The sequence below is a fragment of the Pedobacter aquatilis genome (assembly GCF_032678425.1).
Taxonomy (GTDB): domain Bacteria; phylum Bacteroidota; class Bacteroidia; order Sphingobacteriales; family Sphingobacteriaceae; genus Pedobacter; species Pedobacter aquatilis_B.
In genome coordinates, this window is record NZ_JAVTSG010000008.1 from 1 (window position 1) to 114,061 (window position 114,061).

At 36.1% G+C, this 114,061-nt stretch carries 129 protein-coding genes (1 of these 129 cut by a window edge); 39 read left to right on the forward strand and 90 right to left on the reverse strand.

Annotated elements, in window-relative coordinates:
• Nucleotides 1-512: 512 nt before the first annotated feature.
• From R2Q16_RS19305 to R2Q16_RS19315, 3 genes are read right to left on the reverse strand one after another with little or no spacing between them, the layout of a single operon-like run.
• Nucleotides 513-872: a CoA-binding protein gene (locus R2Q16_RS19305; protein WP_316739579.1), complete on the reverse strand. Its 360-nt coding sequence runs from the start codon at nt 870-872 to the stop codon at nt 513-515.
• Nucleotides 873-877: 5 nt separating this feature from the next.
• A complete protein-coding gene (locus tag R2Q16_RS19310; protein ID WP_316739581.1) occupies nt 878-1,336 on the reverse strand; it encodes a DinB family protein in 459 nt (152 codons plus the stop codon).
• Between the two features lie 33 nt (nt 1,337-1,369).
• Nucleotides 1,370-2,911, reverse strand: a complete 1,542-nt coding sequence (locus tag R2Q16_RS19315; protein WP_316739583.1) for an NAD(P)/FAD-dependent oxidoreductase — start codon at nt 2,909-2,911, stop codon at nt 1,370-1,372.
• Between the two features lie 107 nt (nt 2,912-3,018).
• On the opposite strand from R2Q16_RS19315, the gene R2Q16_RS19320 reads away from it, so the two are divergent.
• From R2Q16_RS19320 to R2Q16_RS19340, 5 genes are all read left to right on the forward strand, one after another.
• On the forward strand, nt 3,019-3,600 hold the full coding sequence (locus tag R2Q16_RS19320; RefSeq protein WP_316739585.1) for a LemA family protein: 582 nt from the start codon (nt 3,019-3,021) through the stop codon (nt 3,598-3,600).
• Between the two features lie 83 nt (nt 3,601-3,683).
• Nucleotides 3,684-4,127, forward strand: a complete 444-nt coding sequence (locus R2Q16_RS19325; RefSeq protein ID WP_316739587.1) for a TPM domain-containing protein — start codon at nt 3,684-3,686, stop codon at nt 4,125-4,127.
• 3 nt (nt 4,128-4,130) lie between these two features.
• On the forward strand, nt 4,131-4,901 hold the full coding sequence (locus tag R2Q16_RS19330; RefSeq protein ID WP_316739589.1) for a TPM domain-containing protein: 771 nt from the start codon (nt 4,131-4,133) through the stop codon (nt 4,899-4,901).
• 198 nt (nt 4,902-5,099) lie between these two features.
• Nucleotides 5,100-5,486, forward strand: a complete 387-nt coding sequence (locus tag R2Q16_RS19335) for a hypothetical protein (RefSeq protein ID WP_316739590.1) — start codon at nt 5,100-5,102, stop codon at nt 5,484-5,486.
• 25 nt (nt 5,487-5,511) lie between these two features.
• Nucleotides 5,512-6,075, forward strand: coding sequence for an NUDIX hydrolase (locus tag R2Q16_RS19340; RefSeq protein WP_316739592.1), 564 nt, complete (start codon nt 5,512-5,514; stop codon nt 6,073-6,075).
• Nucleotides 6,076-6,177: 102 nt separating this feature from the next.
• Here the strand turns inward: R2Q16_RS19340 and dnaA are convergent, their stop codons facing one another.
• From dnaA to R2Q16_RS19355, 3 genes are all read right to left on the reverse strand, one after another.
• On the reverse strand, nt 6,178-7,608 hold the full coding sequence (dnaA, locus tag R2Q16_RS19345) for a chromosomal replication initiator protein DnaA (RefSeq protein WP_056088409.1): 1,431 nt from the start codon (nt 7,606-7,608) through the stop codon (nt 6,178-6,180).
• A 455-nt stretch (nt 7,609-8,063) separates the two neighbouring features.
• Entirely contained in the window at nt 8,064-9,611 is a 1,548-nt protein-coding gene (locus tag R2Q16_RS19350; protein WP_316739597.1) for a methylmalonyl-CoA mutase, read from the reverse strand.
• A gap of 161 nt (nt 9,612-9,772) precedes the next feature.
• Nucleotides 9,773-10,303 carry a hypothetical protein gene (locus tag R2Q16_RS19355; protein ID WP_316739598.1) on the reverse strand — a complete coding sequence of 177 codons (531 nt, stop codon included), beginning with the start codon at nt 10,301-10,303 and terminating at the stop codon, nt 9,773-9,775.
• A gap of 92 nt (nt 10,304-10,395) precedes the next feature.
• Between R2Q16_RS19355 and R2Q16_RS19360 the strand changes: the two genes are divergently transcribed.
• Nucleotides 10,396-10,749: an iron-sulfur cluster assembly accessory protein gene (locus R2Q16_RS19360; RefSeq protein ID WP_316739599.1), complete on the forward strand. Its 354-nt coding sequence runs from the start codon at nt 10,396-10,398 to the stop codon at nt 10,747-10,749.
• 111 nt (nt 10,750-10,860) lie between these two features.
• Nucleotides 10,861-12,093 carry an ABC transporter permease gene (locus tag R2Q16_RS19365; protein WP_316739600.1) on the forward strand — a complete coding sequence of 411 codons (1,233 nt, stop codon included), beginning with the start codon at nt 10,861-10,863 and terminating at the stop codon, nt 12,091-12,093.
• Nucleotides 12,094-12,100: 7 nt separating this feature from the next.
• Here the strand turns inward: R2Q16_RS19365 and R2Q16_RS19370 are convergent, their stop codons facing one another.
• From R2Q16_RS19370 to R2Q16_RS19390, 5 genes are read right to left on the reverse strand one after another with little or no spacing between them, the layout of a single operon-like run.
• Nucleotides 12,101-12,838, reverse strand: coding sequence for a tyrosine-protein phosphatase (locus R2Q16_RS19370; RefSeq protein WP_316739601.1), 738 nt, complete (start codon nt 12,836-12,838; stop codon nt 12,101-12,103).
• 18 nt (nt 12,839-12,856) lie between these two features.
• Entirely contained in the window at nt 12,857-13,411 is a 555-nt protein-coding gene (locus R2Q16_RS19375; protein ID WP_316739602.1) for a hypothetical protein, read from the reverse strand.
• Nucleotides 13,412-14,431 (reverse strand): UDP-glucose 4-epimerase GalE, encoded by a 1,020-nt coding sequence (gene galE, locus R2Q16_RS19380; RefSeq protein ID WP_316739603.1) that lies wholly within the window; start codon nt 14,429-14,431, stop codon nt 13,412-13,414.
• Nucleotides 14,432-14,433: 2 nt separating this feature from the next.
• The gene (locus R2Q16_RS19385) at nt 14,434-15,423 is read right to left on the reverse strand and encodes a UDP-glucuronic acid decarboxylase family protein (protein WP_316739604.1); all 990 of its coding nucleotides are present in this window, start codon (nt 15,421-15,423) and stop codon (nt 14,434-14,436) included.
• A 1-nt stretch (nt 15,424) separates the two neighbouring features.
• Nucleotides 15,425-16,735, reverse strand: coding sequence for a UDP-glucose/GDP-mannose dehydrogenase family protein (locus R2Q16_RS19390; protein WP_316739605.1), 1,311 nt, complete (start codon nt 16,733-16,735; stop codon nt 15,425-15,427).
• Nucleotides 16,736-16,801: 66 nt separating this feature from the next.
• On the opposite strand from R2Q16_RS19390, the gene R2Q16_RS19395 reads away from it, so the two are divergent.
• Entirely contained in the window at nt 16,802-18,016 is a 1,215-nt protein-coding gene (locus tag R2Q16_RS19395; RefSeq protein ID WP_316739606.1) for a 3-deoxy-D-manno-octulosonic acid transferase, read from the forward strand.
• Here the strand turns inward: R2Q16_RS19395 and hemH are convergent.
• The 7 genes from hemH to R2Q16_RS19430 form a co-directional block, all read right to left on the reverse strand.
• On the reverse strand, nt 18,013-19,023 hold the full coding sequence (gene hemH, locus R2Q16_RS19400; protein ID WP_316739607.1) for a ferrochelatase: 1,011 nt from the start codon (nt 19,021-19,023) through the stop codon (nt 18,013-18,015). The genes R2Q16_RS19395 and hemH overlap by 4 nt on opposite strands.
• A gap of 110 nt (nt 19,024-19,133) precedes the next feature.
• Nucleotides 19,134-19,808 carry a fatty acid desaturase gene (locus tag R2Q16_RS19405; protein ID WP_316739608.1) on the reverse strand — a complete coding sequence of 225 codons (675 nt, stop codon included), beginning with the start codon at nt 19,806-19,808 and terminating at the stop codon, nt 19,134-19,136.
• Nucleotides 19,809-19,871: 63 nt separating this feature from the next.
• Entirely contained in the window at nt 19,872-20,720 is an 849-nt protein-coding gene (locus tag R2Q16_RS19410) for a 4-hydroxy-3-methylbut-2-enyl diphosphate reductase (RefSeq protein ID WP_316739609.1), read from the reverse strand.
• Between the two features lie 29 nt (nt 20,721-20,749).
• Complete coding sequence (locus R2Q16_RS19415) at nt 20,750-21,406, reverse strand: carotenoid biosynthesis protein (RefSeq protein ID WP_316739610.1); 657 nt, start codon at nt 21,404-21,406, stop codon at nt 20,750-20,752.
• Complete coding sequence (locus R2Q16_RS19420; protein ID WP_316739611.1) at nt 21,376-22,473, reverse strand: glycosyltransferase family 2 protein; 1,098 nt, start codon at nt 22,471-22,473, stop codon at nt 21,376-21,378. The genes R2Q16_RS19415 and R2Q16_RS19420 overlap by 31 nt, the downstream gene beginning before the upstream one ends.
• Nucleotides 22,470-23,093 (reverse strand): lysophospholipid acyltransferase family protein, encoded by a 624-nt coding sequence (locus R2Q16_RS19425; protein ID WP_316739612.1) that lies wholly within the window; start codon nt 23,091-23,093, stop codon nt 22,470-22,472. The genes R2Q16_RS19420 and R2Q16_RS19425 overlap by 4 nt, the downstream gene beginning before the upstream one ends.
• Before the next feature lie 57 nt (nt 23,094-23,150).
• Nucleotides 23,151-23,660 carry a phosphoribosyltransferase family protein gene (locus R2Q16_RS19430; RefSeq protein ID WP_316739613.1) on the reverse strand — a complete coding sequence of 170 codons (510 nt, stop codon included), beginning with the start codon at nt 23,658-23,660 and terminating at the stop codon, nt 23,151-23,153.
• A 164-nt stretch (nt 23,661-23,824) separates the two neighbouring features.
• Between R2Q16_RS19430 and R2Q16_RS19435 the strand changes: the two genes are divergently transcribed.
• Complete coding sequence (locus R2Q16_RS19435) at nt 23,825-24,532, forward strand: head GIN domain-containing protein (RefSeq protein ID WP_316739614.1); 708 nt, start codon at nt 23,825-23,827, stop codon at nt 24,530-24,532.
• A gap of 59 nt (nt 24,533-24,591) precedes the next feature.
• Here the strand turns inward: R2Q16_RS19435 and R2Q16_RS19440 are convergent, their stop codons facing one another.
• From R2Q16_RS19440 to R2Q16_RS19450, 3 genes are all read right to left on the reverse strand, one after another.
• The gene (locus tag R2Q16_RS19440) at nt 24,592-24,990 is read right to left on the reverse strand and encodes a hypothetical protein (RefSeq protein WP_316739615.1); all 399 of its coding nucleotides are present in this window, start codon (nt 24,988-24,990) and stop codon (nt 24,592-24,594) included.
• 84 nt (nt 24,991-25,074) lie between these two features.
• Complete coding sequence (gene rlmD / locus R2Q16_RS19445) at nt 25,075-26,496, reverse strand: 23S rRNA (uracil(1939)-C(5))-methyltransferase RlmD (protein ID WP_316739616.1); 1,422 nt, start codon at nt 26,494-26,496, stop codon at nt 25,075-25,077.
• Nucleotides 26,497-26,637: 141 nt separating this feature from the next.
• The gene (locus R2Q16_RS19450) at nt 26,638-26,748 is read right to left on the reverse strand and encodes a phenylalanyl-tRNA synthetase subunit alpha (protein WP_316739617.1); all 111 of its coding nucleotides are present in this window, start codon (nt 26,746-26,748) and stop codon (nt 26,638-26,640) included.
• Between the two features lie 159 nt (nt 26,749-26,907).
• On the opposite strand from R2Q16_RS19450, the gene R2Q16_RS19455 reads away from it, so the two are divergent.
• Nucleotides 26,908-27,366: a DoxX family protein gene (locus R2Q16_RS19455; protein WP_316739618.1), complete on the forward strand. Its 459-nt coding sequence runs from the start codon at nt 26,908-26,910 to the stop codon at nt 27,364-27,366.
• An 11-nt stretch (nt 27,367-27,377) separates the two neighbouring features.
• Here the strand turns inward: R2Q16_RS19455 and R2Q16_RS19460 are convergent, their stop codons facing one another.
• On the reverse strand, nt 27,378-28,586 hold the full coding sequence (locus R2Q16_RS19460) for an SAM-dependent methyltransferase (RefSeq protein ID WP_316739620.1): 1,209 nt from the start codon (nt 28,584-28,586) through the stop codon (nt 27,378-27,380).
• Between the two features lie 276 nt (nt 28,587-28,862).
• Here R2Q16_RS19460 and R2Q16_RS19465 point away from each other — a divergent pair, with 276 nt between their 5' ends.
• Both R2Q16_RS19465 and R2Q16_RS19470 read left to right on the forward strand, forming a co-directional pair.
• Nucleotides 28,863-30,599, forward strand: coding sequence for a GMC family oxidoreductase (locus R2Q16_RS19465; RefSeq protein WP_316739622.1), 1,737 nt, complete (start codon nt 28,863-28,865; stop codon nt 30,597-30,599).
• Nucleotides 30,600-30,609: 10 nt separating this feature from the next.
• Entirely contained in the window at nt 30,610-31,245 is a 636-nt protein-coding gene (locus tag R2Q16_RS19470; protein WP_316739625.1) for a gluconate 2-dehydrogenase subunit 3 family protein, read from the forward strand.
• 33 nt (nt 31,246-31,278) lie between these two features.
• Here the strand turns inward: R2Q16_RS19470 and R2Q16_RS19475 are convergent, their stop codons facing one another.
• The 33 genes from R2Q16_RS19475 to R2Q16_RS19635 form a co-directional block, all read right to left on the reverse strand.
• A complete protein-coding gene (locus R2Q16_RS19475; RefSeq protein ID WP_316739626.1) occupies nt 31,279-32,115 on the reverse strand; it encodes a glycoside hydrolase domain-containing protein in 837 nt (278 codons plus the stop codon).
• Nucleotides 32,116-32,201: 86 nt separating this feature from the next.
• Nucleotides 32,202-32,732, reverse strand: coding sequence for a 50S ribosomal protein L17 (rplQ, locus tag R2Q16_RS19480; RefSeq protein ID WP_316739629.1), 531 nt, complete (start codon nt 32,730-32,732; stop codon nt 32,202-32,204).
• 128 nt (nt 32,733-32,860) lie between these two features.
• Nucleotides 32,861-33,853 carry a DNA-directed RNA polymerase subunit alpha gene (locus R2Q16_RS19485; RefSeq protein WP_316739631.1) on the reverse strand — a complete coding sequence of 331 codons (993 nt, stop codon included), beginning with the start codon at nt 33,851-33,853 and terminating at the stop codon, nt 32,861-32,863.
• Between the two features lie 85 nt (nt 33,854-33,938).
• Nucleotides 33,939-34,547 carry a 30S ribosomal protein S4 gene (rpsD, locus tag R2Q16_RS19490; RefSeq protein WP_290241583.1) on the reverse strand — a complete coding sequence of 203 codons (609 nt, stop codon included), beginning with the start codon at nt 34,545-34,547 and terminating at the stop codon, nt 33,939-33,941.
• 62 nt (nt 34,548-34,609) lie between these two features.
• The gene (gene rpsK / locus R2Q16_RS19495) at nt 34,610-34,999 is read right to left on the reverse strand and encodes a 30S ribosomal protein S11 (RefSeq protein ID WP_010599885.1); all 390 of its coding nucleotides are present in this window, start codon (nt 34,997-34,999) and stop codon (nt 34,610-34,612) included.
• Nucleotides 35,000-35,141: 142 nt separating this feature from the next.
• Complete coding sequence (rpsM, locus tag R2Q16_RS19500) at nt 35,142-35,519, reverse strand: 30S ribosomal protein S13 (protein ID WP_010599886.1); 378 nt, start codon at nt 35,517-35,519, stop codon at nt 35,142-35,144.
• Between the two features lie 71 nt (nt 35,520-35,590).
• Nucleotides 35,591-35,707, reverse strand: a complete 117-nt coding sequence (gene rpmJ, locus R2Q16_RS19505) for a 50S ribosomal protein L36 (protein WP_010599887.1) — start codon at nt 35,705-35,707, stop codon at nt 35,591-35,593.
• Nucleotide 35,708: 1 nt separating this feature from the next.
• A complete protein-coding gene (infA, locus tag R2Q16_RS19510; RefSeq protein ID WP_010599888.1) occupies nt 35,709-35,927 on the reverse strand; it encodes a translation initiation factor IF-1 in 219 nt (72 codons plus the stop codon).
• Nucleotides 35,928-35,998: 71 nt separating this feature from the next.
• The gene (gene map, locus R2Q16_RS19515) at nt 35,999-36,784 is read right to left on the reverse strand and encodes a type I methionyl aminopeptidase (protein ID WP_316739654.1); all 786 of its coding nucleotides are present in this window, start codon (nt 36,782-36,784) and stop codon (nt 35,999-36,001) included.
• A gap of 92 nt (nt 36,785-36,876) precedes the next feature.
• A complete protein-coding gene (secY, locus tag R2Q16_RS19520; RefSeq protein ID WP_290241631.1) occupies nt 36,877-38,223 on the reverse strand; it encodes a preprotein translocase subunit SecY in 1,347 nt (448 codons plus the stop codon).
• A gap of 7 nt (nt 38,224-38,230) precedes the next feature.
• Nucleotides 38,231-38,677, reverse strand: coding sequence for a 50S ribosomal protein L15 (rplO, locus tag R2Q16_RS19525; protein ID WP_316739655.1), 447 nt, complete (start codon nt 38,675-38,677; stop codon nt 38,231-38,233).
• Between the two features lie 136 nt (nt 38,678-38,813).
• Nucleotides 38,814-38,993, reverse strand: a complete 180-nt coding sequence (gene rpmD / locus R2Q16_RS19530) for a 50S ribosomal protein L30 (protein WP_109926337.1) — start codon at nt 38,991-38,993, stop codon at nt 38,814-38,816.
• A gap of 4 nt (nt 38,994-38,997) precedes the next feature.
• Nucleotides 38,998-39,516: a 30S ribosomal protein S5 gene (rpsE, locus tag R2Q16_RS19535; protein ID WP_010599893.1), complete on the reverse strand. Its 519-nt coding sequence runs from the start codon at nt 39,514-39,516 to the stop codon at nt 38,998-39,000.
• Between the two features lie 18 nt (nt 39,517-39,534).
• Nucleotides 39,535-39,888, reverse strand: coding sequence for a 50S ribosomal protein L18 (gene rplR, locus R2Q16_RS19540; protein ID WP_290241639.1), 354 nt, complete (start codon nt 39,886-39,888; stop codon nt 39,535-39,537).
• A gap of 5 nt (nt 39,889-39,893) precedes the next feature.
• Complete coding sequence (gene rplF / locus R2Q16_RS19545; RefSeq protein WP_290241642.1) at nt 39,894-40,451, reverse strand: 50S ribosomal protein L6; 558 nt, start codon at nt 40,449-40,451, stop codon at nt 39,894-39,896.
• 19 nt (nt 40,452-40,470) lie between these two features.
• Nucleotides 40,471-40,872, reverse strand: coding sequence for a 30S ribosomal protein S8 (gene rpsH, locus R2Q16_RS19550; protein WP_235527300.1), 402 nt, complete (start codon nt 40,870-40,872; stop codon nt 40,471-40,473).
• A 149-nt stretch (nt 40,873-41,021) separates the two neighbouring features.
• The gene (gene rpsN / locus R2Q16_RS19555) at nt 41,022-41,291 is read right to left on the reverse strand and encodes a 30S ribosomal protein S14 (RefSeq protein ID WP_025145214.1); all 270 of its coding nucleotides are present in this window, start codon (nt 41,289-41,291) and stop codon (nt 41,022-41,024) included.
• On the reverse strand, nt 41,291-41,857 hold the full coding sequence (gene rplE / locus R2Q16_RS19560; protein ID WP_056097523.1) for a 50S ribosomal protein L5: 567 nt from the start codon (nt 41,855-41,857) through the stop codon (nt 41,291-41,293). The genes rpsN and rplE overlap by 1 nt, the downstream gene beginning before the upstream one ends.
• Nucleotides 41,857-42,198 carry a 50S ribosomal protein L24 gene (gene rplX / locus R2Q16_RS19565; RefSeq protein WP_290241648.1) on the reverse strand — a complete coding sequence of 114 codons (342 nt, stop codon included), beginning with the start codon at nt 42,196-42,198 and terminating at the stop codon, nt 41,857-41,859. Before rplX ends, rplE begins: the two co-directional genes overlap by 1 nt.
• Nucleotide 42,199: 1 nt before the next feature.
• Nucleotides 42,200-42,568 carry a 50S ribosomal protein L14 gene (rplN, locus tag R2Q16_RS19570; protein ID WP_090886529.1) on the reverse strand — a complete coding sequence of 123 codons (369 nt, stop codon included), beginning with the start codon at nt 42,566-42,568 and terminating at the stop codon, nt 42,200-42,202.
• Nucleotide 42,569: 1 nt separating this feature from the next.
• The gene (gene rpsQ / locus R2Q16_RS19575; protein ID WP_010599901.1) at nt 42,570-42,824 is read right to left on the reverse strand and encodes a 30S ribosomal protein S17; all 255 of its coding nucleotides are present in this window, start codon (nt 42,822-42,824) and stop codon (nt 42,570-42,572) included.
• Nucleotides 42,825-42,837: 13 nt separating this feature from the next.
• Nucleotides 42,838-43,050: a 50S ribosomal protein L29 gene (gene rpmC, locus R2Q16_RS19580; RefSeq protein WP_056097521.1), complete on the reverse strand. Its 213-nt coding sequence runs from the start codon at nt 43,048-43,050 to the stop codon at nt 42,838-42,840.
• 73 nt (nt 43,051-43,123) lie between these two features.
• On the reverse strand, nt 43,124-43,546 hold the full coding sequence (gene rplP / locus R2Q16_RS19585; protein WP_316739662.1) for a 50S ribosomal protein L16: 423 nt from the start codon (nt 43,544-43,546) through the stop codon (nt 43,124-43,126).
• Between the two features lie 40 nt (nt 43,547-43,586).
• Complete coding sequence (rpsC, locus tag R2Q16_RS19590) at nt 43,587-44,429, reverse strand: 30S ribosomal protein S3 (protein ID WP_316739663.1); 843 nt, start codon at nt 44,427-44,429, stop codon at nt 43,587-43,589.
• A 10-nt stretch (nt 44,430-44,439) separates the two neighbouring features.
• Entirely contained in the window at nt 44,440-44,799 is a 360-nt protein-coding gene (gene rplV, locus R2Q16_RS19595; protein ID WP_010599905.1) for a 50S ribosomal protein L22, read from the reverse strand.
• A gap of 7 nt (nt 44,800-44,806) precedes the next feature.
• The gene (rpsS, locus tag R2Q16_RS19600) at nt 44,807-45,073 is read right to left on the reverse strand and encodes a 30S ribosomal protein S19 (RefSeq protein ID WP_290241656.1); all 267 of its coding nucleotides are present in this window, start codon (nt 45,071-45,073) and stop codon (nt 44,807-44,809) included.
• Nucleotides 45,073-45,897 carry a 50S ribosomal protein L2 gene (rplB, locus tag R2Q16_RS19605; protein WP_316739667.1) on the reverse strand — a complete coding sequence of 275 codons (825 nt, stop codon included), beginning with the start codon at nt 45,895-45,897 and terminating at the stop codon, nt 45,073-45,075. The genes rpsS and rplB overlap by 1 nt, the downstream gene beginning before the upstream one ends.
• Nucleotides 45,898-45,917: 20 nt before the next feature.
• Nucleotides 45,918-46,208, reverse strand: coding sequence for a 50S ribosomal protein L23 (gene rplW / locus R2Q16_RS19610; protein WP_231459159.1), 291 nt, complete (start codon nt 46,206-46,208; stop codon nt 45,918-45,920).
• Nucleotide 46,209: 1 nt separating this feature from the next.
• Complete coding sequence (gene rplD, locus R2Q16_RS19615) at nt 46,210-46,839, reverse strand: 50S ribosomal protein L4 (protein WP_316739669.1); 630 nt, start codon at nt 46,837-46,839, stop codon at nt 46,210-46,212.
• Nucleotides 46,840-46,843: 4 nt separating this feature from the next.
• Nucleotides 46,844-47,461, reverse strand: coding sequence for a 50S ribosomal protein L3 (gene rplC / locus R2Q16_RS19620; RefSeq protein ID WP_290241746.1), 618 nt, complete (start codon nt 47,459-47,461; stop codon nt 46,844-46,846).
• A 170-nt stretch (nt 47,462-47,631) separates the two neighbouring features.
• Nucleotides 47,632-48,003: a DUF1634 domain-containing protein gene (locus R2Q16_RS19625; protein ID WP_316739671.1), complete on the reverse strand. Its 372-nt coding sequence runs from the start codon at nt 48,001-48,003 to the stop codon at nt 47,632-47,634.
• Nucleotides 48,004-48,011: 8 nt separating this feature from the next.
• On the reverse strand, nt 48,012-48,848 hold the full coding sequence (locus tag R2Q16_RS19630; protein WP_316739673.1) for a sulfite exporter TauE/SafE family protein: 837 nt from the start codon (nt 48,846-48,848) through the stop codon (nt 48,012-48,014).
• A gap of 156 nt (nt 48,849-49,004) precedes the next feature.
• Nucleotides 49,005-50,261, reverse strand: coding sequence for a prephenate dehydrogenase (locus R2Q16_RS19635; protein ID WP_316739675.1), 1,257 nt, complete (start codon nt 50,259-50,261; stop codon nt 49,005-49,007).
• Nucleotides 50,262-50,345: 84 nt separating this feature from the next.
• Between R2Q16_RS19635 and R2Q16_RS19640 the strand changes: the two genes are divergently transcribed.
• Nucleotides 50,346-50,957: a hypothetical protein gene (locus tag R2Q16_RS19640; RefSeq protein ID WP_316739677.1), complete on the forward strand. Its 612-nt coding sequence runs from the start codon at nt 50,346-50,348 to the stop codon at nt 50,955-50,957.
• Between the two features lie 58 nt (nt 50,958-51,015).
• Here the strand turns inward: R2Q16_RS19640 and R2Q16_RS19645 are convergent, their stop codons facing one another.
• The 4 genes from R2Q16_RS19645 to R2Q16_RS19660 form a co-directional block, all read right to left on the reverse strand.
• Complete coding sequence (locus R2Q16_RS19645) at nt 51,016-51,912, reverse strand: PorP/SprF family type IX secretion system membrane protein (protein ID WP_316739678.1); 897 nt, start codon at nt 51,910-51,912, stop codon at nt 51,016-51,018.
• A 5-nt stretch (nt 51,913-51,917) separates the two neighbouring features.
• Complete coding sequence (locus R2Q16_RS19650; protein WP_316739680.1) at nt 51,918-52,436, reverse strand: gliding motility-associated C-terminal domain-containing protein; 519 nt, start codon at nt 52,434-52,436, stop codon at nt 51,918-51,920.
• 5 nt (nt 52,437-52,441) lie between these two features.
• Nucleotides 52,442-54,700: a hypothetical protein gene (locus tag R2Q16_RS19655; RefSeq protein WP_316739682.1), complete on the reverse strand. Its 2,259-nt coding sequence runs from the start codon at nt 54,698-54,700 to the stop codon at nt 52,442-52,444.
• Between the two features lie 247 nt (nt 54,701-54,947).
• Nucleotides 54,948-56,291 carry a deoxyguanosinetriphosphate triphosphohydrolase gene (locus R2Q16_RS19660; protein ID WP_316739684.1) on the reverse strand — a complete coding sequence of 448 codons (1,344 nt, stop codon included), beginning with the start codon at nt 56,289-56,291 and terminating at the stop codon, nt 54,948-54,950.
• A gap of 151 nt (nt 56,292-56,442) precedes the next feature.
• Here R2Q16_RS19660 and R2Q16_RS19665 point away from each other — a divergent pair, with 151 nt between their 5' ends.
• Entirely contained in the window at nt 56,443-56,823 is a 381-nt protein-coding gene (locus tag R2Q16_RS19665) for a hypothetical protein (RefSeq protein WP_316739685.1), read from the forward strand.
• A gap of 11 nt (nt 56,824-56,834) precedes the next feature.
• Entirely contained in the window at nt 56,835-57,032 is a 198-nt protein-coding gene (locus tag R2Q16_RS19670; RefSeq protein ID WP_316739687.1) for a YtxH domain-containing protein, read from the forward strand.
• Between the two features lie 53 nt (nt 57,033-57,085).
• On the opposite strand, the gene R2Q16_RS19675 is transcribed toward R2Q16_RS19670, so the two are convergent.
• Entirely contained in the window at nt 57,086-57,340 is a 255-nt protein-coding gene (locus R2Q16_RS19675; RefSeq protein ID WP_316739689.1) for a hypothetical protein, read from the reverse strand.
• A gap of 249 nt (nt 57,341-57,589) precedes the next feature.
• Between R2Q16_RS19675 and R2Q16_RS19680 the strand changes: the two genes are divergently transcribed.
• Nucleotides 57,590-58,249 (forward strand): response regulator transcription factor, encoded by a 660-nt coding sequence (locus R2Q16_RS19680; RefSeq protein WP_316739690.1) that lies wholly within the window; start codon nt 57,590-57,592, stop codon nt 58,247-58,249.
• 12 nt (nt 58,250-58,261) lie between these two features.
• On the opposite strand, the gene R2Q16_RS19685 is transcribed toward R2Q16_RS19680, so the two are convergent.
• The 6 genes from R2Q16_RS19685 to R2Q16_RS19710 form a co-directional block, all read right to left on the reverse strand.
• On the reverse strand, nt 58,262-58,507 hold the full coding sequence (locus R2Q16_RS19685) for a hypothetical protein (RefSeq protein WP_316739691.1): 246 nt from the start codon (nt 58,505-58,507) through the stop codon (nt 58,262-58,264).
• A gap of 99 nt (nt 58,508-58,606) precedes the next feature.
• Nucleotides 58,607-58,912, reverse strand: coding sequence for a 30S ribosomal protein S10 (rpsJ, locus tag R2Q16_RS19690; RefSeq protein ID WP_008244591.1), 306 nt, complete (start codon nt 58,910-58,912; stop codon nt 58,607-58,609).
• 139 nt (nt 58,913-59,051) lie between these two features.
• Complete coding sequence (gene fusA, locus R2Q16_RS19695; RefSeq protein ID WP_316739703.1) at nt 59,052-61,166, reverse strand: elongation factor G; 2,115 nt, start codon at nt 61,164-61,166, stop codon at nt 59,052-59,054.
• A 128-nt stretch (nt 61,167-61,294) separates the two neighbouring features.
• The gene (gene rpsG / locus R2Q16_RS19700) at nt 61,295-61,762 is read right to left on the reverse strand and encodes a 30S ribosomal protein S7 (RefSeq protein WP_316739705.1); all 468 of its coding nucleotides are present in this window, start codon (nt 61,760-61,762) and stop codon (nt 61,295-61,297) included.
• Nucleotides 61,763-61,779: 17 nt separating this feature from the next.
• Nucleotides 61,780-62,193, reverse strand: a complete 414-nt coding sequence (rpsL, locus tag R2Q16_RS19705; protein WP_010599925.1) for a 30S ribosomal protein S12 — start codon at nt 62,191-62,193, stop codon at nt 61,780-61,782.
• A 680-nt stretch (nt 62,194-62,873) separates the two neighbouring features.
• Nucleotides 62,874-65,687 carry a TonB-dependent receptor gene (locus tag R2Q16_RS19710; RefSeq protein WP_316739709.1) on the reverse strand — a complete coding sequence of 938 codons (2,814 nt, stop codon included), beginning with the start codon at nt 65,685-65,687 and terminating at the stop codon, nt 62,874-62,876.
• Nucleotides 65,688-66,039: 352 nt separating this feature from the next.
• Here R2Q16_RS19710 and R2Q16_RS19715 point away from each other — a divergent pair, with 352 nt between their 5' ends.
• Both R2Q16_RS19715 and R2Q16_RS19720 read left to right on the forward strand, forming a co-directional pair.
• A complete protein-coding gene (locus R2Q16_RS19715) occupies nt 66,040-68,985 on the forward strand; it encodes a SusC/RagA family TonB-linked outer membrane protein (protein ID WP_316739710.1) in 2,946 nt (981 codons plus the stop codon).
• A 17-nt stretch (nt 68,986-69,002) separates the two neighbouring features.
• Nucleotides 69,003-70,493 carry a RagB/SusD family nutrient uptake outer membrane protein gene (locus R2Q16_RS19720; protein WP_316739711.1) on the forward strand — a complete coding sequence of 497 codons (1,491 nt, stop codon included), beginning with the start codon at nt 69,003-69,005 and terminating at the stop codon, nt 70,491-70,493.
• 75 nt (nt 70,494-70,568) lie between these two features.
• Here the strand turns inward: R2Q16_RS19720 and R2Q16_RS19725 are convergent, their stop codons facing one another.
• The 7 genes from R2Q16_RS19725 to R2Q16_RS19755 form a co-directional block, all read right to left on the reverse strand.
• Complete coding sequence (locus R2Q16_RS19725; RefSeq protein ID WP_316739712.1) at nt 70,569-70,745, reverse strand: hypothetical protein; 177 nt, start codon at nt 70,743-70,745, stop codon at nt 70,569-70,571.
• Between the two features lie 87 nt (nt 70,746-70,832).
• Nucleotides 70,833-71,051 carry a VF530 family protein gene (locus R2Q16_RS19730; protein ID WP_316739713.1) on the reverse strand — a complete coding sequence of 73 codons (219 nt, stop codon included), beginning with the start codon at nt 71,049-71,051 and terminating at the stop codon, nt 70,833-70,835.
• Between the two features lie 27 nt (nt 71,052-71,078).
• Complete coding sequence (locus R2Q16_RS19735) at nt 71,079-71,687, reverse strand: class I SAM-dependent methyltransferase (RefSeq protein WP_316739714.1); 609 nt, start codon at nt 71,685-71,687, stop codon at nt 71,079-71,081.
• Between the two features lie 9 nt (nt 71,688-71,696).
• Nucleotides 71,697-72,107, reverse strand: coding sequence for a RidA family protein (locus R2Q16_RS19740; protein ID WP_316739716.1), 411 nt, complete (start codon nt 72,105-72,107; stop codon nt 71,697-71,699).
• A 311-nt stretch (nt 72,108-72,418) separates the two neighbouring features.
• A complete protein-coding gene (locus tag R2Q16_RS19745; protein ID WP_316739717.1) occupies nt 72,419-74,404 on the reverse strand; it encodes a M1 family metallopeptidase in 1,986 nt (661 codons plus the stop codon).
• A 95-nt stretch (nt 74,405-74,499) separates the two neighbouring features.
• Entirely contained in the window at nt 74,500-75,249 is a 750-nt protein-coding gene (locus R2Q16_RS19750; protein ID WP_316739718.1) for a hypothetical protein, read from the reverse strand.
• Between the two features lie 68 nt (nt 75,250-75,317).
• Entirely contained in the window at nt 75,318-75,665 is a 348-nt protein-coding gene (locus R2Q16_RS19755; RefSeq protein ID WP_316739720.1) for a Spx/MgsR family RNA polymerase-binding regulatory protein, read from the reverse strand.
• A gap of 160 nt (nt 75,666-75,825) precedes the next feature.
• Here R2Q16_RS19755 and R2Q16_RS19760 point away from each other — a divergent pair, with 160 nt between their 5' ends.
• The 5 genes from R2Q16_RS19760 to ytxJ all read left to right on the forward strand — a co-directional run bounded on the left by R2Q16_RS19760 (nt 75,826) and on the right by ytxJ (nt 79,576).
• Entirely contained in the window at nt 75,826-77,331 is a 1,506-nt protein-coding gene (locus R2Q16_RS19760; protein ID WP_316739722.1) for a sensor histidine kinase, read from the forward strand.
• Between the two features lie 428 nt (nt 77,332-77,759).
• Nucleotides 77,760-78,434, forward strand: coding sequence for a LytTR family DNA-binding domain-containing protein (locus R2Q16_RS19765; protein WP_316739724.1), 675 nt, complete (start codon nt 77,760-77,762; stop codon nt 78,432-78,434).
• 65 nt (nt 78,435-78,499) lie between these two features.
• On the forward strand, nt 78,500-78,991 hold the full coding sequence (gene ribH / locus R2Q16_RS19770) for a 6,7-dimethyl-8-ribityllumazine synthase (RefSeq protein ID WP_316739727.1): 492 nt from the start codon (nt 78,500-78,502) through the stop codon (nt 78,989-78,991).
• A 42-nt stretch (nt 78,992-79,033) separates the two neighbouring features.
• Nucleotides 79,034-79,156: a hypothetical protein gene (locus R2Q16_RS19775; protein WP_255713363.1), complete on the forward strand. Its 123-nt coding sequence runs from the start codon at nt 79,034-79,036 to the stop codon at nt 79,154-79,156.
• An 87-nt stretch (nt 79,157-79,243) separates the two neighbouring features.
• Nucleotides 79,244-79,576: a bacillithiol system redox-active protein YtxJ gene (gene ytxJ, locus R2Q16_RS19780; protein ID WP_316739731.1), complete on the forward strand. Its 333-nt coding sequence runs from the start codon at nt 79,244-79,246 to the stop codon at nt 79,574-79,576.
• 75 nt (nt 79,577-79,651) lie between these two features.
• On the opposite strand, the gene R2Q16_RS19785 is transcribed toward ytxJ, so the two are convergent.
• Complete coding sequence (locus R2Q16_RS19785; RefSeq protein ID WP_316739732.1) at nt 79,652-81,154, reverse strand: malate:quinone oxidoreductase; 1,503 nt, start codon at nt 81,152-81,154, stop codon at nt 79,652-79,654.
• Nucleotides 81,155-81,518: 364 nt separating this feature from the next.
• On the opposite strand from R2Q16_RS19785, the gene lipA reads away from it, so the two are divergent.
• The 3 genes from lipA (at nt 81,519) to R2Q16_RS19800 (ending at nt 83,950) form a co-directional block, all read left to right on the forward strand.
• Complete coding sequence (gene lipA / locus R2Q16_RS19790; protein ID WP_316739733.1) at nt 81,519-82,412, forward strand: lipoyl synthase; 894 nt, start codon at nt 81,519-81,521, stop codon at nt 82,410-82,412.
• Between the two features lie 126 nt (nt 82,413-82,538).
• Nucleotides 82,539-83,090 (forward strand): RNA polymerase sigma factor, encoded by a 552-nt coding sequence (locus tag R2Q16_RS19795; RefSeq protein WP_316739734.1) that lies wholly within the window; start codon nt 82,539-82,541, stop codon nt 83,088-83,090.
• Between the two features lie 2 nt (nt 83,091-83,092).
• Entirely contained in the window at nt 83,093-83,950 is an 858-nt protein-coding gene (locus R2Q16_RS19800; protein ID WP_316739736.1) for an anti-sigma factor, read from the forward strand.
• A gap of 68 nt (nt 83,951-84,018) precedes the next feature.
• Here R2Q16_RS19800 and R2Q16_RS19805 read toward each other — a convergent pair whose 3' ends face one another.
• The 6 genes from R2Q16_RS19805 to tilS form a co-directional block, all read right to left on the reverse strand.
• On the reverse strand, nt 84,019-84,723 hold the full coding sequence (locus R2Q16_RS19805) for an AIM24 family protein (RefSeq protein WP_316739738.1): 705 nt from the start codon (nt 84,721-84,723) through the stop codon (nt 84,019-84,021).
• 75 nt (nt 84,724-84,798) lie between these two features.
• Nucleotides 84,799-86,289 (reverse strand): NAD(P)H-hydrate dehydratase, encoded by a 1,491-nt coding sequence (locus R2Q16_RS19810; protein ID WP_316739739.1) that lies wholly within the window; start codon nt 86,287-86,289, stop codon nt 84,799-84,801.
• Between the two features lie 121 nt (nt 86,290-86,410).
• On the reverse strand, nt 86,411-86,809 hold the full coding sequence (locus R2Q16_RS19815; protein ID WP_316739741.1) for a GxxExxY protein: 399 nt from the start codon (nt 86,807-86,809) through the stop codon (nt 86,411-86,413).
• Between the two features lie 34 nt (nt 86,810-86,843).
• On the reverse strand, nt 86,844-87,308 hold the full coding sequence (locus R2Q16_RS19820) for a hypothetical protein (protein ID WP_316739743.1): 465 nt from the start codon (nt 87,306-87,308) through the stop codon (nt 86,844-86,846).
• 139 nt (nt 87,309-87,447) lie between these two features.
• A complete protein-coding gene (locus R2Q16_RS19825; protein ID WP_316739746.1) occupies nt 87,448-87,936 on the reverse strand; it encodes a hypothetical protein in 489 nt (162 codons plus the stop codon).
• A 5-nt stretch (nt 87,937-87,941) separates the two neighbouring features.
• Nucleotides 87,942-89,270 (reverse strand): tRNA lysidine(34) synthetase TilS, encoded by a 1,329-nt coding sequence (tilS, locus tag R2Q16_RS19830; RefSeq protein ID WP_316739749.1) that lies wholly within the window; start codon nt 89,268-89,270, stop codon nt 87,942-87,944.
• A gap of 64 nt (nt 89,271-89,334) precedes the next feature.
• Here tilS and R2Q16_RS19835 point away from each other — a divergent pair, with 64 nt between their 5' ends.
• Entirely contained in the window at nt 89,335-91,593 is a 2,259-nt protein-coding gene (locus tag R2Q16_RS19835) for an OstA-like protein (protein ID WP_316739751.1), read from the forward strand.
• Here R2Q16_RS19835 and R2Q16_RS19840 read toward each other — a convergent pair whose 3' ends face one another.
• Both R2Q16_RS19840 and R2Q16_RS19845 read right to left on the reverse strand, forming a co-directional pair.
• Complete coding sequence (locus tag R2Q16_RS19840) at nt 91,594-92,166, reverse strand: non-canonical purine NTP diphosphatase (protein WP_316739754.1); 573 nt, start codon at nt 92,164-92,166, stop codon at nt 91,594-91,596.
• Between the two features lie 10 nt (nt 92,167-92,176).
• Complete coding sequence (locus R2Q16_RS19845) at nt 92,177-92,833, reverse strand: hypothetical protein (protein ID WP_316739756.1); 657 nt, start codon at nt 92,831-92,833, stop codon at nt 92,177-92,179.
• Between the two features lie 104 nt (nt 92,834-92,937).
• Between R2Q16_RS19845 and R2Q16_RS19850 the strand changes: the two genes are divergently transcribed.
• The 4 genes from R2Q16_RS19850 to R2Q16_RS19865 all read left to right on the forward strand — a co-directional run bounded on the left by R2Q16_RS19850 (nt 92,938) and on the right by R2Q16_RS19865 (nt 96,234).
• A complete protein-coding gene (locus tag R2Q16_RS19850) occupies nt 92,938-93,525 on the forward strand; it encodes a hypothetical protein (protein ID WP_316739758.1) in 588 nt (195 codons plus the stop codon).
• 61 nt (nt 93,526-93,586) lie between these two features.
• Entirely contained in the window at nt 93,587-94,948 is a 1,362-nt protein-coding gene (locus R2Q16_RS19855) for a peptidylprolyl isomerase (protein ID WP_316739760.1), read from the forward strand.
• A gap of 5 nt (nt 94,949-94,953) precedes the next feature.
• Nucleotides 94,954-95,916 (forward strand): AAA family ATPase, encoded by a 963-nt coding sequence (locus R2Q16_RS19860; RefSeq protein ID WP_316739761.1) that lies wholly within the window; start codon nt 94,954-94,956, stop codon nt 95,914-95,916.
• Between the two features lie 117 nt (nt 95,917-96,033).
• Nucleotides 96,034-96,234, forward strand: coding sequence for a hypothetical protein (locus R2Q16_RS19865; protein ID WP_316739763.1), 201 nt, complete (start codon nt 96,034-96,036; stop codon nt 96,232-96,234).
• Nucleotides 96,235-96,387: 153 nt separating this feature from the next.
• Here the strand turns inward: R2Q16_RS19865 and R2Q16_RS19870 are convergent, their stop codons facing one another.
• From R2Q16_RS19870 to msrA, 5 genes are all read right to left on the reverse strand, one after another.
• Nucleotides 96,388-97,272, reverse strand: a complete 885-nt coding sequence (locus tag R2Q16_RS19870; protein WP_316739765.1) for a glycerophosphodiester phosphodiesterase family protein — start codon at nt 97,270-97,272, stop codon at nt 96,388-96,390.
• A gap of 93 nt (nt 97,273-97,365) precedes the next feature.
• Complete coding sequence (locus R2Q16_RS19875) at nt 97,366-98,226, reverse strand: nuclear transport factor 2 family protein (RefSeq protein WP_316739766.1); 861 nt, start codon at nt 98,224-98,226, stop codon at nt 97,366-97,368.
• 90 nt (nt 98,227-98,316) lie between these two features.
• Nucleotides 98,317-99,300, reverse strand: coding sequence for a M28 family peptidase (locus R2Q16_RS19880; protein WP_316739767.1), 984 nt, complete (start codon nt 99,298-99,300; stop codon nt 98,317-98,319).
• 46 nt (nt 99,301-99,346) lie between these two features.
• Nucleotides 99,347-100,807 (reverse strand): cysteine--tRNA ligase, encoded by a 1,461-nt coding sequence (gene cysS / locus R2Q16_RS19885; RefSeq protein WP_316739854.1) that lies wholly within the window; start codon nt 100,805-100,807, stop codon nt 99,347-99,349.
• Nucleotides 100,808-101,207: 400 nt separating this feature from the next.
• Nucleotides 101,208-101,807 (reverse strand): peptide-methionine (S)-S-oxide reductase MsrA, encoded by a 600-nt coding sequence (gene msrA, locus R2Q16_RS19890; protein WP_316739768.1) that lies wholly within the window; start codon nt 101,805-101,807, stop codon nt 101,208-101,210.
• Between the two features lie 249 nt (nt 101,808-102,056).
• On the opposite strand from msrA, the gene R2Q16_RS19895 reads away from it, so the two are divergent.
• From R2Q16_RS19895 to R2Q16_RS19905, 3 genes are all read left to right on the forward strand, one after another.
• On the forward strand, nt 102,057-103,019 hold the full coding sequence (locus tag R2Q16_RS19895) for an isopenicillin N synthase family dioxygenase (RefSeq protein WP_316739769.1): 963 nt from the start codon (nt 102,057-102,059) through the stop codon (nt 103,017-103,019).
• 277 nt (nt 103,020-103,296) lie between these two features.
• Nucleotides 103,297-103,953: a hypothetical protein gene (locus R2Q16_RS19900; protein WP_316739770.1), complete on the forward strand. Its 657-nt coding sequence runs from the start codon at nt 103,297-103,299 to the stop codon at nt 103,951-103,953.
• A 92-nt stretch (nt 103,954-104,045) separates the two neighbouring features.
• Nucleotides 104,046-104,648, forward strand: coding sequence for a hypothetical protein (locus R2Q16_RS19905; protein WP_316739771.1), 603 nt, complete (start codon nt 104,046-104,048; stop codon nt 104,646-104,648).
• Between the two features lie 111 nt (nt 104,649-104,759).
• Here the strand turns inward: R2Q16_RS19905 and R2Q16_RS19910 are convergent, their stop codons facing one another.
• The 3 genes from R2Q16_RS19910 to R2Q16_RS19920 form a co-directional block, all read right to left on the reverse strand.
• Nucleotides 104,760-106,577 carry a serine hydrolase domain-containing protein gene (locus R2Q16_RS19910; protein ID WP_316739772.1) on the reverse strand — a complete coding sequence of 606 codons (1,818 nt, stop codon included), beginning with the start codon at nt 106,575-106,577 and terminating at the stop codon, nt 104,760-104,762.
• Nucleotides 106,564-108,198, reverse strand: coding sequence for an amidohydrolase (locus R2Q16_RS19915; protein ID WP_316739773.1), 1,635 nt, complete (start codon nt 108,196-108,198; stop codon nt 106,564-106,566). The genes R2Q16_RS19910 and R2Q16_RS19915 overlap by 14 nt, the downstream gene beginning before the upstream one ends.
• A 98-nt stretch (nt 108,199-108,296) precedes the next feature.
• Nucleotides 108,297-108,857: a helix-turn-helix domain-containing protein gene (locus R2Q16_RS19920; RefSeq protein WP_316739774.1), complete on the reverse strand. Its 561-nt coding sequence runs from the start codon at nt 108,855-108,857 to the stop codon at nt 108,297-108,299.
• A gap of 184 nt (nt 108,858-109,041) precedes the next feature.
• Here R2Q16_RS19920 and mutL point away from each other — a divergent pair, with 184 nt between their 5' ends.
• The 5 genes from mutL to R2Q16_RS19945 all read left to right on the forward strand — a co-directional run.
• Nucleotides 109,042-110,877 (forward strand): DNA mismatch repair endonuclease MutL, encoded by a 1,836-nt coding sequence (gene mutL / locus R2Q16_RS19925; RefSeq protein WP_316739775.1) that lies wholly within the window; start codon nt 109,042-109,044, stop codon nt 110,875-110,877.
• Nucleotides 110,878-110,946: 69 nt separating this feature from the next.
• Nucleotides 110,947-111,648, forward strand: a complete 702-nt coding sequence (locus tag R2Q16_RS19930) for a rhomboid family intramembrane serine protease (protein ID WP_316739776.1) — start codon at nt 110,947-110,949, stop codon at nt 111,646-111,648.
• Complete coding sequence (locus R2Q16_RS19935) at nt 111,641-112,495, forward strand: rhomboid family intramembrane serine protease (protein WP_316739777.1); 855 nt, start codon at nt 111,641-111,643, stop codon at nt 112,493-112,495. Before R2Q16_RS19930 ends, R2Q16_RS19935 begins: the two co-directional genes overlap by 8 nt.
• Nucleotides 112,495-113,622, forward strand: a complete 1,128-nt coding sequence (locus R2Q16_RS19940) for an endonuclease/exonuclease/phosphatase family protein (protein ID WP_316739778.1) — start codon at nt 112,495-112,497, stop codon at nt 113,620-113,622. The genes R2Q16_RS19935 and R2Q16_RS19940 overlap by 1 nt, the downstream gene beginning before the upstream one ends.
• A 121-nt stretch (nt 113,623-113,743) precedes the next feature.
• Nucleotides 113,744-114,061: the 5' portion of a nitroreductase family protein gene (locus R2Q16_RS19945; protein ID WP_316739780.1), read on the forward strand. It continues 315 nt past the right edge of the window; the window shows 318 of its 633 coding nt (coding positions 1-318); it begins with the start codon at nt 113,744-113,746; its stop codon lies off the right edge, out of view.

Genomic DNA, 114,061 nt, shown 5'->3' on the forward strand with positions numbered 1-114,061 from the left:
TCAGTGGCCAGTTTTTAGTCGTCAGTTGACAGTGATTAGTGGCCAGGTTTGACCGATTTAAAGGCTTTCCCGCTGATTTCCGCAGATAAATACCGCAGATTTTAAGGGATTTAACTGCACATTGCCGATAATATTTACCACATGATATGTCTAAAAACATTGAAAAAGTACTCCGTTTTGAATTTCCAGTCTAAAAACCATTAATAATTAACCATCAGGTTGGTGCGGCGACAACAGGATTTGGAGTACCGGCCCAGGTTAAATAAACCCGACCCTAATGGAAAACCCGCAAGTGCAGCGCAGCGAAACGAGGATTTGGAATGGAGGGCGGGACGGACTTTAATAAAGGAGCAGAAATTGCTTTACTAATATTTCAAATTACGCTTTTTACTATCTTTAAGGTATACAAGGACATTTAAGGTACACGCCCTGCTTTTGATAATTGAATATTGCTTATTGAATTTTGAAAATTGGTAATTGAATATTGTGTATTGGTAATTAAAAATTTTAAATTAGTATTGCCCTGTACTTAAAAGCACAAGTGTACAAGCACGGATTGGTTCGATATTATGTTGATCTAATAATTTTTCGAGCTCATAATTTTCGGTACCAGGATTAAAGATTACACGTTTTGGATTGGTATCTATTATGTAATCGTAGTATTGCGGTTGCAAAGCTGGTCCGATGTAAAGGGTTACCGTATCGATATCTGTATGCACTTCGCCTTGTTTTTCAATTGCCACACCGGCGACTTCGCCCCTTTTAATGCCTACATTAACAATTTCGTGGTTAAATCTGGTTAGCATATGCGCAGCTTTATAGGCATAACGTGAAGCATCTGGCGAAGCGCCTATGATTAATGTCTTTTTCATTTTGTTTAAAATTTTGAAAGTAATGCAATTTGACCTGAATGATAGGCGTGGTGCTGAATAAGTCCGTTTAGCAGTTCCATATTGGTAAGATTAGTACCTAATGCTGATTTTTCCACTTCATCATTCCAGTTTGCTTGTTTAATCGTTTCGCAATGGCGAATGAGTTCTTCATTTGCGATTTTAAAGTTGAAAATAATCCGCTCCCAAGCCTGAGCTGATTGCTCTAAAGGCTCAGGCCAATCGCCAATCTGGGGTTCGCCTGCAACATTGCCTAGAAGACGTGATGTTACTTCTTCTGTCCACGCGGTTAAATGCAACGCAATTTCTGCAATTGAATGTGCATTTGGAATAAAATGGGTAAATGCGTTTTCGGGCTTCACGTTGTTGAGCGTTTGCATGACATGATTACCGTGCCAGGCATCTCCATTAAAGGCTTTCTGTATTTCGCTGGTTATATTAAACATCCTTTAAGAACAAGCCAAAATATATAATGTTTGCTATTTTACATTCAGGATAGCATTTGCACAGTTTATGCCATCAATTGCAGCCGATACAATTCCGCCTGCATAGCCTGCCCCCTCTGCACAAGGATATAAACCTTTTATTTGCGGGTGCTGATAGGTTTCTTTATCGCGAGGGATACGAACCGGAGATGAGGTACGACTCTCTACTCCTACCAAAATTGCTTCGTTTGTGTAATAGCCTTTTATCTTTTTTCCGAATAATGGAAGTGATGATTTTAAACTATCCGATACAAAGGCGGGCAGTATATTATCGAGCATTACACTTTTTGTTCCGGGTAAATATGAATTTTTAGGCAAATCAATGGATAGCTTATTGTTTACGAAATCCATCATCCGCTGTGCTGGCGCCACTAAATTACCGCCACCAGCTTCAAAAGCGAGTTTTTCTATCTCTGATTGAAAATTTAACATCCGCAGCGGGTCGTAACCTTGAACATCATTTAGCGTAACTTGTACTACGGTACCTGAATTGGCATATGGGTTATTTCTTTTAGATGGCGACCAACCGTTTACTACGATTTCGTTTTCGCCAGTTGCGCATGGTGCAATAATGCCTCCAGGACACATACAGAAAGAGAATACGCCACGGGCGCCTACTTGCTCTACCAAACTGTAATATGCTGGTGGTAAAAACTCAGAACGGGTATCGCAATGGTACTGTGCTGAATCGATAATTTGTTGTGGATGCTCTATCCGAACACCCAATGCGAATGGCTTTGCTTCGATTAGGATGTTTTTGCTGTGCAATAATTCATACACATCTCTGGCCGAGTGTCCGGTTGCGAGTATTATATTATCTGCAAATAATTTATCTTCAAAATTGATTTCAATACCTTTAATTTGTCCAAATTCGATAATAATATCGGTCATTTGGCTATCAAACATCACCTCACCACCAGCATTTAATATGGTTTCTTTTATGGATGTAATAATATGAGGCAACTTATTGGTTCCGATGTGCGGCCGGGCATCAATGATAATGTCCTTTTCGGCACCATGGTCTACAAAAACCTGAAGTACTTTATTGATATCGCCCCTTTTATTGGAACGTGTATATAATTTACCATCAGAATAAGTTCCTGCACCACCTTCGCCATAGCAATAATTCGATTCGGTATTTACTAGACCTTGTTTATTGATTGCAGCTAAATCTCTCCTTCGTTGCTTAACATCTTTACCCCTCTCGATAATGATTGGCTTTAAACCGTTCTCGATGCATTGTAAAGCGGCAAATAACCCGGCGGGACCAGCGCCAATAATTAAAACAGGCTTCGCATTACTGACATTTTGATAGTTTACGGTATAAATTTCTACCTGTGGATTTTCATCAATATAAACTTTTACCTGCAGACGAAAAATAACTTTTCGGGAACGGGCATCGATTGACCTTTTCAGAATCTCGAAGCCTTTTATACGCTTTTGTGGTATTTTTAAAGCCTCCTCGAGTTTTTGATTAATGGTTTCGATTTGCTCTACCTGGTGCGGGAGCAATGTAATCTCGATATCTTTTTGCATACAAGTTGTCAGGTTTTTATCCCGAATTGTAACAAAGGTACAGATTTTGTAATCTTATTTGTAAATTGAAGAAAATTCGATTGAATCAAAACACAAAAACCATAAAAATGAAAAGATTAGTATTTGGAATTTTAGCTGCTGTTATTGCAGTTAGCACGTTAAGTTCATGCGGTTACAACAGCATGGTTAAGCTTGATGAAAATGTAAAATCTAAATGGGGAACTGTTCAAACCCAATACCAAAGAAGAGCAGATTTAATTCCGAATTTAGTAAGTACAGTTAAAGGTGCAGCAAAATTTGAGCAAGGTACTTTAACTGCGGTTGTAGAAGCTCGTGCAAAAGCAACACAAATGACTGTTAATGCGGATGATTTGACACCTGAAAACATTCAGAAATATCAGGCTGCACAAGGTCAGTTAAGCCAGGCTTTAGGAAAATTACTTTCTATTACGGAGGCATATCCTGAATTAAGGGCTACACAACAGTTCAGTGATTTATCTGCGCAGTTAGAAAGCACCGAAAATAGGATTACTGTTGCCCGTAAAGATTTTAACGATGCCGTACAAGAGTACAACGGTAAAGTACGATCTTTCCCTAATAATTTAACTGCAGGTATGTTTGGGTTTAAGGCTAAAGGCTACTTCGAAGCAGATGCAACCGCTAAAGACGCACCTAAAGTAGAGTTCTAAAATTCTGTAAATACATTTAAGGGTAATGGGTGTTTATTTCATAAATATCTGTTACCCTTTTTAATTAAACCTAAAATAAAATCATGTCGTTATTTTCTGATATTGAACAAGATAGAATTGCACATGCAATTGCTGAGGCCGAAAAAGCTACATCAGGAGAAATTAGAATTGCCATAGATAAACATTGTGAAGGTGATGTTTATGAAAAAGCTGTAGACTATTTTACCAAGCTAGATATGGACAAAACCGCACAGCATAATGGTGTTTTAATTTATCTGGCTCATGCCGATCATAAATTTGCCATTGTTGGCGATAGCGGAATTAATCGAGTTGTACCTGCTAATTTCTGGGAAACGACTAAAATTGCCATGCGTGCACATTTTGCCAATGGAAACCTTGCTGATGGAATAATTGCCGGTATAGCCTTAGCAGGAGAAAAATTAGCATTATTTTTCCCTTACCAAACGGGCGATATTAATGAATTGCCTAATGATATTATTTACATCGATAAACAAGAAAACATATAAGTGATGAAAAAAATATTCCTATTATCTGTTTTCAGTTTATTGTGCTTGTTTGCATTTGCACAGGATTTTCCGGCAAAGCCGAATACGCTCGTAAATGATTACGCTGGTGTTTTATCTGCCGAACAAAAAGATAATTTAGAAAGAAAGCTGGTCGCCTTCGATGATTCTTCTTCTACACAAATTGCCGTTGCGGTTTTAAAATCAGTTGGTGATTATGATATTAATGAGTATGCAGTAGAATTAGGCAGAAAATGGGGCGTTGGGCAAAGCGGTAAAAACAACGGAATAATGATTGTTGTTGCTGTTGGCGACAGAAAAATTTCTATCCAAACCGGCTATGGCGTTGAAGGTGCCTTACCAGATATTTATGCAAAGCGAATTATCGACAACGATATTAAACCAAATTTCAGAAATGGCAATTATTATGCAGGCCTTGATGAAGCAACAACTTCAATTATAAAATATACCCGGGGAGAATATAAAAATGATAAACCTAAAGCATCAAAAGGTGGAGGTACTGGTAGCATTGCCATTATAATTATTATTGTAGTCGTAATCATAATCATTATGCGAAAAGGTGGTGGCGGCAATGGTGGCGAAATCATCGGAAGTCGTGGTGCTTCAAATGCCTTATTTTGGGCGATGCTTTTTGGTGGTAGCGGTCGTGGCGGAGGCGGTAGCGGCTGGGGCGGCGGAAGTTCATCCGGTGGTGGTGGATTTGGCGGTTTCGGCGGAGGAAGCTTCGGAGGCGGTGGCTCTAGTGGAAGCTGGTAGGGCTGAATTACGATTTTAGATTGACGAATTACGATTTGGCTAACTGAGGATTGTTATTTGGTAATTGGTCTTCGACTCCGCTCAGACTAACAACTGAATTACGATTTTAAATTGACGAATTACGATTTGCTTAACTGTAACTGGTCTTCGACTCCGCTCAGACTGACAACTATCTCTAAATGACTAATGAACTAAAAAATGTATAGGAAAGATTTAATTACGGCAGAAATTCAGAAGCTGGCTGAGGTTTTGGCTAAAATAATGGGGCTTAAACTAGAGGGTAAGTTTGCAGAGGCACAAAGTATTTTTGATGAAACTATTGCAAATGCTTTTCATTTACCGAAAGCTATTTTAGAAAGTCAAGATTTGGATGGGTTTAACAATTGGTTAGCAGAAAGTGAATTGCCAGCAGAGAAATTAGATTCGCTCAGCGAATTTTTATATTATGAATTAGGAATAAGTCCTGAGCGCAATAAACTCATCGCTCCAAAACTTAACCTCATCTATAAATTATTATCAGATAAACACAAAATTGTTCATTTGGTTAATTTTCATCGTCAGAATAATATTCAACAATATATTTAATTTACGATTTTAGATTTACGATTTTATGATAGAAATTGAGAAGTGGAGTAAAATTGCCTCGAAATATTTAGTTCGGGAGAAATGGGCAACATTAAGGGTTGATACCTGCGAGTTACAAACCGGCGTTGTTAAGGATGATTATTACGTTTTAGAATATCCGAATTGGGTAAATGCAATTGCACTAAATGAGGAAGGGAAGGTAATTATGGTTCGCCAATATCGCCATGCGGCAGATATTATTTCACTGGAAATTCCAGGTGGTGTTATTGATGGAGATGAAGAACCTGAAACGGCGATTAAAAGAGAATTGCTTGAAGAAACCGGCTACAGTTTTAAGACTTGTAAATACATTGCAGAGCTTTATCCAAATCCGGCAACATCTACCAATAAAACCTTTACTTATTTTTTAACAGGAGGTACTAAAACTCATGAACAGCATTTAGATGAGCATGAAATTTTAAATGTTGAAGAATATACCGTGGAGGAAGTAAAGCAATTACTAAGTGAAAATAAAATTGCGCAGGCTTTGCATGTTGCGGCCTTGCATTATGGTTTGGCAGAAATTGAAAAGTTACAAACTACATTATAATTTGCAAAGATTGCTTCGTGCCTCGCAATGACGGTAGATTGAAAATAAGCGCATAAAAAAAGCTGAGCAAGTTGCTCAGCTTTTTTTATGCGCTTATCATGATTAGCTCATTTTTAATTTCTTTTGAATATCGTGAACGTAGGCTTTAAATTTCTTATCTGTATCGATTAAATCTTCTACCGTTTGGCAGGCATAGATTACGGTACTGTGATCGCGACCACCAAAGAAAGCACCAATTGTTTTTAGTGATGATTTTGTATGGCTTTTTGATAAATACATTGAAATCTGACGAGCCTGTACAATTTCGCGTTTACGGGTTTGCGATTTAACCATATCAACCGGAACCTCAAAGTATTCGCAAACCAATTTCTGGATGTATTCCATCGAAATCTCTTTTGAAGTATTCTTGATGAAATTCTTCAACATTTGCTTTGCCAGATTTAAATCAATTTCCTTTTTGTTCAAGGTAGCTTGAGCAAGTAATGAAACCATTGCGCCTTCCAGTTCACGTACATTATTATCAATGTTGTGCGCAACGTACTCTACAACCTCACCTGGTAATTCAATACCATCAGCATACATTTTCTTTCTTAAGATGGCAATACGGGTTTCTAAATCCGGAATTTGTAAATCAGCAGATAAGCCCCATTTAAAACGGCTCAATAAACGTTCCTCTAAACCTGCCAAGTCTTTTGGTGCTTTATCAGAAGTTAAAATAACCTGTTTACCCGATTGATGTAAATGATTAAAGATGTGAAAGAAAATATCCTGTGTTTTCTCTTTACCTGCAAAGTTGTGTACATCATCCATAATGATAACATCCATTGCCTGATAAAAGTTAACGAAATCATTAATGGTATTATTCTTTAATGAATCTACAAACTGTTGGCAAAATTTCTCGCAGCTTACATAAATAACAAGTTTATCTGGCATGCTGCGTTTAATCTCATTACCTATTGCTTGCGCTAAGTGCGTTTTTCCTAAACCTACGCCACCATAAATCATCAAAGGATTAAATGATGTACCTCCAGGTTTCGCTGCAACTGCATAACCTGCAGAACGAGCTAAACGGTTGCAATCTCCTTCAATATAATTTTCGAAAGTATAATTTGAGTTTAATTGAGGATCGACATTTAACTTTTTTAAACCCGGAATAATAAAAGGGTTTTTAATGTCTTTGTTTATCGATACCGGAATTGGCATTGATTGTACTTTTGCTTCTGCCCCATTTCCGTTTGAGGGCATATTTGTTGTGTAAGGACTTCCGCTATTAGAAGACTTGTCTACAACGATATTATATTCTAACCTACCATCTTCCCCGAGCTGTTTTTTAACAGTCTTTCGGAGTAAGCCTACGTAGTGTTCTTCAAGCCATTCGTAAAAGAACAAACTTGGCACCTGTATGGTTAAAACCTTACCTTCCAATTTAAGGGCTGTTATAGGCTCGAACCAAGTTTTAAAACTTTGGTTCGGGATATTATCCTTAATAATTTGAAGACAGTTCTTCCACACTTCTGTACAAGTTTTTTCCATTGCGATTTCTATAATTTATTGGTTTACAGTTCCGATTCGAATTTACGGGGTGGTCCGTTTCGGGACTACGAATATTGAGAAAATTATCAACATTTGAAACAAAAATTTCAATTATTTTGTAACGTATTCATAAGCAGCTAGCTAACCTCCTTAACCTAAATTTTTAATGTGGATAACTATTTGTTAACATAGGTTTTCCACACTCAAAATCGATTTACAGGCTATTTTACCCAATTATTCGAATCAGCATCGGAAAAGCAAATTCTAAGCCATAATCTGATAATTTATTAAATATTTAATCCAAAAACAACTAAAACTACTGATTATCAAACCTGTAATTAAAAACATGAAAAACAGTAATGTGCTATGCAAAATTTGCCAGAAAAATACTGTAGTCATATTTACCCCATTTGGGCAATTTGGATGCAAAATTTCAGGTATGAACTTCTCAAATTCTAATATTCACCAAAGGTTCTACGAAGCACATCGGCAATTTCGCCCAGTGTTGCATATTCTTCAACGGCCACAATAATAAATGGCATCAAATTTTGAGTTCCATTAGCAGCTTCTTCCAGGTTATTTAACGCCTGTTCAACTGCTTTGTTATCTCTGGAGGTTTTCAATTTGGTCAATTTTTCGGATTGAAGCTTTCTAATCGAATCATCAATATTAAAAACTTCTGTTAAACCTTCCTCCTCCTGGATGAATTTATTTACGCCAACAGAGATTCGTTCCCCATTTTCAATTTCTTTTTGATATTGATATGAAGCACCCGCAATTTCATTTTGCATGTAGTCGCTTTCTATGGCATTAACAGAGCCGCCCATTGCATCAATCTTATCGATGTACTTCCAGGCGGCCGCTTCTACTTCATCGGTTAAATTTTCGACAAAGAAAGAACCAGCTAAAGGGTCGACCGTGTCGGTTACACCACTTTCAAAACCAATTATTTGTTGCGTTCGCAAAGCGATTTTTGCCGCAGCCTCTGTTGGGAGCGATAATGCTTCATCATAACCGTTTGTATGTAACGACTGTGTACCGCCCAAAACCGCAGCCATTGCCTGATTTGTAACTCTGATTACATTGTTAAGCGGCTGCTGTGCGGTTAAAGTAGAACCACCGGTTTGGGTATGAAAACGCAGCATTTGTGCCTTCTCATCAGTTGCACCTAGTTCTTTTGTTATTTTCGCCCACATTCTTCTGGCGGCTCTGAATTTGGCTATTTCTTCAAAAAAATTGTTGTGGCAGTTAAAAAAGAACGATAATCTTTTGGCAAAAACATTAATATCTAAACCTTTATCAATTGCCGCCTTGAGGTAGGTTTTGCCGTTAGCCAAAGTAAAGGCCAATTCCTGCACAGCTGATGAGCCTGCTTCCCTTATGTGATAACCTGATATGGAGATGGTATTCCATTTTGGCACTTCGCTGCTACAAAACTCAAAAATATCGGTTATCAATCGCATAGAAGGTTTCGGCGGATATATATAGGTTCCGCGGGCAGCGTATTCTTTTAATATGTCGTTTTGAATCGTTCCAGAAATTTGTTTTAAATCTGCACCCTGTTTCTTTGCCAAAGCGATATACATGGCTAATAAAATAGAAGCTGTGGCATTTATAGTCATGGATGTTGTGATGTCTTTCAACTCAATGCCATCAAACAGAATTTCGATATCTTTTAACGAATCGATTGCCACACCAACCTTGCCTACTTCACCCTCAGCCATTTCATGATCGGAATCGTAACCAATTTGCGTGGGCAAATCAAAGGCAACCGATAAACCTGTTGTGCCTTGCTTTAATAAATAATGATATCTTTTGTTAGATTCCTCCGCAGTTGAAAAACCAGCGTATTGCCTCATCGTCCACAACCGACCACGATACATATCCTTTTGAATCCCTCGTGTAAAAGGAAATTCACCAGGCTTTTCTTCAATCGGTTTAGCAGAAGTGTAGAGTTCCTTTATCTCGATGCCCGATGTTGTGGTATGTTTTTTATCGCTCATATTTGGTTGATTGGTTTTTTCGTTGTTTGGATTTTTGGTCGTCCGGCTATTGGTTTATTAGCTGTTTCGTTCCGGTTCCTGGTTTATTGGTTATTGAGTTTTTTACATAACAACTAAACCCCTAACCAAACAACTAATCACCTAACCAACCAAACAACTAACTAAAACAGTTGCTGTATATCTTTTTTAATCAATTCAATCGTTAAATCGTAAGGATTTTCATCAATTGTAGCCATGTGTTGGAGAATTGCTTTGCTTAAATCTATTCCATTTGAATCAGCGGGCAAACCCTGTACAGCATTGTTGATCATTCCAAGCGTGTCGTCTTTTAATTTACGTACCACATTCCAAGTTGTAGTGTTAACATATAATTGTTGGGTAATGTTATGCTGATATTCAGATCGGATTTCATTTAAAACTCCTGCTTGTAATGTAGCAATATCGATTCCCTGCTGATGCAAGCGCACCAATAAATTTGCGGGATTAATTCTATCAATGAAAATTATCAAACGTTCGTGCGCCTGTAATCTTAATGGCAAAAGCTGTGCTCTGCTTTCCTTATTCAATTCGATAGTTTTTAGGTTAAAAAACCGTTGAATATCATTTCTAACTAAATAATAAATGGCAAATAAAGCTAAAGCAATCCCTACAAATAAGGTAATAACATCTATAATGATTTGTTGTGCAGTCATATCTATTGTTTAAATACGGTAATATTACTCATCCGTTAAAAGCAAAAATGTACATTATTATTTATATTTGTAAAAGATAAAATTTAAATAACATGAGTACTACAGTTGATACAGCATTTGCACCGGTTTCTTTTTCTGAAGGAGCAACTAAAGAGTTATTAAAATTAAGAGATCAGCAAGAGATAAGTGAAGATTACGGTTTACGCGTTGGTGTTGAAGGCGGTGGCTGCGCAGGCATGAACTATGTTTTAGGTTTTGACCAGAAAAAAGATGGCGACCAGGAGTTTCTTATCGAAGGCATTAAAGTTTACATGAACAAAGCACATCAAATGTACTTAATGGGCATGATGATTGACTGGCAAGACGGTTTGAACTCAAGAGGTTTTACCTTTGTAAATCCAAATGCAACCAGCACTTGTGGTTGCGGAACAAGTTTTTCGGCATAAAGAAAATAATATTGTAACATATTGCACAGTCCCTTTGTCTAAACATCGGGACTTTTTTATTTTTATAGATATTTGTCTGCCACTATTAATTGTAAAACTCCAACAAACTAAATGAATTACAGGGAAAATATCAGGCTCGCACTGCAATCAATCAAAAGTAATCGATTACGTACAATGCTTACCGCATTAATTATTGCTATTGGCTTGAGTGCTTTAGTTGGTATTTTAACCACTTTAGATGCGGTAAAAGCGAGCATGACCAGCGCTTTCAGTAGCATGGGTGCTAATTCATTTACCATTCGTAACCGGGGTACAGGTATTAGAATTGGCGGACAAGGAAAAAGACCAAAACCATTCAAAGCGATTAGATACGAAGATGCAGTTAAGTTTAAGGATAGTTTAAATACACCGGCAACTGTAGCGGTTAGTGTATTTGCTAGTGGCGGCTCTACCGTAAAAAACGGCAGTTTAAAAACCAATCCAAATATTAATGTTCAAGGTATTGATGAGAATGGTTTAGCGGCACAAGGCTTGGGCTTATCTAACGGAAGAAATTTTAGCAAATCGGAAGTTCAACTGGGTAGCAATGTTTGTATTGTTGGTAGCGAGGTTGTGGATAAATTATTTAAAGATACCGAGCCAACTGATAAAATGATAAACGTTGGAAACAACCGTTTTAAAATTATTGGCGTTTTGGCAGCTAAAGGTTCGAGTATGGGTTTTAGCGGAGATAGAGCCGTTTATGTTCCTTTGCTAAAGGCCAAACAAATTAATTCTAATGCAAATCCATCTTACACCATTACCGTGATGGTGCCAACGAACGATATGCAGGAAGCCGTAATTGGAGAATCGACCTCGTTATTCAGAAATATCCGTAAGGTAAAAGTTAACGATCCGAACAATTTTGAAATCACTAAAAGTGATGCGATTGCTCAAACACTATTCGAAAACTTAGCTTTTGTGGCGATTGGTGGTGTTGCGATAGGAATTATTACGTTAATCGGTGCCTCAATCGGATTAATGAACATTATGTTGGTATCGGTAACAGAAAGAACAAGGGAAATTGGCATACGTAAAGCCATTGGTGCAAACCCAAAAGTTATTCGTCGCCAATTTTTAATTGAAGCTGTTGTTATCTGTTTAATGGGCGGAACTTTCGGCATATTTTTAGGAATCGTTATCGGCAACCTGATTTCGCTCGCGATGGGTGGCTCATTTATAATTCCGTGGGTATTTATTTTCGGTGGCTTTGTTATCTGCGTTGGAGTTGGAATAATGTCTGGCTATTATCCGGCTAAAAAAGCATCGAGATTAGACCCTGTAGAAGCGTTGAGATACGAGTAAAAAATATCTAAACTGTGCTGTTAAGCAATTGATGTTGTGTGATTAGAGTATTCATCCCGTTGGTTAACAATGAATTTTCTAAAGCAGCGGCATGTTTTAAATGATGCATATCACTGCCAATAAAATCAACCAAATGATGCTCGACCATTTCATCAGCAATTTTCTTCGCACCGGTTCCATAATAGCCAGTTAATGCAATAGAATTTAATTGCAGTAAACATCCAGCCGCTTTTATTTTGTGAAAATTCTCGATAGAAGCGTAATAGTATGGATACCTTTCGGGGTGAGCAAGAACAGGCGTATAACCAGAATCTTGAATCAGCTTTATAAATTCGAAAAGGTTTTGCGGTAGGTTTATGTAAGACAATTCGAACAAAACATATTGCGCACCAAAAGTTAAAACTTGTTTTTGCTTTATCTTCTTTTCCAACGTTTCATCAAGATAATATTCTGCAGCAGCATCAACTTCTAAATCAATTCCGGCATCAATCAAGCCTTTTCTTAATATATCCAGTCCCCGGTTAATCGTATCGGGTGTATTACGGAAATAATCGGCCATTACGTGCGGCGTAGCAATCAATTTTTTAAAACCTAATGCCTTAAATTTTTGAGCCAGTAATATAGAATCTTTCAAATTTTGTGCACCATCATCAATACCAGGAATAATATGCGAATGCATATCGGTACCGATTGTAGAAAAGTTAAAATCGGGGGTTACTTTTTTTTTCTTGAATAGTCCAAACATTTTAAGCTATGCGATAATTTAAACTTCTGTTGGCAAATCAGAAGATTCTGCAATTGCTGCTAATTTAGATGAATAGATTTTACTGAGCAATTGATTTAGGTTTTCCGTTAAATCGAACTGTATATCTTCGTGAAGTTTTTTGAATTTATTTACGGTAACCTGTACTGTTTTGATGTAAAAACTTGAAAACAGGATTCCAAAATCGCGATAGCCAAAAAAAGACTTTTTGTACTCTAAAGGAATAACACTAAGTACAAATATTTTCAGCTCTACCTCGCCAACGTTATCCTTGGTAACTTTATAGAAATGATTTACGAGCGTAATCATCTTCCTAACTTTTGCCAAGGCTTCTTTAGCATTTAACTTTTTAAGCTCTGCAAGTTGGTCTTCAATTGTATTCTTAATAATTTCTTTGCGCTCTTCTAAATCGGTTTCATCTTCCAATAATTTATAATGGAGATGTTCGGTAAGCACTTTATCTTTTGCGATTAATCGCAATAACAATTTATCCTTTTCTTTATTGGGTAAATCCGTTATTGCGATTTTTAAGTCTTTGTGCTCGGCAAGCTTCATTTAAAAAGGATTTGCCTTAATGTATTTTTCCCACTCCCAGGCAGAACGCATCATTTCATTCAAATCAAGTTCAGCTGTCCATTTCAAAACCTCTTTTGATTTAGTAACATCGCCATAAACTTGTTCAATATCACCGCCGCGTCTTGGTCCGATTTGGTAATTTAGCTTTTCTCCGGTAGAGCTTTCAAAAGCGGTAATGATTTCTAAAACTGAAGAACCTTTTCCTGTGCCTAAATTAAATACTTCATAGTTACTTTCGGCTGCTCCGGATTCCAAGCGTTTTACAGCTGCAACATGGGCTTTCGCTAAATCTACAACGTGAATATAATCGCGAATTGCGCTGCCATCAGGTGTATTGTAATCATCGCCATGAACCGTGATTGGACCACGTTTGCCAATTGCAGATTGCGTTATAAATGGAACTAAATTAGCTGGGACACCATTTGGTAACTCGCCAATTAATGCCGTTTTATGCGCACCTACAGGGTTAAAGTAACGCAAAGCGACAACATTTAGTTCTGGAGATACAGCAGCGGTTTCTACTAGAATTTCTTCGGCAATTTGTTTTGTGTTGCCATAAGGCGATTCTGCTTTTTTAACTTCAGCAGATTCGGTTACAGGCAAATTATCCGGTTGACCGTAAACGGTACAAGATGAAGAGAAAACAAAATTAGTTTTACCGAAAGCATTCAATAGATTAATTAAGCTAAAAAAATTGTTGCGGTAGTATTTTAATGGATTTTGAACAGATTCACCTACTGCCTTTGAAGCTGCAAAGTGAATAATTCCTGAAATATCTGAATGCTCAGTTGCGAAAGCTTTAACCTTTGCTTCATCACATAAATCAAATTGATAAAATTCAGGTTTTAAGCCTATAATTTTTTCAACCTGATCTAAAATTTTAATATCAGAATTTGAAAGATCATCAACAATCACTACTTCAAAACCTGCGTTATGCAGTTCAACAACCGTATGAGAACCAATATAGCCAGTACCTCCGGTAACTAAAATTTTAGACATTATTATCGATTATATTTTTGGAAATCTTTGTGTTCAATTTTTGCCAAAGCTTCTTCTGGCAACGATTTAAAGTATTCGTATGTAATTTTTAATCCTTCTGCCCTGCCAACTTTTGGCTCCCAATTAAGTAAAGCTTTAGCTTTTGTAATGTCTGGTCTGCGTTGTTTAGGATCATCCTGTGGCAATTCCTTATAAACAATCTTTTGTGATGTTCCGGTTAACTTAATGATTTCTTCGCAGAATTGTTTGATGGTGATTTCATCAGGATTACCAATGTTTACCGGCTGAGCGTAATCACTCATCAATAAACGGTGTATGCCTTCAATCAAATCATCCACATAACAAAAAGAACGGGTTTGGCTACCATCTCCGAAAACAGTTAAATCTTCTCCCCTTAAAGCCTGACCGATGAATGCAGGTAAAACCCTTCCATCGTTTAGTCGCATTCTTGGACCATACGTATTAAAAATTCTTACGATTCGGGTTTCAACACCGTGAAAAGTGTGGTAAGCCATTGTTATCGCTTCCTGAAAACGTTTAGCTTCATCGTAAACGCCTCTTGGTCCTACCGGATTTACATTACCCCAATATTCCTCTGGTTGCGGGTTAACGCTTGGATCGCCGTACACTTCAGAAGTTGATGCGATTAACATTCTTGCACCTTTAGCTCTTGCCAAACCTAAAAGATTGTGCGTACCCAAAGAACCAACTTTTAAGGTTTGTATAGGAATTTTTAAATAATCTATCGGACTTGCCGGCGATGCAAAATGAAGTATGTAATCTAACGCTCCTGGAATATGAACAAACTTTGAAACATCGTGATTATAAAATTCGAAGTTCTCCAAATGGAAAAGGTGCTCGATATTTGATAAATCGCCTGTAATCAGATTATCCATCCCAATAACGTGATAACCTTCTTTTATAAAACGATCGCAAAGGTGCGAACCTAAAAAGCCTGCTGCTCCGGTAATTAATATTCTTTTTGTGCTCATCTTAATCTATCAATTTACGGCCAATACTGTTATAATAATAACCTAAATCAATCATTTTTTCCAAATCATATAGGTTGCGTCCATCAAAAATTACTTTGTTTTTTAATGTCGATTCCATAGTTTCGAAATCTGGATTTCTGAATACCGACCATTCTGTAGCGATTAATAGTGCATCTGCACTTTCAAGTGCCTCATATTGATTGGTTGCATAATTTACCTTATCGCCAATTAAATTTCTAACATTTTCAATTCCCTCCGGATCGAAAACTGTAACTGTAGCACCATTTTTAACCAGGGCATCAATGATATACAAAGCTGGTGCTTCGCGGATATCATCCGTTTCTGGCTTAAAAGCTAAACCCCAAAGCGCAAAATGTTTGCCCTGGATATCGTTTTTATAATATTTTAAAATCTTATCAACCAAAATAGTTTTTTGGCGTTCGTTAACTTCCATTACCGATTTCAGGATTTGGAAATCGTACACGTTTTCATCAGCTGCCTTAACCAGTGCCTGTACATCCTTCGGGAAACAAGAACCGCCGTAACCGATACCTGGAAATAAGAAACGTTTTCCAATTCTATCATCAGAACCAATTCCTTTTCTTACCGCATCAACATCAGCACCAACTAATTCGCAAAGATTTGCAATTTCGTTCATGAAAGTAATTTTTGTTGCCAAAAATGAATTTGCTGCATATTTTGTTAATTCTGATGAACGCTCATCCATAAACAAAATCGGGTTTCCCTGACGCACATAAGGACCATAAAGTTCGGTCATTAATTTTTTAGCACGTTCGCTTTTAGTACCCAATACAACACGATCAGGTTTCATAAAGTCCTCAACCGCTACACCTTCACGTAAAAATTCAGGGTTAGAAACCACATCAACTTCTACAGTTGTATTTTCAACAAATACGGCTCTAACTTTATCAGCTGTACCAACCGGAACAGTAGATTTATTAACGATGATTTTATAATCTTTAATAATTTTAGAGATATCTTTTGCAGCGCCTAAAATATAAGAAAGATCTGCTGCACCATCTCCGCCCGGAGGCGTTGGTAAAGCCATGAAAATAATTTGCGCTTCCTCAATAGCTTCTGCCAAGTTTGTTGTAAAATGCAACCTGCCTTGTTCTATATTTCTATGAAAAAGAAGGTCTAACCCAGGTTCGTAAATTGGAACCTGACCCTCTTGCATTTTCTTAACTTTGGCTTCATTTATGTCTACACAGATAACGTTATTTCCTGTTTCTGCTAAACATGTTCCGGTAACCAGACCTACATATCCTGTACCTACTACAGCTATTTTCATATTATATTTATAGGGAATTTAAGTAATTTCGTTTTATCTTGGCACGAAGATAATAAAATCCAACAAATGCTTTTACTTTATATATTAGGAATTAGAATTTATAGCTTATTAATTTGGATTTTTTCATTTTTCAATCAAAAAGCAACGTTATTTATTACTGGTAGAAAACACATTTTCAGCGAGATAGCTAAAAAAGTAAATCCTGATGATGAAAATATCTGGTTCCATTTTGCGTCATTAGGCGAATTTGAACAAGGTCGTCCGGTTCTTGAAAAAATAAAGGCGTTAAGCCCACAAAAGAAAATAATTATCACATTTTTCTCTCCTTCTGGATACGAGATTAGAAAAAATTATGCCCTTGCTGATGCAATTTTTTATTTACCTATTGATACTAAATCAAATGCCAAAAAATTTGTTGAATTGGTAAAACCCGAAATGGCGATTTTTACGAAATATGAATTTTGGTATTTCTATTTTGCTGAGTTAAAGAAGAACAACATTCCGCTTTATTTAATCTCCGGAATTTTTAGGCCAAACCAGATTTTCTTTAAAAACTACGGTGGATTTTATCGCAGTATTTTAAAATCGGTAACACATTTTTTCGTTCAGAATAAAGAAAGTAAAAATCTTTTAAACTCAATTCGTATCGATGCAACAACAATTAGTGGCGATACCAGGTTTGATAGAGTATTTGAAAATGCAGCTCAACCTAAGCAATTACCAATCATTAAACAGTTTTGCGAAAATGCAAAAACAATAGTGTGTGGGAGTACATGGCCTGAAGATGAAAATCTTATTGCCGATCTAGCCACCAAATATCAAGATTGGAAATTTATCATTGCACCGCATGAAGTAGATGAAAATCATATTCAAAATATTGAGCAACTGTTTGAGCATTCTATTCGTTTCTCACAATTGGAAAATGCTGCTTCACCAAAATCAAATATTTTAATCATTGATAACATTGGCATGCTTTCCTCACTGTATCAATATGGAAAATTAGCCTACATTGGTGGAGGATTTGGCGCCGGCATCCATAACACATTGGAAGCCGCAGCCTTTGGGCTTCCGGTAATTTTTGGCCCAAAATATGATAAATTCCAAGAGGCTAAAGATTTAATTGAAATTGATGCAGCAAAAAGCATCTCTACAAAAGAAGAGCTAATTGCTGCATTTGAATATTTTAATGGGAATGAAAAATCAGCGGCAGCTGCTAAAAATTATGTTTTAGAAAGTAAAGGTGCTACTGAAATTATTTTGGAAAAGATTTTGCAATCTTAATTTACCATCCCAGCTAAAGCCTCAATAAACTTCGGATTATCGTTTAAACTTTCTACAAGCTGAACATGCTCTCCGCCCAATTCTTTAAATTCTTCGTGATACTCAACCGTAATCTCGTAAAGTGTTTCTAAGCAATCGGCAACAAACGCAGGACTAAACACCAATAATCTTTTCTTGCCTTCGGCCGCTAATTTCTTTAAAATATCTGTTGTATACGGCTGCACCCAAGGCTCTTTTCCTAATCTTGATTGAAAGCAAACCGTATAATTTTCTTTAGATAAACCTAGTTTGTTCGCGATTAGTCTTGCCGTATCATGCCCTTGTGCTGAATAGCAAAATTTGTTTGTCTCGTTTAAGGTTTGGCAGCAATCTGCACTTTTTAAGCAATAACTTCCGGTATGGTCGCATTTCAAAAGTTGTCTTTCTGGCAAACCATGAAAGCTGAATAAAATATGATCGAAAGTTTCAGGCTTGTGTTTTCTGGCATTTTCAGCAAAAACTTCAATCATTAATTCATTATCGTGAAACGAGTTAATAAATGAAATTGGCGGAACGGTTGGCCATTTACTAACCAGTTCCATTACAAGTTGCATTACGGAACCTGTACTGGCTGAAGCGTATTGAGGAAAAAGTGGAATGACTTGAATGCTTTCTACCAAACCAGCTTTTAAATTCGCCAAAGCAGATTCTATTGAAGGACTTTGATAGCGCATGGCTAATTCAACATGATAATCATCACCCAATCGCTCTTGAAGCATTTTGGCTTGCAATTTACTATAATGTAATAGCGGCGAGCCATTTTCGTTCCAGATTTCTTTATATAATTTCGCAGTTTTAGGACTTCTAAAGGGAACAATAATACCTTTAACCAATAAAGTTCTGTTAAATTTAGGAATATCAATTACACGTTCATCCATTAAAAACTGATCTAAATATTTTCTAACATCAGCTGTTGCCGGACTATCGGGTGTACCTAAATTAACTAATAAAATTCCTTTCTTGCTCATTATTAACAATATGTTTTGTGGCGCAAATATCGCCTTTTTATTATTTTTTACCTACCAGAAAAAGTGACTAAAAGCATTTTTAAGTCAACAAAAAGTAGTATTTATCAGAATTAATTTTTCGTTTTATACAATTGCCACCAAGGTGTAGCCGGTTTTTGATGATGCTCTAAATGATAACCAAAAAAATAACAGGTTATAAAAGCAACAAAGTGATTTTTGCTCAAAGTTGATGCATGATATTCGTTATCGTGTTCTCCTTTGTGTGGCAAATAAGTGCCAAAGTAAAATAACTGAAAAGTGCTGAGCAAGGATGGAAGTACCCAAAACAGCAATAAATTTCTTTCATCAATCCAAATCTTTAGTAAGTTATAGGCAACTGCCATTATAACCAACTGAATTATGGAGATGTAGTTGAGCATAAATCGAAAATACCATTTCCAAAAACCATGTGGGGCATAATCTGGATCTAATTTGGTGTGTACGTGGTTGTGATGGCTGTGATGTTTTGTATAAAGGCGATTGTAGAAAAAGCCTGCATATAAGAAAACAGAAACATATCCCACCAAGTTATTAATCTTTTTATCGGGTGAAATTGTGCCATGCATGGCATCATGAGCAGTGATAAACAGCCCAGTGTAGAGATGCATTTGTATGAAAATCATTAAATAAACCAAGGGATTATTCCAGCTGAAATTCCAATTAAGCAGAAAATACAAGGAAAGGAACCAGCAACTAATTAGTGTGATGGCAACCAAAAATCCGATGTTTTTATTAACTGTTTTCAAATAAATAATTCGATTGTTTAATTAATTAAACAGTTTAATATAGAAAATGATTTTAAAAACTGATTAGTAAAGCTCCAATTGTGCCCTTACTTTTTCCATAAGCCACATCGGGGTTGATGTTGCACCGCAGATGCCAACTTTATCATTACCTGAAAACCAGCTTTTATCTAATTCTTCTACATTAGAAATGAAGTATGAATTTTCGTTAAATTTCTTGCACACATCGTACAATACTTTTCCATTTGATGATTTTTTGCCCGAAACGAAAACTATTTTATCATAATGGCTCACAAAGTTTTCCAGTTCTTCGTAACGGTTAGAAACCTGTCTGCAAATTGTATCGTTGGCTTTAACTTCGTAACCTCTGCTCAACAATTCATCTTTTATGCCATAAAATTTATCTACACTCTTAGTCGTTTGGCTATACAGTGTAAATTTCGATGGTAATTCTACATTATCCAGCTCTGCCAAATCCTGAAAAACAATTGCTTTGCCCTCTGTTTGACCTTGCAAGCCTATAACTTCAGCGTGACCGTGTTTACCAAAAATCAGAATTTGTTCTTCATCATCGTGCGAGTTTTTAATTCTGTTTTGAAGTTTTAAAACAACCGGGCAAGATGCATCTATTAGGGTTAAATTATTGTCGAGCGCTAATTGATAAGTTGATGGCGCTTCGCCATGTGCTCTAATAAGCACTTTTTCGTTTTGCAGGGTTTTTAATATTTCGTGATCGATAATTTTTAAGCCCATATTGGTTAAACGCTCAACCTCTTCATCGTTATGTACAATGTCACCAAGGCAGTATAAACGACCTTCGTTTTCTAAAATATCTTCAGCCATTTCAATAGCGTAAACTACGCCAAAGCAAAAGCCAGAGGATTTATCGATAGTGACTTGTAAATTATAACTCATTGTACTGCAAAATTAAGCAAAATATCCAATCAACTTGTCATGTATAAAACAACAAAAAATATTAACTGCGAAACGTACATCGTTGTACCAATATATTTTTGTTGTTTCAAGCCTAAAGCGTAGTAAAATTTAAGCAGAATAACAGATACGATAAACCAGGCCACATAATTTTGAACCGGGATAATGTGCCAATCCCAATGCCAGTAATCAAATTTCATGGCTGTTGGTTCGAGAAAAAAATCAAAGAAAATTAAGCAAAGTCCGCCTATCAAGGAAGCCAAAATTCCATTTCGGATTTTGAAACTTTTTATCATTTGTCCTGTACTAAAAATCAAAATTACCCAGTTAACGCCCATAAGCAATGGTACTGTTGCAACTTTAAAGCCTAAGGTTGTACCGTAGTAGTAGCTTCCGAATATTTTACCAGTTTTTACACCTAAGACTTCTACTAAATATCCACAGAGAAAAACGCCACACACAAAAAGTAAAAGCCTTTTAATATCTGCATTATACGAGAATATTATAACGGCGAACATCAGCAGCAAATGAAAAGGCACCAATTTCATAAAGTATGGCTGTGCTACTGGGATTAAAAATCCTATTAAGCCAACCAAATGAAAAATTACTATAACGACTACTGATAGCCTTTTTATTTTTAAATCTGATTGGTCAATCTGCCCTTCCATGTTCCGGTTTTAAATAAATGCTTTTTTATTGAAATTAATGAGATAAGCAAATAGAATAACATCTGTAACGGATGTAAAACTAAATTTAACAAAACATTCTGACCTGATAAAAGGGATATCATTAATCTGCTTAAAACAATTAAAGTTAAGGGTAAAACAAGAAGCGATAAATCAAAATTTAATATTAAAACTATCGGCCATGCAATTACCAAAAGCTGGTAAATTAGTAATATTATGATGTTACTACCAAAACCTGCTAGTAAATTTTTACTAAAGCCATTTATACTTTCTGTTAGATTTTTATACATCCTACAGTAAATTAAACCGTTAGCTAAAAGCGCCTCAGTTTTAAATCCTTCATTCTTTACCAGTTTCATAATTTCTACATCTTCTACAACTTTGTCTTTCACACGTTTATGCCATTCAAAATCATGGTAATTTGAAGCCTGAAAAAACATACATTGGCCGCTGGCGGCAGAAAAAGCGGGATTATCAGAATACCGAACCAACCTTAGCGGAAGTAAATTCAATAAAAGAAAGTGCATTAAAGGAATGGTAAGTTTTTCGCCCAAACTCTTCATCACCTGATTGGTAAAAATACTAAGCAAACTTAAACCGCCATTTTCCATTCTAAAAATTAAGCTATTAATGAAACCTCGCTTAATTTCTTCATCAGCATCTAAAAACAAAAAATAATTACCTGCAGCTAGTTTTGAAAGTTGGTGACAAGCATAGTTTTTGCCCAACCAGCCCTTGGGTAAAACTTCCCCTCGAACAACTTTGAATTTTGGATTTTCTGAATCAAACGTATCAACCAATTTATAAGTATCATCATCGCTATCATCATCAAGCACAATAACCTCGTAGTTTTGATAATCTTGCGCTTTTATAGATTGAAGTAAACTGATGATATTCTCCGCTTCGTTTCTTGCCGGAATTAAGATGGAAACTTTGTAATCGTAATGTTTTACGGTACGAGGAAGTTTAGGGTTGGATAAAAAGTTAAATACCGTAACTGAAAACCTGATAACCAGAAAAATTAATGCTGCGTATATAAAAACCGTCATTCTTTAATTTGTGTCTGTTTAACAAGCGATGAATTATAATGTTTGTTATAGGCACTTTTCAAAAGTTGCAGACTTACATACTCTTCATTATCCCAATTATGTAGGTAAGTAAAAACTGATGGTTTTCTTGCTGCGAAATAATCAATAAATGTTGCTGCAAAAACGATATTAATTCTTTTCTTACTCGAATTTATCATCTGCATTACCCCTTTCTCAAAATTAATATCCTGAATGTGATTTGAATGAAGTCTGCCTTGCGGAAATACGAGTACTAAATTTTGTGGATTATTCAAAAGCTCGCCAGCATAACTTAAAGTTTCTAAAACATCTTTACCATTATTGGAAGCAGCAAAAGCACCCAGATATTTCAAAAAGCTTACTTTTTTGTAGTTTTCGGCATTAACCAAAACGTGGAAATCCTTTTTGAAAACTAATTTATTGAGGTAGAAAATAAAGAAACCATCCCACCAGCTAAAATGATTGGCGAGCACTAAAATCGACGAATCAGATTTGAGCGTTACCTTATCATAATTAAAAGCATGAAAATCTTTCTTGATGATAAATTCTATGTACCAGGAAAAAAACCTGTATATAATTTTATTTTTTTGGGGAAGGTACATTTAGGGAAATTGCAAAAAATTAGACTTAATTGCAAGTAAAGCTTTTTGTGAGAGAATTTAACTTAGATACACACGGTCTTCCTCACCTTCTACATCCATCACCACATCAACGTGTTCTTTTAAAATTGTAGCCAACTCCAAACCTACAAAATCGGTCGCAATTGGGAAAATTTTATGGCTTCTATCAACCAAAACCACGGTACGGATTTTTTTGTGTGGCGTATTCAGGAAAACGCCTAAACCGTAAGCCAAAGTTTTACCGCTGTTTAAAACATCATCAACCAAAATAACAACTTTATTTTTCCAATGGCTTTCGTTTAAATCTGTTTTGGCAACCAATTTACTGCTCTCTTTCTCTAAATCTATTCTTAACAAAACGATTTTAAGTGCAGAGATTTTTTTAAGGACTTTTTCCAGCCTCAAAGCGAGTTTGTATCCCCTATCCCAAATTCCGGCTAAAACAATTTCTTTCTCGTTCAAATTATCTTCAAGAATTTGATAAGCAATTCTATCTATCTTCTGCTGAATTTGTTTTTTATTAAGAATAAGTAATTGCGATGTTGCCATTTGCTATAAAGGTTTGACTACAAAAAGAACGATTTTAAGGATGAAATTCAAACTATTTGAAAAATAATTTCTATCGCTTGCAACGTTTCGTTACATCAAACGTCTAATCAATAACCTAAAACATCAATTCATTCTTAAATCTCACAACCATTTAACAACATATTATGAAAAACTTATTTAAAACATCAACATTACTGGTCTTATTTTTAACTGCAGCAAACTATGTTAATGCTCAAGAAAATAAAAATGTAGCCGTAAAAAATGTTACTAGCGTAACCGTAAGCAGCGGTATCGACTTGTATTTAACGCAGGGAGGATCTGAAAGTCTGGACATTAAATCATCGGCAGATTTACTAAAAAATGTGGTAGTTGAGCAAAATGGGGGCAGTTTAGTTATAAAAGTAAAAGAAGGCTTAAACTGGGGCAGCATGTTCAGAAACCAAAATATCAAAGCTTATTTAAGCTTTAAAACATTAAATGCTTTAACCGCATCTGGCGGAAGTGATGTTTTTAGCCAAAATCAAATCAAGGCAGATAAATTTGCCATTCGTTCATCAGGAGGCAGTGATGTAAAACTTAACCTGGTTTGTAAAGACATTCAAATTCAAAGCAGTGGTGGCAGTGATGTAAAGTTAACCGGGAAAGCAGAAAACATGGTTTTACAAACGAGTGGTGGCAGCGATGTTGATGCGTACGAATTTCCTGTTGATTATGCTAAAGTTTCGGCTACTGGCGGTTCTGATGCCAACATAAACGTAACTAAAGGATTAGAAGCAGGCGCAAGTGGTGGCAGCGATGTGCACTACAAAGGCAGCGCTTCATTAAAGAAAACATCATCATCTAAAAGTGGCGATGTGACTAAAGTAAATTAGTTAGTTTTAGGTTTAACTTAATTTACAATTGCTGTTTTGCGGATGCAAAACAGCAATTTTTATTTATAAGGGAAATAAACAAAGTTTGCACCTTCCGGAACAATTACAAAAACGCACATAAAATCTTCAGGTTTTTTATATGCTTTTAGAAACTGCTCTTTTCTTTCTTTATTGATAATGCCTTTTTCAACAAATTCATCGAGAGTAGAAGCCTGAATCGTCCAGTCGGTATTTAATTCATCTTTATTAAGGATAACTTCACCAATGCTCACCTCGTGCTGGTGTGCAATAAAAATTGGATGTGCTGAGATACCCTCGACCATAATCTCAACCGCAACTTCTTTAATTGCATCGGCATAAAATGCTAAATCCTTTTCTAAACTAATTAAAGGGCTTTCTGTCTTCTTTGGCGCGCCGCTATCTTCGGGTGTTGCGTTTAATAATTCTTCTCTGTTCATAATAATTTTGAATGAGTGATGGATTGAATGAATGAATATTGTTTGAGCGGATGAATGAATTTCATTCTATAATTTATTCATTCTCTAATTCACTAATTCTTTTAACTTCAATAAAACCACATTTTCTACGTGTTGGGTATGCGGAAACATATCAACAGGTTTTATTCTGGCCACATCATATTTATCTTTCAATAATTCTAAATCTCGTGCCTGTGTGGCAGCGTTGCAACTTACATAAACAATTTTCTCGGCTTCCATTTCCAATAAGCGTTGCACTACATCTGCATGCATTCCAGCTCTTGGTGGGTCGGTTATTACAACATCAGGTTTTCCATGCTGCAGAATAAAATCAGCTGTCAGGATATCCTTCATATCACCAGCGTAGAAAATTGTATTATCAATTCCGTTTAGCGTAGAATTAAACTTTGCATCTTCAATTGCTGTCGGTACATATTCTACACCAACCACTTGTTTTACATCTTTAGCAATAAAATTAGCAATCGTTCCGGCACCTGTGTATAAATCGTAAACCAGCTCATCACCATTAAAACCAGCAAATTCTCTTGTTATTTTGTAAAGCTCAAATGCCTGTTCTGAGTTAGTTTGATAAAATGATTTTACGCCAATTTTAAATTTGATACCATCCATTTCTTCAAAAATATGATCGCGACCAGCAAAAACATTTACTTCCTGATCGAAAATAGTATCATTTTTCTTTTGGTTGATGATGTATAACAGTGAAGTTATTTGTGGAAATTCTGCTTTCAAAAAGTTCATCAAACCGCTAACTTGGGCATCATCCGGATAGGCAAATACCACAGCAACCATAATTTCTCCAGTTGATGATGTTCTGATAATTAAATTACGTAAAACACCTTCATGGTTTCTTAAATCGTAAAACGATAAATTATTATCCAGAGCGTACTGCCTAACTGCATTTCTAATTTGGTTCGACGGGTCGTCTTGCAAATAACAGTGCTGAATATCCAATATTTTATCAAACCGCAACGGAACGTGAAACCCTAGTGCATTCATATCAAACTCTTCATCACGTTCTACATCGACTTTTTCGAGCCATCTTTTATTAGAAAACGTAAATTCGAGTTTATTGCGATAGTAACGATTTTTAACAGAACCTAAAATTGGTTCTGCACAGGATGTATCTATTTTACCTAGACGTTGAAGTGCAGCCTCAACATTTTTTTGCTTAAACTTTAATTGAGAATCATAGCCCATATGTTGCCATTTACAGCCACCACATGTTCCGAAGTGGGTACAGAAAGGTTCGGTACGTAAATCAGAACGTTCGTGCAATTGCTCAATAACAGCTTCCGCGAAGTTCTTTTTCTTCTTTGTTAAACGAACATCTACAACATCGCCAGGAACAGCTTTATCAACAAAAATGACCAATTCATCGGCTTTGCCAACACCCTTACCTTCTTCTGCAATATCAATTATTTGTACGTTTGGAATTATAGTTACCGTACCAGGTTTTCTTCTACTCATTATGCCGCAAATATAAGGCTAAAAGCTGAAAGACTAAAGCTGAAACAGCAGGACAGAATGATTACAAATAATTGAGATTTTGAGGCAATAAAATCTCATTCAGACTTAAGAGGTCCGATTATGATTATCTAATGATGAAAATTATCTTCCAATAAATTTAAGTGCTGATGCCCAAAAGCCATCTAACCAGTTAAATTGTAAATCAAATTTTTCATCTATTGATACAGAGATTTCTAAAATTTCTTTAGTCATAGTAAAAAATCATTCTATTTGTTCAAAAATAATAAATTTATACCAAAAACCAAAACGGTATAAGTTAATTTAAGGTTAAATTTTTGGATTGATTTATTTGCTTTCACTCATTGAATTTCGTAACTTAATATATAAATTCACCAAAAAAGGAGGTTCATCATGAACGTAATCCGCAAAATTGAACATTGGGGCGATGTTCATCAAACAAAATGGCTTGATTTTTTAAGGATAATTTTAGGCCTGGTTATCTTTGGAAAAGGTATTTCTTTTATAAGCGATACAAATACACTCCAAAATCTCATCACGCAGAATAATGTTTTTGGCTTTTCGGGCGTGCTCATCAGCATTGCCATTCATGTTGTTGCGTTTGCACATTTAGTTGGTGGCATTTTGATAACGCTAGGTTTGGTTACCCGATTTGCCGTTGTTATTCAAATTCCGATTTTACTCTGCGCTGTATTTTTTGTAAACATTACGCAAGGCTTTTCTACGCTAAATTCAGAACTTTGGCTGTCTGTTATCGTTTTATTCTTACTCCTCTTATTTTGGGTAATTGGCTCAGGTCCCTTATCTGTTGATGAGGGCTTAAAACATAATAAAGGTAAGCGCTACGAATAGGATTTATTAAATTACAATTCCAACAATCTTTCTAAATGATGGTATTGAATACCGAAGTATGCTTTGCTGGCTTTGATTTTTTCGAGGATAACTCTTTGCTCTTTGGTCATCGGACTTCCGATTAAAGACTTCGGATTTTTCTTCACCCCTACAACCAACACATTTTTTGGCGTATGTGCGTCAGAAATAAACTCGAATACTTTAGTTTTATAACCGAAATACTCTAAAATTAACGCTCTTATCCCATCAGTTACCATTTCTGCCTGGCGCTCGAGAAATATACCGTACTTAGTTAAGAAAGAAACATCATTATTAACCTTATTTTGTTCAATTTCTCTACGGATTTGCTTATGGCAGCAAGGTGCTACAACAATTAATTCTGCATTTGCCTTTATCCCTTTAAAAATAGCATCATCTGTAGCGGTATCACAAGCATGTAAAGCAATTAACAAGTTAACACCAGTTGCCTCAAAATCCTGAATTGTACCCTGAATAAATTTTAATTTATCGAATGTAGATTCGCTGGCAACTTCATTACATAAATCAACCATATCTTTTCGATATTCTACACCGACAACTTCAGAATCCAGTTTTAGATTGGAATGCAAATAATCGTATAAAGCAAAAGTCAAATATCCTTTCCCAGAGCCCATATCGGCAACTTTTTTAATCGTTCCTTCCGGGAGTTCCTTAATTAAGGAACTTAAAATTTCGATGTAATGGTTAATCTGCCTGAACTTATCCTGCGCATTTTTAAAAACTTTACCATCGGCATCGGTAATTTTAAGCGCTTGCAAATAAGCTTTTGCTTCTGGCTTAATTAACCGTTCTTTAGCTTTATCGTGCGTCAGTGTTGGTAAGGTTTTAGTTGATGGAGCAATTTCCCGTAAAACGATTTTTTTGTTATTAAATTCTTCAAAGATGATATCTTTTTCTGTAGTAAATAAGGTAGCGATTTTAAATCCACCTTCCAGATAATCAGAAATCTGTTGTACTCCTTCCTCAACAGATAAATTCTTAACAATGTCGCGGGTTTTATAGCGAAGTGTAAACGTTAGTTTTTCTTCACGTTTGATGATTAGCTTTCTTATTAAAACCTGCTTTAAATTTTCATCAGTTCCTCGATAATTTCCAAGCGAAATTTTAACAAATGTTTCTGTGTTTATACTTTCTGTAATATTAAACTTAAACTGTTCTACTTGCTTTGAAAATTCCATCATCAATTAAAAAGCACAAAGATAGTTAAGTTTAGCTTGCAAAATCAACTCATACAATAATGTAACAATCAAGCGACTTTTTTATACCCATATTTAGGATTATATAAAGATTTTGGCGCAAAAACATCATTACTGATTATCTGAACTAATACGATTTAGCGAACAAGCAAACACAGATTATCTATAATCATTCCAAAGAAGCTATTTTATCATGCAAATGCTTTTATTTAAATAAATTAAAAGTTAGATTAGAAATTCATTTTAATCTATTTCCTATTCATGAGTGAATTTCAAATAAAAAAATCGCCCACAGTTTATGATGCCATAGTTGTTGGTTCAGGTGCAGGCGGTGGAATGGCTGCATATGTTTTAGCAAACGCCGGACAAAAAGTTTTAATGCTTGAGGCAGGTCAGTATTTCGACCCAAGAATGGATTCTCACCAGCTAAAATGGCCTTGGGAATCACCACGTCGTGGTGCCGGAACTACACGCCCTTTTGGAGATTTCGACGCCTCTTATGGTGGTTGGGAACTGGAAGGAGAACCTTACACACAAAAGAATAAAACTGAGTTTGAATGGTTTCGTTCTAGAATGCTCGGTGGAAGAACCAATCACTGGGGAAGAATATCATTAAGAATGGGGCCTATTGATTTTAAACCTACTGATGGTTTAACGGATGCATGGCCAATAACTTATGATGATGTAAAACCATTTTATGATAAGGTTGACCGCATGATAGGTATTTACGGAACAGCAGAAGGCATTGAAAATGAACCTGATGGAATTTTCATGAAACCACCAAAACCAAGATTAAATGAGTTATTTATTAAAAAAGGTGCGGAAAAAGCTGGCGTAAAGGTTATTACTGGGCGTGGTGCAGTTATGACTGAAGCTATAAAAGGTAATAATGATCGTGCACCTTGTTTTTACTGTGGCCAATGTGGCCGAAGCTGCAAAGTTTATGGTGATTTTTCTGCTTCATCTTGCCTGGTAATTCCTGCCGTAAAAACTGGTAATTTAACGGTTATTACAGATGCGATGGTAAGAGAAGTGATTACTGATAAAGAAGGAAATGCCAAAGGTGTATCGTATGTAAACAGAAAAGATTTGCAAGAATATCAGGTTTCTGGTAAACTCGTAATCCTTGGTGCTAGCGCATGCGAGTCTGCACGTATTCTTTTAAATTCAAAATCATCAGCACATCCCGGCGGTTTAGCCAACAGCAGTGGAGTAGTTGGTAAATATTTACACGATTCTACCGGAGCAGGCGTTTATGGCTTCCTACCTCAATTAATGGATAGAAAACGTTATAATGAAGATGGATTGGGTAGTGTTCACATTTATTCACCATGGTGGTTAGATAACAAAAAATTAGATTTTCCTCGTGGATACCACATCGAATATGGTGGCGGTTTAGGAATGCCTTCATATGGATTTGGAGGCGGTGTTGCAAAAATGAATGGTATGGTACCAGATAGAAATGGCAATAAGAAAGAGGCTGGAGGTTACGGAAAATCATTAAAAGATGATTATCGTCGCTTTTACGGAACCAGTGTAGGCATGGCCGGAAGAGGAACTGCAATTGCCAGAGCCGATAACTATTGCGAAATCGATCCAGATATGGTTGATAAATATGGTATTCCGGTGCTACGGTTTAATTATAAGTGGGCAAAAGAAGAAATTCTCCAAGCTAAGCATATGCAAGAAACCTTTTTATCGATAATGAAAGAAATGGGTGCTGTTGTTACGTCAGAAATTCATGGTGCTGATACGAATTATGGCTTACTAAATCCAGGTAAAATTATTCACGAAGTTGGAACAATCAGAATGGGCGATGACCCTAAAAAATCTGCCTTGAACAAATATTGCCAGGCTCACGATTGTAAAAACTTATTTGTTGTTGATGCAGGACCATTTGTACAACAAGGCGACAAAAATGCAACCTGGACAATATTGGCGTTAGCCATGAGAACGGCAGAATATATTTTAGCACAAAAGAAAAAACAAAATATTTAAGAATTACATTATGAATAGACGTGATTCACTAAAAGCACTGGGCTTAACAGCCATCAGTACCAGTGTAATAATTGACGCTTGTAAGCAACCTGAAAGCAAAACAGAAGTTGCTGCAACGCCTGAAGAGGAAACTAAAGAAACTGGACGTGAGCAATGGGAAATTGATCGTGATAAGAAATTAAAAGCGGAAGTCTATTTCACAAAGCATGAGATGGCCACGATTACCATTCTTGCAGACATTATCATTCCAAAAGATGATGTCTCTGGTAGTGCATCTGATGCAAAAGTTCCTGAGTTTATAGAGTTTATTGTTAAAGATATTCCTGAACACAAAGTTCCAATGCGTGGAGGCTTAAAATGGTTGGATATTTACTGCTTTAATAAATTCCAGAAATCTTTTGTAGAAGCTTCTGAGAAAGAAAGAATTTCTGTTGTAGATGAGATTGCCTACCCTAAAAAGGCCAGACCAGAAATGCTTCCTGGGGTAAAATTCTTTAACAGAATGCGTGATTTAACGGCTTCAGGTTTTTATACCACAGAAATGGGTGTTAAAGATATTGGTTACGTTGGTAATAGTCCAAATCAATGGGCTGGAGTTCCAGATGACGTGCTAAAACAATATGGCATGCAAAACGTAAAAATATAATTCAAATGAAATAGAAGTGTCTAAATGGCGCTTCTATTTTAATTTATTTGCTGCTCTCCTCTCTAATTTCTCATAGCGCTTAAATTGCTTTTCCTTAGAGACCTTTCTCTGCTCACCAGGCATCGGTGTCAAAATTAAAACGAAATCAAAGTTTAATTCATCGGACTGCTTCAAAACTACTTTACCAGTAGAAATATCAGTTAGCATAGAACTACCTTTTATATTTATTTGCATCGAGCCAGTATTTTCCTTTAACCAATTACCGCTATTTTTTACGCTAAGATAAAGCCCAAGGCTGTCGTTACCTATCCAAACTCTAGGTTTAAGAGCATTTGAATGGCTTTCATTCCACCTCACGGTATCTGGCCTGAAATAATCTTTCCTCCTACCTAATCCTAACAAATACTTCGACGCCAACTTTTCAAATGGTATATGAAAGTTTATAGCAGAAAATTCTATATTCTTAAGTGCTGTTATTTTAATATTATACTTTATCAATCCATTAGAAAGCATCTTTGCAAAAACATTCATTCTCAAATTTGTTGAAGCGCTATTTGCAACCCACACAACTGAATCTACAGATTGATACAGTACTTTAACATTTGTAATGCTCAGTTTTTCTTGAGTTTTAGGTGAAGTATAAAAATGGAAGTGCATTGGCTCATACAGAAGAGCTTTAGGCTTACTGTTCAAACTTTCATCCACAATGTAATATTGTTTCGGAAACCCATCTGCATTTATCTCAAACCTCATTTTATCCAGAGATATTATTTGGTTTTGGATTTGCAATTTCCCAGATAGAGGATCCTGAGCAAGTCCGAAAAAACTATTTAATAATAGAATGAAGGTGATGGCTAATCTTAAAATCATCTGCTTAAAAGAAATTACAACTGAATATAAACAAAAAAAGTCCTGTTCTAGTGAACAGGACTTTTAAGATTTTAAAGTGAATTATATTATTCGCCTTTAGGTTCTTCTGTAGCTGGTGCTTCTTCAGTAGCAGCTTCTGGTGCAACCTCTTCAGCAGTTTCAGCTTTCGCTTCTTTTGCTTTTGGAGCAGCAGCTTTGCTTCTACCACGACGAGTAGTTTTCTTCTCTTCTTTAGCTTCTACATCTTTACCGTAAACTTCGTTGAAATCAACTAATTCAATTAAAGCCATCTCAGCATTATCACCTAAACGATTGTTTAATTTGATAATACGAGTATAACCACCCGGACGGTTTGCAACTTTCTCAGCAACCTCACGGAATAAAATAGTTACAACTTCTTTATCTTGAAGATAAGAGAATACTGTACGACGTGAGTGAGTTGTATCATTTTTTGATTTTGTGATAATTGGCTCAACATACATACGTAAAGCTTTAGCTTTAGCTAAAGTTGTACTGATTCTTTTGTGTTTGATAAGTGAAGTAGCCATATTCGCTAACATCGCTTTTCTGTGGCTGTCGGTTCTGCCTAAGTGATTAACTTTTTTACCGTGTCTCATTGTTCTTTAATTAAGTATGTACCGTCTCTATCTCAGAGGGAATTACACACTGTGAAATAATAATTTATTATTAAAGTGATAAGTTGTAAGTTTTACGTAATACGTACTACCCATAACTTAAAACAATCTTATTCTTCGTCTAATTTGAATTTAGACAGGTTCATACCAAATGATAAACCTTTTGATTTTACAAGCTCTTGAATCTCAGTTAAAGATTTTTTACCAAAGTTTCTGAATTTTAACATATCAGCAACATCGTAAGAAACTAAATCAGCTAAAGTACGGATATCAGCAGCTTTTAAGCAGTTTAATGCTCTAACTGAAAGATCCATATCCACTAATTCAGTTTTAAGGATTTTACGCATATGTAAAATTTCCTCATCAACCTCTTTAGTTTCTTCTTTAGCTTGAGATTCTAATACCAAGTTCTCATCAGAGAATAACATAAAGTGTTGGATAAGAATCTTAGCCGCTTCTTTCAATGCTTCTTCAGGGTGAATTGAACCATCAGTAGAAATATCTAAAACCAATTTCTCATAATCCGTTTTTTGTTCAACACGGAAGTTTTCAATTGTGTATTTCACGTTTTTCATTGGCGTGTAGATCGAATCGATAGCGATAACACCTACAACAGCATCAGCAACTTTATTTTCTTCAGCAGGTACATAACCACGTCCTTTGTTGATGGTTAATTCCACTTCCAAAGTAACAGATTTATCCATGTTGCAAATAACATGCTCAGGATTTAAAACTGTAAAGTTGTTAGAGAATTTAGTGATATCACCAGCCTTAAACTGATCTTGACCATTAACGATGATGAAAATTTTCTCAGTATCGCCTGAATCACCAGTCTTTTTAAAACGAACTTGTTTTAAATTTAAGATAATATCAGTTAAATCTTCTACAACACCTTTGATGGTAGAAAACTCATGAGAAACGCCTGAAAAACGAATAGTAGTAATAGCATAACCTTCTAAAGAAGACAATAAAATTCTTCTTAAGGCATTACCAATTGTTACACCGAAACCGGGCTCTAAAGGACGAAATTCAAATGTGCCATCGAAATCAGTAGATTTCTGCATGATCACTTTGTCAGGTTTCTGAAATGCTAAAATTGCCATTTATATTTTTTTAAATTCGTTAGTGAATATATAGTAACAAGAAAAAAGTTAATTACCCTTTCGAGGCAATTAACTATTCTATTTATTACTTTGAGTATAACTCGATGATTAAGTTTTCCTTAATGTTTTCTGGAATCTCATCGCGTTGAGGATAAGTTAAGAACTTACCTGTTAAATCGCTTGCATTCCATTCTAACCAGGCAAATTTATTAATTGTTCTGCCTGCAACAGAGTTAGTAATTGATTCTAATGATTTAGACTTTTCACGAACCGCTACAACATCACCAGCTTTTAACTGATATGAAGGGATATTTACAACTTCACCATTCACGGTTACGTGTTTATGGCTAACTAACTGGCGTGCACCAGAACGGGTTGTTGCAATACCTAAACGGTAAACTGTATTATCTAAACGTGCTTCTAATAATTGAAGTAAGTTATCACCAGTGATACCTGCACGTGAAGATGCTTTTTTAAACAAGTTACTGAACTGCTTTTCTAATACACCATAAGTATATTTTACTTTTTGTTTCTCCATTAACTGGATTGCATACTCAGATTGTTTTCCTCTTCTTTTAGACACACCATGTTGTCCAGGAGGATAATTTTTTCTGTCTAACACCTTATCAGGACCGAAGATTGGTTCTCTGAATTTACGGGCGATTTTTGATTTTGGGCCTGTATATCTTGCCATTTTTTTTCTGTTTTTAAAGTATCATTCAGTCTGTAACTGAAGATTCTTAGCTTTAAAATTAATTAAACTCTTCTCTTTTTAGGAGGACGACATCCGTTGTGAGGAAGTGGAGTAATATCTTTAATAGATGTTACTTCGATACCTGCTACTTGTAAAGTTCTGATTGCAGATTCACGACCTGAACCCGGACCTTTTACAAATACTTCAACTTTACGTAAACCTAAATCAAACGCAACTTTACCACAATCTGAAGCTGCTTGACCAGCTGCATAAGGTGTGTTCTTTTTAGAACCTTTAAAGCCCATTTTACCAGCAGATGACCAAGAAATAGTCTGTCCGTTGTTGTTGGTTAATGTAACGATGATGTTGTTGAAGGTAGCATTGATATGCGCCTGACCAACAGGCTCAATTACAACGATACGTTTTTTTGTTACTTTTTTACTCTTAGCCATTTTATTTTTTAGATTTTAGGTATGAGAATTGAGATACTAAATCTCCGCACTCTACCATAATTTTATCTTGCTATTCCAGTTCCGAAATGAAGTAGCGATGTAAAATTCACATCTCAACCTAACACTTCAGAACTATCAGTTTCTACTTAGTAGCTTTTTTCTTGTTAGCAACTGTTTTTCTCTTACCCTTACGAGTACGTGAGTTATTTTTAGTACGCTGACCACGAGAAGGCAAACCTTTTCTGTGACGTAAACCACGGTAACAACCAATATCCATTAAACGCTTAATGTTTAACTGAACCTCTGAGCGTAAAGCACCTTCTACTTTAATCTCATCGTTAATCATTGTACGGATAGCTGATAATTCATCATCAGACCAATCTTGTACTTTTTTGTTTAAGTCGATACCTGCAGTAGTTAAAATACGTTGTGCAGTTGTTCTACCTATTCCGTAGATATAGGTTAACCCTATCTCTCCTCTTTTGTTTCTTGGTAAATCAATACCTGAAATCCTTGCCATATTTATTTTATGTTTTTACGTAATTCCGAACGGCGGGCCACCGTTGTACGGTACATTACAATATTTTCTAATTACCCCTGACGTTGCTTGTATTTCGGATTTTTCTTGTTGATAACGTAAAGTTTACCTTTACGGCGAATAATCTTACAATCAGCGCTACGTTTTTTAATTGATGATCTAACTTTCATTTTATTTGTATCTATAAGTGATGCGACCTTTTGTTAAATCATAAGGCGACATCTCTAGTTTCACTTTATCACCAGGAAGAATTTTGATGTAGTGCATCCTCATCTTACCTGAAATGTGCGCAATAATCTCATGCCCGTTTTCGAGTTCAACCCTAAACATAGCATTTGATAATGCTTCTCTTATTACTCCGTCTTGTTCAATTGAGGCTTGTTTAGCCATATTTTATTGATTGTTACTTAATTAGCTGCTTACAAACAGGGTTGCAAAATTAAATAAAAAATTTTAATTATTTATTTTTTTTTCTGTAAAACTTCTTCTATTATAGAAAAGGTCGATAATACGTCTGCTTTGCCCTTCTTTATTGCTATTGTATGCTCAAAATGTGCTGAAGGTTTATTGTCTTTGCTGGTAATTGTCCATCCATCTTTATGAAAATAAACACCGGAAACGCCTGCATTTATCATTGGCTCAATCGCGATAACCATACCTTCTTCTAGTTTTGGTCCGCTACCACGTTTTCCGTAATTAGGAACATCCGGCTTTTCGTGTAGCTTTACACCAACACCGTGACCAACCAATTCTCTAACTACTCCGTAACCATTTGCTTCAGCATGTTGTTGCACAGCAAAGCTGATATCTCCAACACGCATTCCAACAATTGCCTTCTCAATTCCAAAAACCAAGCATTGCTTTGTAACTTCAACTAATTTCTGCTTTTCTTCATCAACTTCTCCAATTGAAAAAGTATAAGCCGAATCGCCAAAAAAAGTATTTTTAATTACGCCACAATCCACTGAAATCAAATCGCCCTCACGAATTACATAATCACTTGGAAAGCCATGCACAACTTGTTCATTTGGCGAAATACATAGTGAATATGGGAAACCATTGTAGTCTAAAAAAGCTGGAACTGCTCCATTATCATTAATAAACTCGAATGCTAATTTATCTAATTGATTCGTGGTAACGCCTGGTCCAATCACTTTAGCTACTTCTGCTAAAGTTTTCGAAACAAGCATCGAACTTTCTCTTATTAACTCGATCTCTTCCAGAGATTTGTAATAAATTTTAGACATTGCTTTCAGCTTTGAATGACTGAATTTAAAATGAGTGAAACTCCCTAAGGCGTTTCACTCATCTCATCATTCAAATTTTAATAATTTTATAATTACAATGCTGCATTGCTACTCGCTGCAGGAACACCTGTTCTGCCAGTAACTCTGCCTGTTTTCATTAATCCATCGTAATGACGCATCAGTAGATAACTCTCAATTTGTTGTAAAGTATCTAAAACAACACCTACCAAAATCAATAATGATGTACCACCAAAGAAATGAGCAAATTCTTGTTTAATACCGAACTTTACGGCAACTGAAGGTAATACAGCTATAATTGCTAAAAATACTGCTCCAGGGAACGTGATTTTTGAAATAACATCATCAATAAAAGTTGATGTTGCCAAACCCGGTTTAACACCAGGAATAAAACCACCATTCTTCTTCATATCATCACTCATTTGAGTTGGATTAACCGTAATGGCTGTATAGAAAAATGTGAAGGCAATAATTAAAAACGCAAACGTTAAGCTGTACGCTAAAGATGTTGTGTTGCTAAATTGAATTAACCATGAACCTTGCAAAGAAGGGACAAATTGTATTAAAGCACCAGGAATAAACATTAAAGCCTGAGCAAAAATGATTGGCATTACACCTGCAGCATTTACTTTTAATGGAATGTATTGACGAACACCGCCGAACTGACGGTTGCCAACAATTTTCTTCGCGTATTGTACTGGCACCTTACGTACACCTTGCACAATTAAAATAGTAAACATTACAATTGCAAATAAAGCAACAACCTCTAATACTAAAGCAACCGGACCACCACCTGTACTTGCAGCACCTACTTTATCAGAAAATTCCTGACTGATAGCTTGCGGTAAACGGGCGATGATACCCACCATAATAATTAAAGATGTACCGTTACCAATACCTTTATCCGTAATTTTTTCACCTAACCACATTACAAATAAAGTACCCGCAGTTAATACAAACGTAGATACGATATAGAACATAGTTTGGCTCATTACTGGCAATATTGCAGTTTCTGGAACCTGTGTTTTAACATAACCAACCGATTGAACAATCGTAATGGCAACTGTTAAATAACGTGTAATCTGATTTAATTTCTTTCTACCACTTTCGCCCTCTTTCTGCATTTTTTGGAAAGTAGGAACAGCAATACCTAATAATTGCACCACAATCGATGCAGAGATATAAGGCATTACGCCTAACGCTAAAATTGAAACACGAGAGAAAGAACCTCCGGCAAACATATCTAGTAAGCCTAAGATGCCCGATTTTTCGTTTTCGCCTAAAGCGGTTGGATCTACACCTGGTAAAACCACGTGAGATACGAAACGGTATACCAAAAGAATCATAACCGTAAATAAAATACGATCTTTTAATTCTTGAATTTTCCAGATATTACTTAAAGTAGTAAATAGCTTCTTCATTTAATAATTACAATTTTACAATTGAACCACCTGCTGCTTCGATAGCTTTTTGTGCGGTTGCAGAAAACGCATGTGCTGTAACTTCGATTTTTGCTTTTACTTCACCACGACCTAAAATTTTAACTAAGTCGTTTTTAGATGCTAAACCATGTTGTTGTAAAGCTGCAAAATCGATAGTCGTTAAGTTGAATTTTTCAACTAAGCCTTGCAAAACATCTAAGTTTACACCAACATATTCTGTGCGGTTAATTGGTTTGAAACCAACTTTAGGTACACGGCGTTGTAACGGCATTTGACCACCTTCAAAACCAATTTTAGTTGAGTGACCAGAACGTGAACCAGCACCTTTGTGACCACGAGTTGAAGTACCACCACGGCCTGAACCTGTACCACGACCAATTCTCTTACTGTTTTTTGTAGAACCTTTTGCAGGTTTTAAATTACTTAAATTCATTTTTTTGAATTTGTGTTGCCCTTCGCTTTCACTAAACAGGTACAACGATTAATAAATAATGATTGAATTTTGAATAATTGAATGTTTTGCAATATGCACATTCTTTCACTCAAAATTCACTCATTCAATAATTCTCTTAAATCGCTTCGATTGCAATTAAGTGATTCACTTTACGAATCATACCGATAATCTGAGGAGTAGCTTCTACCTCAACACTTTGGTTCATTTTAGATAAACCTAAAGCCTGAACAGTTCTTTTCTGGCGCTCACTTCTATCGATAATACTTTTTACTTGTGTTATTTTTATCTTAGCCATGATATTATCCGTTAAAAACTTTGTTTAAATCGATACCACGAGTTTGAGCTACTGTATAAGCATCACGCATTTTTGTTAATGCATCAACAGTTGCTTTTACCACGTTGTGAGGATTTGATGAACCTTTAGATTTTGCAAGTACGTTATGTACACCAGCACTCTCTAATACAGCACGCATTGCACCACCTGCAATTACACCAGTACCTACTGCTGCTGGTTTGATTAAAACAAAACCACCAGAGAATTTACCAATTTGCTCGTGAGGAACAGTACCGTTTAAAATTGGAACTTTAACTAAGTTCTTTTTAGCATCATCCACACCTTTTGCAATTGCTTCAGTTACTTCTTTCGCTTTACCTAAACCGAAACCAACAACACCGTTTTCATCTCCAACAACAACAATTGCTGAGAAGCTGAAAGTACGACCACCTTTGGTTACTTTGGCAACACGTTGTATACTAACCAAACGATCCTTTAATTCGATATCGGTGGTTTTAACTCTTTTTATATTGATAGTTGACATCTTACTTTTTCTTTCAGATTAAAATACTAGACCAGCCTCGCGAGCACCTTCTGCTAACGATTTTACACGACCGTGGTATAAATAGCCATTTCTATCGAAAACAACTTGTTTTACACCTGCAGCAATTGCTTTTTCGGCTACTAATTTGCCTACTGCAACTGATTGGTCTGATTTATTTCCAGTACCAGCAAAATCTTTCGATAATGATGATGCCGAAGCAATTGTTGTACCGGTTACATCGTTAATTACCTGAGCATAAATCCCTTTATTGCTTCTATATACAGATAACCTTGGACGCTCTTCCGAACCGGTAAGTCTTTTTCTGATCCCTTTTTTAATACGATCTCTTCTTGATAATTTTTTACCTGCCATGATTACTATTTTTTAGACGCTGATTTACCTGCTTTTCTTCTTAACACTTCACCTACAAACTTGATACCTTTACCTTTATATGGCTCTGGTGCACGTAACGAACGGATTTTCGCTGCTACTTGTCCAATCAATTGTTTGTCAATACTCTCTAAAATAATTTTAGGCGTTTGACCTTTTTCTGATGTCGTAGTTACTTTAATTTCTTGTGGCAACTGGAATACATAGTGGTGAGAATAACCTAAAACTAAATCTAAAGTATTACCTTGATTTGTTGCACGGTAACCAACACCTACTAATTCTTGCTCTAATTTATAACCATCTGTTACACCAACAACCATGTTGTTAATTAACGAACGGTATAAACCATGTAAAGCTTTGTGTTTCTTTTGCTCTGACGGACGGTTAACTGTTAAAGTACCTTCCTCTTGACTTACAGTGATATCTGAATCTACTGCTTGTGTTAATTCTCCTTTAGGGCCTTTTACAGTTACAACGTTATCTTTCGATACGGTAACAGTAACACCTGCAGGGATTGTAATTGGGGCTTTTCCTATTCTTGACATTGTGCTGTTCTCCTAAATATTAATAAACGTGACACAATACCTCACCACCAATGTTTAATTTGGCTGCTTCTTTATCAGTCATTACACCTTTAGAAGTAGATAAGATTGCGATACCTAAACCGTTTAATACTCTTGGCATATTTTCTACGCCTGCGTAGTTTCTCAAACCTGGTTTACTTACTCGCACTAATGTACGAATAGCAGGAACTTTAGTAATTGGATTGTATTTCAAAGCGATTTTAATAATGCCCTGAACTGTAGTATCTTCAAACTTGTAGTTCGCGATGTAACCTTTATCGAAAAGAACTTTAGTAATTTCTTTTTTAAGGTTTGATGCAGGAATTTCTACAACACGGTGGTTGGCCTTAATGGCATTCCTTACTCTTGTTAAATAATCTGCTATTGGATCTGTATTCATTATAATTGTTTTTGATAGTGGTTTCCTTCTGCTACCCAGCTGTGGGACCTGCTATCGGTTAAAATTCTAATTTTTTTGCAAAAATACAAAAGCACAAAGACTAAAGCGAATAAAATCGCTTTAGACTTTGAAACATTTTGTTTTAAGCTATATTACCAAGATGCTTTTTTAACACCTGGTATTTTACCGTCTAGTGCCATTTGGCGGAAAGTTACCCTTGAAATACCAAAGGTACGCATGTATCCACGTGGACGACCAGTTAATTTACAACGGTTGTGTAAACGTACCGGAGATGAGTTTTTAGGTAATTTATCTAAACCTTCGAAATCTCCTGCAGCTTTTAAAACTGCACGTTTTTCAGCGTATCTAGCTACCAATTTTTGGCGCTTAACTTCGCGTGCTTTTACACCTTCTTTTGCCATTATTCTGCTGTTTTTTGATTTTTAAATGGTAATCCGAATTGTTTCAATAACTCAAGAGCCTCAACGTCAGATTTTGCCGAAGTTACGAAAGTTATATCCATCCCTAAAATTTTATTGATTTTATCGATATTAATCTCAGGGAAAATGATTTGCTCAGTAACACCTAATGTGTAGTTACCTTTTCCATCAAATCCTTTATCATTGATACCTTTGAAATCACGAATACGTGGCAAAGCTACAGAAATCAATCTATCTAAAAACTCGTACATATTGTTGTCACGTAATGTTACACGCACACCTACTGGCATACCCTTACGTAATTTAAAGTTCGAGATATCTTTTTTAGATTGAGCCGGAACCGCTTGTTGACCTGTAATGGTAGTCAACTCAACGATTGTCGTATCCATAATCTTTTTATCCGTTACAGAAAAACGACCTACACCCTGATTGATACAGATTTTTTCCAATTTAGGAACCTGCATTACAGTTTTGTACTGAAATTTTTCTTTTAAAGCACTTACAACTTCTTCTTTGTATTTGCTTTTTAGTCTTGGTGTAGTAGCCATTATTTAATCTCCTCTCCTGATATTTTAGCAACTCTAACGATTTTGCCATCAGCGTTAAGTTTACGACCTACGCGTGTAGCTTTACCAGATTTTGGATCAACCAACATCAAGTTAGAAATATGAAGAGCAGCCTCTTTTTTAATAATACCACCGTTAGGATTTGCAGCATTTGGTTTAGTATGTTTTGATACTAAATTAATGCCTTCTACAATGGCTCTGTTTTTATCTATTTGTACTGAAAGTACTTTTCCTTGTTGACCTTTTGAATCGCCAGCAATTACTTTAACTAAATCTCCTGTGCGGATTTTAAGTTTTGATGGTGTATTTACTTTGTTTCCCATTTTATAATACCTCCGGTGCTAATGATACAATTTTCATGAATTGTTTTTCACGTAGTTCTCTCGCAACCGGGCCAAAGATACGTGTACCTCTTGGCTCATCCTGTGCGTTCAATAATACAGCAGCATTATCGTCAAAACGGATATAAGAACCATCTTTACGACGGATTTCTTTTTTAGTTCTTACCACAACTGCTTTAGAAACTGTACCTTTTTTAACATTACCTGACGGTAAAGCGCTTTTTACAGTAACAACCACTTTATCACCAATTGAAGCATAACGTTTGCCGGTTCCACCTAGCACACGAATTACTAATACTTCTTTAGCGCCGCTGTTATCAGCAACGTTTAATCTCGATTCTTGTTGTACCATCTTATTTAGCTCTTTCTAAAATTTGTACCAATCTCCAATTCTTGTTTTTACTCAATGGACGAGTTTCCATGATTAATACCGTATCACCGATACCGCATTCATTTTTCTCATCATGAGCCATAAATTTGGTAGTTTTCTTTACGAACTTACCATAAATCGGGTGTTTTACTTTACGTTCCACGCTCACTACAACAGATTTATCCATCTTGTTGCTTACCACTAACCCGGTTCTTGTTTTTCTTAATTGTCTTTCCATTTCGACTCTCAAATTAATTAGTTTCAGTAGCTGACTCAGCGTTTTTTACTTTAGTCAGTTCAGTGTTTAAACGGGCTATGTCTTTTCTTACTTTAGCAATACGAGAAGGATTCTCGATAGCCGAAATAGTATGAGCGAACTTTAATTTTGATAAGTTCTCTTTTTCTTCCGCAATCTTAGCTACTAATTCTTCTTTTGAAAGCCCTGTGATTTCTGAATTTTTCATTTTTCTTTTTCTTTTACGTTGAGTGTAGCGGTTATAATAAACAAGTATTTACAACATTCACCTCAACACTTTACTATGCTTCTACGTAATCTCTACGTACTACGAATTTGGTTTGGATTGGTAATTTCTGAGCTGCTAAACGCATTGCTTCTTTAGCAATTTCTAAAGGCACACCTTCAGCTTCGAAAATTACACGTCCTGGTCTTACAACTGCTACCCAGTATTCAGGAGCACCCTTACCTTTACCCATACGTACCTCAGCAGGTTTTTTAGTTACCGGTTTGTCAGGAAAGATTCTGATCCATACTTGCCCTTCACGTTTCATGAAACGAGTTACGGCAATACGAGCAGCCTCTATCTGGCGACTTGTAATCCAAGTTGCTTCTAGAGATTTGATACCGAAAGATCCGAATGCTAATTCAGCTCCACGAGAAGCTAAACCCTTCATTCTGCCTTTTTGCATCTTCCTGAACTTCGTTCTTTTTGGCTGTAACATTTTATTTTGTTCTAATCGTTAAACGATGTTAATAAATCAATTATTTACGAGGACCTCTGTTAGCGCCTGCGCCTCCACCTCTGTTTGCACCACCTTGGCCCGGACCACGACCGCCACCTTGGTTTCCACCACGTCTGTCGTTACCACCACGGTTGTCTCTTCCACCACCTCTGTTATCTCTTCCACCGAATGCTGGTTTCTCTGATTGGCCTTTTGGACCGTTGTTTGTTGCACCAATGTTTGGAGACAAATCACGTTTTCCATAAACCTCACCTTTACAGATCCATACTTTAATACCGATTTTACCATAAGTGGTTAAAGCCTCAGCTAAAGCATAGTCAATATCAGCACGGAATGTATGCAAAGGCACTCTTCCTTCTTTGTACTGCTCAGTACGTGCCATCTCAGCACCACCTAAACGACCAGAAGTCATGATTTTAATACCTTCAGCACCCATACGCATTGTTGATGCGATAGAAGATTTCATTGCTCTACGGAATGAGATCCTTGCTTCTAATTGTTTTGCAACACCTTCTGCAACTAACTGTGCATCAAGCTCTGGGCGTTTAATTTCGAAGATGTTAATTTGAATTTCCTTTTTAGTTAATTGCTTTAACTCTTCTTTAATTTTATCAACCTCAGCACCTGCTTTACCGATTACGATACCTGGGCGAGCTGTGTGGATAGTTACAGTGATACGTTTTAACGTACGCTCGATAACTACCTTTGCAACACCACCTTTAGCGATACGAGCAGAAAGGTATTTTCTTATTTTCTCATCTTCAACTAATTTATCGGAGTAGTTATTGCCACCGAACCAATTAGAATCCCATCCTTTGATGATACCTAATCTGGCACCTATTGGATTTGCTTTTTGTCCCATTTCCTATAAATTAGTTTTGAGTTGTTTCTGTATTTTTACTATCTACAATCAGAGTTACGTGGTTAGAACGTTTACGAATTCTGTATCCACGACCTTGAGGTGCCGGACGTAAACGTTTAAGTTGACGACCACCATCTACCATAATTGTTTTAACAAATAGTTCGCTTCCATCAGAAGTTTTACCATTTTTAGCTTCCCAGTTGTTAATTGCAGATAATAATAATTTTTCAACTCTTATTGCTGCTTCTTTGTTGGTAAACTTTAAAACACTTAATGCTTTCTCAACACGTTCACCTCTGATAAGATCTACAACCAAACGCATCTTACGCGGTGAGGTTGGACAATTGTTTAATTTTGCTATTGCTTCCATTGTCTAATTATTTTTTCTTTTCAGCGTGTCCTCTGAATGTTCTGGTTGGAGCAAATTCTCCCAATTTGTGACCAACCATGTTTTCTGTTACGTACACCGGAATAAATTTATTACCGTTGTGTACTGCAAATGTATGATTAACGAAATCCGGTGAAATCATTGATCTACGAGACCAAGTTTTGATTACAGATTTTTTGCCCGAATCGTTCATAGCGTTTACTTTCTTCTCAACGTTATGATCAATATAAGGTCCTTTTTTTATCGAACGTGCCATTATTTCTTCCTTCTTTCTACGATGAAACGATTAGAATATTTTTTAAGTTCTCTGGTTTTGTAGCCTTTAGCTAATACACCATTTCTCGAACGTGGGTGACCACCTGATGATCTACCTTCACCACCACCCATTGGGTGATCTACTGGGTTCATCGCTACCGGTCTAGTTCTCGGACGACGACCTAACCAACGTTTACGACCTGCTTTACCTAATACTTCGTTTGCGTGATCTGAGTTAGATACAGCACCGATAGTAGCAAGACAAGTAGTCAAGATTAAACGGGTTTCGCCAGAAGGCATTTTTAAAGTAGCATATTTACCATCGCGGGCAGCTAATTGTGCATAAGCACCTGCACTACGAGCCAATTGTGCTCCTTTTCCAGGGTGAATCTCCACGTTGTGGATAATAGAACCTAATGGAATGTTTGATAATTTTAAAGTGTTACCTACTTCTGGAGCTGCAGTATCGCCCGATAATATTACCGAACCAACTTGCAATCCTTCAGGAGCAATGATATAACGCTTCTCGCCATCTGCATAATGTAATAATGCAATGCGGGCAGTACGGTTTGGATCGTATTCAACAGTAGCTACTGTTGCAGGAATATCGAATTTATCGCGTTTGAAGTCGATTAAACGATATGATTTTTTATGACCACCACCCATGTAGCGCATAGTCATTTTACCTGTATTGTTACGTCCACCAGACTTTTTTGATGATACAACCAATGATTTTTCGGGCTTGGTTGCTGTAATCTCCGTAAAGCTAGCACCTACTCTAAAGCGGGTACCCGGAGTAACTGGTTTAAATTTTCTTAAGCCCATAGTTATAATTAATAATTAAATTAAAGATTTGCGTAATAATCTATTGTTTCACCGTCTTTCAACGTTACAATTGCTTTTTTGTATTTCGGGCTACGGCCAGAAACAAAACCTGCTTTAGTATAACGAGATTTAGCTTTACCATCTACAACCATAGTATTGATTGCTACGATAGTTACTCCATAAAGTTTTTCGATTGCAGATTTAATCTGTAATTTATTTGCTTTATGATTAACGCTAAACGTGAAAACGTTTAATTTTTCAGTTAAACCTGAAGCTTTTTCGGTTAATATTGGTTTTTTTAAAATTTCCATATTATTTGGCAAATGCCTCCTCCAAAGATTTAACAGAATCTGCAGTTAAAACAAGTACACCTGCGTTTAATACATCATATGTATTTAAATCTGCTGCAGTGATAACTTTAGTTTTTTCTACGTTTCTGCTTGATAAATAGATATTATTATTTTGTGAAGGTAAAACCAACAAAGTTTTTTGTGTACCTACGTTTAACGCAGCTAATAAACTTGTATAGTTTTTAGTTTTAATTGTATCGAAGTTGAAATCTTCTAAAACTACCACGTTGTTATCTTTTGCTTTGTAAGCTAAAGCAGATTTACGTGCTAATGATTTTAATTTCTTGTTCAATTTAAAACTGTAATCACGTGGTTGAGGACCGAAAACACGACCACCACCGTTAAATAACGGAGATTTAATGCTACCTGCTCTTGCACCACCTGTACCTTTTTGTTTGTATAGTTTACGAGTTGAACCAGCAATCTCATTACGTTGTTTAGATTTGTGAGTACCTTGACGTTGGTTAGCCAAATACTGTTTAACATCTAAATAAATCGCGTGGTCGTTAGGCTCGATACCAAATACCGATTCAGGAAGTTGCACCTTGGCACCTGTTTCTTTACCTGAAATGTTTAATACTTTAACTTCCATCTGATTACTTGTCTAAGATTACGTAAGAACCTTTAGCTCCTGGAATGGAACCACTAACTACTAATAAGTTTTGCTCAGCATAAACTTTCAAAACCTGTAAGTTTTGAACTTTCACTCTGTCTCCACCTGTTCTTCCTGCCATGCGCATTCCTTTGAATACACGTGATGGAAATGATGATGCTCCCAATGAACCTGGGGCACGTAAACGGTTATGCTGACCGTGAGTCTGCATACCAACACCGGCAAATCCGTGGCGTTTTACAACACCTTGAAAACCTTTACCTTTTGAGGTACCTACAACATCAACAAAATCGCCTTCTGCAAATGCATCTACAGTTACTACATCACCTAAATTAAGTTCTGTTGTAAATGAGTTGAATTCTACCAGCTTGCGTTTCGGAGTTGTGTTTGCTTTCGCGAAATGGCCTTTTAACGGTTGAGTTGTGTTTTTCTCTTTTTTCTCATCGTATCCTAACTGAATAGATGAATACCCGTCTTTTTCTTCGGTCTTCACTTGTGTAACTACACAAGGCCCAGCCTCGATTACAGTACATGGAATGTTTTTTCCGTCTGCATCGAAGATACTGGTCATTCCTACTTTTTTTCCAATAATTCCTGACATTTTATCTTTTAATTTAACACCCATCGAAGCAGTAGGGCTTCGTTCAAGGTGGTTGTGCATCCCCCGAAAGGGAGGGCAAAGATAGACAAGAATTATTAATTTTCAAATAGTTAGCTAAATATTTTTTCAAATAATTTGCTGATAGATGGGGAGTTAGCAGAAATACAGGACTAATGTGCTAAACCGCCGCTTAAACTTATTGCGATAATGGCTAAAATAATAAAGCCAATTAATACATACAGATAATCTTTTTCAATTAGAAAACTAAAGATTGCAAATATAATACGGGCTATTGGTGTGAATATCAACATTAAAACCCCAAACTGAACAATTGCATCGCCCTTAAAAGTTGTTACACCTTTTAAGATTTCTAAAACTGATGAAAATTTTGAAAGTTCTGGCGTAAATACTTTATAATCAGTAATTGCGCCATTATTGTGGATTAGAAAAATAATCCCACCAATTAATACGGTGCTCATTGAGATAATTACGCCTGCACGAAGCAGCGTACCTAATAAAACCTGAATATCTTTTTCTTTCATCTCTCCAATTACATTACGCCTGTTATACCTTTATAAATCATTTGAAGTGCTAAAAATGTAACCACTATAGCAAATACAATCTTTAATTTATCCGTATTTGTTCTTAATAAAATTTTTGAGCCGATGGTTGCACCTGTTAAAACGCCAATGCAAACAGGCATGGCAATACCTGGGTCTATTTGACCGCGATGTAAATAAACAATTGCACTTGCAGCAGCTGTTACCCCCATCATAAAATTACTGGTGGTGGTTGATACTTTAAATGGCAAACGCATAATATTATCCATTGCGATAACTTTTAAAGCACCACTGCCTATACCTAACAAACCTGAAAGTGTACCAGCGAAAAGCATCATAAAAAATCCACCAGGAACATTTTTAACAGCATAGCTATGTTCTACGCCCTTATCTGGATAACTACCATTAAGCTTGAAGAATTTGGCCCATTTATTTGAATAATCCGTTGTAGAGTGGTCTACCTTTTTCTTCAAAGTCATGATGGCTGAGAAAATTAAAATACAACCGAATATAATAGCGATATAATTCGCATTTAAATAAACAGCGATAACCGCACCACAAATTGCACCAACAGTTGTGGCAATTTCCAGAAACATGCCTATCCTGATATTGGTTATGCCTTCTTTAACGTAAGCTGCCGCCGAGCCCGAAGAAGTTGCAATTACAGATACTATTGAAGCACCGATTGCATAATGAATGTCAACGCCTAAAGCCAATGTTAGTAATGGTATGATAATTACACCACCGCCTAAACCTGTTAACGAACCTAATAAACCCGCCAAAAAAGCACCTACTAAAACAATTATTGTAAACAGTAATACCGACATGCGGGCAAATATAAGCGACTAATTATAGGGAAACGAAAGATAAAGCAATAAAATAAAGTCTATATATTATATGGAAGATATGAAAAAATTTTGAATTAATGGATTTTGAATTATTGAATTCAATCATCCACTCATTCAAAATTCATTAATTTATTTCTACTTCCCTAATCTTTTAATCATTTCTGCACTCAAATCTCTTCCATCATTTAGGCGGTTTGCGAAGAATGATTTTGCAGCTTCGAAATGCTCTTTGTATCCTTTTAGGTCTCCATAACCAATTATCGAAGCCCATTCATGCACCGCGGTATGAAATTCCAGGTCATCTCCACGAATTGATTTATCATATAATGCAGTCTGAATAGATTCCTCAAGCATATCTTCATTTTTAAAAAGATACTCGGCTATGCCTAAGCGCAGTTTAAATGGAGGCGTTTGGCAGATTAAATTATCATAAGGATTTACGCCCATCTTGTACCAGGCATATACCATACTTAGCAAACTTAAATGCGAATTTGGTTTTTGTTTATGCGCTGAATCCGAGAGGCTAAATTCTTTCATGATGTTATCATCAAGTAATAAAAGCTTACGACTTTCGTGAAATACAAAATCACGGGCGGCATAAATTTTTGATCTGAAATCCGTTTCGTTTTCACAAATCATCAGCTTAAAAAGCTCTGATTCTGCCTGTGCGTAATATTTTACCTGTTTTTGAGCATATGGGTTTAATATTGCTAAACCTGCATAAATGTGAGATTTGTAACTAAATATCCGAAGAGTAGTTAAGATTTTAACGTTATCAATACCGCCTGAATAAGATGGATTATCCCAAGGGAAAAAACCTGCATTTTTCCATGCAGAGCCCATGCTTTCGAAACCCATATGTGTAACGGCTTGCGTATCGGCAACTATTCTATCGTGCTCATGAAAATCATCCATCTCAATGATGTTTGATTTTAATGATTTGTAGATTTCCAATGCTTTTGCATAAACCTCATCGGTTGCCCTGTGCCTAACCACAACTAAAGTTTGTCCTTCCGGACTAAAAGCCGGGCCATGCAAAGAATGACAAGTTACAATTTGGGTTTCTTTAGGAAGGTGTTTTTCAAAAGCTGCAATTTCAGGATGTTTTACAGAAGTTTGGCCGGCAACAATGGCACCATATTTTGTAGATAATGCAAATGCAGCTACAACCTCATCAATCTTCTCTGCCTCAACACAATAAATAATAAAATCTGACTTACGAGATACTTCGTGGCCATCATTTAAAACCTCAACGCCTTTCGGTTCAAGCTCTGCTTTTAAATCGTTAAAACGTAAAGGCATATCTGCTCCACAAACCTTATAACCTGCCTTTACAAACGAATGGGCGTACAATTTGCCCATATCGCCCAAACCAATAATTCCTATTTGCATGCAACAAAAGTAATCTATCAGAAATTAATTTATAATAAATTGTATAAAAATGTAGTTTTACATTTTAACATTTACATTTAAACTATGCAGAAAATTAAACACATCCTTTATTGTTTAGGAGCGCTATTATTTTTAAACGTTGCATTTGCCCAGGCACAACAAGACACTTCTAAAAACACTGACCCATCTCTAAACGGGCAGTATCAGTTTATGTTAAAAAAATCGAAAACCTTATATGGTGCAAAGCTGATTAACCCTTCAAGATTGACTTCACTGTGGAAAAGCGTTAACGATACCTTGCGCAAAGAACGTAAGCAACTTGCTGAATCGAGACAACAGATTAAAAGCCAGGCAGAAAATATTACAGGTTTAAAAGGAGAAGTTTCGGGCAAAGAAAGTTCTCTAGCAAGCGCAACAGCATCTGTAAATGAGATTAATTTCCTTGGAATTTCATTTAACAAAGGGACCTACAATACCATTGTTTGGGCAATAATTATTGTGTTAGCGGCTGGTTTAGCAATTGTGATATTACAAACCGGAAAATATAGAAAAGAGGCAAATTATCGCACTCAACTATATCAGGAAGTGGCTGATGAATTTCAGGCGCATAAAGTTAAAGCTAAGGACAAAGAAATGAAGCTTGCAAGAGAATTGCAGGACGAAAGAAATAAGTGGGATGATATGGGTAGAAGATAAAAAGTCATAAAATAAAAAAAGAGGTTAGTTGTTTAATTTCGACTAACCGCTTTTTTATTTAGAATTTTCGGAAGCTGTATCGCAGACCAACCTCAAACTCACCGTTACTATAATTTTGTAGAGCAGATGTATTACTTGTGTACTGCAGCAGCAGACCAAGCTTTCGCTGATAATTGATTCCGGCTCCAAACGTGACACTGTTTGTGCTGTGATAAATACCGCTCACCATAAATTTCTCTTGTAAGAAGCTAAAGTTTGCCCCAACATCTAAAATGCCCTTATAATTTTCAATACCTCTAAAAACAACCTTTGGCTCAATTAAATTAAGGCTTTGGCCTTTAGTTGCTATCTTGTAACCAGCAGCAACAAAGTATATCGAACGGTCGACTACATTTCTAACTTGATCGCGTTTAAAAAACCTTTTCAAGTTTGGCAATGAACCTTGAATCGTTAATTTCTGATTCCTGTAAGCCAAACCGAAGTCGCCATCAAGGTAAAGTTGCCTGTCTCTGAAATTTGCCAGCACATCATCGTTAACATCGCCTATGGCTTTCCCTAAATCCAGCCATTCATTCATCACCCCTGCTGATAAACCGAAATCGATATAGCTCGAATCCTTATTCAATTTTAAATGGTAAGCATAACTGAATGTTGCTCTGGTTCGGTTTATTAAACCTGCACTTTCATTGTAAATTAAGATACCCAAGCCAACCTTTTTGCTTTTAAGTTGTAAATCGCCAGTTAAATATTGAATTCGTGGAGAACCTTTAATACTTGTCCATTGCGCTTTAAAGGCGCCATTTAAATGAATCATCGTATCAATACCAGCCAATGCAGGATTGGCTAAATACTGATTCTGGTAGTAAACACTACCCATTGGATTAAGTTGACTAAATGCCGGTTGTAATGCAAAAAATACGAACACCCCGATTATGTAAATTCTTATCTTTTTCAAAGCCGTTATTTTTTATAAATTATAGAGATAAAACCTTTGGCAGTGCCTGCATTTTCCAAATCAATAAGGTAATAATAGGTATCTTCTGCAAGTGGCCTGCCGTTGAAATAGCCATCCCAATCGTTTTGGTAATTAACCGCACTGTAAATCACCCTACCTGCCCTATCTACTATCGTAATCTTGTTGCTTAAATATTTTTCCAAACCTTTTACTACAAAAAAATCATTCTTTCCATCGCCATTAGGCGTTAAAAAGTTATTGGCAATTACCAAATCTGTTGCATTCTGTGAGATAATAATTGGCTGCAAAAATCCTTGAGTTAAGCTGATATTGGCCACCTGAAAAGTTTCAACCAAAACCATCTCACCAATCGAAAAATCAAAATATAAATTGTTGATTTTACCGTAGCTACTTGCCGAATTTATAACCTGCGGCAAATTGGTCGGAATACTGAGTTGCGCCCTTACCGACAAGCTTAGCATCAGTAGTAAGGTGCAACTAAAAATTGAGGATAATTTTTTCATAGCGACTACTGTGAAATTTTTACCCAATCCGTACCATCGCTCTGAATAGTTATTACCTGATTTATCGCCGGGGCGGTAATTGCAGTGCCATCAGGATTTACAACCGTAGCAGGGAAAGTGAGTGCAGTTGCTGAACCATTTATGATTCGATAAACTCTTCCCTTGGCATCGCTGGCATTTGGCAAAGCTATCGTTGTAGCAGGAGTGGCAGGTAAAATTCTTACGGTATGGTAACTTTCATTTAAAGTTAAAGTTCCGCCTGTAGCAAATCTTAAAATACCCGTTGCCATCGAACCATTAACATTTAATGTACTGGTTAAAGATGGCTGCGAAGTTGTATTACCTAAACTATTATTCAAAGTTAACGAACCTCCATTGGCAGCCATTTGCCCCGAAATTAAAGGCAATGCGGTATTTGTATTTGCAATAATAAGTGTATTCGTATTTGTAGTCAAAGTACTTCCTGCATTTGTACCAATAAAAATATTGTTAGCGCCTGTTGTATTGCCAGCACCGGCATTTTGACCAACAGCCACGTTATTATTGCCCATATTTGCGGTAAGTGCATAACTTCCAACCGCTGTGTTCCCGCTCCCAGTAACATTTGCGGTTAAAACCCTTGCCCCTAAAGCTGTATTATCATTACCAACTGTATTATTGGTTAGCACTAAAGAACCTATTGCACTATTGTTAAACCCGCTGAAGTTTTTAGTTAAAACCATGTGGCCAAATGCACTATTTTCGAAACCTGAAATATTTGCTGAAAGCGCTTCCTTACCAAATACGCTATTTGAAAATCCGGTTACGTTTGCTAAGAGTGTTCTGTATCCAAAAGATAAGTTATTATCCGTTGAGTTACCTAACCTACCCGACCTTTGATTATTAACCAAAAAGTTTATCGCCACATCATCCGTATTACCCAATAAATTTGTTGTTAAATCAACCCCGCCGGTATTGCCCCTTAAGGCCCAGCCTGTAGAGTTGGTAAATGCGTTTCTGCTAATTAATTCAGGCACTCCGGTTGTGGCATTGGTAATATAAACTTTATTAGCATCGGTTACGCCTGCTGTGGTAAGCTTGGCAACTGTTACAGAAGCATTAGCAAGCTGGAGCGTTCCCACTGCGGCATCATCTATATTTACTGTTTTAACTTCTTTATTACCGATTTTTATAGAGGTAACTGCGCCATCAGCAAGCTTTGGGTTTGTAACAGCTCCATCGGCTAGTTTTATGGTAGTTACCGCACCTGTATTAATATTTACAACAACATCTTTCAGCAAAGCTGATGTACCGTTTGCATCTATACTCAAATCAGTAGAACTTAATGCTTTGCCACCAGTAATGTTGCTCACATCCAGCGTAACTGGTTTCCATGTTGTGCCATCGAACATCAATACCTGATTATTAACCGGATTAGAAGCTGTTAATGTTTTACCCTGGAGATTAGCAATTGTTGGGTTTGGATAATTTCCAGTTAAATCACCTCCGGCAACACCAGTTGAGGGACCAACCGGACCTTGCAAACCAGTATCTCCTTTATCGCCCTTGTCGCCTTTTACGCCTGCTGTACCTGAAACTCCTTGCAAGCCTGTTGCTCCCGTAGCACCCTGAGCACCAGTTGCGCCTGTCAAACCAATAGGTCCTTGCGGGCCTGTTGCCCCAACTACACCTTGAGCACCGTTTGCACCGGTTGCACCTGTTGGTCCAGCCGGGCCTGTAGCGCCTTGCGGACCTACCGCACCTGTAGCACCAACATCACCTTTAATGCCTTGCGCACCAGTTGGACCAGCCGGACCAGTGGCACCCTGCGGACCAATTGCACCCGTAGCACCTGTATCGCCCTTTTGACCAGTTGGTCCATTTGCAGAATACAGTGCATACGGAACACTTAGTAATTGTGCCGTTCCGGCAAGGCTAAAATTACTGCCATTATCTGGGTCTACTTCAACCTTAATAAATTTTAAACTAGTTCCCCAGGTAACTGCCGCAATTGTTCCGGTAGTTGAAGTTGCACCAGCACTACCAATTACAACGCTGTATAAACCAAAAGCGTTAGTCACCACATTCCTTACTTCAGTATACTGCGCAGTTCCTGTTGCGGAAGCATCAAGTATACTAATACGCAAAGCGATGTTCTTGTTAGCTAAAGGTGTGCCGTTTGTATTACGTGCAGCACCCTGATAATTAAATTGCTGTGGGGCTTGAGCCTTAACAGAAAATGCCATGCCAACAAATAGCAGAGCGATAAGTAAAATTCTTTTCATTTAGCGGGAATGTGATCTATTTAGAGAAACTCTGCGGATGATGGCACAGCTTAACTCTCAAATCTATGAATTAGTATAACCTACATTATGAAGTTTACACGAAAACGCATAGAATCGTTCAAAAAGGGCATTATAGCGCTAAAAACAAATGTTGTGAAATTAAATTTTTACACAAAGATGGGTTTTGAATTAGAATTCAATTAGAAAATCAGCATTAACATCAACAAACAGATTGATAAATATCAAGTTAAGTTTCAGACGGAAAGGATATACCTTTAATATTACGATATAAATCTACCGCGTATAAATCTGTCATCCCCGATACAAAATCTAGTACACTCTGAGTTCTTGAATAGATATCTTCCCGGTCTGTATGGTATTGTTTAGGAATTAGTTTAACTAATTTTTTGTAGTAGTGTGTATTATTATGAATCAAAGCGGGTACAAACTCTTCAAGTAATCCAGCCATTATTTTATATCCGGCAACTTCTTTCTGAATTACAGATGAGAAATTGTAGATTCTTTCAACAGATATTTTCTCTATGGCTTTCCATGCCGAAATATATGGTTCAGGCAATAAATCGGTTAAGCTTTTATTTAGTGTTCCATTTAAAAGGTTTTCCTGCTCATTGTAAAATATCTCTGCGCAAGTTGTTGTTAAGGTATTAATCGCTTTCGCCCTAAGCAAGCCAATCTTTGCATCATCATCTTCATAATCATGCTTAAGCCTATCTTCAATTGTTTTTGAATTTGCAAAAGGCAACAGGAAATTTTTCACCTCTTCATAAGATAATATTTTTAACCGATGCGCATCTTCCAGGTCGATTATACTGTAGCAAATATCATCTGCGGCTTCAACTAAATAAACTAAGGGATGTCTTTTGTAAATTAGGAACTCGTGCTCCTCTCTTTCCATTCCTAATTCAGAAGCAATTTTTAAAAAGCTTTCTTGTTCAGATTGAAAAAAACCATATTTCTTTCTGTGCAATAATCCTTTTTGCTTTCCTGCTATTGAGGCACATGGATACTTTGCAATCGATGCTAACGTAGAATAGGTTAATGCATAAGCATCATTTCCTTTACCTTTTAATGGGTGGGTTAAAATCCTTATGGCATTTGCATTTCCTTCAAAATTGATTAAATCATGCCACTGCGATTCATCCATTTGGTTTTGATAAATTTTACCATCGCCATCTGTAAAATACCTGGAAATAGCCGCTTCGCCAGAATGTCCAAATGCAGGGTTTCCTAAATCATGGGCCAAAGCAGCAGCTGCAACAATATTTCCCGCTTCATTAATTAATGGAACTTCCTTAATTAAATCAGGATTTTTATTTTCTAAGGTATTCAGAAAAAGATTAGCCATTGAACGGGCAACACTCGCCACCTCTAAACTGTGGGTTAAACGATTGTGCACAAAAACACTTCCAGGCAAAGGAAAAACCTGCGTTTTATTTTGCAATCTTCTAAAAGGTGAAGAAAATATTAACCTGTCATAATCACGCTGAAAGTCAGAACGAGCCCTATCCGTGCTTGCACCGTATTGTTCCTGACCAAAACGTTTATTCGAAAGTAATTTATTCCACTCCATGAATTAGATTTTATTTTTCTGCCAAGTTAAGCAAAAGTGAAAAACCTCGAAGAAGATTTGCAACGCTATATGCGTATTTATCTAAGTATGAAAGCAAATAAAACAAAAACCATTTATGCTATTGGGTGTTTTTTATTTAGGAGATAATATTATGAAAACGAGCGTATATAATAAAGAAGAACATTTAGAAGGTTTTGTTGGTAATACCGATGAAGCTAAACAAAAATCAGATGTTCAGAAAGCTTATGAGCGTGGCAATGATGGAAACGAAGTTACTGCCTTTGGTAAAGAGCCAATTTCGAAAATTGCAGCAAGAAAAATTGCCAATGGTGATAAGGTTACTGCTAAAGATGGGCTGGATAATACCGGAACTCAAGGGGCAGATTCTTTAAGTGATGATGCCTATAATAGTCAGGATAAAAACCCGACGATTGAAAGTGCTGCAAGTGGAACGGGTAGTTCATCAGAGGATTTCAAAAATCAAAATATAAAACAACGCGATGAAGATGATGCGTTAAATACAGGAATTTAATTTAGATAAAAATGAGTTTACTAAAATACGTGATACTTGGAGCAGCAGCTGTTTACGGGTATAAATATGCAACCAAAAAAAGAGAAATTGATGGAAAATCAATTGTAGATGATTTGAAAGAGCAAGCGCCTGATTACATCGAGAGAGCAAAAAGATTTGGCGAAAGAGTAAAACAAGACTATACTCAAACTAACGGATTGTACGAATAATTTATCATCTTATATCTATTGATGATTTTTCTTTCATCAATAGATATAAAAATTTATTGGGGTTTTCCTCCTAATCCTTTATCATCAGTTTTATTTCTTGTAGATAAATCATCATTATCCAAAATCGTAGAATCTTTCAATTTTGTTGATGCATCCGTATTTTCTTCGATGTCATGACTTGGCTCACTTTTCTTTTTGAAAGCATCAGGGTCTGAACTATGCCCATATGTATCATTGTCTAATTCTTCCTGATTTTTGTTCGGACTTAAGTCACTATCTCCTCCTGGGTTCTTGTTATCAATATTCATTATAATTTTTCTATAGGTAAGTAATATTGATAACAACCAAATTTTTAAAAGGTTTATAACTTTTTAATGAATCTACAGCCCTATAAAATCGAAAATGACTGGTTAAACAAATTTGGAATTATTACGTTTTATCATATAGAACATCATTAATACGTATAAATACAATAATTTGAAGTACAAACACGGACTTTTACGTTTCAAAATATTTCGATATTTGAAACTGAACTAACTAGATTTTGCCCACTGAAATTGGAAAACTATATTAAAGTATTACTTGCTGAGGATCATACCATTGTTAGAAATGGAATCGCTGCGCTATTAGAAAAAGAAGAAGACATTCAAATAATTGCTGAAGCAAAAAATGGTGAAGAGGTGTTAAGCCTTTTAGAATCGGGCATTGAGCCAGATCTTATTTTAACAGATATTAACATGCCGGATATGAACGGCATGGAACTAATTAATGCTTTGCAATTAAATTATCCTAAAATAAAGGTGTTGATTTTAACCATGCTTGATAATGAGAAGTATGTAAATCAAGCTTTGAAAGCTGGTGCAAATGGCTATTTATTAAAAAATGTTAATATAGATGAAATCATCTTTGCAATTAAACAGCTTACAAAGGGTTACAGCTACATCTGTACCAGTATTTCTCTTAATCTGTTAGCACAAGCTGATTTGTCTTCAGATTTTAATTCGCAAAAAATAAAATCAACTGTTGATATTTCGAAACGGGAAATAGAAATTCTTAACCTAATTGCCCAAGGATTTACGAATAATGAAATTGCCGATAAATTATTTACCAGTAAAAGAACAATTGAAGGAAACAGACAAAGTTTACTCGAAAAGACTGGCACAAAAAATACAGCAGCTTTGGTAAATTTTGTGGTGAGAAATAAGATTATTGATTAGTTAAATTTTTGATTAAGAAACTCCATTTTCTTGATCTACATTGCCCGATAAATCGTCTACATCACTTTTATCAGAACCATTGGTATCTCGTTTTCTAGGCGGGTTTTCCATTCTGCTTTCTTCTAAATCAGAAAAATCGCCATCTTTTTGATTAGCAACCTCGCCATGTGATGAGGACTTATCCTTTAGCTCCTCTTTCGGATCAGCAAAATCTTGTCCTTCAATAGGCAAATTATCTTTGTTTTCGGGCTTTTTCATAACCATTAAACCTATAAAAATGGTCTTTTGTTTCAAAAATATAAGGTATAAAAAAAGCCTTCAATTTTCATCGAAGGCTTTTAATTTTTTTAAAATCAATTAAACTTTGATTTCAACTTCAACACCGCTAGGTAATTCAAGTTTCATTAAAGCATCAACTGTTTTAGAGTTAGAGCTATAAATATCTAATAAGCGTTTGTAAGCGCATAATTGGAATTGCTCTCTAGCTTTTTTGTTTACGTGTGGAGAACGTAATACAGTAAAGATTTTTTTCTCTGTAGGAAGTGGAATTGGACCACTTACAACTGCACCCGTAGGTTTAACAGTTTTTACGATTTTCTCAGCAGATTTATCTACTAAGTTGTAATCGTAAGATTTTAATTTAATTCTGATTCTTTGGCTCATCTTATTTTTAATTATGATTCCCTGTTAGAGCTATTAACAACAGGAACCGGATTTATCATTTTTAGTATCAAGATAAAAGTATCGAGTATCAAGATTAAAAAATGTGTCTTGATACTTGATACTAAATACTTGCGACTAACTAGTCTTCAGATTTTACTCTTCCTTTTGACTTAGCAATTACTTCGTCTTGAACGTTTTTAGGCGCTGGTTCGTAATGATCGAATTCCATTGTAGAAGTTGCACGACCTGAAGTGATTGTACGTAACTGAGTTACATAACCAAACATTTCTGAAAGTGGAACTAATGCTTTGATAACTTGTGCACCATTACGAGTATCCATACCTTGTAACTGACCACGACGACGGTTCATGTCACCGATAACATCACCCATGTTTTCTTCAGGAGTTAAGATTTCGATTTTCATGATTGGCTCCATCAAAGCAGGTTTACATTTTGGTAAAGCCTCACGATATGCCATACGAGCAGCAAGCTCGAATGATAAAGCATCTGAATCGACTGCGTGGAATGAACCATCAATCAAACGTACTTTCATATCTGGAAGTGGGTAACCAGCTAATACACCGTTAGTCATTGCAGATGCAAAACCTTTTTCAACTGAAGGGATAAATTCACGAGGAATAGCACCACCAACAATCTCGTTAACGAATTGTAAACCACCTTTTTCGAAATCAGCATCGATTGGAGAAATAACAACTTTGATATCCGCGAATTTACCACGACCACCTGATTGTTTTTTATAATTTTCTCTGTGTTCAGTTGAACCAAAAATCGCCTCTTTATAAGCTACTTGTGGTGCACCTTGGTTAACCTCTACTTTAAACTCACGTTTTAAACGGTCAATTAAGATATCTAAGTGAAGCTCACCCATACCAGAAATAACTGTTTGACCAGTTTCTTGATCGGTTTGAACTTTAAAAGTAGGATCTTCTTCAGCTAATTTAGATAAACCCATACCTAATTTATCAACGTCAGCTTGAGTTTTAGGCTCAATTGCTAAACCGATAACCGGATCAGGGAATACCATCGATTCAAGAACGATTGGGTGTTTCTCATCACATAGTGTATCACCAGTTTTGATATCTTTAAAACCAACTACCGCAGCAATATCACCAGCAGCTACATTAGGAACTGGGTTTTGCTTATTTGCGTGCATCTGGAAGATACGAGAAATACGTTCTTTACTTTCTGAACGAGTATTGTAAATGTAAGAACCAGCGTCTAGGTTACCCGAGTAAACACGGATAAAACATAAACGACCTACGAATGGGTCAGTTGCAATTTTAAATGCTAAAGCTGCAAATGGCTCTTCAATACTTGGTTTTAATAAAATTTCAGCACCTGTATCTGGATTAGTACCAGTAACACCTTCTGAATCAAGAGGTGAAGGCAATAATTCCATTACATAATCCAACATGGTTTGTACACCTTTGTTTTTGAAAGATGAACCACATACCATAGGAACGATTTTAGCATCTAAAACAGCGGCACGTAAAGCGTCTAAAACTTCACGCTCAGTAATTGTTTCTGGTGCATCGAAGAATTTCTCCATTAGAGACTCATCATAATCAGCAACTGATTCTAATAATTTCTCTCTCCATTCAGCAACCTCATCAATCATATCATCAGGAATTGGCACTTCAGTAAAGGTCATACCTTTATCATGCTCATTCCAAACAATACCACGGTTGTTAATTAAATCAACCACACCTTTAAATTGATCTTCAGAACCGATAGGTAATTGCAATGGAACTGCATTACTACCTAACATATCTTTTACTTGCTTAACAACTTTTAAGAAGTCAGCTCCAGAACGGTCCATTTTGTTAACGAAACCGATACGGGCAACATTATAGTTGTTAGCTAAACGCCAGTTAGTTTCTGATTGAGGCTCAACACCATCAACAGCAGAAAACAAGAACACTAAACCATCTAATACACGTAACGAACGGTTTACCTCTACGGTAAAATCCACGTGTCCCGGTGTATCGATAATGTTCATGTGGTAATTCTGGTTTCTGTACTTCCAGTTTACTGTAGTTGCAGCAGAAGTAATGGTAATACCACGCTCTTGCTCTTGTGCCATCCAGTCCATTGTTGCAGCACCTTCATGTACCTCACCAATTTTATGACTAACACCAGCATAATAAAGGATACGCTCAGTTGTTGTAGTTTTACCTGCATCAATGTGAGCTGCAATACCGATATTTCTTGTAAATTTTAAATCTCTTGCCATCTTATTTTTTTGGATTCTCTGATTTTAAACGATTACACCGATTATAAAGTACAATCGGTGCAATCTATCTAATCAGTATAATCTTCTAATTAAATCTATGTAATATTACTAGTGTAATTAATCCTAAATTAGAATCTGAAGTGAGAGAACGCTTTGTTAGCCTCAGCCATTTTGTGCGTATCTTCTTTCTTCTTAACAGCAGCACCTTCACCTTTAGCAGCAGCTACCATCTCACCAGCTAATTTCTCTTTCATCGTTTTTTCACCACGACGACGAGCATATAAAATTAACCATTTCATACCTAAAGCTGTTTTACGCTCTGGTCTAACCTCAGTTGGAACCTGGAAGTTAGCACCACCAACGCGGCGAGATTTAACCTCAACAGCTGGCATAATGTTAGTTAAAGCACGTTTAAATACCTCTAAACCGTTCTCACCAGCTTTTTTCTCAGCGATTTCAACAGCATCATAAAAAATAGAATAAGCGATAGATTTTTTTCCATCGTACATCATATTGTTTACAAAACGAGTTACCTGAACATCATTAAATTTTGGATCAGGAAGAATAATTCTCTTTTTTGGTTTTGACTTTCTCATTTCTTATTTCCTCCCGATTATTTTTTCTTTCCTTTTGCAGGTGCAGCAGCTGCTTGACCTGGTTTAGGACGTTTAGTACCATATTTAGAACGACGTTGGTTACGACCAGCAACGCCTGATGTATCTAATGCACCACGGATGATGTGGTAACGTACACCTGGTAAATCTTTAACACGACCACCACGAATCAAAACGATTGAGTGCTCTTGTAAGTTGTGACCTTCTCCAGGAATGTAAGCATTCACCTCTTTACCGTTCGTTAAACGAACACGGGCTACTTTACGCATTGCTGAGTTTGGTTTTTTAGGGGTAGTGGTGTACACACGTGTACATACACCTCTTCGCTGTGGACAGCTGTCCAACGCTGGAGACTTACTCTTGAACTCCAGTGCTACTCTACCTTTTCTAACTAATTGTTGAATAGTTGGCATTGTGCTTTTTTATGTTTTTTATTAAAAATTTACCGCTCCCCCGGCATCCTTGCAGATAGCCCATAAAACGGACTGCAAAAGTAGAACAATTCTTTTTATAAATCAAGGGGTTAGAAGAAAAAGTTTAACAATACAACTTAAGAAGTTTTAAAGGATAAGAGCGAGAGTTAAACTTCGCAGGTTTAAGCAGTTAAAGAAAAACACTAACTACAATTTTTAGAAAAGCAATTACAGTAATTCTTTTGTTCTGTTCAGCCCCGCTAATGCTTCAATATTTTTAACATCTGCAATGTTTAATTGAAGTATTTTTTACATCGGTTGCAAAAGAAAAAATATTTTTAAGCTACTGCAATAAAAAGTATTTCCGCGTATATCGGGTTTAAATTACTTTGGTTTGTTAAGCTATGAGGGATTTTCAGAGCAGAGGCTTAGGTAAAATAGCCCTGATTGCAGCGAAAATACTTTTTATTATTCCAGTTACAAAAACCTTGTTATGCTGAGGCACGAAGCATCTGCAGCCGATGAAAGAGATGCTTCGTGCCTCAGCATAACAGAAGTTTAAAAAGATTGAAGCGCAAAGCAGGACGAACAATTAATAGTTATACTGTTTTTGCGCTTCAAAATATGTTAATTATATCTTATAACTTAAACATTCCAGTGGCATCAGACCATCTGATAATTTAATTAACGGTATTCCTCGGATTACTTCTTTCGCTTTTAGAACCAACTTTGGTGATTTTATAATTTAACGAAACGTAGAAATATCTGGTAATGCTATTGAAACGAATATCTTCTATCCTACTGCCGTTCACAGTTCTATCGATATTGGTATTTTGATTTAAAATATCAAATCCCTTTAAAGCAAAGGTTATTCTCCGTTGCATGAAATACTGTTCCAAACCTGCATTAAAAAGAAATACATTGTTATTAAAACCATCTGCCCTGCCGGCTGCGCCGTTATGATTTAACTCACCACTAAACCGTGTATTTTTAATAAACTCATAACTTAAACTTGCACTATTGTAGAAATTGAAGAATTTATTATCCAAGGCACTTGGCTGCGAATTATTCACCCTACTATATTGCACACCAATATAAAGACCTGCATTTAACTTATCCGCAATATCATAGCTTATATTTGCATTCGGACCGAAATTATATCTATCTGTAATATTTTTTTCGCTGTTAATAAATGAAGAATTATGCGAAAGCGATAAGTTTAAACCATAGCCCATTCTTAACCCTTTTAGCTTAGTGGGTTGACCAAAAAAAGTACCAGCATTTATGTAATAGTTACCATCAACATTTACAGGTTGAACATATTGAACTCCATTAACATAATTAATACTGTTGCCAATATCATCCAAAGCATAATTCACCAAAAAATATCCATTCCAATATTTATTGTTATCTGCACTGAAGGTGTTAAAATTTACAGACATGCGATGGCTTTTACGCGCCTCCAAATTTGGATTTCCAATGCGCTGGTAAAGTGGATTACTATTATTTTGGACAGGTTGCAAGTCGTTAACTGATGGCAGATTCACATTTGCATTATAGTTCAACTGCAGAGTGTGTTTTGCCTGATTTCTAAAACTGATATTCAGTCTAGGTAAAATATTATAATACTTTCTTTCTATATTATTAGTATTTACACCAGCACTGCTAAATGCTGAAGCATCGAGTCCGGTTTCCTGAAAACCCAAACCTAAGTTATAAGTCCATTGTGTACGGTTGTATATTAAACCAACTCTTGCACTTTGCAACCATGTTTTATTATTTAAGGTATTAGAAAAATCGGGAACTACGGTATCGTAAACATTTGTTAATGGATTATAACTTAAAGTAGTTTGTTGCGCTTCTACAGCACTATTATTTTGTAAATAGGCGATATTCCCACTCCACTTTTTATTAAATAACGGACGAATGTAATTAACGGCGAAACCATAATTTTTAGATGTATTTTGTTGTTCTGCCTGCTGATTGATGTCGGTAACATCAACGATGTTGCCATTATAATTATTAATAAGCGATTTATTTAACCAATCAGAATTGAATGTATTTTGCGTTCCGTTCAAACCCAAAATAATCGAACCTTTTTTTAATCTTCTGGTGGCAGATAATTCTCCAAATATGGATGGTGTAAAGTTATCCTGGTTTAAAAACTGATTACCCTCATTGGTCCTTCCGGCTAAATCAAAAGCTGAGTTAAACTTCCTGTTGTTGATATTGCTCGTATAGTTAAGAAGAGCATTCGAACGCAATGTAATATCCGTTAATGAATCCGGATGATATTCGACCTTAAAATTAAAGCGATGCGCCTGATTATCTGAATTTCGAGTTGAAACCTCGTCAGTTCTCAATACATCATCCTGATTAATATCCTGAACATTAGAAAAGCGATTCCCCAAGCCTTTACTGAAATAAGTAAAATAACTACTGCTTAAGGTGAGTTTATCTTTTTTACCCCAGCTATTACTAAAATTTAAACCTCCGCTATGCGTGGTAACTTCGCCAATGGCACTATTATCAAATACTCCAGAACCGCCAATTGTGGTACGACCATTATTTACATTGATAGAAAAGCCCCCGCCGCCAGGAGGAGCAAAAATATTACCAATATTACCACCTGTAAAACTATTCAAATCTTCGTATTGGAAACTAGCATTGCTGATGTTATTACTCATTCCCAATAGGGCAAATTGCAACTTTTTTGTAAAGTGATTTGCACTTAAGTAGCCGCTATACCTGTCAGTTGTACCTCCAGATAAATTTGCATTACCAAACCAACCGTTCTTTTTATCTTCTTTAATGGTTAAGTTCAATACTTTTTCTCGTTGTCCGTCATCAATTCCGGTAGCTTTCGCTTCGAGTGTTTTACTATCTATTAATTGTACTTTAGCTATAACATCTGCTGGTAAGTTCTTGGTTGCAGTTTTTGGGTCTGTTCCGAAAAAATCCTTTCCATCAACAGTTAACCTGTTTACCTTTTGCCCTTGCACCAGAATACTTCCATCTTTATCAATGGTAACGCCCGGAAGTTTTTTCAACAAATCTTCTACCGCAGCGTTTGGTTGAGTTTTGTAAGCATCTGCGTTAAATTCTACTGTATCTTTCTTAATTGTTGCCGTTGCAATTCGACCGTTAACAGCAACATCTTTAAGTGTAATCGCATCTTCTTTCATTTTAAAAATGCCAAGATTTTGTGCTTTACCATTAACAGATATATTTTTTTCAATTGAAGTATAACCCACAACCGAAATCTTACACCTGTAATCTCCATTGGCAACATCTTTTAGAATAAATTCGCCGGCAGAATCGGAAACTGCTCCAATTTTCTTTGTTGAATCTTTTTTATTCGTAAGCACTATACCTGCATATTCTAGGGGCTGAGCTGTTTTCTCATCCAGGATTTTACCAGTTACATTCCCATTAAGTTGTGCGAAGGTCTTCGTAGATAAAAAGCATAGAATGAGCAATAAATAAGTTTTCATAGTTGATATTTTTTGTTTGGCTTGATAACGAATCTTCTTAATCCATTTTCAACCATAAGACACATAAAAAATCAAAATGTGACACTTATTCTAAATTTTTAGAAAAATTTATTATTCAAACAAATAGCACATTTTATTTGAATAAAAACCTTTTAAAATTACATAAAATTAAAATAAGATTAAAATAAGATTAAAAAAATCAATTAAAATCTAAAATAAATGTACAAAATTTCATAAATAACTGTTTTTGTATAATTTATTTTGCAAAAACAGAACATAAAATATACTTTTATCAAAATTCAATCAAAAAAATTGAATTAAAAATCAGAAAACCAAACCTAAAACTAGAATTATGAAGAAAACTCTACTTTGTATTGTTCTTTTCTGCTCATTTATCTTCTCTGCCATGGCACAGAACAAAACACTCAGCGGAAAAGTTATTGACAAAGATGGCGTCGGGATTCCTGGCGTAACCATCAGCATTGAGAATCGGTCTGTTGGACAAACCAATGCAACAGGTAATTATTCAGCATCCGTACCAGATGCAACAAAGAGCTTAACATTTTCATTTATTGGCTACGAAACCATTACATCGGCAATTAATGGTACAGAACTAAATGTAAAATTATTGGAATCTGCATCAAAAGTGCTTAATGAGGTGGTTATTACTGGCTATGGCGTTGTTGAGCGTAAAAAATTCTCAGGCGCTACAGCAAATATTAGCGGCGGCGAAGTTTCGAAACAAACCTTCGGTTCGTTTGACCAGGCTTTGCAAGGCGCAGCCAGTGGTGTTACTGTTGTGGCCAATGGCGGCCAACCAGGGCAACAAGCTGTAGTAAGAATAAGAGGTAATGGCTCAATCAATGGTGTAAACACACCACTATATATTGTAGACGGCATCGAAATTTCGGCGGCAGACTTCCAGTCAATGAACCAAGGTGATTTTGAAAACATCGAGGTATTAAAAGATGCGATATCTACAGGTGTATATGGATCAAGAGGAGCAAATGGTGTTTTTGTTATCACTACAAAAAGAGGTAAAGCCGGTCAGGTGCAATTTAATTACGATTTGCAGTTAGGTAGAAGTAAAATGCCGGAGGATCGTTTGATAGTAATGAATAGTCAGCAAAAAATTGATTATGAACTTGCAAGAGGTAATCCTTATGGATGGACTGCTGCTGAAGCTGAAAATTTGCGTAATGTTAATTTTAGCTGGAAAGATGCTCTATTTCAAACTGGACAAACTCAACAACATCAAATTAGTGCAAACGGAGGTAACGAAGCCACAAAATTCTATGCTTCATTATCATATTTGGATCAAGAAGGTATTGTACAAACAACTGGCCTAAAAAGATATACCGCAAGAGCAAATGTTGACAATACTGTAAAAAACTGGAGATTTGGTTTAGGCCTTCAAGGTGGTTTTTCAAATCGTGTTAATACCTCTGAGGCAAATACGGTTTTAAGTTCGCCATTAAATGCCATTCGCTGGAGTAATCCATATGAAACTGCCTATTTACCAGATGGCAGCTTTAACGAATCAGGAGGCCCAAATACTGGCCAATTGGCATCAGGTCAACCTAATGGTGCAATGGAATTATTCTTAAATTACAACAATAATAGACAACTGAAAGGTGTTGCAACATCTTACGTAGAATATCATATACCTGCTGTTGATGGTTTGTTTTTAAGAACAAACTGGGGTGTTGATTATACTCAAAACGAAAACGCAGCATTTACTGACCCGCGTACTTCAACTGGTATTGCCAGACAAGGTATTTTAACAAGAAGCCTTGAAAGAAATTTCCGTTATACAGGAACCACATCATTAAATTACAGCAAGAAAATCAAAGAACATGAGTTTAGCGCTGGGTTATTTACCGAGGTTGTAAAAAATGATTATCGCACCTTCGGATTTACTGGTTACGGATTTACGAATGGCTTTACGAATGAAGCTGGTATTACCCCAGGTACAGCTACAACTCCAAACTATATCCCTGCAGTTAATGGTAGTGGAACACAAAACGGTTTAATGTCTTTCTTTTTGACTGCAAACTACGGTTATGCCGGTAAGTACTATTTAAACTTAGTTGGCAGAAGAGATGGTTCATCTAGATTTGGAGCAGATAACAAATGGGCAAACTTTGGTTCTGCTGGTGCAATTTGGGTTATAAACGAAGAAAACTTTATGAAGAGCGTTACCTTCATTAACAGTTTAAGATTAAGAGCGAGTTATGGTACAACAGGTAATAATGGCTCAGCAGATTATCCTTTAGCACAATTTGGCAGGGTAGCTTACGCAGGTGTAGGTGGTTGGAGTCCTACAACACCAGGAAACCCACTTTTAACCTGGGAAACTAACACGACAACGAATATTGGTTTAGATTTCGCGGTTGCAAAAAACAGAATTTCTGGAACAATCGAGGTATACAACAGAAAAACTACAGACCAATTCTATAGTATTCCTGTTGACCCATCAGCAGGTGGTTTCACTTCAATCACGAGTAATTTCGGTTCTGTAACAAATAAAGGTGTGGAGATTACATTACGTGGCGATATTATACGTTCAAAAGATTTTAAATGGTCGATGGAAGGAAATATCTCATACAATAGAAACCGCATCACCTCGTTACCTCAAGATTCTGTTATTTCAGGTGTAACAATCTTAGCACAGGGCTCACCAGTAAATAGTCTATACTTGGTTCCATATGCTGGCGTAGATCCTGCAACAGGAAATGCACTCTACACAAAACGGAACGGAACGGTAACATCAGTATTTAACGTAGCAGATAAAGTGGTTCTTGGAACTTCTGATGCACCTTGGTTTGGCGGAATTTCGACAAGATTTTCTTACAAAGGATTCGATTTAAGTGCCCAACTTAACTTTTTCTTAGACAGATATATGTATAATAACGATTTAAATAATATTTTAAATCCAACCTATTATTTCGATAACATGCATATATCTATGTTAGATGAATGGAGAACACCAGGCCAAATTACAGATACACCAAGACCATCATCAACCGGAGGCAACTCTTATCAGGCTCAAACAACCAGATTTATTGATGATGCAAGTTTTTGGAGACTACGTAATGTAACATTAGGCTATACCGTTCCACAAGCTTTCATGCAGAAAATAAAAATTAGATCGGCTAGAATTTTCGTCCAAGGTCAAAATTTATGGACTTCAACTAAATTCAGAGGTTTCGATCCGGAAGCTACAGGAACTTCATTAACTGGTGCCCAATACCCTTCTCTTATACAAGGTACATTAGGCTTAACCATTGGATTTTAATTTTAACTATAACAATTATGATAAACAACATATTTAAACGTGGGGCAGTATTACTATTACTGACTACGTTATGCATTCAAGGCTGCAAGCAAGATGATTATGTTAATCTTTTGCCAGAATACAGCTTAGATGCAGTAAATAATCCTTCGAGTATGGCACAGGTTGAACAAGTGCTTACAGGTGCATATGCAAATTTTAGGGCTAATGATTATTACGGCTCCGGTAGTGGAACAGGCGGAGGCGCTGCTTTAATGCCTGATGTTTTGAGCGACAATGTTTATGAAACCACTCAAACATTGGCAAACTCAAGAGCAATGGCAGATTGGATTTATCAAAAAAACACCGCCCAAATCACCAATATTTACTCGGCAATGTACAAGGTAATCTCAACAGCAAATATTGTTTTAAGAGATGTTGATAAATTTACAACAGCAGCAAATGTTACAACCGCTAACAGAATTAAAGGTCAGGCTTTGGCAATTAGAGCTTTAGCACACTTCGATTTATTTAGATATTTTGCGAACACTTACGACAGAAATAGCACAACAACTTTAGCACTTTACTACAGTAAAACCTTTGCGGTTTCCCCACAAGAAAAGCCATCAAGAATGTCGAATAAAGTTTATTTGGATGAATTGTATAATGACTTAACCGCTGCTGAAACATTATTAGCAAATGTAGATACTCCAATAAACCCTGCTGCTGGCCTTACAAGACCAAAGCTTAACTTAACTGCGGTACACTTATTAAGAGCTCGTGTTTCTTTATACACTGGTCAAAATGCTGATGCAATTACTTCTGCAACAAAGGGAATTGCCATTGCACCTGCTTTAGTAAGTAACCAAGCTACGTTTAGTGGAATGTATACAGAATTAGCTGCCGGAGAAATTATCTGGAACGTACAATTTGATGCAGGTCAAAGTGGTCCGACATTCTTAGTTTATTTTGCTACAAACAGCAGAAGTTATTTCAGACCAGCAAGAGAAGTTGTTACTTTGGCCGGAACTACAGGTTTAATCAGACCAAATGATATCAGATACGCTGCTTATTTCTCCAATGTTGGTGGTGATATTGCTTTAACAAAATATAAAGGTAAGGGCACTGTAGCTAACGGTAATGCAAATTTCATTGCAATGAAAACTGCTGAGCTTTACCTAATCCGTTCTGAAGCTTATGCAAGAAGTACACAAGATGCTTTGGGCGCTACTGATTTAAACACACTGAGAGCGTCTAGAATTAGTGGTTATGTTCCAGAAGTGTTAACTGGAACAGCCTTAATTAATGCAATTGCTGATGAAAGAAGACGCGAATTAATTGGTGAAGGTCACAGATTCTTTGATTTAAAAAGAACAACCAGAACAATTACTAGAGGTAATACTTGCGGCAATTTAACAATTTCTCCAACTGGTGGATGTTCTTTACCAGCAACCGCTAGAGAGTGGACATTCCCAATTACAGAAACTTTAACAAATGCTAATGCTAATCTGGCTCAAAACCCAGGCTGGTAAAAGCATCAAATTATTATAAAAAATAAAACCCCTGCAAATAGTAGGGGTTTTATTTTTTATAGTAATTAACACATTCTACATTTTTGGTGCAGTTACTTTTTTAGCTTTTTCTTTGTGATGATGTTTTTTGTGTGCTTTTTTAACCGCGGCTTTTTCAGTTTTAGCTTTGGCAGGGGCAGCGGTTTGTGCGTTTACGGTATTAACAGTAAAAGCTGCTACTAGGGCGATCATTAAAATTTTAATTGCTTTCATTTTCTTGTTATTAGAAATTATTAAACCTTGTTAATTGTTTAATAAATCTCCGCCTAAAAAATGAAGAATTGATGAACTATTTCGCAGTTAGTTATTAAAAGTATCCAAAAATAAATCTTCTACTTTTTTGCGGGCCCAAGGCATTTTGCGTAGAAATTTCAAACTAGATTTTATTGATGGGTTACTATTAAAGCAGTCTATTCTAATTAGCGTTCCTAATTTTTCCCAGCCATAATGCGCTTGTAAATCGGTTACAATTTTTTCTAGCGTTAAACCATGTAAAGGATTATTTTTTTGCTCAGACATGCCACAAAGTTAATTCAATTCTTAATATTATTGAAGAATAAACTGCGCCATCCACACTGTTGCGAAACCACAATCGGGGTCATCAACTTTGTGTTCTAATATTTTAAATTGATGTTTTTCTAAAATGCTTCTGTATTCACTGGTATCTAATGAAGCATGAAATAAATTTTCCCCTCCGTTTTTGCCCCAGGCTTCACCATTAGTGGTGCCCGAAGTAAATAATAAAATACCATTGGGGTTTAAATGATTTTTAAAAAGTTCGATAACAGCTGGCTGTTCTATCGCAGGAAGATGAAAGAAGCTATGCCAGGCAATAATTGCATCAAATTTCTTTTCGAGCTTAAGCTTTCGCATATCTGCCAAAATAAATTTACCTTCTGGAAAGTTATTTTTAGCAATGCTGAGCATTTTTTCGCTGGCATCAACACCTACAACTTCAAAACCTGAATCCACAAAATATTTTAACATTGGAATACCGGTACCGCAGCCAATATCTAAAACAGTTCCTTTTGATGGAATGGCCGAAATTATAGTATCGAGGTATTTCTTTTCGATTAAACCTGTTGGTCGGTTTTGGGCAAACCAATCGCCGATTTTATTATAAACCTCAAAAACATTTTGCCGATTGCCCTCCATAATTCAAATTTAAAAAGCTACCGCGGTAGCATCAATTTCAATTAACATTCCGGTTAAAGCTAATCTAGAAACCGGGATTAATGTATTTACCGGAAATTTTAAATTCGGCCAAATTAGATTTGATTCCTCAATTAAAATTTGATGCCTTTCCTCATCGTAATCTACAACTAAAGTAGTGAGCTTGGCGATGTTCTCAAAGTCCAATCCTTTACTTGCTAAAGCAATACCAATATTTTCGAATACAATTTTTACCTGCGTTCTAAAATCATTGCTTAAAACACCATCCGTTCTGCTTCCACCCTGCCCTGCTATAAAAACCAATAAATCCTTAGTCGAAACAGAAGCTACATGGGAGTAACCATGTGGACGAGGATCGTAAATTCCTTCAGGATTGCTTATTTCTAAAATATTATTTTTCATATCCATTTTGGGTAAAACTATTATTTAAAATTTCACGCTGTGTTGATGATTTGCAATAATAAATTAAAACGATTTTTTGCGTTGGCCAAACAAGCTATTTGCATTAAAAGCAGCGACTGAAAATGTTATGCGGAATTTGTTTCTTGCTTTTGAAAAAACCTTTGATTATAAACCTGATGGCAACGAACACGGAGTGCAGCGGAGTAAAGTGAACAGCAGGGCTAAACCAACCCCAAATGCTTCTGTACGTACATTTTCCAAAAAAAACGCCCTGAAAAATCAGAGCGTTTAAATTTCATCTTTATGTTAATCTAGTTTGTCCAGCTATTGTTATCTGGATTTGAATCTGGTAAAACTTTATTTGGATCTAAAGTTACCGAAACAACTTCCTCGTTTGTTGGATAGCGAACTAACCAAGTGGTATTTTTCATCCAAACATCAACAGGAACATTTACAATTTCAGTTTTGCCACTTTTGGTTTTGATTTGCAAAATGATAGGCATTGGCATTTTTTCCAGATTATCAACTTTAATGTTATAACCTGTAATTTTTCCATCAGTTTTAACTGCCTGAACATCGCTAATCGCCTGATCCATTTTCCAATTGTTTAAGAACCAACTTCTCCAAAACCATGCTAAATCTTCACCAGCACCATTTTCCATCGAACGGAAAAAATCATAAGGCGTTGGGTGTTTGTAAGCCCAATTTTTAATGTATTGGCGGAAAGCATAATCGAAACGATCTGCACCTAAAATTTGGTCTCTCAAAATATTTAAACCCCATCCTGGTTTGCTGTAAAGGTTTATACCGATATTACGTTCTGCCATTCCATCGGGCATTAACATGATATTTTCAGTTACCGGATTGCCGATAGCACGTTTACCAATCGCATTCATATCGGCTGTACGTTGCTTATATTCACCGTTGTTGAAGTTTTGTGATGAAATTCCGTTGATGAAAGTATTAAAACCTTCATCCATCCAACCAAATTTACGTTCGTTAGAACCAACAATCATCGGGAACCAGGTGTGACCAAACTCATGATCGATTACACCCCAGGCCGAGCCGTTTTTAGCCTTCCATCCACAGAAAACAATACCCGGATATTCCATACCGCCAATATTGGTTGCCACGTTCACTGCCATTGGATAAGGATATTCGAACCATTTTGTAGAATAGTGTTCAATGCTCGATTTTACATATTCTACACCTCTGCCATAACCATCGTTACCGTTGCTTTCGATAGGTTGCGCCGAAACAGCTAAGCCTTTTCTTCCACTCGGGAAATTTATTCTTGCTGCATCCAATACAAATGCTTTTGATGATGCCCAAGCTGCATCTCTGGCATTTAAGATTTTAAATTTCCAGGTAAGTTTATCTTTCGCAGGGCGAGATTTAGGATCAGTTACTTCTTCAGCAGAACGGATGTGAACGGTTTTATCGCTCAACTTAGCCGCATTCCATCTTTTTAATTGCTCTGCGGTAAAAACCTCTTGTGGGTTTAAAAGCTCTCCCGAACCCATCACGATATGGCTTGCTGGTGCCGTAATTGCAAAAGTAATATCGCCATATTCGCAATAAAACTCGCCACCGCCCCAATATGGCAAAGTATTCCAACCAATTACATCATCATACACACACATACGTGGAAACCATTGCGCAATTGCGAAAATCTCCCCATTTTGAGTGGTTAAATGTCCGGTACGGTCAGAACCTTCTTTTGGTACAACGTAAGAATAATCCATTTTAACCGTAACTACATCGCCATTAGCAGCCATTGGTTGGTCTAAACGAATTTGCATCCGTGTATCTTCAACCAAAGAGGTAAATTTTACCGCCGCAGCTTTTTGCGAAACGCTGATGTTATTGATTTTATAACCACCGTTAAAACTTTCGCCTTGCGCACCATAACGACTCTTAGCTGGAGTTACTGCATAACCACGAGAAGTTTCTTTGAAAGTATTTTGATCTAACTGCAACCATAAATAAGGTAATTTATCTGGTGAGTTATTTTTATAGGTGATGGTGATGCTACCAGTTACTGTGCTTGTAGCCTCATCTAAACTTGCAGTGATGTTATAATCTACTTTATTTTGCCAGTATTTCGGGCCTGGCGCTCCAATTGCCGAACGGAATTCATTACCGTTTTGTGTATAGAAAAGCGGCCCAAATGCTTCTGCCGGACTATAATTTGTTGCTGGCGCATTGGTTTTAGGCGCTTGTTGAGCAAATGCAGAAAAAGCAAAAGCAAAACAAGATAAGCTTAATGTTAAAAGTTTATTTAAGGTTATTCTCATGTTGGAAATTTTTATAGGCGGCAAATATAAACAATCGGTTGTATTATGCTTTTTTGTGCCTATAATGTTACTTTACAACATATTAAAGATAAATATCACATCTGGTTATCACCCTTTTTCAGGTTTGGCAAATCTTGTAATTTTCTTTCTCGGGGTGATAATTTTAACCAAGCTTGGTAAGCCTGAACAATGTAAAATGAATATCTAAATGGTCTCTCTTCCTGAATTTTTAAAACCGATGGACGATAAATTATCATAAAGTTTTTTAATTCCTCGCCATCCAACTTTGTTAAATCCTTTATATTTTTCTCAGTAAAATTCCGGTCAATCTCTGCATTATAACTGTCTCTTTGCTCTAATTCCTCAACTTTCTGCTGCTGACGTCTGTATTTACCATGCCCGAGATTTAAACTCAAACCACCAACTTTATCAGTCATTTTTTTACGATACAAATTACCGCCCGTTCCCATTAAAGTATATTTTTCTGCCATTGGGTCTTTCGACAAAACCTCTTTATTTATTCTTACGCCATTAATATCAACATCATTTAAATTATTGGAGCGTACCACCATGTAAATAGTTTTCGGCAATAAATTGGTCAGGTAAAGTGTATCCGTTGTATAACCAACGAAAGAAAATTCTAGCAAATCGCCTACTTTGGCAGGCACAGTAAACTTCCCCGAAGCATTGGCGCTGACCACTTTTTTGGTGTTCAAATTTCGGATGGTTACACCTGGGATAGTCGACGATTTTTTGGCGTATTCGTAAATTGTACCAGTACTAACAGTTTGGCTTATTGCGGCAAACGGAATGGCAAGAAAAAGTAAAATGATCAGCTTATACATATCCAAAAATATATTAGTTTTAAATGTTAAAATCCTATTTAACAATCTTTAACATTAAAACAACCATTTTAGCTAAGTGTTTCAGTGTAAAGGTTTTCATCAAAAGAAATCAAAATAGCTTTTAAATCTTTTTCAATAATCGGACGCTTAATTGCACTCGTATTTTCTACTAAATAATCTATTGCCTTTGCCTGATTATCAATCGCTTGCTGTTCTTCTTTCGATAACTTTTTCCAGGTTAAACCCTTTCTGTTCAAAACCGTTTCCCAACCAAAAATGTTACACCAGGCATTCAACTTCTCTTTCGTAATTCCTTTTTTCTTAAAATCGTGAAACTCAAAATCTATTTTATTTGCCTTTAACCAATCTAAAGCTTTCTTAACTGTGTTGCAATTTGGTATTCCGTATACTGTCATTTTAAATTTTTGATTCAAATATAATGATTGGATGGGAAATCCTGAAAACCCTTACATCTTGGGAATCGTGCTAATTCATCACATTTTTCACCCCATCCATCACATTTTAAAAATACTAAGCTAAAGTGTTGTTAACATTGCTGTATCAAAAAAAAACAAAATGGATTTTAAAGATTTACGCAAGGTTGAGTTCTGGGTTTCTACAGTGCTTTATATTTTGGTAATTATTTTACTGATTACCGGAGCTAATGGCGGGATAAGAAATGAAAATTACTACTATTTTAAAAGTGAAAATATAAGCTACTCTTATTTTTCCAATTATTTGGTTCCCGAAATTTTTCGATTCTCAATTCTTTATTTGAGTTTTCTGGCAATCAATTTTTGCATTATGCCAGCGTTTCTTAAAAGGCAAAATGTAATATCTAACAGTTTTTTGCTCGCAGGTTTATTTCTTATCGGTGGATTAATATTTAGTATCTGCAAAACCTATTCAGAAGCCTATACTTTATTTGATTACGAAGATTTGCAACATGCTTATAATCGTGTTTTCTTCAAAGGTTACGTTTACAGCATGTGGTCTATTGTGATTATGGTTGCCTATTCACTCATTAAAGCATTTTTAGGCTACTTATCAGAACATAAAGATAAACATGCCGATGAAACGGTTCAAATGAAGGTTGATGTTGGCTTTGGTTTGGCATTTTGGTTTGTAGGTTTGCTATTATGGATATCGAGCAACTCTGCAATTGAGATTAGCGTATGTTGGACATTGGTAATTTTCTCTGCAATTGGTATCGTAATTTATTCTGTTTATACACTTTTGCCCCAAAACATTGCTGAAGGAAAACCTTTTAAAGTTTACTTCTGGCAAGTTTTTTTCATTTCCATTTTATTAGCCGTTCCGCTCGGCTTAATTTCTACACTATTTATCTGGCGGATGGAAATGTTTTTCATCGTCTTACTGTTTCACATGCCAACACAGTTAATTATAAGTGCGCCTTTATCGTGGTATATGTATAAAAAAAGACTAGCTAGCCGTACCGAAATCACAACACTTAAAACCGAGTTAGGTAAATCTGATGCAAGCTTAAGTTTTCTACAGTCGCAAATTAACCCGCACTTTTTATTCAATGCCTTAAATACATTATATGGAACAGCGCTCCAGGAAAATGCAGAACGAACAGGAGAGGGTATCCAGAAACTTGGCGACATGATGCGCTTTATGTTGCATGAAAATATGAAAGATAAAATTTCGCTAACCCGTGAAGTTGAATATTTAAACAATTATATCGATTTACAAAAACTGCGTACATCTCGATCGGCCGATATTAAAATTGAAACCCAGATTGATGAGCAACTGAATAACTTGGAAATTACACCTATGCTTTTGATTCCTTTTGTAGAAAATGCCTTTAAGCATGGCATCAGTTTGCAACAGCCATCGCACATTAAAATTACGCTTCAAACTAAAGAACGAACCTTATATTTCGATGTAAACAACAGCATTTACCATAAAGCCGACACCGACCCAGAGAAGCTTAAAAGCGGAATTGGATTAGAAAATGTAAAGCAGCGATTAACTTTACTTTACCACGGTAAACATGAATTAATTATCCGTGAAAGCGCAAAAGAGTTTTTTGTACACTTAACCTTGCAGTTAGATTAAGGTTATTCTATTTTTTTGAAAATGTTGGTAATTGCCCGTGGCGGGCTGTAGCCCCGCCATCCGCTTTACTTCGTTACACTCGTGCTCGCTGCTGTCGGGTTTAATTTACGCAGGCTGGTAATACTATTAATGTTTACATTGGGCTAAAGATCAAAAGATTTCTCCGCGGTGGTCGAAATGACGGGAGTTTAAAAGAACAAATTGATAAACCTAGCAAGGTGTTGCAATGGCAAAAGCACCAATAACTTTGTTAAATAGCCCCGACATAAACGAAAATACTTTTGGTTGTACAAAATTTATTTACAGCAAAAACATTAACCAAAAGATTGTAGTATTGGCGGGACAGAATTTGCCAAGAATTACAAACTTACCGCTACTGAAAATACTTTAGCAAGTAGAAAAATTTAAATCTATTAGTATCTTTAAAAATGATTGCCATAGCGATAGACGACGAACCAATAGCACTTGATATAATTCGTTCGCATGCTTCGAAAGTGCCATTTATTGAGCTAAACTCTATGTTTACCAATGCTTTTGAGGCAATTGCCTATTTGCAAAAAAACAAAGTCGATTTGATTTTCCTGGACATCAAAATGCCAGATATCAGTGGAATCGACTTTTTAAAAAGCCTGAGCAATCCGCCAATGGTTATTTTCACAACGGCGTATACAGAACACGCCGTACAAAGTTTTGAGCTTGATGCGGTCGACTATCTATTGAAACCTTTTTCGCTTGCCAGGTTTTTAAAGGCCTGTAATAAAACCCACGAACTTTTTAACCTCCGCAATAATAAAACTGAAGAAAAATTAGACTACATTTTCGTAAAAGATGGCTACGAGCAAATTAAAGTAAACTTATGCGACATTCTTTACATCGAAGCTTCGGGGAATTATACGCAAATTCAGTTAAAAGATAAACTCATCAGCTCTAGAATTACCATTAACGATTTGGCTGAATTGCTGCCGAAAAATAACTTTATTCGTTGCCACCGGGCATTTATCATCTCTAAAAGTAAAGTTTCTAAGTTTGATAAAACCCAGATTTGGATTGGCGAAAAATCTGTTCCGATTGGAGCAACTTATGGCAATATTCAGCTGGTTTAAATAAACTTACAACATTTAAACATTCAGCACTTTCAACATTCCAAGCTTAGCATTATATTTGCCGCATGTCAAGTCAATTAAAAAATCTTTCCGATTTTTCTCATACAACGGTTCCAAGTGGAGCAAACTATAAATTCGGTATTGTTGTAGCCGAGTGGAATGCTGAAATTACCGGAGCATTATACAACGGCGCATTAAAAACACTTTTAGCAAACGGTGTTGCCGAAGAAAATATCGTTTCTTTACCAGTACCCGGAAGTTTCGAATTAACCGGAGCAGCAGATATTTTACTAAATAAAAGAACTGATTTAGATGCGGTAATTTGTTTAGGCTGCGTAATTCAAGGCGACACAAAACACTTCGATTTTATTTGCGATGCAGTTGCACAAGGATTAACAAATGTTGGCATAAAATATAGCAAACCTGTTATTTTTGGCGTTTTAACCACTAATAATTTAGAGCAAGCGCAAGACCGTGCAGGTGGTAAACATGGCAACAAAGGTGATGAAGCAGCAATTACAGCAATTAAAATGGCTGATTTTTCTGCGAACATTTAATAAATATATGTAACTTAGTTACTTAAAGCTTAATCATTCAAAATGAAAAAAATTGCCATCCTTTTATTGGCGGTGTTTTGCACCATTACCATCTTAGAGTCTTGTTCATCAAAACTTTGCCCGGCATACAGCTCGTATCCAGAAGGTAAACGCAGAAGAAATTAATAGGCAAAAACCTATTTCAATTTAGATGATTTGTAGAACATTAATGTTTTGCAAGTGTTGTATCTATAAAAAATATCAATTAAAATCATGGCTTGGGTTAATTTAACATCAATTGAACAACTTGATGAGATTAAAAGTGCAGAAGGCTTTAGTCTTATTTTTAAACACAGTACACGTTGCTCTATCAGTATGATGGCAAGGAAGAATTTCGAATTAGATTGGGATGTTATTCCATCAGACACGAAATTGTACTTTTTAGATTTAATTGCTTACAGAGAAGTTTCTAATAAAATTGCAGAGGTTTTTCAGGTAGCACATCAATCACCACAAATATTACTAATTAAAAATGGCGATTGCGTTTTAGAAGCTTCACATAGTGATATTTCTGCAGAAGAAGTTGCAGAGGTAATTGCAGCTTAAGAACATTCAAAAGTCAAAAGCCACAGATTCGCAGATTATTTCAACTTTAATCTGTAAATCTGTGGCTTAAATATTTTAGTCTATTTTTAAAACTTTGGATGTTCTGCTTCTTGTAGCTTTACAAAGCTCAGTATCATCGGCCAAAGCTTTACCATAAGTCGGTATAATTTCCTTGATCTTTGCCTGCCATTCTGGTGTTTGTAAATCCTCCTTAAAACAGCGGCTCAATAAATCGAACATAATCGAAACTGCTGTAGAAGCCCCTGGAGAAGCACCAAGCAACGCCGCGATAGAACCATCGGCAGCACTAACTACTTCAGTTCCAAATTCTAAAATTCCGCCTTTTTTTGCGTCCTTTTTAATTACCTGTACACGCTGCCCGGCATATTCCAATTCCCAATCTTTAAGCTCGGCATTTGGTAAATATTCTTTTAAAGCATTTAATCTATCTTCTGGCGATTGTCTAACTTGCTCAATTAAGTATTTTGTTAAATCAATATTGTGTAAGCCAGCCGAAATCATCGGACGGATATTATTAAACTTTATCGATTTTGGTAAATCAAGAAAGGAACCGTTTTTTAAGAATTTTGTAGAAAAACCTGCATACGGCCCAAATAATAAAGCCTGCTTACCATTTATCATTCTGGTATCTAAATGCGGAACTGACATTGGTGGTGCACCAACTGAAGCCTTACCATAAACCTTTGCATGGTGTTGTGCAATAATTTCTTCATTTGTGCATTTTAGCCATTGTCCGCTAACCGGGAAACCACCGAAACCTTTTCCTTCGATAATATCTGATTTTTCGAGCAATGGTAAAGAACCTCCACCAGCACCAATAAATACAAACTTCGCGATACGTTTACGTCTTTCTTTGGTTTCTAAATCCTTTACTTTTATTATCCAGTTGCCGTCTTTATTTTTCTTTAAATCGCGAATTTCGTGGTTAAAGTAAAGATTAACATTTGGCTGCGCTTTCAAATAATTAAACATATCGCGGGTTAGAGAACCAAAATTTACATCAGTTCCTAAATCCATTTTTGTAGCCGCAACTTTATCTCCTTTTTTTCGTCCGTTTATAATAAGAGGTGCCCAAGCCTTTATTTTTTCTGCATCCTCAGTATATTCCATATCACTAAATAAATTACATTTAGTTAGTGCATCGAAACGAGTTTTTAAATATTCAGAATTCTTCTTACCCCAAACAAAACTAATGTGTGGAATTTTTTTAATAAAGTTTTCGGGATTTGAAATAAGACCCTTTTCAATTAAATAAGCCCAAAACTGCTTTGATACTTCAAAATGTTCAGCAATTTGTACCGCTTTTTTAGTTTCAACAGTTCCATCTTTTTTCTCGGGTGTATAATTTAATTCACAAAAAGCAGAGTGACCAGTACCAGCATTATTCCAGGCGTCAGAACTTTCTGCCGCTGCAATATCCAGGCGTTCATAGATTTCAATACTTAGGTTTGGTTCTAATTCTTTTAATAAAACACCTAATGTTGCGCTCATTATTCCGGCACCAATCAGGATTACATCTGCGTCAGTTTTACCAACTGTCTTTTTCTTTTTTGTCATCTTATATCAAAGGAGTTACAAATTTAGAATCATTTTAAACATGAAACGAATTTTCGCATATGAAAACTAAAAAATTGCCAAAAAATGTATTTTTATTCTGTTAAAGTATAATTAATTAGCAAATTTTAATCCGAAGCGTTAATTTTTCGCGTGAAATTATCAAATCTTCATTAAGATTAGGTTAGAATATTGATTTGATTAGAAAATGTAGAGAAGTATGACCTTATAATAGACAAGAACAAGAAACCGACAATAATATTCTAACAAAATTTTAGGCCATGCTTAGCTAACCAATTACCAAACATTACAACATAACAACACTTCAACCTTGCAACATTTCAATCCTAATCCTTAACTTTGTGGCATGATTGATTTACCGGTAGTACCTGCTGTAACTGAAGTTAAACGCAAACCAGATTGGTTACGTGTTAAATTACCTGTTGGTAAGGAGTACGCTCAAGTACGCAACTTAGTGGATACGCATAAACTTCACACCATTTGCGAAAGTGGAAACTGTCCGAACATGGGCGAGTGTTGGGGTGCGGGTACGGCAACTTTCATGATTTTGGGTAATATTTGTACCCGTAGTTGTTCGTTTTGTGCGGTGGCAACAGGCAGACCATTGGCTGTAGATGTTGATGAGCCTAATCGCATTGCGGATTCAGTAAGGCTAATGGGTGTTAAACATTGCGTAATTACTTCTGTTGATAGAGATGATTTGAAAGATGGCGGCTCAATTATCTGGGCTGAAACTTTACAAGCCATCCGCAGAGAAAGCCCAATTACAACTTTAGAAACACTAATCCCTGATTTTAAAGGTCAATGGGATAATTTATACCGCGTTTTAGAAGAAAGACCAGAAGTGGTTTCTCACAACATGGAAACTGTGAAACGCCTGACCAGACAAGTGCGTATTCAAGCTAAATATGATAGAAGTTTAGAAGCGCTAAAAAGAATTTCTGAATTTGGTTTACGTACAAAAACCGGCATCATGCTAGGCCTTGGCGAAACTGATGAAGATATTTTTGAAGCCATGGATGATTTAGTTGCAAATGGTGTACACATTTTAACTCTAGGTCAGTATTTACAGCCAACCAGAAACCACCACCCTGTTGTAGATTGGATTCACCCTGATACTTTTGCAATGTATAAGGAAGTTGGTTTAGCAAAAGGCTTAAAATATGTAGAAAGCGGACCACTAGTTCGTTCATCTTACCATGCAGAAAAACACCTTTTCCCTATTGAAGGTATAGCTTAAGGTTTTAAAACATTGCTTTAAAAATTTACGGTTTTAATTTTCTCAATAAATCGAACTCCTATATGGAATGTAATTCGAAAACATTTCTTTGGATTTGTTGTTGTGAGTTGTATATTCGTACCACAAGTGAGCGCATTAAAAAAAATTACCCTAACCGAGCCTGAATTAGTTTTGGCATTGCAATCGAAAGATCCGACAGTGTTAAAAACTTTGTACAGCATGTATTCATCATCGCTTTATGGGGTAATATCACGCATAATAACACATACGGAGCTTGCAGAAGATGTTTTACAAGAAACCTTTGTAAAAATATGGCAGTCTGCTTCAAATTACGATAATACTAAAGGCAGGTTATTTACTTGGATGATGAATATCGCCAGAAATCTGTCTATCGATAAGCTTCGTTCAAAAGATTTTAAGAATTCTCAGAAAAACCAAGATATAGAAAATAACGTAAGTTTCGTTGATGAACAAAACAAGGTAACATTTAATCCAGATACACTTGGTGTTAAACAACTTGTAGACAACTTGAAACCAGACTTACAGGTTGTTCTTAATTTAGTTTATTACAAAGGTTTCACACATGTGGAAGCCGCAGAAAAGTTAGATTTGCCATTAGGGACAGTGAAGACTAGAATCAGATTGGCTATTTTAGAATTGAGAAGGAGTTTTAATTAAGCGTGGAAAATTTAAAAGCATATATTGAATCTGGAGTACTTGAGTTGTACGTTTTAGGCGATTTATCGCCCGAAGAAACGTTGCAGGTTGAAGAAATGGCATCTCTACACCAAGAAGTTAGAGATGAGATTGCTGCTATAGAACAAGCCGTGGAGCGATATGCAATTAGTAATGCAGTTGAACCACCATTAGATATTGAACAAAAACTTTTTGATAAACTTGGCTTAAATGATTTAGATGAAGATGCAGCTTTAGTTTCAACTGAAAGTGAAATCGCTGAACCTAAAATTGTTCGCTTAGATGGAAGTGATGGAAAAATTAGAACATTACGTTATGCTTTAGTTGCATGCGTAGCTTTATTGCTGATAAGTGTAGCTGCTCTTTTTGTTACTTACAACAAATTAAACGATGCCAACGGTCAAATTGCAAGTTTAAGCTTAGATAAAGAAAAGTTTGCAGGCGTTGTTAGCAAATTAGAGTACGATAATAAAGGCTTAAACAATATGGCCGAAATGGCTGAAAGCAAAGAGTGGGCAACCATTAGAATGCAAGGACAAGCGATTAGCCCTGAATCCAAAATGAACGTTTATTGGAACAAAAAAGATAAAAGCATTTTAATAAACCACTTAGCAATGGATTTACCTAAAGCAGATGCCGAGCATGAATACCAGCTTTGGGCATTGGTAAACGGAAAGCCAGTAAGCTTAGGTGTTTTTGGTAAATCAGATTCTACGGCTAAAGAAGCACTTTTAAAAATGCAATCTATTCAAGAGGCACAAGCTTTCGCGGTAACATTAGAGCCAATGGGCGGTAGTGTAAATCCAACAATGGAGAAATTGACCGTAATGGGTGGAGTTTAAAGGATATTTTATACGATATACTAAAAGGCTTGGAGTTATCAATTCCAAGCCTTTCTTATTTTTGTTAATTATGATTTTTGCGCATACTTAACTTCTTCGTAAGGTTGAATAAGCACCCAACCTTCGCCAAAAAATTCCAGTTGAAAAGATTCGCCACTACCTCTTCCAATAAAAGAACCAAATGTGAGGTTGGTTTTTATGTTTGGTGATAAATTTTCTGACCAGGCTACCGTAGCATTTGGGTCAGTGTAAACTGGCTGATTAGCGCTTACTCTTAATAAAATCGGTTCACCATGTGTAGTAATCGCAATGTAGCCAGTTCCGGAAAGTTTGACTTGAAATAACCCTCCACTCATCATTCCGGCAATACTTTTAAGCATTTTAATTTCATTTTTAACGCTTTCTTCCAGCGCTAAAACATCATTTCCGTTTACAAATACCGACTCATTTTGAAGCTTAATGATTTTAACCTTTTTGCCTTCATCCGCAAGGTAAAGTTTACCTGTTCCTGCTGCATGCATTAGGGATGTTCCTTCTCCTGATATCGCCTTTTTAAGTAAACCACCTAGTCCTTTACTCAATAAACCTTCACGCTTAAAATCAATATTTCCAACATAGCCAACCATTGAGCCTGCTTTAGCCAAAATCTTTTGATTTTTCAAATTAACTTCAAGCATGGCTGGCTTTTCCAACTCGAAGAAATCATTCTCATTTGGATTTTCGGCTGATTCCTGAATCAGTTCAGTTAATGTGTATGTTCCTTTTGTTTCCATAATTTAGATGTATTATTTCTAGGTTTATTAAGTTTCCATTCAAATCCTAAGCCAAAGTAAAGTGTATTAGGTATTTTATGACCCGAAAGCAACGGCTTTTAATTCAACAGATATTCTTGCTGCGACTTCGGATGCGGTAACTATAGCTTTTTCCATTGCTAAACTATCTCCGGCTTTTCCATGAAGATAACATGCTAGAATCGATGCATCCAATGGACTGTATTTCTGAGCAACCAGTGCTACGATTATCCCTGTTAGTACATCGCCCATTCCACCTTGAGCCATTGCCGGATTTCCCGTTGGATTAATATATACTTTCTCGTTTGGTGCACAGATGAACGTAAACTGATTTTTAAGGATAATTATAATGTCGAGTTCTGCTGCTCGTTTCATCGCTGTTTCAACCCTATCCCACCAATTTTGATGTTGGCCAAAAATCCTGTCAAACTCTTTAATATGCGGCGTTAAAATTGATTTCTTGGAGATTTTCGCTAATAGATCTTTACGTTCAGCCAGAATATTTAAAGCATCGGCATCTATCACAAGTGGTGCATTTGTAGAAATCAATTCTTCTAAAATTCTCTCGCTTTCAGCAGATTTGCCTAAACCTGGTCCAATTGCAATTGCAGAATAATTTTCAACTTTGCTGATACCTGTCCTGTCCAGTGCCATTACTTCAGGTAATGACGTATTTAAAGCTGTTAATCCACTATGTGGAATACAAGCTGTTGTTAGACCCGCACCGCTATGTAAACAGGCTTTGCAAGATAATAGTGCAGCACCCATTGTATTCGTGTCTCCGGCAACTATTAACGCATGCCCATAAGTTCCTTTATGGGTAAATGATTTCCGAGGTTTAATTTTTTTATGAATGTCTTGAGGTTCCGTTAGGTAAAACCTGGATTCCTGTTTTTGAATGTAGTCATTATCCAAACCAATATGTACTACCTCAAACTGTCCGGTAGCGAAACTACTTTCAGGAAAGAAAAAGTTAATTTTTGGGCGCTCGAAACTAATGGTTTTAAAAGCACGAATTCCTTGATATTCTTCCGGCAAACTTCCTTCTCCAAAGAAACCTGTAGGAATATCTACTGCGTAAACCTTTTTGCCAAATGAATTTATTTTATGAACAAGCTGCAAATAATCACCCGATAAAATTCTATTTAAACCAGAACCTAATATTGCATCAATAATTAAATCAGCAGAGATATTTTTTAAATCCGCAGGTTTATTGATAATGACTTTCTTACAGCCAGACTCATTAAAGCGCTGGAAGTTTATAGTAAAATCAGGACTCTCCTTATCACTAAAATTAACGATGTAAACTTTAATGTTTTTGTAGCCATTTAGCAACAAATTATGGGCAATAGCTAAGCCATCGCCACCATTATTACCTTTATCACAAAATATTGCAATATTCTTATTCGTATCGAATTCGTCCTTTAAAAAACAGCGTGTAAATGCCCTTGCGGCATTTTCCATCAAATCGATAGATGCAATTGGCGTGCTTGAAATTGTAAATTTATCGGCACTACGCATTTGAGTAGATGTGAGCAGTGTTTGCATACAACGAATATATGGTTTTAGCAATAACAAAATTTATGCACCAATTGTTGGTTGTGTTTTAAAACTAGACAGGCAAATTTCCTCTTCTAGTAATGATTTATTTCAACACAGTAAAAGGTGTTTATTCGTTTATGATAATCTTCTTAAACTGAAGCAAATCCTCGAAAAAATTTATAACCAAAACTGTTTTTGGCCTTGGTGTTACCAGTTTCTGATAAACACTAGTTTCAATGTTTTCTAAAGTTTGTTTCGTAGATTTTATAATCACCAGAAAATCATCCTCCACTAAAAAATCTATATGAAATTTGTAATTTAGGATTGCTCCATTATAACTTACATCATATTGCTTATTGACAATAAAGCCAATGCCCCTATCCATTAGCTCTGTTTGAAAAGCAGACTTGTATAACCCGGCATTTAAACTTTTGCCTAAATGCCTGTGGATATTCATCGCAATATTAATCAGTATCATAAATTTGCTACTCGCATGAACCCTGCTTATTGGATTATACTTTGTCATCTCTGAATCTATTTTCTACAAATCAGAACTAACATTAATTATAGCTAAAAACTACTGCAGGTTTTCTGTAGCCTACTTTTCTTTCCTCAGCTAGTATTTCTGAGCGAATATCTTGCACCTTATCTATTTGTTTATTAAAACGCTCAAGTGCCTTTCTAGCCTCAATAGCATCACCTTTAACTTTTCTCGACATTTTATCCATCGATTTCATATCGATTGTAGAACCACTAACCGTTTTAGATGAATAGGTATTGGTTTCTTCTGCTGATGCCTTTGCCTTACCGTTGGCTTCTAAAAGTTTGAGACGTAGTTTTTCAACCGTTTCTTCTTCTTCAGATTCTCTGACCTTCAGCTCCAGAATTTTAACGTTAGATTTTAAGAGTTCGATTCTGGTATTCAAAGTTTTAACAGAATCTTGAGATACATTGGCTTTATATGTTTGAGCCGATGTCACTTTGTAAGAAATTACAATAAGTGTTAGAAATAGGAATTTTTTCATTACAATCTTGTTTGGATTGTAAATGAATATCCAAGAAATGTGCCGCCTACTGATATGTGCTTTTAAGCGGACTTAAAGGAACTTTTTAAAAAAGCCGTAATGATTTATGGTTATGATTGAGAAAAAATTTCCCCAGTATCTACCCCAAATTCTTCATTTCGTCTTTAATAACGAGAAATAATTCGTTAGGTCGCTGAGTACCAATAAAATACTCTAAGCCATCGCGGTCGGTTAAAACAACAGCATCTTTCCCTGATGAATAAAAGCGGATGGTACCTTTTGTGTGTAGATTATAAACCGGATTATTAAAAAAGTAGCGGCTGTAAGTCGCTTTTCTTACATCAACAATACTATTCAAATCAATTTTAACACGTTTGGTTGTCCAAAGTCCATCCAAAATCATGCTACCATTATCTACAACAATTTTATACTGAATAAGGAAAAGCAAAAGCATGGAAACGCCGATGATTCCAAAACCTACAACAAGAAACAAATCCTGAGTATTGTCGCGGTCGCGTTCGTAAACATAAGCTGCAAAACAAAATGCAGCCATAATTAACCTGATAAAAATGCGAACATAATCACGGCCAATGTATTGTTTTTCGATATACGCGTACCTGCTTTCCAATTTAATTAAATTTTGACTTCGAATATAGCAACTTTTTTTGTTGCCTGTGTTAATTTATAACGGTTATCCTGTCTAAATCCTGCAACCCAAATTACATCTCCGTTTCCATTTATCAAAATCGGAATAGTAGTTTTTAAATGCAAAGGAATTTTTTCATCGATAAAGAAGTCGCTCAGTTTTTTAAAATTTCGCATCCCCATTGGGATAAATTTATCACCCTGCTGCCAATTCCGCATTACGAGTGGATAAACTAATTTACCACTATCTACAAAGAGGCGGTTTTTGTCAACTATATAATTAACTTCTTCAGTAAAATTTAAACTAAAACGATGCGTACGGAAATAAAAATCAGCTTCATTTTCATGAATCATTTTATGCTGATGTACACTGTTATCAATTTCGGTAATAATTAAAAAAACACGATCGATAATGGCTTGATGTGTTGCGCTTAGAAACTTCACCCCACTTTGCTTATCAAGGTTATTGATTAAATCGCCAACAACTGCTTCTGTAAAATTAAACGGTTTTAGCAGCTCAAATAACAATAAATGTTTGGGATTTAGATTTTCAATATCATTCAACGAAACATATACACCGTCTTTTCTATATTGAATAATTTGAGTTGATAGTTGCTTTACGCCTGCATTTAGAAATTCTTCCAACTGCTTAAAGCGGTTTATATTTTGCGCAAAGGTATTTTCCAGATTGGGGTTAATTTGCTGAAGATGCGGAATGACCTTAAGCCGAATCTTATTTCGGGTGTAGTTTGTGCTTAAATTAGAACTGTCCTCTACAAAACTCAAATCATTTTCGTTAACTAAGTCATTAATTTCGGCGCTGTTCAAAAATAAAAGCGGACGGATTAATTTATCGCGTTTAGGCATAATCCCATGTAAACCACTAATGCCAGTTCCTCTAACCAAATTAATTAATACGGTTTCTACAGCATCATTTTGATGTTGTGCCAAGGCAATATAGTCGTAACCATTCGCTGCACGAATTTCTTCGAACCATTGATAACGAAGCCTCCTAGCTGCCATTTGAGTAGAAATTTTATTTTCGGCAGCATATTTTTTTGTGTCAAATTGCGTTAAATGGAAAGTTAGATTTAGCGAAGCTGATAACATTTTAACAAAATGCTCATCTCGGTTTGCTTCATCTGCCCGCAAATTAAAATTACAATGTGCAACACCAACATCAATACCTAAAGCTTTAAATAGATGAAGCATTAATACCGAATCTTTACCACCACTTACGGCAAGCAAAATTTTGTTACCACTTGCAAACAGTTTATGCTGTTCAATAAATTCATGAAATTGTTTTAAGGGTAACATTCATCAAAAATATTTAATTTTAATCGGTTTCTGAACGTTCGAAACAAAAAACTAACTTTGTAGGGTGCAAAAAATATTTGTCTTTCTATTCTTTTTATTAGGCCCCCTCTTGTTGTTTGGCCAAAAAAAGAGTTCTATTATAAAAATTATTTCTTCATCGAGTGTTACCGGCGTTAGAGATAAAAACGCAATTTTCCTTAAAAACCCGGTTTTTCAACAAGATAACGCAACCCTTACTTGCGATAGTGCAATTTTCTACACCGAACGAAATTACTTCGAAGCTTATAAAAATGTACACATCCAGCAATTAACAACTGATATTTATTCGGATGAATTGCAGTATGATGGAAACAAAAAACATGCGCATTTAACCGGAAACGTGAAAATGCAAGATCCAAAATCTATCCTTACCACTAACATTTTGGATTACGACATGGCTGCTAAAATCGGCACATATACTACCGGTGGAAAAATTCAAACTCAGGATGTTACCTTAACCAGTAAAAACGGATATTATTTTAACAACAGTAGTGATGCTTATTTCAGATATAATGTTTTGGTGGTTACGCCACAGAGCACCATTAAATCGGATACGATGCGTTATAATGTGGACACCAAGTGGACTTATTTTTACGGCCCGACCAACATTAAAGGTAAAGATGATAATATGTACACCGAAAATGGCGCATACAATACATTAACTGAAGATGCTTATTTTGGTAAAAAGAACCTGTACACGCAAGATACAAAATCGCTTAAAGGCGACAGTTTATACTATTTTGGTAAAGCAGGCTATGGTAAAGCGGTAAGAAATATTGTTTTTACCGACAAGAAAGATGGAACCAAAATGTTTGGAGATTTAGGATATTACTATAAAATAGACCAGCGAACTTTGGTTACAAAAAATGCTTATGTAGATATTATTTCTGGTGACTCGGTAATGGTGAAGGATAAAAAAAGGCCAGACACCTTGCGTTTAGGTGCCGATACGCTGGAAACACAAATGGTATTGCAGAAAACATTAAAGCTTATCCCGAAGATTTCTATAAAGGCCGACAATCAGGTTGGTGAGGATGATGAGGAAGAATCCGGCGCAGCCGAAAAACCTGGGCAGAATGAAAAAAAACTTCCAACTGCGAAGATTACGGATAAACCTGTTGCTAAAAATGATAAAAGCCAAAAAGGCAAAAAAGACGAGAAAAATCCACCTGCAAAACCCGATTTGCTAAAGCAAACTAAACTGGATAGTACAAAACTAAATGCAGATTCTTTGGCTGGAAAATCCTTGAATACAGATAGCTTAAAAAGTATAGCGGCAATGCTAAAGGCCGATTCAACGGTTAAGCCAATTATAAAACCGAAAGATAGTTTAGCTCTAAAAAAGGCGCTAAACAATAACGCTATTAATAAAACAGCCAAAACAATAACAGATAGCTTGACTGGCAAAAATCCGCTTATAAAGAATGTAAAAGATGCCACTGCTAAAGTTTTAAAACCAGATTCGGTTATTAATCCAGCTGACACCATTCAAACGCGAACAATTAAAGCTTATCACAATGTGCGGATTTACAAGAGCAACATACAAGCAAAAACGGATAGTTTATTTTACACCAGTGCCGATTCTACTTTACGTTGTTTTGTAAACCCAATTATTTGGTCGGAAGGTTCTCAAATGGTTGGCGATACCATTTATGTTCAGTTTAAGAACAATAAATTGAATAATTTACAGGCTTTTAAAAATTCATTTTTGGTGAATACGCCTGCCGATTCTTTGAGATTTAATCAAATTAAAGGGCGGTACATGACCGGATTTTTCCAGGATGGAAAACTCAATACGATGTATGTTGATGGCAATGCCGAAAGTATTTACTACACGCAGGATGACAGCACAAAGGTTTACAAGGAGATGAACCAAACGCTGAGCAGTCGGATAAAGTTTAATTTTCAGGATAACGACATTAGCAAAATCACATACATCAGTAACATAGAAGCGGCTTTAAATCCTGAAAGTAAAATACCAAAGGATAATGTTTTAAAGGGATTCTCCTGGAAACCGAAGGAAAGACCGCGTTCTAAAAAAGAAGCTATTGGTTCTGCAGGAAAACCGAAGGCAAAAACCAAACCTGCGGTCGTTAACAAACCGCTTGCGGGTAAAAAACCGGTTTCGGCACCAACAAATAAACCGCAAGCAAGCAAAGATGCGCCAAAAGTTGCTGTACCAAAAAATACTTTAAAAACAGATTCTTTATTGAATGAGATTAAACCAATTTTACCAAAGAAAGATTCAATAACAGTAAAACCAGCAACAGTTATTAAACCGTAATTAAGATTTTAAAAAGGCCAACATTTTTTGCAAGGCTATCGCTCTGTGACTTATTTTATTTTTCTCAGCCAGATCCATTTCAGCAAAAGTAATGCTGTAACCATCTGGTTGGAAAATTGGGTCGTAACCGAAACCATTTGTGCCTGAAAGTTCATTACGTATTGTACCGTTAATTATCCCCTCAAACAAATGGTTTGTACCATTTTGCATTAAAGAAATAACCGTTTTAAATCTGGCTTTACGGTTTTGTAAACCTTCCATTTTGGCTAAAACCAATTGAATATTTTCAGCACTATCTCTACTTCCGGAATACCTAGCCGAGTAAACACCGGGTTCATTATTTAAGGCTTCGATTTCCAAACCGCTATCATCTGCGAAACAATCGATATTATAATGCGCTACAACATAACTGCTTTTTAAAGTCGCGTTACCATCAAACGTATCGGCAGTTTCCGGAATATCGGTTTCACAACCAATATCTTGCAGATTTAAAACTTCGTACTTACCAAGTAAAGCTGCACGGATTTCTTCTGTTTTATGTTCGTTATTAGTAGCGAAGACTAGCTTTTTCATTAAGAAGGAATTATTTTATAAGTTGAAGATTTGCCCAAAGCAATTTCTTAGCCGTAATATCGGCATCTAAATCATGTAAATTTGGTGCAAAAATCATTCTCGTACTTTCGAAAGTAATAATTTGATTTTGCCAGGTTAAGTTCAATTTTAGATGATTGGCTTCAACACCAAAAGCTAACATTAATTGTGGCTTAAAAAACTCGTCGAGTTCTGCAAAGTCAGCTCCGGTGTAAGTCGCATAATTTAAAAGTGCAAAATCAGGCGCTGCCAAATCCACAGCTTTTACAATTTTACGTAGCAATTCCCTACCCTGTTCTGTACTTACATCATTCACATTATCATTAACCAAAATCAAAACAGATTTTTTATTCCCACCCAAAAATTTGAAGCTTTTTGATTGGGCAACTGGTTCCTCGACAATACTCGTTTTTACGCTGTTTTCGATGTAAGCTGGAGTTGCATCAGACGGAACAACTGCAATAGAAACAGGTTCTTTAGCTTCGATAACATTAATTTTCGCTTCAATAGACGGAATGCCTGCAGCCTCCAAAACTGGCTTCACAACATCAACAGGGGGCATTATTACCGAATTATCTTGCACCAGAAATACATCCTCGGTAAAAAATAATCGTAAAGCGTTGGCATTGTTGGTAAGCTGGTTTTCCATTCGTATTTTTGCACTAGAATAATATCTGTTAAAATTAGTTAAATATCTTATAATAGCTCCGCTTATTGTTACTTTTATCCATTAAAATTTATAGAAACCGCTTTGTGAGAAAAGCTTATTGCTTATTTATTTTTAGTTTGTTAACTGGTGCTTCGTTTGCTCAAAATGTTGCTACAATTAACAATAAGCCAATAAGTAGTAAGGAATTTTTGTGGGCTTATAAGAAAAGTCATAATGGAAATACTGCCACAGATTACAACACACTTGCAAATTACTTAAACTTATACATCAATTTTAAGCTTAAGGTATTGGATGCAAAGGATATGGGTTTGGATAAAAATACCAACTATCTGGAAGAAGTTAAAACTTATGAGAGCGCTTTAGCCGAACGTAAAAAAGCTAATAATAAGGGTAAAGAGCAAGATTATTTACTAAACGAATACCGTGAAGGTGTGTTGATGTTTAATGTTTCTGAGCACAAAATCTGGAGTAAAGCACAGGATGATGATGAAGCAATCAGCAGTTTTTACCAAACGAATAAACAAAATTACAACAAACCGTTAAGCGAAATAAAAGGCGATGTAGTTGCTGATTATCAGCAAAAATTAGAAGACAACTGGCTGAATAGCCTTAAACAAAAGTACCAGGTTAAAATTAACGAGAACGAATTACGGAAATTAGTAAAGCTATAAATCGCAATGTATTTAGTTAATAAGACCATTAATATTAAATTTGCAAAATACAATAAATAGAATGAAGAAAGTTTTTTTAGCAGTAACTGCGTTATTGAGCTTGTTTTTAAACACTTATGCTCAAAAAAACAACATCGATAAAGTTGCTGCTGTAGTAGGAAATAATATTATTCTCCTATCAGATATTAACCAGCAATACACCCAAGTTTTGTATCAAGGACAGGCAGCTGACCCCAACATTAAATGCAAAATTTTAGAGAATACTTTAATACAAAAATTGCTTAAACAACAGGCTGAAATCGATTCGATTATGGTTGATGATAGCCAGGTTGATGATGAAGTGAACAGACGTATGCGTTACAGCATCAACCGTGCAGGCGGACAAGAGCGTTTAGAGCAGTTTTTAAATAAATCTGTTTTGCAATACAAAGATGAGATTAGACCATCAATTAAAGATGAACTAATTGCGCAAAAAATGCAATCTAAAATTACAGAGAACATCAACGTAACGCCATTAGAAGTTGAAAAATACTATAAATCTTTAGGTGATACCCTTCCAGAATTTAACACTGAGGTAGAAATTGGAGAAGTAATTTTAAATCCTCAATTAACGAAGGCAGAGAAAGAAAGATTTCATGATAAAATTGAGGCTTTGCGTCTGAGAATTAAAGGCGGCGAAGATTTTGGTGCATTAGCAAAAGCTTATTCGGAAGATCCGGGTTCTGTAGGTGATGGTGGAGATTTAGGTTTCTTCGACAGAAGCCAGATGGCAAAGGAATTTACTTCATGGGCATTCAAACTTAAAGCAGGAGAAATGTCGCCGGTGTTTGAAACGGAGTTTGGATTTCACATTTTGCAGGTAATAGAACGTAGAGGTGAGCAGGTTCATGCCCGCCACATCTTAGTGATGCCAAAAAGTACGCAAGCCAGTATCGACCGTACTAAACTTCATGCAGATAGTATTTACAATAACATCATGGCTAAAAAATTAAGCTTTGCGGCCGCGGCTAATCTTTATTCTGATAACAAGGAAACCAAATACAATGGCGGTATGATGCTTAATGCAGAAAACGTTCAAAGCAGAACAACATTTATTCCAATTGATAAGGTAGACCCAGCAGTATTTTTAGTTATTGATACTATGAAAGTTGGAGGCATTTCTAAACCTGAGTTGTTTACTGCTGCCGATGGCAAACAGGGCTACAGAATTTTATACTTAAAATCTAAAATACCGCCACATAAGGCAAATATGGTTCAGGATTTTCCAAAAATTAAAGCTGCTGCGCAGGATGATAAAACTAATCGTACATTAAGCGAATGGTTTGAAAAACGTAGAGAAAGCACATACATTAAAATTGACCCGGAATTTCAAACTTGCGATCAATTAAAAATCTGGACAAAATCAAGCACTGAATCGAAATAATGCCTATGCAGTACAAGAATGAAGTAGAAGCTGTTGATGCCCTTCATCAATCGTTCAATAATATTAAAACCGAAATAAGTAAGGTAGTTGTTGGACAAGATGACATTATAAAATCTGTTTTAATCGCCATTTTCAGTAACGGCCATTGCCTACTGGTTGGTGTACCCGGATTAGCCAAAACTTTACTTGTACAAACCGTAGCATCAGTGTTGGATTTGGATTTTAACAGAATCCAGTTTACGCCAGATTTAATGCCAAGTGATATTATTGGCGCTGAGATATTAGGAGAAGACAGGCACTTTAAATTTATTAAAGGCCCTGTTTTTTCAAATATTATTCTTGCGGATGAAATTAACCGTACACCTCCAAAAACGCAGGCAGCTTTACTAGAAGCGATGCAAGAGAAATCGGTTACCGCAGCCGGACAAACACATACCCTTCCGAAACCATTTTTCGTTTTAGCTACTCAAAATCCAATTGAGCAAGAGGGCACTTACCCTCTACCGGAAGCACAATTAGATCGTTTTATGTTCAACATCCAGCTTAATTATCCTGCATTTGCAGATGAGTTGAATATCGTTCGAAACACGACAAGCAATAAAACCAATCAACTGCAAAAAATTATTCATGCTGATGATATTCAATATTTTCAGAAATTGATAAGAGATATCCCGGTAACAGATAATGTTTTGGAATATGCGGTTAAACTTGCCGCAAAAACCCGCCCAAATACGGAATTTGCAACAGATGCGATAAATAAATATGTAAGTTGGGGCGCTGGACCGAGAGCATCACAATTTTTAGTTTTGGGTGCGAAATGCCATGCTGCAATTAGCGGTAAATATGCCCCGGATATTGAAGATGTACAAGCCGTGGCTGAACCAATCCTTCGCCATAGAATTGTCCGTAATTACCGGGCAGAAGCTGAAGGTTTATCTATCGAAAAAATAATTAAAGATTTACTTTAATTTCAAGGATTAAATTCCGCATAATCATTTAAAGTTTTTAAAATTTACTTTTTTGAACATTGTTGTTATCTTTACAATTCATAACAAAGCATCAATTATAAATCAAAAATATTAGATATGTCAGCTCACGACTCACACGCACCAGTTCAGCAAACAAAAGGGATTTGGGCATTACCATTAACCGTTTGGATTATTGTTTTAATTCTTTGCGTGGCTTTTACCAGACCAATTTTTCATCACGCAGAAGAAGGTGGTTCTTCATCTCATGAAAAAACAGAAGCTACACATCATACTGAGGAAGCAAAACCTCACCACTAAGAAATTTTTATTGAAATAAGAAAGGTTCTGATATTAGTTTATCAGAACCTTTCTTATTTTAAGCATATTAAAGCATACTTAAAGTGAATTTGGGTATTGTTCCGTCAATTAATTGTTTTTGCTTCAATGACCGCAAAAGAATCAAAATTTTCGCTACTTAATTTGATTCATTAAATTAGGATAATCAGTAATAATTCCGTCAACGCCTAAACTCATAAAATACTTAATATCCTTTGTTGTGTTAACCGTCCACGGGATAATTTTAACCCCCATTGCATGGCATCTATCAACTAAACCTTTACCCACTAAAACAGAATAAGGACTGTAAATCGTAGGCTTGAATCCAAGCTTTTCAATGTAATCTTCAAACGGTTCTTTCTCATCAATTAATAAAGAAGTTTGAACTTTAGGATATTTTTCATGAAGATACTGAAGTGTACGCATGTCGAAAGATTCGATAATCACTCGCTTGGTAAGTTTCTTTTCATTAATAACAGCCATAATTAATTCAACAAATTCGGCGGGCTCAGGATGAAACTCATTATCACCATTTTTTATGGTTTTAGTTTCGATGCTATACATTGGCTTTTGCAGTCTATTTTGCTTCACGTAAGCCTCAACAGCATCAATTGTTTCGGGTAATGATGGCTTATAAGCTTTAAACTTCATTTGCCCTGGAAAACGATTATGAATTTTACTACCAACATCAAACTTCTTTATTTCTTCATAAGTCATTTTATAGATATTGAAATTTTTCTGTTCCTTAAAAGTGATTGCCTTTCCGTTAGGTTGCAAAGAAATTTCAGTGTTAAAGTACGGCTCTTGCGATAAGATTACTTGCTTATCTTTTGAAATAACAGCATCCATTTCGAGCGTGGTAACGCCCAAATCCAAGGCTTTAAGCATTCCTTGTATGGTATTTTCGGGCATTATGCCTCTTGCACCGGCTTTGCCCTGCACATCAAACTTTTGCTTTTGGGCAAATGCATTTATAAAAATTAAAATAAAGAGTTGGACTAGTATTAGTTTTTTAAGCATGAAATTCTTTTTAGGAATAAACGTAAGATTTAAGTTTTACTTATAAAAAAAGGGCTTTCTTTTTACGGAGAGCCCTTTTTTTTACATTATAAATTATCTTTCGGCGGGTACAAAAGCCTGAACAATCAAGTTCCAGCTCGAATCGGCAGCCTTTTCATAAACGAAAACATAATTAAAACTTTCTCGTAAATCGGCTTTGTAATCAATGGTAGCAACGCCATAAGTATAGGCAAAATCACTACCAGCGGCTTTATCAACAGCCGTAGTTTTTAAATTTATTTTACTAACCATGCCGTTTAAAAACGAAAGTACTTTCCCTTTACCTTCAATAGCTTCGTTACCTGGAAAAAGCAAACGGGCATCATTAGTTAAAAACCCGCCAAAAGCGCCAATTCCATGTGTTTTAAGAAAGGTATTAAGCGTTTTCTCAGTAGTTAGAATTACATCTTTACCTGCCTTTATTTCTTTTTCATTTACGAAAGTTTTAGGCGCAACCTTTTCTTTAGGTTCAACAAATCTATCTGCAATTTTATGTAAAGGCTTGCTTGTTTCTGTACCTAAATCTATAGCCAGTTTCCATTTGCCTCCTTCAGCTTTCCAAATAGATAAATACTGACCATATTTTTTTTCTGATGTACCAACCTGATAATTTCCAGTTGTAAATCCCCAATCGCCACTTTTAGAAACCTTGGCTAAATTTGGCTCCCAACTTACTTCATTCATACCTTTGGATTGACTGGCATAAAAAGTTTTAGCATTTACCGGGTTCGGTCTGAAAACTAATGTATTTGCAGATGAATATTCAATATAAGATTCTTTATCGCCACTTTTTGCAATCGATTTAGCGAATTCTTTTTCTGCATTAACTAAAGATTTTGTGGTTCCATCACTTTTTTGTGCAAAGGCACCTAATGCTATGAGTGAAGCTAATGCGGTTGAGAAGATTTGTTTCATCTGTAGGTATTTATTTTTTTAATTAAGGTTGAGCGAATATAAAATTTTCTTTCGGCTGAGTTTTTAAAAGTAATTAACAATTAAACATTATTATTTTTCACGATAAATGGTTTCCAAAACGGTTTGTCCGGTTGCTTTTAACGTATTTTTGTCAATGTTTGCTAAATTATCTAATTGTGTATGCCAGTTAATGTAAAAGCCACTATTATCGTTATAATGGATGATATCAATACAAGGAATTCCGGCTTTGTTAACCCAGAAATGGTCGTCGACTAAACGCCCACTTGGTATACTTACGAAGTAAGATGAGTAGCCGATTTCACTTCCGATGTTCCATACCTTATTTACAACTTCGGGTGCAGATTGGCGAGATATTTCATCCTGTGTAAATTGCGCATTTCCGCCGCCTACCATATCCAGATTGATACCGTAAATAGCTTTGTAACCAGTTTTTGCAACATTTTTCGCCCAAAATTGAGAACCTAAACACCAGGTTGTCTCATCAGGTGTTTCATCATTTGCCTTTCCATAATCTTCCAAATCCCAAAGCACAAAATCTACACCTACATTAGGTTGTTTCTGTTGAATCTGACGAGCCATTTCAAGAATTATCGCAACACCGCTACCGCCATCATTTGCAGCATCAAAAGCCTTGCTATGATTTGCGGGGTCTGTATCCTGGTCAGAAAAAGGTCTTGCATCCCAATGGGCAGTAATTAAAACTCTATTCTTATTTTCTGGATTAAAACTTGCCAAAATATTTTTTAGCTGAAAGGTTTTTCCATCATATGTTTTTGTTGGCGCTCCTTGCATGCTAACCTTTGCACCAAAAGATTTCAATTTAGCCACCAAATAATCGGCACATTTTTGATGCGCTGTAGTACCCGGAATACGTGGACCAAAATCTACCTGTGCCTTTGTATAGGCAAATGCACTGTCGGCATTAAACTCAGGCGAAACGAGTGTAATTTCTTGTACAACTGTCTCAGAATCTTCCGTAGTTTTTTTATCACTTTTACATGCCTGAAAACCAATAATTGCAATTAAAGGCAGTATTAAGAGTTTTTTATTCATTGTTTATTAAGTTAAAAGCTGAAAGTAAAAAGTTGAAAGTTAACTCCTAAGCCTTACTCCAAGTTGTACCTTCTTTACCATCTTTAAGTTGAATACCCAACTCTTGCAAACCGATTCTTATTTTATCAGATGTAGCATAATCTTTATTCTCTTTCGCTTCTTTTCTCAGCTGAATAACCATATCCAAAACGCTGTTTAGTTCCAGATTATCTGATTCTTCGTCTTTCAAACCTAAAATTTCAAATACGAAATCGTTAATTAAAGCTTTTAATTTATCCAATTCAGCGGCAGAAATTTTCCCCTTACCGTCGTAGACCGTATTAATAATTCTTACGGCTTCAAACAATTCGGCAATTAAAACCGGACTGTTAAAGTCATCATTCATTGCGTTAACACACTTCTCCTTAATCGCATCGATATCGAAATCGCTTTGCGCAGAAATTTGAAGTTTATCAAGCAAGCTTACAGATGCCATTAATCGTCTGAAACCTTTTTCAGATGCATCAAGTGCATCATTTGAAAAATCTAGTGTACTGCGGTAATGTGCCTGAAGCATGAAAAATTTAACCGTCATTGGGCTATAACCTTTCTTAAGCAAAGGATGATCGCCCGTAAATAGCTGCAAAGGCAAGAAACCATTTCCGGCAGATTTTGACATACGCGTACCATTAACCGTAAGCATGTTGGTGTGCATCCAAAAACGAGCCGGTTGGTGGTGACTGCAAGCTTCAGATTGTGCAATTTCATTGGTATGGTGTGTTGCCGCCAAATCCATTCCACCGCCATGAATATCGAATTCAGCACCGAGGTATTTCGCACTCATAGCCGAACATTCTATATGCCAACCGGGAAAACCCATACCCCAAGGAGATTGCCATTGCATCAACGTTTCAGGCTTCGCCTTTATCCACAACGCAAAATCCAAACGACCGCGTTTTTCATCCTGACCACCCAATTCACGGGTGTTATTAAGCATATCTTCTAGGTTGCGGTTAGTTAATATAGTATAATTATATTCCTTGCTGTATTTCTCTACATCAAAATATACGTTGCCACCAATTTCATAAGCATAGCCATTTTCGATGATAACTTTAATCATCTCAATTTGCTCAATAATATGGCCTGTAGCAGTCGGCTCTATACTTGGCGGAAGCGTATTAAACATGCGCATCACATCGTGGAAACCTAATGTATATTTCTGTACAATTTCCATCGGCTCGAGTTGCTCTAACTTTGCTCTTTTTGCAAATTTATCATCGCCCTCATCCCTATCGCCTTCCAAATGGCCTGCATCCGTTATATTTCGTACATAACGAACTTTAAAACCTGCGTATTTCAGGTATCTGAAAATCAAATCGAAAGAGATAAACGTACGGCAATTACCCAAATGTACATCACTGTAAACCGTCGGACCGCAAACATACATCCCAACATTGGGTGCATTTAAAGGTATAAATTGCTCTTTTTTACGAGAAAGCGTATTGTAAAGCTTTAAGCCAGTATTCATACTGCAAATGTAATATTTACCATCGGATTGTTTGGAATTGTTCATCGTCAAATCACTTTATTGACAATGCATAAATCAAAAATCAATTTATTTCCCTTTCCACCCACCAGCTGAAAACATTTATTCTTCTAGGAGAAAATTTAATTATTTTGAAGAGCAAAGCCTGTTTTTCAATTAATGTTCGTCCTGCTTTACATTGCAAGTCCTCGCTACGCTGTGGGCTTTTCATTTCAATCAGGTCTATTTAACTCAAAAAGATTCAAATATTAACCGTCATCTACTGGAACGTAGCGGAAGGGAGAGATCTTTGGATTATAAAATTTAATGCTACAACTATACTTTCAAAAAAAGCTCAAACCGGATGTCCAATTTGAGCTTTTTGTTTAAAGAATAAACTTATTTAGTTTTTCAATTTAGATTTAAAAACCTTTTCGAGCTTTTCCAGCTTAGGTAAGATAACCAATCGGCAATACGCTTGGTCGCCATTGTTTTTATAATAGTTTTGATGATAGCTTTCAGCCACATAAAATGGCTTGGCTGGTTCAATTGCCGTTACCACCTTTTTGCCATAAGCATTGGTTTTATTTAATTCATCTTTAAACTTATCCGCCAATGCTTTTTGTTCAGGGTTATGGTAAAAAATAACGGAACGATATTGCGTTCCACTATCTGCACCCTGACGGTTCAAAGTGGTTGGGTCGTGGCTTTTCCAGAATACCTCCAACAACTCTGTATAAGAAATCTGCATCGGATTGTAAGTAATTTCCAAAACCTCAGCATGGCCGGTAAAACCTGTACATACTTCTTCATAAGTTGGGTTAGCAACTTTACCACCCTCGTAACCCGATTTTACCGAAGTAACGCCCTTTATTTTTTGAAAAATAGCTTCCGTACACCAGAAACAGCCCATCCCAAATGTTGCCTTCTCACTCTTCTTTCCTTGAGCATTTGCTGTGCCAATGGAAAGTACAGCTAATAAAATTAAAATTATTCTTTTCATGTTTTTGTGTGTTTATCTGCAACCAACATTTCTATCAATTACTAATCTATATTACGAAATAAAAACATTTTAAGTTTCCGTTGTTTTAATAATGGATTTTGCATGACAAACATAAATTCTGTGGAATTCAAAAGCAATGTTAATAACTTAAAACACTAATAACCAACACTATACAGTAGCTTGTTTTTAGTAAATTACACTTATTAACAATTCTTCTTAAATTCGTTTAACAATTAAAACATAAAAATTATGTCTACACCTTATATTCCATGTTTAGATTTAGGTTCGTATATAAACGGAACTGACGAAGAGCGCAAGAAATTTTCTGATGAGCTTGGCAGAGCTTTTAACGATTCTGGTTTTGTAACCATCACCAATCATGGTTTAAGTCAGGAACTAATAGATAAACTTTACGAAAACATTAAGGCAGCATTTGCTTTGCCTTTGGAAACGAAGCGAAAATACGAAAAACCTGAATTAGCAGGTCAGCGTGGTTACACAAGCGCTGGTAAAGAAACCGCTAAAGGTGCAAAAACACCAGATTTAAAGGAGTTTTGGCAAATCGGACAAGAAGTTACAGATGGCGATCCGGTTAAAAGCGAATATCCGGATAATGAGGTTTTAGAAGAATTACCAGATTTCAACAATGTAACTGGCACAATTTATAAAAAGCTCGAAGAAAACGGAACGCATTTATTACGTGCCATTGCAACATACCTTGAATTACCAATTGATTATTTCGATAAACATGTTCATAACGGAAATTCGATTTTAAGAGGCATCCATTACTTCCCGATAGAGAATCCTGAAACCATTCCTGATGATGCTGTTCGTGCAGGAGCGCATGAAGACATTAACCTAATTACTTTATTAATTGGCGCAAGTGCTGATGGTTTGGAAGTTTTAACCCGCAGCAATGAGTGGCTTGCCATTAAAGCACACCACACCGATATCGTAGTAAATGTTGGCGATATGTTGCAACGTTTAACAAACAACAAGTTAAAATCGACAACGCATAGAGTTGTTAATCCACCTCGCGAATTAATGAAAACTTCACGTTTTTCTGTACCATTTTTCTTGCATCCGCGTAGCGACATGGATTTAACAAGTTTACCATCTACAATCGATGCTGAACACCCAAAAGCATACAGCGATATGACCGCCGGAGCATATCTTGATGAAAGATTAAGAGAAATTGGATTGAAAATGTAAGCTTGAATGAGTTGAAAGTTCAAAGTAAAAAGTTTAAAGCATCAGCGAGAGTTGATGCTTTTTTGTTTGTACAAAAAAATAACTTTAGACGTGATTATTTAATACTGACTTATTAATTTTTCGTGCTATTTTCATGCATCTATATCAGCTATAAAAAATACATCCCAGTAAAGCCAGTTTTATGCTAAGTCAAATTTTTACTTACGATGATTATGAAAACCTATTCAATTCTTGAGAAATGAGATTATTTTAAGTTAATAAATACATAAACTATAATATGAAAAGCTTAACCATTACTGCAGTTATTTTAATTCTATTATCTAAGATGTTGTTCGCACAGGGTGATGACAGGAATTTTAACCAAATTTCGCAGACCTATTATTTAAAGAAGGATACCAATATTATCAATAAAGCAATTGACTTTATCAATAAGACACCAATGGGTATCGACAAACTTAATCCTATACTTACGGGTTTCTTTGGTGCCGCATTTCTAGATAATCCAAAATTAAAAAAAGATTTTCTGTCAAATATTGACAGAGTTGAAAAGCCTGAAATTAAAAAACTTTTAGTTTACCTCTCTACAGCAAATGTTGACAGTATATATTTACAAACTAAACCATCACCATCTTTAAATGATATGAATTGGGCTTCATTTTTTGCAACAGGTAAAGTAAAATATCTGGATAACATTATAGCACAAATACCCAATATTGATAATCGGGTTGATGTAAACGTTTTTCTAGCAGGCGCCTCAGCAAAGTGGTCTTTATGTGGCAATTCGAGAAAACACGAAGCTGTAAATAAAAGATTAGCTTTATTAAAAGACAACAACCAGGCGGTTAAAGAAATTCTGGAAAAAGAGCCACAGTATTTTAATGAGGTTATCATTGCAATTATAAAACAGCAAAGAGAAAAAGGGCTTTGGAATTAGTATTAATCTGGCTCAATCTTAATAATTTCTTAAAACACTAACCTTACAATATGCCCAACATTATTTATATATTCCGTGATTAATTTCATCTTATGAAAAAAACCTATCTATTAAGCTTTCTATTATTTATTACAGTCAGTTCAGCATTCTCTCAAACTAAAAATATCGAAGATTTGTATGAAGATTACACCATGCTTCGAATGACTAATGATGAGAAATCGAAAGCAATTGCGGTTGCATCTGATTTGCTAAAGCGTTCATCTGAATTAAAAGAAAAACAAATTGCCAATGCGACTTATCATTTAGGCAGATTGTATGAAGAAACAAATCAGATGAATCTGGCAATACCTTATTACGAAAAGAGCATTAAGCTCACACCAGGTTATTATGTGCCATACCTAGCTTTAGGAAGTTATTATTTTAAGGATTGCCAGGAAATGGCGAAAAAAATAAATGAGGCTGCGCTTGCAAAAGATATAACTTCACATAAAAAGCTTACAGAAGATTACCAAAAATTAACGAAAAGTACAGCAGCTTATCTAGAGAAATCTTATGCTTGCGACCCTGATGAAACAACTAAAAGTAAAATTACTTTTCTTTATCAATCATCGAAAAACAATGAGGCTTTAAAGTCTTTTGATTCAAGAATAAAAGAACTTGAAAAAGGCTGTATTACTTTGCTTGATGATGAATAATTATTATAATCGTCATTGTGCGAGGCATGAAGCAGTCTTTTTATAGAGATTGCTTCGTGCCTCGCAATGACGGAGTTTTATAATATTTTGCCCAAATTCGTTGCTATTCCTCTATTTCTTAGATTCGTCGATGGCTTTATTAATTACATCCTGAATTCTGCCTCTGATTTTTAGATTACCAAGCTTTTCAGAAACGGTTGGGTTAACACGATTTGAAAGAAATACATAAACCAATCCGCGTGATGGATCTACCCAAACGCAAGTTCCTGTGTAACCTGTATGACCATAAGTTTGCGCCGAAGCTAAATCAGATGGATAATGTTTTGATGTATCTGGGTCCCAGCGGTCGAAACCTAAACCGCGACGACTTACAGGCGATTGTTTTGAGGTAAACATATCAACCGTTGAAGGTTTAAAATATTCTGTCCCACCATAAGTTCCTTTATTTAATAACATTTGATAAATGATTGCTAAATCGTTAGCGCTAGAAAATAGTCCGGCGTGACCAGATATTCCGCCTGCTAAAGCGGCGCCCTGGTCGTGGACATAACCTACCAGCAGAGTTTTTCTAAAATATTTATCATCTTCCGTAGGAATAATCTGGTCTGCACTGAAACGGTTTCTTGGTAGAAAACCAGCCGTTTGCATCCCTAGTGGTTTATAAAAATTTTCGTAAGCGTATTGATTTAAAGGTTCTTCGCTAATATGCTCTACAATATCCTTCATTACATACATGCTGATATCACTATAAACATATTGCCCACGGGTTTTTATTGGCGAGTTCAGCATTTTTGGCCACATGAAATCTTTGAAAAATCCTTTTTTGATGTAATAATTATCGGCCACTTTTGTAGGGTATGCTGCTGAAGAATCACGGCTGTAATCGCCTTCTTTTACAAAATTATGGAAAGGGATGTACGGAATAAAACCCGCCTGATGAAGCATCACTTCGCGAAGTTTGATGCTATTCATTGGGGTAGTTCTTGCCTTTGGGATGTATGCGCCGATATTTGTATCGAGCTTTAATTTATTTTCTTCGAACAAACGCATTACCGATGGCGTTGTTGCCGTAACTTTTGTTACTGAAGCCAAGTCGAAAATATCGGTAACTTTATCTGGCAAGGTAGAATCGTAAGTATGTGTTCCATATGCTTTATTGAAAATTACTTTACCTTCCTTTGCAACCAAAACAACCATACCAGGCGCAGCTTTCTGACTGATGGCTTCTGCGGCAATAGCATCAATCTCTTTTAAATTATTGGAGTTTACACCAGCATCTTCCGGAACGGTATATTTTAATCGGGTTACTGTAGTAGTAAAGCCCGAGCCGACTGTATATTTTGGAGAAAACGCAGTTGTTAATTTATTAGCTGCTGCCATACCGCCGAAAATATATTGCGGTACAATTTCCGCTGCATCAACAGAATTTTGAGCTGTCCAAATGATTGGCGTATTCAAATTATCGAAAGATTTCAACCCTGTTCCGTTACCAAAAAAAGAAACAATTACTGACTTAGTTTTACTAATGCTGGTTATAAAATTGACGTATTTGGCCTGGCTAATGTTTTGTTCATCAACAGCTACCAAAACCGTATTGAAATACTTTAATTCGTCTTCCAAATCATTTAAGTTGATGCTGTCTTTGTAAGCATCAGCTGAGAAAGAAGTAATTTTATCATACTTATTTGCCAAACTATCGAAAACTTTGCTGTAACTGTAGCCTAAGCTTACTGACGCGATGTTTTTTTTCTCAAGGTTTTTCAACGGAATAACATTGTTCTGATTATTTAACAGAACTGTAGTTTTATTAATTGAATTGGCAATTGATAGCTTTTTTTCGTTTTGAATATGTTCTTGTGCGCAGGCCACTAAACACAATACATTAAATGCAGTTGCCGCAGCCAGAATAAATAATCTATTTCGCTTCATATACTTTTTCTCCGTTGAGGTAGGTTTTTAATACCTTGGTTTTTAAAATGTTTTCTGGTGATGATTTTAAGATGTCGTTATCCAAAATTACGAAATCAGCAAACTTGCCTTTTTCAATACTTCCTTTTTCATGTTCTTCAAAATTTGCCTTCGCCGCCCAAATGGTCATGCCGCGTAAGGCTTGTTCTGGGGTTAAACCATTTTCAGATTGAAAACCGCCTTTCGGAAAACCTTTAGCATCTTCCCTCACCGTTGCTGCATAAAACGTTAATAATGGATTAATGTTTTCGACTGGAAAATCCGTTCCTAAAGGAATCCATCCATTTTGGTTTAGCAATTGTTTGTAAGCATATGCCCCTTTTAAACGCTCCTTGCCTAACCTATCGCCCGCCCAATACATATCTGATGTTGCATGAGTAGGCTGAACAGAAGGCACAATACTTGCGCTTCCAAACAAGTCAAAATCCTTTGCATTAACTACCTGGGCATGCTCAATGCGCCAGCGTTTATCGTTTTTCCCTTTTAAAGTATTATTGTAAATTTTAAGAATTACACGATTTGCAGAATCGCCGATGGCGTGTGTACACATTTGAAAATTATGGGCTGCAATTTTTTCGGCAACTTCTTCAAAATGTTTAGGATTGCTTAATAAAAAGCCCGATTTATTTGGCATATCCGTGTAAGGCCTTAACAAACTTGCACCACGAGAACCTAAAGCTCCGTCGGCATAAACCTTAAATGAGCGAACATTTAACCTATCCGTTTTGATTGCGCCACGCTTAAAAAGATAATCGTAATTATCTTGCGCATCAGATAACATCACGTACAAACGCATTTTTAATTTATTTTCCTTGTGCAGTTTTTCGATGAAATCTACTGCTTGAAAAGGTAGGCCACAATCATCAATTGTGGTTAAACCTGCGGCAAAGCAGTTCTTTTGTGCATCGGTTAAAATCTTTTCAGCAAGCTTAGCGTCGGGTGAGGGAATTTTGTTTTCTACCAAACCCACAGCGTTATCAATTAGTACACCTGTAAGTTTTCCATTGATGGTTAGCATATCGCCACCAACTAATTTTTGCTCGCCTTTTATTCCGGCATCATCGAAGGCCTTTTGGTTTACAATTGCGGCATGGCCATCAATTCTACTCAACAAAACCGGGCGATTTGGAAAAAGTTGTGTTAATTTTTCGTTTGTCGGGAAAGCTTTATTGTCCCAATCGTTTTGGTCCCAACCGTTACCAATTAACCAGCCATCAGAGTGAGTTTTTGCAAAAGCCTGCAGCCGTTGAAGCACTTCTTCCCAGGATTTTGTTTCACGCAAATCGGCAGTTTGGAGGCTTTGTCCGTAGCCGAAAAAATGTGCATGTGCGTCAATAAAACCTGGATAAACCGTTTTCCCCAAAGCATCTATATTATCTTTCCCTTCAAATTGCTTTTTTATCTCATCGTTGCTGCCAACAGCTAGTATTTTACCTTCCTTTATGACAAAGGCTTGCGCTGTATCAAATTTTGAATTGACGGTGTAAACCTTTGCGTTAAAAACCAGTAAATCGGCTTGTTCCTTTTTTTGGCAGGATGATAAAAGCGCAATTGACAGGAATGCGTATAGAAGTGATTTCATGTAGATAAAGATAGAAAAAATGTGGGCAGAAGTGTTTGTAAAGAAAATGTTAGTATCTCTCTTAAACATTTTGTCTAGCTTATCTACCCATATTTATTTTATCTAAGGAAAGGAATTGCTGGCTGATAGAATAGTTTTTTGTTATAGACTGAAAGGAAAGTATTTAGAACGATTAATGCAAAATTAACCAGATACATTGAAAGTAAAGTAATCATCATACTTTCTGGCCCTCCTAATTTCCAAAATCGAAACATCTTTTGCGAAATCAACAAACCATAAATGATAATTAAAATTATACTCCATGTAATTTGAAAATTCAAAAGCTTTTTACTGTCTGCATCAAATGAGTTATCTTTTTTCAAAACCCACAATATTAATGGCACTACAAAACCTAAAAACGGAAAAAAAATAAAACTTAATGCGGATAAATTTAAAACTGGCAGAAAGTATTTGTCTTTATTTAACGGTTTCAAAAGCAAATCTTCGGGTTTTAAACCAGAGGCTCTCGAAATCTTAATTAATGTATCACCGTGAGGTTCAGTTTCACCAGATTCTACATGCTGAATGGTTCTTAAACTTAGTTCAGCTCGGTTAGCCAATTCTTGTTGACTAAAACCATTTGCATTTCTTAAATCTTTAATTTTCTGTGATAATTCCATAACATGAAGCGTTTGCACAAAAGTAATTCTATAATTCAATTTTATTTACGTCATGGTTACGACATTGCTAAGCCAGCCTTAATTTTCATTATTTAATTCCCGTCATTTAGCTGTTGAGTTTTAAACAAAACGCAATCCTTAAGCTTATTTTGCATAATTTAGCGGATTCACATTGCCTTAATACATGACTGATATTATTCACCTCTTACCAGATGCTGTTGCCAATCAAATTGCTGCCGGAGAAGTTGTACAACGACCTGCTTCAGCAGTAAAAGAATTGCTCGAAAATTCTATTGATGCCGGAGCAGATAAAATTCAACTGGTAATAAAAGATGCAGGAAAAGCCCTTATTCAGATTATAGATAATGGTTGCGGAATGAGCGTTACGGATGCCAGAATGTGTTTTGAGCGCCATGCTACATCTAAAGTAAAAAAAGCCGAAGATTTGTTTGCCATTCGTACCATGGGCTTTCGCGGCGAGGCCATGGCTTCTATTGCGGCAATTGCGCAAGTGGAAATGAAAACCCGCAGACATGATGACGAAATTGGAACTTGCATCAGTATCGAAGGTGCACAAGTAACGAGTCAAGAGCCTGTAGCGACACCACCAGGTACACAAATCTCAATAAAAAACTTATTTTTTAATACACCCGCCCGACGGAATTTCCTAAAAAGCAATCCGGTAGAAATGCGCCATATTATTGATGAATTTCAACGAGTGGCATTGGCGCACCCTGGTATATTTTTTAGTCTCCACCATGATGGAACTGAGATTTTCAATTTACCTAAGGGCAATTTGAAACAGCGAATTATCCATTTATTTGGAAATAATTATAACGAAAGATTGGTTCCCGTTGAGGAAGATACCACTATAATTAACTTAAAAGGATTTATTGGAAAACCTGCATTTGCGAAGAAAACCAGAGGTGAGCAGTTTTTCTTTGTAAACAATCGTTTTATAAAAGATGCGTATTTAAATCATGCGGTAAGTTCGGCTTTTGAAGATTTGCTGCCTGATGACAGTTACCCGCTTTATGTTTTGTTTATTGAGATTGACCCATCGAAGATTGATGTAAACGTCCATCCTACAAAAACAGAAATTAAGTACCTGGATGAAAAATCTATTTATGCAATTTTAAAATCAGCGGTTAAGCGTTCAATTGGCAGGTATAACATTTCGCCAACCTTGGATTTTGACCAGGAAACAGGTTTTAGTAATATGATTTCACCTAAAGCTGTTGAAGATATTGTACCACCGAGCATTAGTTTTAATCCAGATTTTAATCCATTTGCCAGCGATAGTTCATCAACATCGGGTTATTCTTCATCACCAAGAAATTATGAAGCCAAACCAAGTGCAAAAAACTGGGGTTCGCTTTATGAAATTACCGAACAACCTGTTGTTGAACAGACCTCATTTTACGCAGATGATGCGATTTTAGAAACACAGAAAAAACAATATATGCAATTGCATAACCGTTATATTGTTTCTCAAATTAAGTCGGGATTGATGGTTATAGACCAACAAATGGCGCACGAGCGGATTTTATACGAGCGCTTTTTAATTCATCTTGATGATAGAAAAGGTGCATCGCAACAAAGCTTATTTCCGCAAACCATTACGCTTAATGCAAACGATTTTGAACTTGCAAAAAGTTTGCTGGACGATATAAAAAGTTTAGGTTTTGATGTCCGTGAATTTGGCAAAAACACTTTAGTTGTTGAGGGCATTCCTGTTGATTTAGGAAGCTCAAACATTAACGAAACTCAGTTGTTTGAACAGCTGATTGAAGGGTTTAAAAATTCGCAACAAGATTTAAAATTAAACAAACGTGATAGTTTAGCCAGAAGTTTAGCGAAAAACAGTGCAATAAAAGCGGGTACGGCTTTAAGTCAGGAAGAAATGAATACACTTATTGATGAACTTTTTGCCTGCAAAACCCCTAACTTTAGCGTGAGCGGAAAACCTGTTATTCAAACCATTACTTTGGCCGAGTTGGATAAGAAGTTTGAGAAATGAAAAGCGAGTATTTAGTATCAAGATTTGGGATAAAAGCAGATAGCTAAGACTTCAAAACAAAACGAATAAATGAACAATATATATATACCCCCGGTTGTAAAAAACCTGCTGATAATTAACATTTTACTTTTTGTTGCCACCTACTTATTACCAAATTTAAACCTGGGTAATTTGCTGGCGGTTTATTATTTTGATTCTCCGAATTTTAGGTTTTGGCAACCCATTACCTATATGTTTATGCATGGTGGAATTGGACATATCTTTTTTAATATGTTTGCCTTGTATTCTTTTGGCAGTTTATTAGAATCGAGATGGGGAGCAAAGAAATTTTTAACGTTCTACTTCATTACAGGTTTAGGTGCATTAGCCCTACAGATGGCGGTTCAGGCTTATGAAGTACATTCGGTCTTAGGACAAATAACTTTATTCGATGGCTGGCAAAAACAAATAACCAGCGATGCCGCTTTTGCTACTTTGCAAGGTGTATATGGCAGTCAGATGGTTGGTGCATCCGGAGCAATATTTGGCTTGCTAGTTGCTTTTGGTATGCTTTACCCAAATGCAGAGCTCTTAATTTTATTCATTCCAGTTCCGGTAAAGGCAAAATACATTATCCCGGTATATATTTTAATTGAACTTTCTTTAGGCATTGCACAAATACAAGGCGATTCGATTGCACATTATGCGCATTTGGGTGGCGCACTTATAGGCTTTATTTTGGTTAAGATATGGAAAGACAAAAACACAAATTTTTACACCTATTATGAATAATAATATCTTTAAAGATTTAAGCAACAAAGTTTTCCGCTCAGGAAATCCGGTTTCGTTATATATTGGCATTAACCTTATTCTATTTATTGCAACTGCATTAATTGCGGTAATTTCATTTTTAAGTGGAAGCAAAATAAATATTTATGAAATGGTAAGAACCTATCTTGCCTTACCTGCTGCATTTTCCAGGTTTCCCGATAGGTTTTACACCATTGTTACTTATATGTTTTTCCATGCTGATATCTTCCATATCCTATTTAATATGGTTGCATTATTTTGGTTTGGGCAAATCTTTTTAAATTTCTTAAAAACAAGACAGTTTCATTTTGTCTTTTGGGTGGGAGGTTTGGCCGGCGCCTTAGTTTACCTGCTCGGTTTAAATTTAATTCCTGTTTTTAGCGATAATTTAGCTGGTGCATCAGTTATTGGTTCATCCGCTGCGGTAATGGCTATCATAGCTGCAACTGCAACCTTGGTTCCGAATTACGGAATTTTCTTAATGTTTTTAGGCGAGGTAAAAATTAAATACATTGCCATTATCTATTTTATTTTAGACATTTTGAGCTTAGGCTCGGCCAATGCAGGCGGTAGTTTTGCGCATATTGGTGGTGCAATTTTAGGTTTCGTTTTTATAAAGGCACTTCAAAGAGGAAATGATTGGAGCAAAGTTTTCGAAAAAAAACCTAAACTAAAAGTTGTAAAAAACGAACAACCCATTAAAAAACCTGAATTTAAAGGCGTATCTCAAAAAGAAGTAGATGAGATTTTGGATAAGATATCAAAATCAGGTTACGATAAATTAACAGCAACTGAGAAAGAAAAATTATTTAAAGCGAGTAAAGATTAATGCCACAACAAAAATCTAAATACACTTTTTTCGATAAGATATTTTTACCATTATCTATTATTACTGCTATTGCATTAATATTTGGTACAATTGCTGGCGGCATAGACCCACGCAGTAATTTCCTGTTTGCGTATTTTGCACTTGCTTACCCTTATTCACTTTTCCTTTCTATTCTATTTGCAATTTGGTGGTTAACCAGAAAGAAGCTATTATTCGCGATTCCAATAATTATTATAATTGCGCTAGGCTACAAGACTTTTCATACTACTTTTGGCTTTGGTGGCGATGAGGGCAATGCAGAAAAAGAAGCCGGAACAGTACGTGTAATGACCTACAACGTGCACAGCTTTAAACTTTACGGTGAGGACAATACCATACCAGCAAAGGAAAAAATGTTACAGGTTGTAAAAGATCAAAACCCTGATGTAGTTTGTTTTCAAGAATTTTACTCCAGAAGGACGGGTAAGTTTAATACGATAGATAGCCTGAAACAGATGCTTAATACGAAGTATTATTACTTTCAACCAGCGTCTGAGAATGATTATGAAGCGTTTGGGTTAGCTATATTTTCAAAATATCCTATTAAGCATAAAGATAGCATAAGGTTTCAAGGCTTTGGGGATAACATGAGTATTTACACCGACTTAGATGTTAATGGGCGAACAATAAGAATCTACAATGTTCATTTCCAATCGATAAGTTTTCAACCACAAGATTATCAATTTTTAGACGACCTTACTAAAAAAACAAGGGGAAAACTCTTTGCTTCCAAGCGAATATTAAGAATGCTTAAACGGGCTTTCATTAAAAGAAGTGAGCAGGTTGATATCATGAAGGCGGAAATGGCTAAATGTGAAACGCCTTACTTAATTGCGGGAGATTTTAATGATACGCCAGCATCTTACGCAGTAAAGAAAATCACCAATGGTTTAAAAAATTCCTTCGAAGAAAAAGGTTCGGGCTTTGGAAAAACCTACAATGGTAAATTTCCGAATTTCCAGATAGATTATATCGCTACTACAAAAGACCTCGATATCCTGAACTACAAGATTGAAAAGGCCAAGTTATCCGATCACTTCCCGGTTAGGATTGACTTAAAATTTTCTGCTGATAGTACGAAAAAATAGCCGTTTATAAACCACTATCCTTTATGTTAGTACTAAGGTTTATTACCATAGATCAACAAAACTATGCTTAAACTTTGGTGATATTTGTTTCCATAATTTAGAATCTAAAAAAATTAAAAATATGAGTTTATTAGAAGCTTTAAACTGGCGTTATGCAGTTAAAAAAATGAATGGTGAGCCAGTTGAACAAGAAAAAGTTGATAAAATTGTAGCTGCGGCACACCTTGCTCCAACTTCATCAGGCTTGCAACCATTTAAAGTAATTGTAGTTACCAACCAAGAATTAAAAGAGAAAATTGCGCCAATTGCTTTTAACCAGGCACAGGTAATTGACTCTTCTCATCTTTTAGTCTTCGCTGCATTTGAAAACTATACAGAAGAAGGAATTGACCAAACTTTTTCACGCATGAATGCAGAGCGTGGATTGCCAGAAGAGGCA

Bases quoted from the DNA above. Each gene is read 5' to 3' on its own strand.
- R2Q16_RS19305 (WP_316739579.1), bottom strand. From the start codon at position 872: ATGAAAAAGACATTAATCATAGGCGCTTCGCCAGATGCTTCACGTTAT.
- R2Q16_RS19310 (WP_316739581.1), bottom strand. From the start codon at position 1,336: ATGTTTAATATAACCAGCGAAATACAGAAAGCCTTTAATGGAGATGCC.
- R2Q16_RS19315 (WP_316739583.1), bottom strand. From the start codon at position 2,911: ATGCAAAAAGATATCGAGATTACATTGCTCCCGCACCAGGTAGAGCAA.
- R2Q16_RS19320 (WP_316739585.1), top strand. From the start codon at position 3,019: ATGAAAAGATTAGTATTTGGAATTTTAGCTGCTGTTATTGCAGTTAGC.
- R2Q16_RS19325 (WP_316739587.1), top strand. From the start codon at position 3,684: ATGTCGTTATTTTCTGATATTGAACAAGATAGAATTGCACATGCAATT.
- R2Q16_RS19330 (WP_316739589.1), top strand. From the start codon at position 4,131: ATGAAAAAAATATTCCTATTATCTGTTTTCAGTTTATTGTGCTTGTTT.
- R2Q16_RS19335 (WP_316739590.1), top strand. From the start codon at position 5,100: ATGTATAGGAAAGATTTAATTACGGCAGAAATTCAGAAGCTGGCTGAG.
- R2Q16_RS19340 (WP_316739592.1), top strand. From the start codon at position 5,512: ATGATAGAAATTGAGAAGTGGAGTAAAATTGCCTCGAAATATTTAGTT.
- dnaA (WP_056088409.1), bottom strand. From the start codon at position 7,608: ATGGAAAAAACTTGTACAGAAGTGTGGAAGAACTGTCTTCAAATTATT.
- R2Q16_RS19350 (WP_316739597.1), bottom strand. From the start codon at position 9,611: ATGAGCGATAAAAAACATACCACAACATCGGGCATCGAGATAAAGGAA.
- R2Q16_RS19355 (WP_316739598.1), bottom strand. From the start codon at position 10,303: ATGACTGCACAACAAATCATTATAGATGTTATTACCTTATTTGTAGGG.
- R2Q16_RS19360 (WP_316739599.1), top strand. From the start codon at position 10,396: ATGAGTACTACAGTTGATACAGCATTTGCACCGGTTTCTTTTTCTGAA.
- R2Q16_RS19365 (WP_316739600.1), top strand. From the start codon at position 10,861: ATGAATTACAGGGAAAATATCAGGCTCGCACTGCAATCAATCAAAAGT.
- R2Q16_RS19370 (WP_316739601.1), bottom strand. From the start codon at position 12,838: ATGTTTGGACTATTCAAGAAAAAAAAAGTAACCCCCGATTTTAACTTT.
- R2Q16_RS19375 (WP_316739602.1), bottom strand. From the start codon at position 13,411: ATGAAGCTTGCCGAGCACAAAGACTTAAAAATCGCAATAACGGATTTA.
- galE (WP_316739603.1), bottom strand. From the start codon at position 14,431: ATGTCTAAAATTTTAGTTACCGGAGGTACTGGCTATATTGGTTCTCAT.
- R2Q16_RS19385 (WP_316739604.1), bottom strand. From the start codon at position 15,423: ATGAGCACAAAAAGAATATTAATTACCGGAGCAGCAGGCTTTTTAGGT.
- R2Q16_RS19390 (WP_316739605.1), bottom strand. From the start codon at position 16,735: ATGAAAATAGCTGTAGTAGGTACAGGATATGTAGGTCTGGTTACCGGA.
- R2Q16_RS19395 (WP_316739606.1), top strand. From the start codon at position 16,802: ATGCTTTTACTTTATATATTAGGAATTAGAATTTATAGCTTATTAATT.
- hemH (WP_316739607.1), bottom strand. From the start codon at position 19,023: ATGAGCAAGAAAGGAATTTTATTAGTTAATTTAGGTACACCCGATAGT.
- R2Q16_RS19410 (WP_316739609.1), bottom strand. From the start codon at position 20,720: ATGAGTTATAATTTACAAGTCACTATCGATAAATCCTCTGGCTTTTGC.
- R2Q16_RS19415 (WP_316739610.1), bottom strand. From the start codon at position 21,406: ATGGAAGGGCAGATTGACCAATCAGATTTAAAAATAAAAAGGCTATCA.
- R2Q16_RS19420 (WP_316739611.1), bottom strand. From the start codon at position 22,473: ATGACGGTTTTTATATACGCAGCATTAATTTTTCTGGTTATCAGGTTT.
- R2Q16_RS19425 (WP_316739612.1), bottom strand. From the start codon at position 23,093: ATGTACCTTCCCCAAAAAAATAAAATTATATACAGGTTTTTTTCCTGG.
- R2Q16_RS19430 (WP_316739613.1), bottom strand. From the start codon at position 23,660: ATGGCAACATCGCAATTACTTATTCTTAATAAAAAACAAATTCAGCAG.
- R2Q16_RS19435 (WP_316739614.1), top strand. From the start codon at position 23,825: ATGAAAAACTTATTTAAAACATCAACATTACTGGTCTTATTTTTAACT.
- R2Q16_RS19440 (WP_316739615.1), bottom strand. From the start codon at position 24,990: ATGAACAGAGAAGAATTATTAAACGCAACACCCGAAGATAGCGGCGCG.
- rlmD (WP_316739616.1), bottom strand. From the start codon at position 26,496: ATGAGTAGAAGAAAACCTGGTACGGTAACTATAATTCCAAACGTACAA.
- R2Q16_RS19450 (WP_316739617.1), bottom strand. From the start codon at position 26,748: ATGACTAAAGAAATTTTAGAAATCTCTGTATCAATAGATGAAAAATTT.
- R2Q16_RS19455 (WP_316739618.1), top strand. From the start codon at position 26,908: ATGAACGTAATCCGCAAAATTGAACATTGGGGCGATGTTCATCAAACA.
- R2Q16_RS19460 (WP_316739620.1), bottom strand. From the start codon at position 28,586: ATGATGGAATTTTCAAAGCAAGTAGAACAGTTTAAGTTTAATATTACA.
- R2Q16_RS19465 (WP_316739622.1), top strand. From the start codon at position 28,863: ATGAGTGAATTTCAAATAAAAAAATCGCCCACAGTTTATGATGCCATA.
- R2Q16_RS19470 (WP_316739625.1), top strand. From the start codon at position 30,610: ATGAATAGACGTGATTCACTAAAAGCACTGGGCTTAACAGCCATCAGT.
- R2Q16_RS19475 (WP_316739626.1), bottom strand. From the start codon at position 32,115: ATGATTTTAAGATTAGCCATCACCTTCATTCTATTATTAAATAGTTTT.
- rplQ (WP_316739629.1), bottom strand. From the start codon at position 32,732: ATGAGACACGGTAAAAAAGTTAATCACTTAGGCAGAACCGACAGCCAC.
- R2Q16_RS19485 (WP_316739631.1), bottom strand. From the start codon at position 33,853: ATGGCAATTTTAGCATTTCAGAAACCTGACAAAGTGATCATGCAGAAA.
- rpsD (WP_290241583.1), bottom strand. From the start codon at position 34,547: ATGGCAAGATATACAGGCCCAAAATCAAAAATCGCCCGTAAATTCAGA.
- rpsK (WP_010599885.1), bottom strand. From the start codon at position 34,999: ATGGCTAAGAGTAAAAAAGTAACAAAAAAACGTATCGTTGTAATTGAG.
- rpsM (WP_010599886.1), bottom strand. From the start codon at position 35,519: ATGGCAAGGATTTCAGGTATTGATTTACCAAGAAACAAAAGAGGAGAG.
- rpmJ (WP_010599887.1), bottom strand. From the start codon at position 35,707: ATGAAAGTTAGATCATCAATTAAAAAACGTAGCGCTGATTGTAAGATT.
- infA (WP_010599888.1), bottom strand. From the start codon at position 35,927: ATGGCTAAACAAGCCTCAATTGAACAAGACGGAGTAATAAGAGAAGCA.
- map (WP_316739654.1), bottom strand. From the start codon at position 36,784: ATGTCTAAAATTTATTACAAATCTCTGGAAGAGATCGAGTTAATAAGA.
- secY (WP_290241631.1), bottom strand. From the start codon at position 38,223: ATGAAGAAGCTATTTACTACTTTAAGTAATATCTGGAAAATTCAAGAA.
- rplO (WP_316739655.1), bottom strand. From the start codon at position 38,677: ATGAATTTAAGTAATTTAAAACCTGCAAAAGGTTCTACAAAAAACAGT.
- rpmD (WP_109926337.1), bottom strand. From the start codon at position 38,993: ATGGCTAAGATAAAAATAACACAAGTAAAAAGTATTATCGATAGAAGT.
- rpsE (WP_010599893.1), bottom strand. From the start codon at position 39,516: ATGTCAACTATCAATATAAAAAGAGTTAAAACCACCGATATCGAATTA.
- rplR (WP_290241639.1), bottom strand. From the start codon at position 39,888: ATGGCAGGTAAAAAATTATCAAGAAGAGATCGTATTAAAAAAGGGATC.
- rplF (WP_290241642.1), bottom strand. From the start codon at position 40,451: ATGTCAAGAATAGGAAAAGCCCCAATTACAATCCCTGCAGGTGTTACT.
- rpsN (WP_025145214.1), bottom strand. From the start codon at position 41,291: ATGGCAAAAGAAGGTGTAAAAGCACGCGAAGTTAAGCGCCAAAAATTG.
- rplE (WP_056097523.1), bottom strand. From the start codon at position 41,857: ATGGCTACTACACCAAGACTAAAAAGCAAATACAAAGAAGAAGTTGTA.
- rplX (WP_290241648.1), bottom strand. From the start codon at position 42,198: ATGGGAAACAAAGTAAATACACCATCAAAACTTAAAATCCGCACAGGA.
- rplN (WP_090886529.1), bottom strand. From the start codon at position 42,568: ATGGTACAACAAGAATCGAGATTAAACGTTGCTGATAACAGCGGCGCT.
- rpsQ (WP_010599901.1), bottom strand. From the start codon at position 42,824: ATGGAAAGACAATTAAGAAAAACAAGAACCGGGTTAGTGGTAAGCAAC.
- rpmC (WP_056097521.1), bottom strand. From the start codon at position 43,050: ATGAAAAATTCAGAAATCACAGGGCTTTCAAAAGAAGAATTAGTAGCT.
- rplP (WP_316739662.1), bottom strand. From the start codon at position 43,546: ATGTTACAGCCAAAAAGAACGAAGTTCAGGAAGATGCAAAAAGGCAGA.
- rpsC (WP_316739663.1), bottom strand. From the start codon at position 44,429: ATGGGACAAAAAGCAAATCCAATAGGTGCCAGATTAGGTATCATCAAA.
- rplV (WP_010599905.1), bottom strand. From the start codon at position 44,799: ATGGAAGCAATAGCAAAATTAAACAATTGTCCAACCTCACCGCGTAAG.
- rpsS (WP_290241656.1), bottom strand. From the start codon at position 45,073: ATGGCACGTTCGATAAAAAAAGGACCTTATATTGATCATAACGTTGAG.
- rplB (WP_316739667.1), bottom strand. From the start codon at position 45,897: ATGGGCTTAAGAAAATTTAAACCAGTTACTCCGGGTACCCGCTTTAGA.
- rplW (WP_231459159.1), bottom strand. From the start codon at position 46,208: ATGGAAATTTTAAAAAAACCAATATTAACCGAAAAAGCTTCAGGTTTA.
- rplD (WP_316739669.1), bottom strand. From the start codon at position 46,839: ATGGAAGTTAAAGTATTAAACATTTCAGGTAAAGAAACAGGTGCCAAG.
- rplC (WP_290241746.1), bottom strand. From the start codon at position 47,461: ATGTCAGGAATTATTGGAAAAAAAGTAGGAATGACCAGTATCTTCGAT.
- R2Q16_RS19625 (WP_316739671.1), bottom strand. From the start codon at position 48,003: ATGAAAGAAAAAGATATTCAGGTTTTATTAGGTACGCTGCTTCGTGCA.
- R2Q16_RS19630 (WP_316739673.1), bottom strand. From the start codon at position 48,848: ATGTCGGTATTACTGTTTACAATAATTGTTTTAGTAGGTGCTTTTTTG.
- R2Q16_RS19635 (WP_316739675.1), bottom strand. From the start codon at position 50,261: ATGCAAATAGGAATTATTGGTTTGGGCGATATGGGCAAATTGTACGCC.
- R2Q16_RS19640 (WP_316739677.1), top strand. From the start codon at position 50,346: ATGCAGAAAATTAAACACATCCTTTATTGTTTAGGAGCGCTATTATTT.
- R2Q16_RS19650 (WP_316739680.1), bottom strand. From the start codon at position 52,436: ATGAAAAAATTATCCTCAATTTTTAGTTGCACCTTACTACTGATGCTA.
- R2Q16_RS19655 (WP_316739682.1), bottom strand. From the start codon at position 54,700: ATGAAAAGAATTTTACTTATCGCTCTGCTATTTGTTGGCATGGCATTT.
- R2Q16_RS19660 (WP_316739684.1), bottom strand. From the start codon at position 56,291: ATGGAGTGGAATAAATTACTTTCGAATAAACGTTTTGGTCAGGAACAA.
- R2Q16_RS19665 (WP_316739685.1), top strand. From the start codon at position 56,443: ATGAAAACGAGCGTATATAATAAAGAAGAACATTTAGAAGGTTTTGTT.
- R2Q16_RS19670 (WP_316739687.1), top strand. From the start codon at position 56,835: ATGAGTTTACTAAAATACGTGATACTTGGAGCAGCAGCTGTTTACGGG.
- R2Q16_RS19675 (WP_316739689.1), bottom strand. From the start codon at position 57,340: ATGAATATTGATAACAAGAACCCAGGAGGAGATAGTGACTTAAGTCCG.
- R2Q16_RS19685 (WP_316739691.1), bottom strand. From the start codon at position 58,507: ATGAAAAAGCCCGAAAACAAAGATAATTTGCCTATTGAAGGACAAGAT.
- rpsJ (WP_008244591.1), bottom strand. From the start codon at position 58,912: ATGAGCCAAAGAATCAGAATTAAATTAAAATCTTACGATTACAACTTA.
- fusA (WP_316739703.1), bottom strand. From the start codon at position 61,166: ATGGCAAGAGATTTAAAATTTACAAGAAATATCGGTATTGCAGCTCAC.
- rpsG (WP_316739705.1), bottom strand. From the start codon at position 61,762: ATGAGAAAGTCAAAACCAAAAAAGAGAATTATTCTTCCTGATCCAAAA.
- rpsL (WP_010599925.1), bottom strand. From the start codon at position 62,193: ATGCCAACTATTCAACAATTAGTTAGAAAAGGTAGAGTAGCACTGGAG.
- R2Q16_RS19710 (WP_316739709.1), bottom strand. From the start codon at position 65,687: ATGAAAACTTATTTATTGCTCATTCTATGCTTTTTATCTACGAAGACC.
- R2Q16_RS19715 (WP_316739710.1), top strand. From the start codon at position 66,040: ATGAAGAAAACTCTACTTTGTATTGTTCTTTTCTGCTCATTTATCTTC.
- R2Q16_RS19720 (WP_316739711.1), top strand. From the start codon at position 69,003: ATGATAAACAACATATTTAAACGTGGGGCAGTATTACTATTACTGACT.
- R2Q16_RS19725 (WP_316739712.1), bottom strand. From the start codon at position 70,745: ATGAAAGCAATTAAAATTTTAATGATCGCCCTAGTAGCAGCTTTTACT.
- R2Q16_RS19730 (WP_316739713.1), bottom strand. From the start codon at position 71,051: ATGTCTGAGCAAAAAAATAATCCTTTACATGGTTTAACGCTAGAAAAA.
- R2Q16_RS19735 (WP_316739714.1), bottom strand. From the start codon at position 71,687: ATGGAGGGCAATCGGCAAAATGTTTTTGAGGTTTATAATAAAATCGGC.
- R2Q16_RS19740 (WP_316739716.1), bottom strand. From the start codon at position 72,107: ATGAAAAATAATATTTTAGAAATAAGCAATCCTGAAGGAATTTACGAT.
- R2Q16_RS19745 (WP_316739717.1), bottom strand. From the start codon at position 74,404: ATGAGAATAACCTTAAATAAACTTTTAACATTAAGCTTATCTTGTTTT.
- R2Q16_RS19750 (WP_316739718.1), bottom strand. From the start codon at position 75,249: ATGTATAAGCTGATCATTTTACTTTTTCTTGCCATTCCGTTTGCCGCA.
- R2Q16_RS19755 (WP_316739720.1), bottom strand. From the start codon at position 75,665: ATGACAGTATACGGAATACCAAATTGCAACACAGTTAAGAAAGCTTTA.
- R2Q16_RS19760 (WP_316739722.1), top strand. From the start codon at position 75,826: ATGGATTTTAAAGATTTACGCAAGGTTGAGTTCTGGGTTTCTACAGTG.
- R2Q16_RS19765 (WP_316739724.1), top strand. From the start codon at position 77,760: ATGATTGCCATAGCGATAGACGACGAACCAATAGCACTTGATATAATT.
- ribH (WP_316739727.1), top strand. From the start codon at position 78,500: ATGTCAAGTCAATTAAAAAATCTTTCCGATTTTTCTCATACAACGGTT.
- R2Q16_RS19775 (WP_255713363.1), top strand. From the start codon at position 79,034: ATGAAAAAAATTGCCATCCTTTTATTGGCGGTGTTTTGCACCATTACC.
- ytxJ (WP_316739731.1), top strand. From the start codon at position 79,244: ATGGCTTGGGTTAATTTAACATCAATTGAACAACTTGATGAGATTAAA.
- R2Q16_RS19785 (WP_316739732.1), bottom strand. From the start codon at position 81,154: ATGACAAAAAAGAAAAAGACAGTTGGTAAAACTGACGCAGATGTAATC.
- lipA (WP_316739733.1), top strand. From the start codon at position 81,519: ATGATTGATTTACCGGTAGTACCTGCTGTAACTGAAGTTAAACGCAAA.
- R2Q16_RS19805 (WP_316739738.1), bottom strand. From the start codon at position 84,723: ATGGAAACAAAAGGAACATACACATTAACTGAACTGATTCAGGAATCA.
- R2Q16_RS19810 (WP_316739739.1), bottom strand. From the start codon at position 86,289: ATGCAAACACTGCTCACATCTACTCAAATGCGTAGTGCCGATAAATTT.
- R2Q16_RS19815 (WP_316739741.1), bottom strand. From the start codon at position 86,809: ATGACAAAGTATAATCCAATAAGCAGGGTTCATGCGAGTAGCAAATTT.
- R2Q16_RS19820 (WP_316739743.1), bottom strand. From the start codon at position 87,308: ATGAAAAAATTCCTATTTCTAACACTTATTGTAATTTCTTACAAAGTG.
- tilS (WP_316739749.1), bottom strand. From the start codon at position 89,270: ATGTTACCCTTAAAACAATTTCATGAATTTATTGAACAGCATAAACTG.
- R2Q16_RS19840 (WP_316739754.1), bottom strand. From the start codon at position 92,166: ATGAAAAAGCTAGTCTTCGCTACTAATAACGAACATAAAACAGAAGAA.
- R2Q16_RS19845 (WP_316739756.1), bottom strand. From the start codon at position 92,833: ATGGAAAACCAGCTTACCAACAATGCCAACGCTTTACGATTATTTTTT.
- R2Q16_RS19855 (WP_316739760.1), top strand. From the start codon at position 93,587: ATGAAGAAAGTTTTTTTAGCAGTAACTGCGTTATTGAGCTTGTTTTTA.
- R2Q16_RS19860 (WP_316739761.1), top strand. From the start codon at position 94,954: ATGCAGTACAAGAATGAAGTAGAAGCTGTTGATGCCCTTCATCAATCG.
- R2Q16_RS19865 (WP_316739763.1), top strand. From the start codon at position 96,034: ATGTCAGCTCACGACTCACACGCACCAGTTCAGCAAACAAAAGGGATT.
- R2Q16_RS19870 (WP_316739765.1), bottom strand. From the start codon at position 97,272: ATGCTTAAAAAACTAATACTAGTCCAACTCTTTATTTTAATTTTTATA.
- R2Q16_RS19875 (WP_316739766.1), bottom strand. From the start codon at position 98,226: ATGAAACAAATCTTCTCAACCGCATTAGCTTCACTCATAGCATTAGGT.
- R2Q16_RS19880 (WP_316739767.1), bottom strand. From the start codon at position 99,300: ATGAATAAAAAACTCTTAATACTGCCTTTAATTGCAATTATTGGTTTT.
- cysS (WP_316739854.1), bottom strand. From the start codon at position 100,807: ATGAATACTGGCTTAAAGCTTTACAATACGCTTTCTCGTAAAAAAGAG.
- msrA (WP_316739768.1), bottom strand. From the start codon at position 101,807: ATGAAAAGAATAATTTTAATTTTATTAGCTGTACTTTCCATTGGCACA.
- R2Q16_RS19895 (WP_316739769.1), top strand. From the start codon at position 102,057: ATGTCTACACCTTATATTCCATGTTTAGATTTAGGTTCGTATATAAAC.
- R2Q16_RS19900 (WP_316739770.1), top strand. From the start codon at position 103,297: ATGAAAAGCTTAACCATTACTGCAGTTATTTTAATTCTATTATCTAAG.
- R2Q16_RS19905 (WP_316739771.1), top strand. From the start codon at position 104,046: ATGAAAAAAACCTATCTATTAAGCTTTCTATTATTTATTACAGTCAGT.
- R2Q16_RS19910 (WP_316739772.1), bottom strand. From the start codon at position 106,577: ATGAAGCGAAATAGATTATTTATTCTGGCTGCGGCAACTGCATTTAAT.
- R2Q16_RS19915 (WP_316739773.1), bottom strand. From the start codon at position 108,198: ATGAAATCACTTCTATACGCATTCCTGTCAATTGCGCTTTTATCATCC.
- R2Q16_RS19920 (WP_316739774.1), bottom strand. From the start codon at position 108,857: ATGGAATTATCACAGAAAATTAAAGATTTAAGAAATGCAAATGGTTTT.
- mutL (WP_316739775.1), top strand. From the start codon at position 109,042: ATGACTGATATTATTCACCTCTTACCAGATGCTGTTGCCAATCAAATT.
- R2Q16_RS19930 (WP_316739776.1), top strand. From the start codon at position 110,947: ATGAACAATATATATATACCCCCGGTTGTAAAAAACCTGCTGATAATT.
- R2Q16_RS19935 (WP_316739777.1), top strand. From the start codon at position 111,641: ATGAATAATAATATCTTTAAAGATTTAAGCAACAAAGTTTTCCGCTCA.
- R2Q16_RS19940 (WP_316739778.1), top strand. From the start codon at position 112,495: ATGCCACAACAAAAATCTAAATACACTTTTTTCGATAAGATATTTTTA.